The following is a 115343-nucleotide window of genomic DNA, read 5'->3' on the forward strand; positions in this document are numbered from 1 at the left end:
GGAATTAGAGCGGCGGCGCGACTTTAAATCGACGATGGAGGTACTTTCGACGGAATTAGAGCGGCTGCGCGGCTTTAAATCGACGGCTGAGGTGATTTCGGCGGAATTAGAGCGGCTAGGCCGCTTTAAATCGGCGATGGAGGTACTTTCGACGGAATTAGAGCGGCGGCTACGCCTCTTAAAGAGTAAGACTTCTTTCTGAGCCTAAGGGATATCGACAAAGAGAAGAAAATGAGAATGCATAAAAAACGTGAAAACCGTCCGATCAACGCTTTTCGCGCCAATAGAACGGTTTTCATCCCTACTGTATCCAAACTGAGCTACCTTTCCGACGAATCAAGCGGACAAGAACCGATACTGAGCATCGACCAAATTACGATAATGCCCCGGACGCTTCATGAGCTCCTCGTGATTGCCTTGGTCCACGATTTCCCCGTGATCCAGAACGACGATGCGATCGGCGTGACGTATGGTGGATAATCGATGGGCAACGATGAACGAGGTACGTCCTTGCAGCAACGTCGCGAGCGCCTCTTGAATGCGCAATTCCGTCTCGGTGTCGATGCTGGCCGTCGCTTCATCCAGAACGAGGATTCTCGGATTGGCTAGCAGCGCCCTGGCAAAGGACAGCAGCTGCCTCTGACCTACGGAAAGCGCGTTGCCTCTCTCCTCTACTTCCGTGTCGTAGCCGTTCGGAAGGTCCGCTATGAAATCGTGCGCCCTCACCGAACGAGCTGCGGCTTCTACGTCCGCATCGGATGCGCCGGGACGTCCGTAGCGGATGTTATCGCGAATCGAACCGGAGAAGATAAACGTATCCTGCAAGACGATTCCGATCTGAGAACGCAGACTCTCGATCGTCACGTCGCGCACGTCGATACCGTCCAGCAGTACTCTTCCCTCTACCGTGTCGTAGAACCGGCAGAGCAAGTTCACGATCGTGCTTTTCCCCGATCCGGTATGACCTACGAGCGCTACGGACAATCCCGCCTTGATGTCGAGATCTATCCCTTTCAGGGCCGGACGATCCTTCTCGTATCCGAAGGTCACGTTCTCCAGTCGAACGTCGCCGCGAAGCTCGGGCAATTTGCCGGCTTTCTCCTTCTCGGGAACGGCAGGCTTCTCATCCATGAACTCGAATATGCGTTCCGCCGAGGACATGGAGATCAGCAATTGGGAGTACATGTTGCCTAGTCGAGTAATCGGCTCCCAGAAGCTGCCCACGTAAGTAATGAAGGCAACTAGCACGCCGACGGTCATCACGCCGGATTGGATCAAATAAGTTCCGTATAACAACAGGATTAGCGTGCCGATGGCGGAAGTAATCTCGATTACGGGACCGAACAATTGATTCAGCGCGGATGCCAAGTTCCACGAACGGATATTGCTCGTATTCATTCTGTCGAAGAATCCGATGTTCTCCTTCTCCTGCGCGAAAGCTTGCGTAACCCGAATGCCTTGAATGCTCTCGTTCAGATGCGCGTTGATTCTGGATTGTTTGATGCGCACGACCTGCCAAGCCATCCGTATTTTTTTACGCAATGCGGACGATACGAGGAACATGACCGGAACCGTGATCATAATCGCGATTCCCAGCTTAGGCTCCATCACCAGCAGGATGATCGTGATTCCGACCAACTGCACGATATCGATCGCGGAGTTAATGACTCCGTTGGTGAACATATCCTGCAGGGAGTTGACGTCATTCGTCACACGGACGAGCACGGAGCCCGCGGGACGCTTATCGAAAAAGCGGAAGGACAACGATTGAATATGCTTGAACAGTGCCGCCCTCAAGTCGAAAATAACCTTCTGCCCGATCTCGTTCGTCTGCTGTATCGTGTACCTTTGAGCCCACCAACGCATACCATACATGGCTAACATTATGACTACCAACGTAACCAAAAGCGATACGCTGCCTTTGCCGTCTTCCGGATGAATGGCCCGGTCGATCGCCATGCTCATAAGAAACGGTATCGCCAAGCGCGACATCATTCCGAATACCGTCATGACGAACACGACGCGGGTAATCGAGGTTTGATAAGGCTTTGCGAAAGCGAACAATCTTCCGATCTGTTTCCAGTTGAACGGCTTCTCGATCAACTCATCGTCCTGATATACGAATTGGCGGCTCATCCCGTCACCCGCCTTTCCGATGCCTTGGTTGACGCATCGACCTGCGCGTCCAATTCCTCTGGCCTGTCGGCGTATTGTATGCGGTATGTCTCGCGGTACAAGCCAGGTTGCCGCACGAGCTTGTCATGCGTTCCGCGTTGGATCGTGTGGCCTCGCTCCAGAACGACGATCTCGTCGGCGCGTCGAAGAGTCGAGATCCGATGCGCGATCATGAATACCGTTCGTCCCGCCATGACTTGGCGAATCGCCATTTGAATCTCGTGCTCCGTTTCCATATCCAACGCGCTGGTCGCATCGTCCAATATGAGGATTTTAGGTTTGCTTAGCAGAGCTCGCGCGATCGCGATCCGTTGCTTCTGGCCTCCCGAGAGCCCCATGCCCCGTTCGCCGACGATCGTATCGTAGCCTAATGGAAGCTCGCGAATAAATCCTTCCGCTTGCGCCAGTCTTGCAGCTTCTTCGATTTCTTCGCTCGTCGCGTTCGGGAAGCCGTAGCTGATATTCTCTTTAATCGTGGTCGAGAACAGGAACGACTCCTGGAAAACGATCGCGGTCTGACTCCTCAAGCTTGCGAGCTCGATATGACGAACGTCGATGCCGTCCAGCGTCAACGAACCTTCGCCGACGTCGTAAGTTCTAAGCAGCAATCCGACCGCAGTCGATTTGCCGGAGCCCGTGCCGCCCAAGAAGCCGATGACCGAACCTGCCGGAGCGTTCAGATTGAAACCCAACAATGCGGAAGGAAGATCGTCCCGGTTCGTATACCGGAAGCTGACATCTTCGTATCGGATATGTCCTTTTACTTCGTTGTTATCCAGCACGAGCGCTTTGGAATTATTTTTAACGGCAATCGGTTGATTGAGCAATTCAAGCAGTCGCTCTCCCGATGCTTTGGATTGCGTATAGTTATTGATTTGGAAGCCCAACGTCCAGAGCGGCGCTACGATCAAACCGAGCATTCCCGTCAAGGCGACGAGATCGCCAAGCGTGAGCGTGTTGTCGATAACTCTCCAGCCTCCGACGAGCAGTAACGCCGCAACGCTTAAGTTGGCGATAAACTCGATCATCGGAAAATATTTTGCCCAAACGCCCGCCAATTGCAAGTGATTGTCGCGGTAATCCGTGTTTTCCTTCACGAACTTGTTGATTTCGAAGGGCTCGCGGGCAAAGGATTTAACCGTTCTGACTCCCGTAATGTTCTCTTGCACCCTGACGGTTAAGCGACCGACAGCGGAACGAATCGAACGGAAAACCGGATGGATGTTCTGCTCGAAACGGATGGCAACGAAACCAAGAACCGGAATAATAGCGAGAATCATCAATGTAAGCTTCCAATCGATAAAAAACATCATCGTGAATCCGAATAGAAGCAGAAATGCCGTGTTAAGCAGTTGGGCGAATCCGAACCCGATAAAGTTCCGAATTCCCTCGATATCGGCGGTCAACCTCGACATGAGATCTCCCGTTCTTGCCGTGTCGTAATAGGAGAACGATAATTGCTGCAGCTTCTCGTAACAGCCGTTGCGCAACCGATATGCCAATCTGTTGCCAAGTCTGCCCCCGCTAAATCCGTGAACGTACTGAAAACCGGCTTTGACGAAGATAATGCCTACCGCCGCGAGAGACAAACCTAGAACCCCCGAATATTCGCTTGGAATGATCATGTCGTCGATTAGCGTCCTCAGCAGCAGAGGGTAAACCAATCCAAGCGCGGTTGCGATCGCCAGTCCGACTACGGACCCCCATAGAAAGCCTTTGTCTTGCCAATAATACGATTTCAATGCCCGAAAAATATCCAAAAATGGTCCTCCCCTCACTGCTTTCTACGGCAGTTTAGCTCAACCGCTATCCCTCGGCAACAGCGCTATGCGGTCCTATTCGACCTTCCCATGGAAGCTATGGCTTTGAGCACGACACATGCAACGAATATCTCCGATATCGTCGCTTATCGTACCTTATATCCCCTATTTGGCACGTTTGCGCGAGCAAACATTAGACAATAAAAGAAAAGGCCTTCTTCCATCCGGTAGATGATGGAAAAAAGCCCGTTTTGAATGTTATTGCCTGATTTTCCGCCACTGCTCTTGCAAATCCGCTAATAAACGCTCTTCTCCGGGCTCGCGCAACGTTTGGCTCATGCTTGAAGCGAAATCGGCGAGCTGTTCCGACCAAGATTTCGAGGTGACTTTAATCGCTTGAAGCAGAGACGCCTCCGCTGTTAGATCCCATAACCGACGCAAGCCGTTAAACTCGCCGTCGATCGCGTCGAATAAACTTTCATTAAGACTTTCCCTGAGAGACAGCGATCCTTCCTTCTCGAAAAAATGCTTCGGCGATCGAAAAGCGTTCCAGAGCTGCTTAGTCTCGAAGATCGGTCCGTTCGAGAACGGCTCAGGCAAAGGAAGCTCGAGGACAATGCGTTCCGCGGGCTCAGGAATGAAGCCTTCGCGCTCCATTTCGGACAAACCCGTTAACGAATTCAATGCCTTATCCGCCATGGACTGAATCGTATTCTCCAAGCGGAGCCCCGCCGCCCTGAGCTCCTGCAACAGATCTTCGCCTAAAGATCGTTTAAGATCTTCTCCGCAGGCTTGCAGCAATTTCTTTAGATCGCGTCCGTCGTCCTGCAGAACTGAAGGATGGAATGCCGACTGGAAATGCTCCTTGAATCTAAACTTAAGCCTCTGGCGCAAATGGTACAGCTGCTCCCCGATTTCCTGCTGGAGAGGCTCGACCGTAGCGGATGGAACGATGTCTTGGCTCTCGCCGGACCAGACCCGAGACTGTTCGAGCAAGCGCTGAGCCTTTGCCTCCCTCGTGGCCGCATCCGCGTTCGCGGATTGAATCCAACTAACCAACAGCTTATCGACGCGGTCAAGCTCTTTGTTCGCAGAAGCCAGTGCCAAACCTCCAAGCTCTTCCTCCGAGAAAGCCCGGAATGCCGCCTCGAACGGGGCGATCCCCGAGGAACGAAGCGTATCAAGGTCGCGGGTCCGTTTTGCCTGCAAGCCCTGCAAGCTTGAGACCGCGAACAATCTCGGCTTGCGAATGCCATGCTTGAGCAACTGCTTGCTGACGTGCTCCCGCACGTCTTCGAGTTCCGCATCCGATGAAGCGAGATCTGCCGCGTTGATGATGAAAAACATTTTGTCGAGCTCGAAGACGTCCTTTACGCTTCCGAGCTGATTGAGGAATTCGCGATCCGCTTCGGTGAACGCATGATTGTAATAAGTGACGAACAAGACCGCATCGGCGTTCTTGATATATTCGAACGCGACTCCCGTGTGCCGGGCGTTGATCGAATCCGCTCCGGGGGTATCGACGAGGACGGCTCCGCTGCGCGTAATCGGGGAATCGACGAACAGGTCGATCTCCGCGACGAAGCAAGAAGCCTGCTCCTCGGCCGCATAAGTTCGGTACTCCTCTTCCTCAACGGTAAGCTTCTGTCCGAGGAGCGCCCCGTATTTCATCCATCCTCTGGCCGCGGCCGTCAGAAAAGCCAGATGCGGTCTTCCGCGAGGATGTAATTCGCTAGCGGAAACGGGATCTTTAAGCGCAAGCAGCCTCGGGATGTCCGATCCGGCTTCCGCTATCTTCTCCTTGCTTATGCCTATTCTTCTTAAGGAGTGCCGAACGTCCTCGGCGAAGCCTTCCGCCGATTTCATCGCGACGAGCGCCGTGCCGTCCTTGAAATCCCCATAAGGTGCAACGATGCGGTTAATAGTCGCCGTCGTCGGGTTAGGCGATACGGGTAGCACGGATCTGCCGACGAGCGCATTGGCGAACGACGACTTGCCCGCGCTGAATGCTCCGAACAAAGCGATCGTGAAGCTGCGGTTCTTGAATCGCTCCGCCTTCGCTTGCAAGCCGTCTGCGATCGCGCGTAATGCCGGAACCTTCGAGAGCAATACCGAAGAGCGCTCAAGCATCTCCGAAGCTCCTCGCGGCGCCCCGAGGCGTCCAGGCGTCTCTTCCTCCTCTTCACGCTGTTCTTGTTTCACATTGATGCGTTCAATGGATGAACCGGATGTTTGCTTGCTCATTCCGTCTAATATCGGTTCGATAAGGAGCGAATCAATGAATAAAGGCATGGGAACAGGCAATTCGAGAGAGAGAGTCGTTTCAACGCTAGGCAGCAACGCGATCAAACGTTGCTCCTCTTCGCGCTCCTCCGCTTCCAGCTTCGACAATTCGTTGGACTTTTGTTCCCTCGCAGCCAATTGGTTTAATTGATCGCGAAGTAACTGCGCTTGCGAATCAAAATCCGGCTGATCCGTTCGTAGCAATTGCTCGATCCAGTTCATCGCCGCTTTGCGGTAGATCGATTTCAGCTCCGTGCTTATCTCCGCCGAGTAATGCAGAATCGCTTGACCGTCGGTTCCGGCTCCGGACTTCACCATTCCCTTAAGCCAATCCGTCGTGACGGACGGGAAGCTGCTTTCCAAGGACTGCTCGAGCGCCTCTCCTTCCAAGCCGGATTGCTGCGCTTCTTTACGTAGAATATCTTTTAGATGCCCAGTTACGTGCGCGCTGACCTGACGATTAAAGTCGACGGCAAATCTCTCGAGCCTGCCGGCCCTCTCGGCTTCGGTTTTGGACGAGCTAGCTAACCAGCCGGCTTTGAATCCCGGTTGCAGGGCTTCCAAGGCTTCCTTGGCTCTCTCGCGCGTTTCCGCGGGAGTCAGGTTCGCGTTATTCAGCAGTTTATCCGTTTCGACTCTGACGCGTTGCCTGCGTTTATCGCCGGCCGTAACGATATCGTTCAGACTCGTTTCAAGAGAGATTCTAGCCGCTTGAAGCTGACTTTCGTCCCCGTTATCCCCAAGCTCGAGCAGCAGATCGTCTCTTCGACTACTATGCTGGACGTGCAAAGCTTCTTTAAATTGTTCCGCTAAATGAATCGCGGAACGCTCAGCGCTTCCTAGCATTAACGGCGTTGCCAAAGGTTGAAGATCCCGTAATAACTGGAGCAACGAATCCCATTGGGACAACGGGTGATTCCGCTCTCTCAAAGATAGGAATAACGTAGCCGCGGGCCGGATATCCCAGTTGCCCAGCGCTTGCTCCAAGCTGTCGCGGAACGCGGCGAAAGAGATTTGATCTTCCCTGTGCTTGTCGATCTGGTTTACGATAACGTAAGTCGGTTTCCCCCACTTGGCCATCCCGCGAAGAAAACGGAAATTCACTTCCGATTGGACGTGGTTATAATCCGTCACGTAGAAAACGACGTCAGCCAAATGGAGGGCGGATTCCGTAGCGGCGCGATGGGCGTTATCGGTGGAATCAACGCCAGGCGTATCTACTATGGCCATCCGATCGCCGAGCAACGGAATCGGATAAGACACCTGAATGGAGGTTACGCCTTCCCCGTCGACGGCAAAGGAGTGAAGCTGCTCCACTGGAATGCGTCGAGCAGGATGCAAAGTTCCGGAAGAATCGCGAAATACGGTTTCCGCCGACGGCTCCCCGTTCACGACCGTAACGACGTTGGCGCTTGTCGGTATCGGCGAGGCGGGAAGCAGCGTCGCACCGCAGATCGCGTTCACGAGCGTGGATTTACCGGCCGAGAAATGGCCGCAGAACGCAACGGTGAGACGGCCTAAACGAAGCTTCTCGGAAAGCTCGCCGAATTTCTCGGCTTGAACGGCATCTCCTTGCTCGGCCGTTCTAACGGCCATTCTTTCAAGGGATTCGCAAAATTCGATAATGGAATCGGAGGATACCGAGTTAAGGTTTGGAGCAGTTATGCCAATGCGACTCAAGATGAAACGCTCCTTTTCTTCAATGCCGCTTTCATGCGGGATTTGCCTTCTTTGCAATGCTCCAGAATCGGACAAACATCGCATTTGGGATTTTGCGCCTTGCAATGATATCGACCAAAGAATATTAGCCTATGATGCGTTAACGTCCACTCGTCGCGAGGGACCTTGCGCATCAGCTTCTTCTCGACCTCTAAGACGGAATCGTCGGCTTTCGCGATGCCAAGTCGTTTGGATACCCGTTCCACATGCGTATCGACCGCGATGGCCGGCACGCCGAAAGCATTGGACATGACGACATTGGCCGTCTTCCTGCCGACTCCCGGCAGCTCCACGAGTTCCTCGTAATTAGGCGGAATCTCTCCGTCGTGCTTGTCGATAACCAGCTTGCATAACTTTTGAATATTCGCGGCTTTATTGCGGAACAAACCGATTCGACGAATATCGTTCTCGAGCTCTTCGAGCGGAACGTTCAAATAGTCTTGCGGCGTGCGGTATTTATCGAATAATCCAACCGTTACTTTATTTACGGTCTCGTCCGTGCATTGCGCCGACAAGAGAACGGCGATGGTTAGCTCGAATGGATTGCGATGGTTAAGCTCGCAATGCGCGTCGGGAAACATCTCCGCTATCGTATCTAGTATGTGCCTTATCGTTACGGCGTTCATAGCTTCTCCTTCGTATAACTCAAATTCAATATCAACAAGTTTACCATTGCTTTAAGTTTATTAAAAGATGGCGGCAGGTGCCCCCGATCGACAAAAAACAACCTCCCCGTCCCAAGACCCAAGACGGAGAGGTTGTTATACGTAATTTCGCCTTTATTTACCTTACTTTACAATTTCGAAGATCTTGCCTCTAAGGACATACAAGGACAGAGCGTCGTCGTAGTGCAGATCGTTGACGGTAAGAAGGTTCGTTCCTTGGTGAATATATATCTTAGGATCCAAGTTATAGGAAGCGTTAGTGTTCGAAGTCCCTTCCTTTTCTTTTACGAAAAGTCTTTGAGATATCGTTTCGAATTGGAAAACCGTCCTGCGGGAAACGGGAATGACTTCAATCGTAACGCGATCGGCTTCGTCCTTGCGGATTTCGACGCGATCATCCGGCTGAATAACGGACAATGAGCTTTGAACCGCGTTGTCCCGGATAATTTTCGGGCTCGTTCCAAGCGATTTGGTCGAGACGACTCCTGTCGAGGACACGATATCCACGGTCGATGCCGCAACGTTCACGGACGATACTTTGCCGTAAGTCGCGGAAACGGATTTGATGTTCATCGCGGTATTGCCTTGGAAGGAAACGTTAACGAGATTACCCGGCGTGAAGGTGCTCAAGTTAGCGGTCGTTCCGTTCTCGTCCTGCAGTTTCATCGATGAATTAATCGACCATACCTCAACGATACCGTCGCTGCGTCTAACGCCAAGCTTGCTCGCTACCGCGTCCACGGAGACGATTTCCAATTGCAACGTCTTCTGAACCAGAATCGCCGTAGCTTGATCTTGGCTGGCATTGCCGAGTATCAATGTAACCGTATCGCCGATTTTAACGTCCGCCGGCGTCTTCATAGTTTGACCGTAAATTTCGACGTTCGGGCTGACGTAAGGAACCGTGACGCTGCTTGATGCATCCAAAGACAGCTTTATCGTTTTGGCGGACTGATTAATTTCCAGCACCTTGCCGCTGTATCTCGCGATTACGGAAATATATACGGCATTGTCTCCGCTGTAACCGATACTGATTTTTTTGCCTTCCGTCGAAATGAACGATGCCGCGGAATCCAATGACAACAACGTTCCATTCAAATCGAATCTAGTCGTCGGAGTAATGAAAAACGTCTTGATCGCAGCTCCGTCATTAACGATTAAAGTTTTCGCTTTGGCAACGTATTGGATAACCGTCGCGGAGTAAAGCGTGCTCACCGATCGATTCGTCACTGTAATCAGATACACTTTGCCGCTCTCGTTCAACGATAGCGATACGGCATCGCCTTTCACGAGATCGTCGATCGTGACATCGGAGTAACCCTCGATCTTCACGGTATAAGTATCGGCCAAACGCTTAGCTTCCAAATTATTATTTACCGTATATTGAATGGTGTTGTTCGATTTAACTACCGCCTCGAGAACGCCCGATACCGTCGGTTGCTCCGTCTTCGTAACGACGATGCCAGCCACCGTACCCGTCTTGACCTCGTAGGTAATCGCGTCGCCGACTTTAAGTTGATCGAACGTCAAGTTCGCGCCGTTCAGTTTAATCGTTGCATTGGCGGCCACGCTATAGCTTTCCGAATTGCCGGAAGCCGTATCTTTTACTTGGAGCGCGCGAGTAGCGGCATTCCAAGCTACAACCGTTCCCGTGCCCGTTTTATTGGTAACGGATTGATTAACCGCGATCGACACGATCTTGCCTTCCGCCCGAACGGCATCGACCATCAGCTTAACAGGCGCGTTAACCGGCAGATTATCGATCGTTAGCGCTTGTCCGCCAGCATCCGTAATCGTAGGCATATTTTTGGAATCGTAATAGTAGTCCTCTTCGACGCCGTTAACCGACATCGTTAATCTAAGCTTGGATTTCACGACCGAAATCAGCGTGCCATCTATCGTCTTCACCTTCGGCGTTTCGTTCGTTTGCTCTACGAATCCTACGCTGCTATCGCTGTTCGTGAGCAAAGTCACTTCGCCGTATTGCTTCAAGTTAGCCAAGGGGGTAATCGTGTCCGATTGATAACCGTAAATTGCGGCAGTCGGCGATAAAGTATACTCTTTCGTTTCGCCTGTCGAATTCAACAGGGTAATCTTCGTTGCGGATGAAGACATCAGGACGCCGGATACTTGTCCGGGATAAACGGCTTCGATTTCCGACTCTGCCCGGCTGAACAACGTTGAAGCCATCTCCCGCGTAACGGGGGCTAGCGGATCGAATTTCGTTACGTCCTTGCTCTTAATACCGGAGATGATTCCGAGGGATACGGCTACGTTTACGTAACCTTTCAATTTCGGATCGATGGCGGTATCGTCGCTGAAAGCTGTAGCTTGCGTTGCCGCCAGCTTAGCTTCCGCGTCTTTGCCGATCGCGCGAACGAGCAGCTTCGTCATCCATTCGCGGGTCGCGAAGCTCTTGCCCCATTCGCTGTCTTTTTCCTTGGCAGCCAACGCGACTTCCTCGTCGATCATGATGATTTTTTTCTGTAACGCTAGCTTTATGTATGGCTTGTAGTCTTCTTTCATGACGAAATTGCTAGGGAACACGAGCGCGATTGAATGGTCTACTTCATCCTCGACTCCCATCAATCTCAGTGCGATGAGAACCGCGTCTTGGCGGGACAGCTTGACTTCCGGAAAGAACTTGCCGGCGTCTTTGCCCGTTCCTCCCTTGAAGATTCCCTGGAGAGCGAGCTTCATGATATGCTTTTCCGCCCAGTAGTTTTGTTTGACGTCCTTGAACGGCGATGCCGCGGATGCGGACGTAGTCGTCCAGGAAACCCCCGTACCTAATAGAGATGCCGCAAGTAAGCCGCTAACGACCTTCGAATAACCCTTTTTCATCGAAAAAATGTCCCCTCTCCCGTTATACACATATACCGGCCCCCTGGAGGGCCGGATGGTTATGACTATTATGAATATGCCGAAAAACGACTGCTTGCAAATGCCGATCCTCTAAGCATGATTTCAATTGATTTTCAATTGCATTTTGATTCCCGTCGCGATCGCCTGAGCAACCCGATTCTGGAAGTCTTCCGCCCACAATTGCGGTTCGTCAATCTTGCTCGATAAGTAACCCGACTCCAGCAAGATGGCCGGCATCGTCGTTTCCCTGGTTACCGCAAGGCTCTTCTGACGAACGCCGTTGTCCTTGAGCCCAGTCGCCTGAACGAGCAACGTATGCATCAAGTTGGCGAACTCCTTGCTATCGGCTCGCGTGTAATACGTTTCCGTGCCGTTCGTAGCCGCCGTGTAGCTGTTGGCATGCACGGATACGAAGAGGTCGGCTTTCTCAGAATTAGCGAGCGTATAACGATCCGACAGCGAAGGGAATGAATCGTTGGATCGGGTAAGAATTAATTTCAGCCGCTCGTCGCCGGCGAGCAGGGCTTGAACCTTCAGGATTACCGAGAGATTGTAATCTTTCTCCGGCCGCTTGGTAATGCTGATCGCGCCCGGATCGCTTCCCCCATGTCCCGCGTCCAGAACGACCGTGAACAAGGATTTGTCGGGAAGCGGCTTCTTCAAGAAGATTCGAAGCTCGCCGATCATAGGATCGTTTACCAACTCGTAATCCCAAGCTTGGTTGAGATCAAGCACGATACGAGGAGCTTTCGTCGCTTCTCCGAATAGGGAATACCTGATCGAGGTTAAAGCCGGGTGATCCGAGACGACCATTTTCCCTTCCTTAACCTGCGTAAAATCGACCAACGGAAGAAAATCGCTCATGAATTGCGCATTCGGCAGATCAACTACGATTCGTTTCGGATTATCGAGTTTAAGTACAGTAGGAGCGATGGTACCATCGTACTTCAGCACGACGGAAGTTAAATCCATATCGTAATAAACCTCGTAGAGATTACCGTTGATGACTGGCGGCACGGAAGTGTCCGGCGTTCCGGTCGCCGGAGGATCAACGATCGTTCCATCGCCGGGCACGCTACCGTCTTCCTCGTCGGGATCGACGATACCGATCAGTCCGCCGTCGCCGTCCGGCGTTTCCGTTTCGTTGCCGGGCTTAGGCTCTTCGGGCGAATATAAAAACGCGGATTTGCTCTTGTTATCCCAAATGACGTTTAAGCCGTAAGACTGGCTTAGAAATCGCAAAGGTATGAACGTATATGAGGCCTTATCGTTAGAGATTAATGTTGGCGGGACATCCATCTTCATGGGAACGTTATCGAAATAGGCGGTTTGCTGATCGATGACCATAACCAGATTCTTGGAACCGTTGGACACCGTTACTTGTTTCTTCTTATTGTCGTAATCCACCTTGTAGCCCATGTTCTCGACCGCGATCCGAACGGGAATCATAACCGATTGCCCTACGACCGTAGGCGGTTCTTGAGGTTGTAAAGGTACTCCGTCCAGAACCAGCTTCGGAACCAGTGGTTCGGTCTTGGCGGCGTGTACGATGCCCGCACTCAGGAATAGCATGCTAGAGACGACGAACAACAAGGACAACCACTTCTTCATGCTTCACCTCGATGTAAATAAAGATTTTGCGGACCTTGCCGAAATATGTAAGATGCTAGCGGCTTGTCTACTAACCATTAAACGTCTAATAGGAAGAAAAGTTGCGTAAATGAGGAAAAAAAGACCCTTTGTCCCGGAAATTGCCGAATCGGGGACAAAAGGTCTTATTTGTACTTCGAACGTCATGCGATCTCGGTCTATTCGCTTCCAAATATCCCCTGCGATTTAGGCGTTGGCTGACGCTGCGCGTTGCGCTTCATAAGCCGTAATCGCGGATTCATGCTGAAGCGTCAGACCGATGTCATCCAGACCTTGCAGCAGGAATTGCCGGCGATGCTCGTCCAATTCGAACGGAATTCTGAGTTCCTTGCCGTCGGTGATCACCTTGTTCTCGAGATCGATGTTCAAAGTGTAACCTTCCTGCGCATTCGTGCGGTCGAACAAATCGTCTACTTGCTCTTCGCTCAGCTTGATCGGCAGAATACCGTTCTTGAAGCAGTTGTTGTAGAAAATATCCGCGAACGAAGGCGCGATGATGCAACGGAAACCGTAGTCCATGATCGCCCAAGGAGCATGCTCGCGAGACGATCCGCAACCGAAGTTGGCGCGGGACAGCAACACGGAAGCGCCTTGGTAACGCGGCTTGTTCAGATTGAACTCGGGTATGACGTTTCCTTGCTCATCCCATCTCCACTCGAAGAACAAAAATTGGCCGAACCCGCTTCTCTCGATTCTTTTCAGGAATTGCTTAGGAATAATAGCGTCCGTATCTACGTTAACCCGGTCGACCGGGGCGACAAGTCCATTTAATTGAACGAATGGTTCCATGTTGGTAAACTCTCCTTTACGCTTTTACTTCGGATTTGAAATCCCACGTACGTACGTCGACGAAACGGCCTTGAACGGCAGCAGCCGCAGCCATCTCCGGGGACACGAGATGCGTGCGTCCGCCGCGTCCTTGACGGCCTTCGAAGTTACGGTTGGACGTCGACGCGCAGCGTTGGCCCGGCTTAAGCACGTCGGGGTTCATCGCCAAGCACATGCTGCAACCGGCATCGCGCCATTCGAAACCGGCTTCGGTAAACACTTTGTCCAAGCCTTCCTTCTCCGCTTGGATCTTAACCCGTCCGGAGCCCGGAACGACGATCGCCGTTACCCTGGAGCTGACTTTGTGGCCGCGAGCTACGGATGCCGCCGCTCTCAGATCCTCGATGCGACCGTTCGTGCAAGAGCCGATAAAGACGTAATCGATCTCGATGTCAGTCATCGGCGTGCCCGGTTTCAGATCCATGTATTCCAGCGCGTTAGCCGCTGCTTTGCGCTCGTTCTCCGTCGGAAGGTTCTCGGGTACCGGAACGGAGGAAGTGATGCCCGTTCCCATGCCGGGGCTGGTACCCCAGGTTACTTGAGGGATCAACGAGTCTACGTCGAAATCCAAAGTAAGGTCGAATTCAGCGCCATCGTCCGTGCAGAGAGCTTTCCACTCTTCTACGGCCGCATCGTACGCCGCGCCTTGCGGAGCGTATTCGCGACCGCGCAAGTATTCGAACGTCGTCTCGTCGGGAGCGATTAACCCCGCGCGGGCGCCGGCTTCTATGGACATGTTGCAGACGGTCATGCGCTCTTCCATCGTCAATGAACGAATCGCTTCGCCCGTATATTCCATAACGTAACCAGTTCCGAAATCCGTGCCGTATTGCGCGATCAGACCGAGAATCATATCCTTGGCCGTGATGCCCGGCTTGCGTTTGCCGTTGAAACGAATGACCATCGTCTTCGCTTTCGACTGTTGAAGGCATTGCGTGGCCAGAACGTGCTCGACTTCGCTCGTTCCGATTCCGAAAGCAAGCGCTCCGAACGCGCCGTGCGTAGAAGTATGGCTGTCTCCGCAAACGATCGTTTTGCCCGGGTGAGTCAAGCCCAGCTCGGGTCCCATGACGTGAACGACGCCCTGGTCGATCGTATTCAAATCGTAGAGCTTCACGCCGAACTCGCGGCAATTTTCCGTTAACGTGTCAACTTGTTGCTTAGAGATCGGATCGGAAATATTAAAGCGGTCTTTCGTAGGTACGTTGTGGTCCATCGTTGCGAACGTAAGGTCGGGACGTCTGACTTTGCGGCCGGATAGGCGAAGCCCTTCGAACGCTTGCGGGGACGTAACCTCGTGCACCAAGTGCAGGTCGATGTAAAGAATGCTAGGCTTTTCTTCTCCAGCGACGATGACGTGGTTGTTCCAAATTTTCTCGAACATGGTTTGTTTACTCATCTGACTGTTCACCCCAATAGGTCTACTTTTGATTGATTTTATCTTAGCATTTATTCTTTCATTGTTCCAAGATATAATATCTATAAGGTTAATAGTTCCAGACTATGAAGCGGAGGCTCGACGATCCCATGGAATTTCGCCAACTGTTATATACGATTCAGATCGCAACGGATAGGAATTTCTCCCGGGCGGCGGAGAAACTGCATATCGCCCAGCCTTCCCTCAGCCAGCAGCTCTCCAAGCTGGAGAAGGAATTAGGCGTTCTTCTATTCAAAAGGAGCACGAATTCCGTAGAGCTAACCTACGCGGGCTCCGTCTTCGTCGATAAGGCTCAGCAGATCATCGACATGACCGATCAGCTACGCAGGGAGATGGAAGATATCGCGGACATGCGTAAAGGGCGGTTGGTCGTCGGAAGCTTGCCGATGACGGGCGCTCACGTGTTGCCTTACGTATTACCCGTCTTTCGCGAAGCATACCCCGACATAGAGGTCGTATTAATAGAGGAGTCCACCCATAGGTTGGAACAGCTCACCGCTAGCGGAGGTACCGATGTCAGCTTGTTGACGTTGCCGTTGGTTGAGCCTACCCTAGCTTACCAACCTCTGATCGAAGAAGAAATCTGCCTTGCCGTTCCGCCGGACCACCCCTATGCGATCGCCGGGCGAACCTCCGTAGTGGCCATCGCCGAATTGAAGGACGAGCCGTTCGTTCTCCTTAAGAAAGGACAAGGCTTCCGGGCGATCGCGCATAACTTATGCCAAGCGGCAGGCTTCGAACCCCGCGTCGTATTCGAGAGCGGAAATATCAATACGGTGCAGTCGCTGGTCGCGGCGGGCATGGGTATCGCGTTCGTTCCGAAAATGATGACGCAGGCGGAATGGCACGGACGAGCTCCGGTTTACTTAACGCTGGAAGGACATCCGACTAGAACGCTCGTGATCGCTTATCGCAAGGGACGTTATCTATCGAACGCTGCCGAAGCGTTTATTTCCACCTTCCGCGAGACCATTATCCCCATTAGCAAATAAGCCCCGTTGTTTTATTCGTAGATCTTCGGCCTGCGATCCGCGAATACGGGAATGCGACCCCTTACTTCGTTCACTAAGCCCAGATCGATTTCCGCGACGAGTATCGTCTCTTCTTCTTCGGCTTCCGCAAGCACTTCGCCCCATGGGTCGATAACCATTGAATGGCCGAAGAAGCTCGACCCGCCGCTGTCTCCGACCGTATTGCAAGAGACGACGTACATTTGATTCTCGATCGCTCTCGCTTGCAGCAGCGTTCTCCAATGATGAAGGCGCGGATGCGGCCATTCCGCGGGAACGAACAATATTTGGGCGCCATCGAGCGCGAGCTTGCGGGCTAGCTCGGGGAAACGAATATCGTAGCAGATCATAACCGCTGCCGGAATTCCTTCCAAGTCGAACGTACCAAGCTTATCGCCCGATTCCAAATGCAAATGCTCGTTCATGAGCTGAAAGAGATGAATTTTGCTATATTCGGACACCTCGGCGCCGGTTCTGTCGAAGACGTGCACGGTATTCGTCACGCCCTCTGCTCTTAGCTGCGCGATAGAACCCGCAAGCACGGAGATGCCGTGTTTGCGGCAAAAATCGGAGATGACTTCCTTCGTTCTCCGACCATCCGGATCGGCTAAAACCTGTATTTCCGTTAACGCGTATCCCGTATTCCACATTTCCGGCAACACGATCAAATCCGGTTTCGGCGACGACGCGGCGGCCTCCTTCAATCTCGCTTCCATCTTCGCGAAATTGGCATCCGGGTTTCCCGCGACGATGTTCATCTGCACGAGCGCGATCCGCAATGGGGTTGACATGGCCATTCACTCCTAAACTTCACTTGATTATATGCTACCCATCGTACTTCATCGGACGTGTGGCGGCAACACCGTATTGCCATTCACAATTCCGACCCAATTACCCCGATTTTCGGCTTTTCATCTCCCTCATCCGTTGCCGAGATTGTTCCGTTATGCTACATTCATCCTATCCTACGTATGACGGAGCGTGAACATTTCGCATGTCCTTTAACATTACTCCCGCCAAACGGCTCCAAACGTTGCCCGAGCAATTTTTCGCGGCATTGGTCGCCAAAGCGAACGCGCGCGCCGCAACCGGCCGCGACGTCATTAACCTTGGGCAAGGCAATCCCGATTTGCCGACCCCGGACTCGATCGTCAGTCGTCTAAAGGACGCGGCATCCAATCCGAAATACCACAAATATCCGCCTTTCCGCGGATTTCTCTTCTTAAAAGAAGCCGTTGCCTTGCGTTATAAAGAAGATTACGGCGTCGAGCTTGATCCAGAGAAGGAGATCGCCGTTCTGTTCGGCGGTAAATCCGGATTAATCGAAATCAGCCAATGCCTGTTGAATCCGGGAGACGTTTGCCTAGTGCCCGATCCCGGATATCCCGATTATTGGTCGGGCGTCGCCCTTGCCGGCGCAGAGATGGCTTTCATGCCGCTGAAGGAAAGCAACGGCTTCCTGCCGGATTACGAAGCGATATCGGAGAATGAACTCGATCGCGCCAAGCTCATGTTTCTTAATTACCCGAATAATCCGACGTCCGCCGTAGCGAACGCGAGCTTCTATAGTCAGACCGTCGACTTCGCCAAGAAGAACGGAATCGTGGTAGCAAGCGACTTCGCATATGGAGCCATCGGCTTCGACGGCAACCGTCCGATCAGCTTCCTGGAAACGCCGGGTGCCAAGGAAGTCGGCATCGAATTCTACACGTTATCCAAAACCTACAATATGGCCGGCTGGCGCGTTGGATTCGCGCTGGGAAATCCGGAAATCATCGAGATGATCAACCTCATCCAAGATCATATGTACTGCAGCTTGTTCGGAGGCATTCAAGAAGCCGCGGCCGAAGCTCTAACCGGGTCCCAGCAATCCGTGCATGATCTCGTTGCTATCTATGAAAGCAGAAGAAACGCGCTGTACGGGGCGCTTGCGGAAATAGGATGGAATGCGCCTAAGCCGGCAGGCTCGTTCTTCTGTTGGCTTCCCGTACCCGCAGGTCACACGTCGATGTCCTTCGCCGACTTGCTGCTTGAACAAGCGGACGTCGTCGTCGCTCCGGGGTCCGGGTTCGGCACGAACGGGGAAGGATACGTGCGCCTCGGCCTGTTGACGACGGAGGATCGGCTCCGCGAAGTTGCGGCAAGAATTGGTCGTTTAGGGCTATTCTAAGCCTGCTTCACACTGTCGTTCGTTCCTTTACAACCCTTATATACCGTGTTATTCTTAATTTAATTGAGCGACGATCGGATTTCGGCGCTGCCATATGAACGCATTGACGGGAAACGAAGCGGATCCGGACATGACCAGAGAGTAAATTTCCAGGCTGAGAGAATTTACCTTGTCCCCCGCCTCCCCCATCCCCGAGCGGACGGCGAAGAGCCGGACAGTACCTGCTGTTATCAGGATCATGAGAGGACGGAGCCTCTGTTTACAGGCGCCGTCAATGAAGGTGGTACCACGGAAGCTAGACTTTCGTCCTTTGCACAGGGCGGAAGTTTTTTTGTTTATTCGGAATCGTTAAGGTTTCCGTATCCCCCTTAAAGCTTGCGTCTCGATAAGGAGTTGAACTCATGGGCAAACGTATCGTTGTCAAAATCGGAAGCAGCTCACTGACCTCGGCGGAAGGCGGATTGAATCGGCAACAAGTGCGATTCTTCGCGGACGAAATCGCATCGTTGCATGCGAAAGGATACCAAGTCCTTCTCGTCACCTCCGGTGCGATCGCGGCGGGATTCCGTCGGCTCGGTTATTCTTCCAGACCCAAGCTCGTGCACGAGAAGCAAGCTGCCGCGGCGGTCGGGCAAGCCTTGTTGATGGAAGCGTATCAAGAAGCTTTCATTGCCAGCGGAATTACCGCCGCGCAAATTCTGTTGACCCGACCGGACTTCAGCAACAGAAGCCGGGCTCAGAACGCCACGCGGACAATCGAAGAATTATTGAAGCAACACGCGGTCCCCATCATTAACGAGAACGATACGGTCGCGGTCGACGAGATCAAGTTCGGGGAGAACGATTCCCTCTCCGCCTTGGTCGCTAATCTGGTCAAAGCCGACGGCTTGTACATTCTGACCGACATGGACGGCGTATATACCGGCGATCCGCGCAAGGTGCCGGATGCCGTTCGGATCGAGCGCGTCGAGGTTCTCTCCGACGAGTTGTACCGCATCGCAGGCGGTGCCGGCTCATCCGTCGGAACGGGCGGGATGCGCTCCAAGATCGAAGCGGCACGCATCGCCATGCAAGGCGGCGTCCCCTTGTTCGTCGGACAGGTATCAGTCGAAGGAGACTTGCAATCGGCGGTAGCCGGTAACGGTAAGGGCACTTATTTCGCCTCTTCCCTGCACTCGTTGTCCGCGAAGAAGCATTGGGTCGGGTTTCTCTCGGTTCCTCAAGGAAGGATCATCGTGGATTCCGGGGCAGAAGAGGCCATGCTCCGCAAAGGCCGCAGCTTGTTGCCGGCAGGCATCGTAGCGGCCGAGGGCGACTTCCACCCCGGCGACGTGGTCGAGGTGATGAACGGCGACGGTCGGATTCTCGGTCGCGGCGTCACCCACTACTCCGCGTGGCAGATCAAAGCCATAGCCGGATTATCCAGCGAGGAAGCCTTGAAACGCGTCGACGTCGTCCGCGTGGAAGTCATCCACCGGGATCAATGGGTTTCATCGACTATCGTTAAGGAGGCAAGTTCATATGAGTGAAGTTATCCTTAAAGCCACAGCGGCCAAAGATGCCGCCAACGTTCTGAACCGATTAACCACCGCGCAGAAAAACGAAGCATTGATTCTCGTAGCGGATGCTTTGCTTGACCAGGAGGCGCGAATTCTCGCCGCCAACGAAGAGGATCTTGCCAGAGGCAAGGAATCCGGCACGTCCCCTTCCCTATTGGATCGGTTAAAGCTGACCCCAGCGAGATTAAAAGACATCTCCGACGCAGTCAGGCTCATCGTCGAGTTGCCCGATCCTGTAGGCGAACTATTGGATACGTATCATCGGCCGAACGGCTTGTTCATCGAGAAACGCAGCGTGCCGCTAGGCGTCATCGGCATTATATACGAAGCTCGTCCCAACGTAACGGTGGATGCCGCGACGCTGTGCTTGAAATCCGGCAATTCGGTCGTGCTTCGCGGCGGTTCCGCCGCCCTTGCCTCCAATCGCGCCATCATCGCGGTCATGCGCGAAGCGTTGTCCCGATCGTCCGTTCCGGCGGACGCCTTGCAGCTAATCGAGGATTCCGATCGCGGCTCCGTCGATGAAATGCTCAAGCTGAACGGCTTACTGGACGTCATCATCCCGAGAGGCGGCGCTTCGCTTATCCAGAACGTCGTTAAGAACGCGACGGTTCCCGTCATCGAAACGGGCGAGGGAGTATGCCATACGTACATCGACGCCAGCGGCGAGTACGCGATGGCGGAATCCATCTCGGTAAACGCGAAAGCACAACGCCCATCCGTCTGCAATTCCATGGAAACTTTAATCGTCCATCAAGCATTCGCGCGCGCGCATCTGGTTAGCCTCGCGGAGAAATTCCGCGAGGTCCATGTCGAGCTAAGAGGCTGCGACGTTACCCGCGATCTCGTATCATGGGCGAAACCGGCGAGCGACGCGGATTACGCGACGGAATATAGCGACTACATTCTTAACGTTAAAGTGGTAAACGATTTGGAAGAGGCTCTTGGCCACATCCAACGCTTCGGAACGAAGCACTCCGAGTGCATCGTTACGGAAGACGCGGCCAACGCGGACCGGTTCATGCAGGAGGTCGACGCGGCGGCGGTTTACCATAATGCCTCCACCCGCTTCACCGACGGATTCGAATTCGGCTTCGGCGCGGAGATCGGCATTAGCACGCAGAAGCTGCACGCGCGCGGACCGATGGGGCTGCCTGCCCTCACTTCCACGAAATACCGGGTCGTCGGCACCGGTCAAATCAGAACCTAGGAGCGTGCTAACGATGATCCAGTCCACACCTTCATTAATCTCGGACGCTACGCTTTGCTTCTACGGTGCCGGCTCCATGGCGGAAGCCATATTGCGCGGGCTCGTAGAGGCCAAGCTGACCCGACCGAAGAACATATCCGTCATGAACCGTCAGAATGCGGACAGACTGCTTCACTTGGAAAAGCAATACGGGATCGTTCCCGTCACGACCTCGGCATTGAAAGACGAAGCTTTGTCCGCAGCCGACGTCATCGTACTAGGGATGAAGCCGAAGGATGCCTCCGAAGCCATCCGGACTCTTCGCCCCCTTCTGCGTCCCGAGCAGCTCGTTATCTCGGTTATCGCGGGTTTATCGATCTCGACGATTCGGCATTTGATCGGACGCGAGCAGCAACCGGTCGTTCGCGCGATGCCGAATACGTCGAGTACGATTCGTCTGGGAGCGACGGGAATCAGCTTCTCCGATTCGGTGACGCCGGGACAGCGCGAACTCGCTCACGCGATATTCGACGCGATCGGCATATCGACCGTCGTAGACGAACCGCTTATCGAAGCCGTAACCGGCGTATCGGGGAGCGGTCCCGCTTATGTCTATTACTTGATGGAAGCGATGATCGATGCCGGAATCAAGCTCGGTCTATCCCCGGAAGCAGCTAAACGGCTGACGGTTCAAACCGTTCGCGGCGCCGCCGAGATGGTTAATTCGACCGGCGAGGATCCGGGAGAGCTGCGGCGCAAGGTTACCTCACCTAACGGCTCCACGCAAGCCGCAATCGAGAAGCTGGATCAATTCTCTTTTCAAGAAGGCGTGAACGAAGCCATTGCGCGCTGCGCGGAAAGAGCGCGAGAGATGGGCGAAGCGATTCGCAAGGAAGCCGGCCTAGACTGAAGAATATACCGGATTACAGAAAGAAGGTTATGTCCGAATGCAACCATCCTATAGTAAAGCCACATACCGTCTCTACGACGATAAAGCCGATTTTCACAAGAAAGCCGAAGGTATCGCCGTCGGCCTGACCGTTGGCAGTTGGACGGAGTTGCCGGAAGCCGCCAAAGAACAAATGCAGAAGCATCTAGGCAAGGTCGTCTCGGTCTCTATCCATGATCCGCTAGATGCGGCGCCAGGGGAACGCTATGCGGACATCACGATCGCTTACCCGGACGTTAACTTCAGCCGGGATATCCCGGCTTTCCTCGTTACCGCGTTCGGCAAGCTATCTATGGACGGAAAAATCAAGCTGACCGATATCGAACCGTCGGCTGATTTCCTAAGCGCCTTCCCCGGGCCGAAGTTTGGCGTTCAAGGCGTTCGCGACCTATTGGGAGTGCATGATCGCCCTCTCGTGATGAGTATTTTCAAATCCGTCATCGGGCACGATTTAGGCAACCTTCGCGAGCAGTTCCTGCAGCAGGCTCTAGGCGGCGTAGATCTGATCAAGGACGATGAAATCCTATTCGAGAATCCGCTGACTCCGTTGGAGCAACGCGTCGAAGCCTGCATGAGCGCCGCCCGCGAAGCGGAGCGGACAACCGGACAGAAGCTGCTCTATTTCACTAATCTAACGGGATCGACCTTCCAGTTGAAGGCGAACGCGAAGCGCGCGATCGCCGCGGGGGCGAACGGACTATTGTTCAACGTACTCGCCTATGGATTCGACGCGTTGGCAGAGCTTGCCGCCGATCCGGACATCAACGTTCCTATCGCCGCGCATCCAGCGTTGGCTGGAGCGCTCTACCCTTCCCTCCACCATGGCATTTCGGCATCGTTATTGTTAGGCAAGTTGATGAGGATCGCGGGAGCGGATCTTTCCTTGTTCCCTTCCCCTTACGGTTCCGTAGTCATGCCCAAAGCGGAGAATCTAGCCGTTATGGAAGCCCTGCTCGACCCGACTCTGCCGCAGAAACCGGCTTTTCCCGTCCCGTCCGCGGGCATTCATCCCGGTCTCGTCCCGTTAATCATGGGGGACTTCGGTCCGGAAGTCGTCGTTAATGCCGGAGGCGGCGTCCATGGTCACCCCGGCGGATCCGCGGCGGGCGGACGAGCTTTCCGGCAAGCGGTTGATGCCGTCAATAGCGGATCTACGCTCGAAGCCTATGCACAGAAACACGAAGAACTAAGCATCGCCATTCAACGCTGGGGGGTCCGCACATCTTGAGTAACACGACAACCAGATTCCCGCGACCGCCCGTTCTGTTCTGCGACTTCGACGGCACGATTACGCTAAGCGATAATATCGTCGCCGTTATGAAGCATTTCAACCCGCCTGGTTGGGAGAACATCGTCCAACAAATCCTGAACGAAACGAAGTCCATCCGGCAAGGCGTCGGCGAGATGTTCTCGCTTCTACCCTCGTCGATGAAAGAAGAGGTCACTTCTTACATCCTTAATTCCGCGGGCATTCGGGACGGATTTGCCGAGCTACTGGAGTGGTGTAAGAAGAACGACGTGCCTTTCTACGTGACGAGCGGCGGAATAGACTTCTTCGTCTACCCTTTACTCGAGCCGTTCGGAATACCTGCAGATCATATTTACTGCAACGGCAGCGACTTCAGCGGGGAACGAATTGAGATCGTGTGGCCGCACGCTTGCGATTCGGAATGCGATAACGGCGGTTGCGGCATGTGCAAAACCGCGGTAATCCGAAGATTTCCTTCCGACCGGTTTTATCGTATTTTGATCGGGGACAGCGTTACCGATTTTGCCGGCGCGAAGCTCGTCGACTTAGTCTTCTCCCGCTCGCATCTGACGGTCAAATGCCAAGAGCTCGGTCTTCCCCATATTCCTTTCGAGACTTTCCACGACATTATTAAACGACTGGACCAAGGAGGCGCGGATTCATGAGTTTTGCTAATATAACAACCGAGCAGAAGCAACAAGTGCTCGGAGAGCTTTCCGCGGTCAAGGCGGATTTCGCGGCTCGCGGTTTCTTCCCGGGCACGAGCGGCAATCTCTCGATGAGAATCGGGCCCTACTCCCCGGAGAGGTTTTACTTTGCCGTCACGGCAAGCGGCAAGGACAAATCCAAGACGACGCCGGAGGATTTCTTGTTCGTCGACCAGAACGGCAATCCTTGCGAAAGCACGACCCTTAAGCCGTCGGCGGAAACGGTCATTCACAACGAAATCTACCGATTAACCGGCTGCGGCGCGATTTTCCATATCCACTCCGTCTATAATAGTTTGGTATCGGAATGGTTTTGGGAACGCCGGGCTGTACCGGTCCAAGGCGTGGAGCTTATCAAAGGATTGAACATATGGGACCAAGACGCGGCCATCGATATCCCGATCCTGTCCAACTTCGCGGACGTTCCGCGTATCGTACCCGAGATTGCGGAGCGCATAGCGGACCGAATTCCCGGCATTCTCCTTCGTAACCACGGAATCTACGCTTGGGGACGCGACGCGTTCGAAGCCAAGCGGCATTTGGAAGCTTTCGAGTTTTTATTCGAATACGTGTATCGATGGGAATTGCTTAAAAGTAAAAAATAAAAAAATCCAATCTATCGTTCACCGTCGCTACGACGGCAACATAGATTGGATTTTTTTGATGATCAATCTCCCGCGTTTACCTGCCGGCGCGGAATTTCTGGGCGTGCAAGCGCGCCTCTTCGACGTTCGTGACGCGGTTGCGACTCCATTCCAGCAGTATTCTATCGATATATCTGAAATGCAGCTTGCCCGCGAACACGGATTCCTTCAGCGCGAACCGGATAAGCTCTTCTGCATACCTATCCTGATCCAACCAGCCGTTAATCGTTTCGTATTCCATCGGAGTGAGCGGGCGTCCGAATTCTTGTTCGAACAGGACGAATAAATTATGAGGGCCGGATGCCTGGAGAACCTGAGCGGCAGAACGAGTCGGCTCCGCGTGTTCGCGGTTACCCTGCTCGTCCTCGGCGACTCCCCGGAGCGGAACCTCTCCGGAGGCAAGCAGCACGCCGATCTTCTGAAAAAAACCGGATAAATTATATCGTTCCGATTGCACGCCCGACTGCGGATCGAATATTTCGTCGATCGTGACGAATCCGAGCTTCATCAGCTTCTGCAGCGTTTGCCCGACGAGCGCCGGCGAGCATCCTAATCTCTCTTGAAGCTGCTCGATCATCGGGAACTCGTTCTGCTCTAGCTGACGGAAAGCGATGAGGTGAAGCAGAAGCATGCCTTCCGTGTCGTTAAGCTTAAGCGCCCGATAAGTGCGAAGCATTGCATAAGGGATGCTGACTGCGCCGTCCATATAGGCCTCTGCCATTCCCCTCGCAAGCGAATTGCGGTCATTCATGCTGGAACCCACCTACTCTCTTTCCTCTCGACTAACGAACCGTCTATTACGGATACAGCCGGTATAATGTGCGCGGGAAAGCGATCGTTTCCCGAACGTGATCTAATCCGCATATCCAAGCGACCGCCCTTTCCAAACCTAACCCGAAACCGGAATGGGGTACGGTGCCGTATCTTCGAAGATCCATATACCAGCCATAAGCTTCTTCGGATAGCTCGTGCTCGGCGAAACGTTGCTCTAGCAGCTCGGGATCGTCGATTCTTTGCGAGCCTCCGATGATCTCGCCGTAACCTTCGGGAGCGATCATGTCCGCGCATAACACGACTTCCGGACGATTAGGATCCGGCTTCATATAGAACGCCTTGAAGCTTGCAGGATAATGGGTTATGAACACCGGCCGATCGAATTTCTCGGCGATCGCGGTCTCATGCGGCGCCCCGAAGTCCTCGCCCCATGGCAACTCCATTCCGATCTCCTTCAGCAAATCGAGCGCTTCATCGTACGTAATGCGCGGAAATGGCGGCAATACGCGTTCAAGGGCCGAAATGTCCCTCTCCAGAACCGCAAGCTCCGCCTTGCAATTTCCTAACACCCGGCTTACGATATGGGCGATAAACTGCTCTTGCACGTTTAAGTTCTCTTCATGATCGACGAACGCCATCTCCGGCTCGATCATCCAGAACTCGATCAGATGGCGGCGGGTTTTGGATTTCTCCGCGCGAAACGTCGGTCCGAAAGAATATACTTTGCCGAGCGCCATCGCGGCCGCTTCCATATACAGCTGACCGCTCTGGGTCAAGTAGGCGTCTTCCTCGAAATATTTGGTATGGAATAGATTCGTCGTTCCTTCGCAGGACGACGGAGTGAGTACCGGCGGATCGACAAGAGTAAAATTCCGTTCGTCGAAAAATCCTTGAATCGCCGAAATGATTTCCGCCCGAATGCGGAGAATCGCGCGTTGGCGCGGAGCGCGCAGCCATAGGTGGCGATGATCCATCAGGAAATCGACGCCATGCTCCTTTGGTGTAATCGGATAATCCTTGGCCACCTGGATGATCTCGATCCCCGTTACGGACAGCTCGAATCCGGATGGGCTGCGCGGGTCTTCCCGGACGGTTCCCGTCACGTAGAACGAGCTTTCCTGCGTCAGCTGTCCCGCTTTCTCCCACACGGACTCCTCTGTTTCCGCTTTTACTAGAACTCCTTGAATGAATCCCAACCCGTCCCGAATTTGCAGAAACTGTATTTTACCGCTAGAGCGCTTACGCGTAAGCCAACCGCCGAACGTAACCTCCTGTCCGACGAATTGCCCGATCGTTGCTAAATCCACTTTGCTCATCTTATTCCGACCTCCTATTTAGAAACGCGACTCCACAGCCGTTTTATCTTTGACTAGCCTATAAGTATCCCTAGCGATGAGCAGTTCTTCGTTCGTAGGAACGACCAGTACGCTCACTCCGGAATCATCCGTCGTAATCCGGCGCGTTTCGGATGAACGAACCGCGTTTCTATCCGCATCCAGATGGACTCCGAAGAACGTCAACCCCCTGCAAACCGCTTCCCGCAACGGTGCGGAATTCTCGCCGACCCCCGCGGTAAACAAGATCGCATCCACGCCATCCATGGCCGCGACGTAAGAACCGATATATTTCCGAATCCGGTACGCGTACATCTCGAAGGCTAGCTTTGCCTTGTCGTTCCCGTCGTTCATCGCTTCCACGACTTCCCGCATATCGCTGCTGATTCCGGATATCGCGAGCAGGCCGCTATGCTTGTTGAGCATGGAATTGACTTCGTTCAACGTCAAATCCTCTTTATTGATCGCGAACGGGACGACCGCGGGATCCAGATCCCCGCTACGGGTACCCATCATGAGACCTTCCAACGGAGTCATTCCCATGCTTGTATCGTATGATTTGCCGTGAAGGATCGCTGCGCAACTCGCTCCGTTTCCGATATGGCAGCTGATAAGCTTGAGCTTTTCAAGCGGTCGGCCAAGAAACTCCGCGGCCCGCTTGCTCACGTAATCGTGCGATGTGCCGTGAAATCCGTAACGTCGGATTTGATGCTTGCGATACAGAACGGTCGGAATTGCATACAGGTAAGAGCTTGGAGGCATCGACTGGTGAAATGCCGTATCGAACACGACCGCTTGCGGTACGTTCGGCAGATTCGCTTCTACCGCGACGATGCCCATCATATGAGCCGGATTGTGCAAGGGAGCCAGATCGAACAGCTTGCGGATTTCCAGCTTAACGTTCTGGTCGACCAATACCGATTCGCTGAAAGACTCGCCCCCGTGAACGACGCGATGGCCAACCGCTTGTATATCTTGAATGTTGCGTAGCACCCCGAACTTACGATGGGTAAGCATATCCAATACCTTCTTGATCGCGGTCGTATGGTCGAGTATTTCGCTTACCTCGCGAACCTCCGGTTGATTCTCTACCTCGTGGGTCAGAATGGAGGAGTCCATTCCGATCCGCTCCACCCGTCCCTTGGCCAGCACGTCTTCGGTTTTCATATTGTAAAGCTGATATTTGAGCGAAGAGCTTCCCGCGTTAATAACGAGTATATTCATGAGATACGCTCACCATCCTTGCCGTACTTGAAGAAACCGACTCCGCTCTTAATGCCCAGATGACCCGCTCGAACCTTTTTCTTGAGCAGGAACGACGGACGGTATTTCAGCTCTCCGTATTCGCGGAACATCCGGTCAAGCGCCGCTAGAACGGAATCGAGTCCGAATCTGTCCGCCATCTCCAGCGGCCCGTGCTGAAATTGGTATCCGATGCTCATCGCCGAATCGATGTCCTCCGGAGAAGCCACTCCTTCCTCCAACAAGTGGAGAGCTTCGTTAATGAGCAAGCAGATCAGCCTCGTCGTCACGAACCCGGGCGATTCGTATACCATTACGCCGCTCTTGTTCAATACTTCTTCGGTGAAGCGTTTCGTCTTGTCGAATGTCGAATCGGACGTCTGCAAGCCTCTGATGATCTCAACCACGTCGATCCGCACGGCCGGATAGACGAAATGCATTCCGATTACGCGTTCCGGGAACTGACTCGCTCCCGCAAGCTCCGTCAAGCTGAGCGTCGAGGTGTTGCTGGCCAGAACGGTATCTTGCGGAACGATACGGTCCAACTGTTGAAATACGTCCTTCTTGCTATCTAAATCCTCGCTGATGGTCTCGATCACCAATTCGCAATCAGATAAATGCTGCAAGGATGTCTCCATATGTAGCCGGTTTAACGTTAACTTCTTCTCCGCGCCGGTAATCGCCCAACGCTCCATCTGACGGTCGAGGCTTTGCTCGATCATCTCTTTCGCTTGCTGAAGCTTCTCCGGTGTTTTCTCCACCAAATGGACGTCCAGGCCTTTAGCGGCAAGCATCTCGGCGATGCTCTGTCCCATCGTGCCAGCGCCTACGACTCCGACAACCTTAAACATACTTATGCCCTCCATAATAACGCTCTTTAAATAAATAATAAGATGATCATACCCCGCTCCGCGCGCTTCGATTACTCGAAAGGCGCGGAGCTCATCTTGGGTACATTCATCTTATCATAATCCGCTTTTCTCTGCCCGTTCGCCGAACCAATTACCGAACAACGTCTTCCAACCGTCGACATATTTCGGTTCGATCGCCCATTGCACCATCACGACTGTCTCGCCATCGTCGATCGGAAGCGTAAGAACTTCTCTTTCCTCCGGCATCATCCGATACGGATATAGCTTGATGCTTCCCGGCGTGACGATCGCTACGACTTCTTCGGCTTCGGATGTGTAAGCGTCGATTGCCGTCGGCTCCAGCTTAAGGACTTCTTCCCAGTCCAACGCCAGGACATCGGGGCCGGTGACCGGCACGGTCAACGGCTCGTCGATCGTCTGCCAGCCGGCGATATCATCCGCGCTTACGTTTAGCAGGTTCCCGGGCTTCTTGGCAACCCATTTGCCGTTCTCGCGAGCGATGGCCCATTGATCCTGCGACAATTCGACGTCGCTCGATCCTAGCGCGGCCGCCAGATTGAAATGATTATTCTGTACGATATTGGCGTCCTTCAAGCGTTCAAGCGGAGCCAAGTCGCTCACGCGATTTACCCACACTTTGCTTGGAACCTCCGAGGCATCATCCTCGCCAGCGCTAGCGGTTTGCAGGATCGAGACGTATTCTTTGCCGGCGAACAGCAGCTTCTCCGACCATTTCCCGGCATTCGCGGCATCTTTCTCTTTTACGGTTTTGCTCTTTCCGTCCCGCAACGCTTCAAGAGTCTGTATACCCTCGGCTTGAGATTCAGCGGAGGGGTTTACTTTCCAAAAATTAGTTTTGTACGGCATCCAAATACCCTCGCCGTCGCCCATATTCGTCAACTGTCCGTTCTCGGGAGCGACGAATATCGTCCTGTAGCTACTCTGGTCGCTTTCGTCGATATCCTTGCGTAAACCGATGACGACTGCGGAATGCGGGATCGGATTGACGTAGCCTTCTTCTGAAGCGTGGGAGCTAGCCGTCGCGCGTTCGGTTTCGAGGGATAGTTTATCCGATTGTTCGCCGGTTAAGTCTCTCCAGCTCCATAATCCGGCGGCGACGGCCACGATGATCAGGCAAGCCGCGCTTAGCGCGCTCCATCGCACGAACCACGGCTTCGCGTGCTTGCGGCTCGGCGCGTCGAGGCTTTCGTTGATTTTCCTGCGCAACGTCTCGTCGAATCCTTTCCGGTTCAGCGGACCGCGCTCAAGCTGTTCGAATAATTCCTTGTCATCCACTAGCGGTTCGCCTCCTTCATCTTGGACAATTTCTGCCGGGCATGGAACATGCGAGACTTCACGGTTCCTTCGGTGACATCGAGAACCTGAGCGATTTCTTTCAAAGACAGCTGATTATGAGCGTATAGAATAATGACTTCCCTATATTTCTTGGGCAACTCCAGCACCATTTTCCAAATGTCGTTGACTGCCGATTGCTCCACGACCTCGTGTTCGACGGAATGTCGCTCCCCGTAGTCCTCGACGGCATCGGATAATGTTACTTTTCGAAAAAAAGCGGATCGTTGAAAATCTATCGCCGTATTACGCGTAATGGTCAGTAACCAGGTCTTAACCGATGCATCCCTGCGGAAAGCATGCATGTTCTTGTACACCTTGATGAATACCTCTTGCGTGATATCGTCGGCCATATCCCATTTACGGGTTATGCTGTAGGCATAATTCCATACGTCCTTCCCGAACGCGGTCATCAATTCGTTAAGAAGTCCTTTGTGATCGTCGCTTTCAACCATATATTTGAGAAAATCGAAATTGCGCTGGGAATCCAATCTTGCCACCTCTATTCCAATAAACGATTCAAATGGACACTAGGTTCAATGCTATCATATTTTAAATATTATTTCCTGCATACGGTCATCATCGCAAAAAAACCGGCCGGATTTCTCCGGTCGGCCGTCAGTATATAGTAAGCGATTATTAAGCCGCGTGCTGTTTGATGTGATGTCTAAGCTGATCCCCCGACAAAGTTTCTTCGCGGATCAGATGGTCGAGCAGATGGGTAAACGTTGCCTTGTGCTTACCTAGCAGATCTCTCGTGCGGTTCGTTAAATCTTCCAATATTTTTTCGTTTTCCTTGGACCACTGCTCTTGCGTCAAAGCTTGCGGATGAATGATTCCAAGCGAGGACATGCCCGATTCGATCAATGTTCGAACGATGCTCGTCGCTTGCTCGAAATCTCCGCGGGAACCCGTGCTGCGGCCACCGTAGAAAATCTCCTCCGCTACGGCTCCGCCTAATGCGATCATGATCTGCTCTTCCAGCACGGCAAGCGTGTAGAGATAACGATCTTGCTGCGGATGATGCCGTACATATCCCAACGCTTGGCCGCGCGGCGTCAACGACACTTGCGCTACGCTTTGCGGACGGACGTTCTCCGCGACGATGGCGTGGCCGAGCTCATGGATGGCCACTCTTTCGCGCTCCTCGCTGTTCGTTTCCCGGTCCATTCTCTCGCCCATCATGACTTTGTCGATCGCCTGCGTCAGATGATCCGCGCGAAGGTTTTCGGACTCGTCTCGCATAGCGTAGATCGCGGCTTCGTTCATCACGCTCTCGAGCTGCGCTCCGGAGAAACCGAACGTTTCTTCAGCGACCTTGGCAAGGGACACGCCTTCGCCTACCGGCTTGTTGCGGGCATGCAGCATCAAAATATGCTCTCTTGCCTTCTTGTCCGGCAAATCGACTTGTATTTGTCGATCGAAACGTCCCGGACGGAGTAATGCGGCATCCAGAAGCTCCTTGCGGTTCGTCGCCGCTATCAAGAGAATTCGTACGCTCTCGTCCCCTTGTACGCCATCCATCTCCGTCAGGAGCTGATTAAGCGTTTGATCGTACTCGCGATGCTGACCGCCGTCCCGCTTGCCGCCGATCCCGTCGATTTCATCGATGAAGATAATCGCGTTGTTGCGTTTCATCTTCGTTGCTTGCTGGCGCGCTTCTTTGAACAGGTCGCGAATCCTTCCCGCGCCGACGCCAACGTACATCTCTACGAATTCGCTGCCCGAGGCCGCGATGAACGCGGAATTCGTATACTGCGCGGCGGCTTTCGCAAGCAAGGTTTTGCCGGTTCCTGGAGGACCCGTTAACAAGATCCCCTTCAACGGGCGAATGCCTAACTTCTCGATCTTATCCCTGTGTACGAGAAAATCCAATGCTTCCGTTATTTCGCGTTTCGGTTGATCTTGACCGCCGATATCCTCGAACGTCAAGTATTCCGGCTTGCGGGCGGCTGCCTTCTTACCCGCCGTTCCCATGGCCAACCCTCCGCCTTTCGAACGGGCGAAGAGAAACACGGCTCCGAACGTTAACAATCCCATCACCATAATCGCCGGCGGCAATCCTACGTACAATAGAAAGATAAAGAGTACGATAATCGCTCCGACCGCGATTTCCTTGCCGAACTGGCTCAGTTTACGCATTAGGCCACGCTCCTAACATAGCGGGCTGACGGGGCAGAATAACGAATTTAGCGGAATCCCCGTCCCGCATCGAAATATATACGTTCAATTCATCCATTTCCGTCGATACCTTCACGCCGGGAAATTGCTCGGACAGCTTCGTCATCGCATCGCGGATCCCCGAGTATTTACGGTTTTCCATCGCTTCCGCAACATCGAATAGACCGTAGCTCCATGCCTTGTCCAATCGGGCGCTGTCCTTAGCCGTAGCGGATACTTCAAGCTGTTTACCGCCGATTTCCCCGGCTCCATCTCGTTTAATTAATCGGTATACTTCGCCTACGTCCGCATCAGGCGCAAGCTTAACGTTCACTTTCACAAGCCCCGTCGACATTTCGACGTTCGCGGACTGAACTCCGTCTATCGAATTGGCTACTCTGTCAAGCGGCTGCTCGACGCCGTAATGGCGATAAGCGAACCAACCTCCGAATAGTAGCGCGGCCGTAATTGCCGCGGTTATCGTAATGGGTATGAGTTTCAATTTATTCATATCAGCGTTCCCCCTCATTTGTAAGTACGACTTCTCTGCTTGGGCGGCTGTTTAGGGAACTGGTCAGTTAAAGTCAGTGTCGTTGAGTACATATAAGAGTATAGCATATTTTGATAGACTAATCGTTAGACGATGTCTGGAAAACAAACAAAAAACGCCTCGAGGGCGTTTATCGTTTAAGGTTATAAACTGGACAGGACATAGGTTTTCATCAGCGTTCCGTCATTGAATGAATAGAAATCGATCGATTGGTTCTCTTTGCTCTTCTCGTTCCAATAGCGGATTTCCCATACGGGCTGATTCTCGAACCAACCCGGCATGATCCGAATCGGCGTTCCCGTATGCTCTTGCGAGAATTTGGCGAGCATCTGCTTCTTCGAAATGCTTTCGCTTATTTTACGACGGACGAGCTCGCTGCTTCGTTCGAAGATCATCCATTCCTCGCCTTCCGCGTCCTTGCCGGATACGATCCATACCGTCTCGTCCCAAGTGTGGGTTACCGCCTCGGTTATGTCGGTCAGGCTTGCTTGCTCCTTGGCGATCCGGATGGCGACGTTCTCCGCCCTGCGGTAATCCGAATCCGCCGATCGTACGTACAAAAAGAACGATACGAGGACGAATACGACGAATCCCGTCACGATAACCAGCCATCTCACGAGCGAAAGGGACGGCATTCTGCGTTGTCCCTCACTACGGCTCAGAATCATCCTTTTAACCTCTGAAAGCAACGTTCCGCTTCCGCCAATATTTTCTCCTCGTCGAGCGTCAACAATTGACCGTCGCGAAGCAATTGCTTGCCGTCGACCCAGACGTGGGCGACATCCGAGCCTCTGGCCGCATAGGCCAAGTGGGATATGTAATCCGTAAGCGGGACGAAATGGGCTTGGGCTATGGACAACGCGATGAAATCGGCTTTCAGTCCGGCTTTGAGCTGTCCGGTAACTCCTCCGAGTCCGATCGAACGAGCCCCGTTGACGGTTCCCATGCGCAGAGCTTCGGCCGCCGGAATCACCGTCGGGTCTCCCGAGACCCCTTTATGCAACAGCGCCGCCATCGTTATCTCCTGGAACAGATCGAGATTATTGTTGCTTGCCGCGCTATCCGTGCCGAGCGACACCGTTACTCCTGCCCTCATGAGCTCCGGAACTCTCGCCACTCCGCTCGCCAGCTTCAGGTTGCTAACCGGATTATGGGAAACGTAAACGTTCCTCTCGGCCAGCAAGGCGATTTCCTCGTCGTTGAGATGCACCGCGTGAGCGACGAGCGTCGGTCGGCCGAACATGCCCAGGCGATCAAGATGCTCGACGGGCCGGTAACCGTAATCTCGCACGTTCTGCTCTACTTCGGCGATCGTCTCCGACATATGGGTATGCATGGCCAAGTCAAGCTCATGCGCCGCTTCAACGAACTTAAGAATATAATCGGGCGGACAAGTGTAAGGAGCGTGCGGTGAAATCATGACGCTGATGCGACCGTTCGCGGCACCGTGCCAATCTTTGGCGAACTGAATCGCGTCGGCCAGCTTCGCCTTCTGAACGTCCTCCGGACATAGTCCGATGACGCCTCTGGTCAAGCTCGCGCGCATGCCCGATTTCTCCACGACTTCGCCAACGCGATGCATGTGGTCATACATATCGACGAAAGTCGTCGTCCCGCTTTTGATCATCTCCGCGGCAGCCAAAGCGGATCCCCAATACACGTCGTCCCCCGTGAATTTGGCTTCGGTCGGCCACATATGATTTTGCAGCCAATCCTGCAGAGCCAGATCGTCCGCCAATCCGCGAAGAAGCGACATCGCCGCATGGCCGTGCGTATTTACCAAGCCGGGCATGAACAGGAGACCGCTCCCGTCCAACGTCTCCGTTGCGAGTTCAATTTCCCGCTCAGGTGCTTTTCCTTCGCCCAGCGCCGCGATGCGGTCCCCTTCTATCGACATCCACCCTTGATATTGGGGCATTTGCTCATCCATCGTGACGAAGTATCCATTATCGATTAGCAGACGGCTCATTGTGCTTCGTCTCCTTCCTTATTTACGTTTATATTGTCCATGTAATAGGCCAAGCTCAGAAGCTCCGCCGTAAAGTCGGCGTGGTGAATGCGTATCCCCGGCATCGATTTGAGCACGACGGGAGCGAAGTTCAGGATGCCTTTTATTCCCGCGGATACGAATTGATCGGCCACGTTCTGAGCCTCCTGGGCGGGTACCGTAATGATTCCGACCGAAATATCGAGTTGCTTGACGAAAGAGGCCAGTTCCTGCATGGGCTGAACGGTCAAATGATTGATCAGCGTCCCTTTTTTACCCTGATCGGCGTCGAACACCGCCACGATCTTCATGTTGTCTTTAATGTACATGTTATAGTTGCACAAAGCTCGACCCAAATTCCCCGTACCGACCAATGCCACGTTCATCATTTTATCGAGCTTAAGAATTTGGCGGATTTTCTCGATCAAGTAATCGACGTTATAACCGACGCCTTTACGTCCGAACTCCCCGAAATACGCCAAATCCTTGCGAATTTGAGCGGGATTGAGATCCAGCTTTTCTCCTAGATCTTGCGACGAAACGGTTTGAATGCTGCTTAAGCTCAATTCGTTCAGAAATCGCAAATAAATGGGGAGCCTTCTCACGACGGCTTCGGATATTTTAATGGGCTTCAAGACGACTCCTCCTCTCCTACGGTCGCGGGTTCCAACCACGAGCGTACTCTTGCGGCCATGGCCGACGTCGGCAAATGCTCCATTTTGGGACCTGGCAAAGAATATAAGAAGTATTTCCCGTAGTTCGTATCGATGACCCTTGTATCGTACAAAATAACGATACCCCGGTCCGTAGCTGTCCGAACGAGCCTTCCGAAGCCTTGCTTGAACTTGATTACGGCCTGGGGCAGCGACAGCTTCATGAACGGATTTTTGTTCTCCGCCTGCAGCTTCTCCGCTTTCGCTTCGGCGACGGGATGATTCGGCGGCTGGAACGGAAGCCTTACGATCGCAAGGCAAGTCAGCGCATCGCCGGGGAGATCGATGCCTTCCCAGAAGCTGCTCGTTCCGAGCAGCACCGATGCGGGTTGTCGAATGAACTGCTGCGTCAACCGACTGCGGCTTCCGCCGTCCACGCCCTGTCCCAGAACTTGTATCCCGCTAGATTCCAAACGGTCCTTCAACGGCCCGTAAACGGTTCTCAGCATTCGGTGCGAAGTGAATAATACAAGCATTCGTCCGCCTACGGTCCGCGCCATTTCTTCTAAAGAATCGATCAACGCGCTTAAGAACACGGCGTCTCCGTCTCGGCCCTTGATAGCGGGAAAATCCCTTGGAATAAGGACCAGAGCCTGCTCCCGGTAACGGAACGGGGAAGGAAGCATCGCCGTTCTCAAGCGCCCGTCCTTTTCCGCTTCGCCTAACCCCAATTGCTCGGTCACGTACTGGAAGGATTTATCTATCGTTAGCGTGGCAGAAGTCATAACGACGCTCGCTTTGCGGTCGAACATCCCTTCTTTAAGCAAACCGCTAACGTCCGCGGGAACTCCGTATACCCATACGGATCGACCCCGGAATTGCGAATGGCCTTCCACCCAATAGACGAATTCCGGCGTGCCCAAAGTGACGAACGACTGAGTCTCCGAACGTACGGACGTCAGATCCTTAAGCACGCCGCCGAGATCCGTCAGCAAGCCCTGCAAGCTTAGCTCGTCCGCGTCTTCCCGGATCGCGGCGGCCAATTTCTCCAACGGCCGAATGAAATCGGAGAGCAATTGAATGACGTTATTGCCATCGACGGACAGGCTCTCCCATTGGGCGGGAAGATCGGACGGCTTCATCCTGAACGTCAGGTTACCGGTTTCGTCGGCCGAAGCATTCGCCGTCAGCAATTGAAAGAGGGCTTCCATCCATCTTTCCCATGCGTCCCTGATCTCGTGAACTTTGGGAACGAGCGCTTCCAGCTTCTCCGCCCAGGCTCCCGATTCGTTCGATCCTAGTGCGGAAACAATACCGATCAATTGAGGAAGTAGACCCGATCTTGAATCCTTCCACACTCGTTGCAAAGGAACGATCAAAGACGAATGGCCGGTTTTCTGCCCTAAGTGCTGGCTAGCCACTTCTTCGAGATGATGGGCCTCGTCCACGATCAAGCGATCGTAAGCCGGCAGAAGCCGATGATCGGCGCGCATATCCGTAAATAGCAAAGCGTGGTTCGTGATGATCAGATCCGCTTTGCCGGCTTCTTGCCTTGCCCGGTGATAGAAACATCTTCGGAACCACGGACACGCTCGGTTCAGACAAGAAGCCGCATCGCTGGACACCGAATCCCATTCGTCCTTGTTGCGTCCCCCGACGTTAAGCTCCTCCGATTCCCCGCGCGTAGTTTCGCCCAGCCAGACCGTCATCCCTCCGCGGGTAATCGCGTCCTCGCGGCTAAATGCATTTTCCGGAAGCTGCTGACGGTTCTCGAACTTCCTCAGGCAGAGATAATTGCTCCGCCCTTTGAACACGGAAGCGCGAAAAGACACGGGCAGAGCTTTCTGGAGCAGAGGCAGATCCCGTTCCCGAAGCTGTTCCTGCAACTGTATCGTATGAGTGCTTACGACGACTTTTTTCTCTTCCTTCAGCCCATAATAGAGAGAGGGCAGTAAGTATCCCAGCGACTTGCCCGTTCCGGTTCCCGCTTCCACCAAGAGGTGGGAATCTTGCTGCAGCGCTCCGTATACTTCCTTGAACATGATATCCTGGCCTTCCCTCGCTTCGTATGCGGAGAACATTTCCTTCAGGTTGTTCTGAACGGCTTCTAAGTACTGATCGTAATCCATTTCCTTGAACGCTTCGGAGTTAGGATGTTCACTTGTATCCTCTTGTCGATTCATTGCCGCCTCGTCGCCCCAATCGCCTACATTCATGGCGAATTGACGAAAATGATGGATTCCTTCTTCGGACAGCATCGGTTGCGTTTCTCTCCAAGAGGCTACGTCGGCGATCAACCAACCCAGATCGTTGCGATCGGGATCGAACATCCCGTTCAACCGCTGAAGGGTAAACAAAGGCAGATGGCGCAATTTGTCCATGCACAGCAGGAACAGCTCCGCCGTTGCCACCGCATCGCTATCCGCCTGATGAGGGCGATCGTGCGCGATGCCAAGCGAATGCGTTAGGGAGGATAACGAATACGAGGACTGGGTAGGGAACATCAACCGGGCAAGCTCGACGGTATCCAGCATTCTGCCCGTGAATGCCAAATAGCCGCTGCGATCTAGCGCGGCTTGCAAGAATTGGGCATCGAATTCTACGTTGTGTCCGACTAGAATAACATCCTGCAGCATCGGTACGATGTCGCTTAACATGTCCTCGATCTCCGGAGCCGCTCCGACGTCTTCGTTCGTGATGCCGGTCAAACGGGTAATCTCGGGAGGTACGGGTTTTCCGGGGCGTACTAAGCTTGAATACGTGGAACAAACGGTACCCGCTTCATCGATAAAAGCGAGTCCCGTTTGTATGATTTCATCTTTATCGGACGACATGCCCGTTGTTTCGAAATCGAGCACGGCAAATTTCATTGCTGACTTCCTTTCGTTCCGGCGCGCAGAACCGTGAATAACGGAGTATGATGACCCTTAAACCTGTACCAACGTTTGCAGCTCCGCGCTTCCGAATTGCAGTTGCAGCTGACCGTTGCCCTGCAGGACCGATTCCAAATTCTTCTTCGGATCGATGAAACCGGGGTCGGCTTCCAACGCTTTAAGAAAATAGCTTCGCGCTTGCTCGATATGCGCGTATATGGCTTGGATGCAGCCAAGAGCGTTATAAGCGATCGCTTGCAGCCTGCTCTCGTCCGTTATGGCCGCGATTAATTGAAAATGTCGCTGAGCTTCGCCCCATTGCTTCATGTGCATTCGCGACATGGCCAAAAACATTCGAGCGCAGAGAAAATCCGGGTACATGGCAATCGCTTCCTCCATTTGGTCCGAGGAATGCTTGAACATGTGAAGCTTGAAGTACCCTTGTCCCTTGATGAACGAACCGAGAAATTTCTGAGGCTCGGGATCAGGGACGACTTGCGCTTGTTGTTCCAGGTCGCGGTATGCGCCCATTTTGTCTTCGAACTGAAGCCATGATTCAATAATATCATCACTTAGCGTTTTGAGCATGTCCCATTGTTGTCGAAGAGCGTTTTTTTCTTCTTCTGTCGCTTGCGGAAAACGTACGATGAGATCATCTAACACGTCGTTCATTGTCGCGAACCATTGTCGAATCATTATCGTTCCCCCTACACGATTGAGTTAACAATCGGCCTCGTAAGCAACAGCTTCTGAGTGAAACTGTACTGCTCATTCTGCGTTTCGGGGAGCTGTTTCATACGCATTACAAAACGGTCGAATGCGGCTCTTCCGCCAACAATTTGACAACTCGATTATGTTCATCCATAATCGCGACCTTCGGATGATGGCGACGTGCTTCCTCGTCGGTGAACAAGCCGTAATTGATGATAATGACTTGATCGCCCGGCTGCACTAATCTTGCGGCCGCGCCGTTCAAACAAATGACTCCGGATCCCCTAGGTCCCGCAATCGTGTAAGTCTCGAAGCGCGCTCCGTTGTTATTGTTGACGATCTGTACTTTCTCATCGGGTAAAATATCGACCAGATCAAGCAAATCCTGATCTATCGTGATGCTGCCGACATAATTCAAGTTGGCTTCGGTTACCGTCGCGCGGTGTATTTTGGCTTTCATCATTTGGCGAAACATACGTCAGCACCTACTTCCGCTGGATTGAGCAGCTGATTATCTATAAGCCGGGTTTTGCCGAAACGAACGGCTACCGCGAATAACAAGGAAACATTCATCTCCGCCAACGATTGGCGGTCGTCCGGCCGACTCAAATCAGGATACGCCAAAACGTCGACGTAATCAATATCCGCGAGCGGATTTCTTGAGATCGATTCTTTTAACCGAGCGATGACTTGCGATGCCGTGAGCCCGTCTCGAATCCACTCCGCGACGCGGCTGAGCGATTGGGACAAGACGAGCGCCTGCTCGCGTTCTAGCGCGTTCAGATATACGTTCCGCGAGCTCATGGCTAAGCCGTCCTCTTCCCGTAAGATCGGACAGGGAACGATCTCCACCGGCATATTCAAATCCTGGACCATTCTGGTTACTACCGCTATTTGTTGCGCGTCCTTCATCCCGAAATAGGCGCGATCCGGTTGCACGATATTAAACAGCTTCGTAACGACGGTGGCGACGCCATCGAAATGACCAGGCCGGCTAGCCCCGCACAAAAGTTCCGTGACTTCTGCGACCGCAACTGTCGTCACCCGCTTCTGAGGATACATCTCCTGCACGGTCGGAATAAATACGATGTCCGCTCCGGATTCCTCCGCCACCTTCATATCTCTCGCTTCGTCCCGAGGATACTTATCCAAGTCTTCTCCCGGTGCGAATTGGATCGGATTGACGAATATGCTTAAAACAGTCAATCCGTTATCTGCTGAGGATTTGCGCAGTAAGCTGGCGTGTCCGTCATGCAAATACCCCATAGTCGGAACGAATCCAACCGTGCGATGTCCGTTGTTGGAACGGCGAAAAGTCGAAATTTCATGTCTTAATTCCGCAATGCTACGAATAATGACCGGTTTCATTTGCCTTCGCCTCCGTAGAGCTTAGTGATGCCCTGCGCAGATGAAGTTTCGCCGAGCGGGAAGGAGTGCTTTTCCTCCGGAAAAGCTTTCGTTCTTACATCATCGACGTATTCGGTAATCGCGCTCCGTATGGTATCTCCGATGTTCGCGTAGCTTTTCACCATTTTCTTATCCCGAATATTGGAACCGTATCGAATCAGGTCATGGTAGACGAGCACTTGCCCGTCGCAGCCGCGTCCCGCTCCGATCCCGATCGTAGGTATGCCGATCGAACGCGATATGGCGGCCGCCAGTTCCTCCGTAACGAGCTCCAGCACGATGCCGAAGGCTCCGGCTTCCTCTAACGCCTTGGCGTCGGCAAGAAGCTTCTCCGCTTCCTCGCCGCTCTTGCCTTGCACCCTGTACCCGCCTATCTGATGCACGGATTGAGGCGTTAGCCCGATATGGCCAAGGACGGGAATCCCCGCGGAAGTCAACAAGCGAATTTCGTCCGCCAGTTCAGCTCCGCCTTCCAGCTTTACCGCATGGGCTCCGCCCTCTTGCATGATTCTGGCAGCATTGCGCAGCGTCGCCTCCGGGCCTATCCGGTAAGTTGCGAACGGCATGTCCGTTACGATCATCGTACTCGGAGCTCCTCGAACTACGGCGCGGGTATGGTAAATCATATCTTCAAGCTTTACGGGAACCGTAGTATCGTATCCGAGCACGACATTGCCTAAGGAATCGCCTACGAGAATCATGTCAACGCCCGCTTCTTCGGAAAGCATAGCCGAAGGATAATCGTATGCGGTAATCATCGCGATCGGTTTATTCTGGTTTTTCATCATCTTCAAGCGCGGAAGAGTCAATGCTTGCGTCATGGGGTATCCTCCTAAGGATTACAGGATATAACAACAAAAAAAACCCATTTTGCCCATGAGCAAAAAAGGTCGCCATTCAACATAGAACGTCCATCACGTCCTTCTGTCTCGGTCCTTTCGGCTCAGAGCAGAATCCGCCGCGAATCATTGACGGTATTGGATTAGTCTTTGTTGCAAGTAATACGAATCATTCCATGTAATTGCAGGGCAAGTGCGGTTCGCCTCTAAGACAATACCACCTTGCACTGCGATTATAACAGAAATCGGGTACGGAGTCTATGAACCGACAACCCGATCTCCGATTTCGGCCGAATAGATCGTACGGTAACTTCCGTCGGATATCTCGACTTTTAATCCGCCCATATCGTCCAACCCGCGCGGAATGCCGAGAACGGCTCCTTGCGGCGTATACAACGTCGTTTCGCTATTGAGCGTGACGGAGTGGGCTTCCCATAACGACCGGATGGGAGCGAAGCCTTGTTCTAAATACAGATCGTATAGACGCTCGAATTCTTCTAATATGATCGCGATAAGTCCGCTTCGGTTAATCGGGGCTCCAGAAGCCATCTTCAGCGAAATCGCTTTGTCCAGAAGCTCCGCGGGATAGTCCTCCGCGTCCAGATTAACGGAAATCCCCAACCCAACGACTACGTAACGCAACCTTTCGTCTTCTGCCGCCGATTCAAGCAAGATACCGCTGATCTTCTTGCCCCCGACGAGCAAATCGTTAGGCCATTTAATTCCGATCTTGACGGGAACCTCGCGAGATATCGCCCTGCTTAACGCAACCGCCGCGAGGAGCGTCAATTGCGGCGTTAACGGAAGCGGTACCGGAGGACGGAGTAGGAGACTCATCCAAATTCCTTTGCCCGCCGGAGACACCCAGGAGCGCCCCATGCGTCCACGTCCGTTAGTCTGCTGCTCGGCGATGACGAGCGTGCCTTCGGGAGCACCCTGCTCGGCCAGTCGGCGCAATTCGTCCTGAGTTGAAGGGACAACGTCGAGCAAATGCAGCTGACGTCCGAACCGCTTTGTTTCGATCTTCGGCAGCAATTCTTGAACCGATAATCGGGACGGCTTGCCCGTCAATCGATAGCCTAACCGCGGTACCGCTTCGATTACGTAACCATCGGCTTCCAGCTTACGGACTTGCTTCCATACGGCAGTCCGGCTGACGTTCAGCTTGCGGCTGATTTCTTCGCCCGAGACGTACTCTCCGGATCCCGCTTCCAGAAGACTTAATAAGCTAACCTTGCTCATTCGACGTCCCCCTTGCTTGCTTCGCCGCGGACAATAGCGAATCCTTGTCGTTAGGAATGCTTCCGAAAGCGACTTCTTCCAGCAATTCCTCCAGCAATGTCGCGATCCATGGTCCCGGCGGCTTATCCAAGCTGCGGGCAAGCTCGTCTCCGCGCACGTTCAATTCGGATACCGAGACCACAGGCATCTCCTTCAGCCATTTCCTCGCATCCGCTAACGTCTCGTCCAGTATTTCATTGACCGTACACCAATCCTCGGCCGCGGCCCGTCCGTAATCGAGTACCGCGTAAACCCAGCCGGTTCTTACGGAATTCTCGTCGTACACGCTCAACATCTCGTTGATGCCCATGATGCCGGTAATCCTGTCCGATCTCTTGCCGCTAAATCGCAATGAACGGAACAATTCCGCTCCATCCTCTTCGTTAATGCCGGCTCCCATAAGAAGAGCCGCCCATCTATGATCAGGTTCGGATAACATGGGAAGCTGCAAAAGGTTGCCGAGCGAAGCCTCTTCCGAGGTCGCTTGTCCCCATTTGTCCCATTCCCAAGTCGAGCCGTTCAGCCGATACCTTTCCGCCGCCAGCTTCACGGAATCGGGCAAAGCTTCTTTTGTATGTGCAAGAAGGCCGCTTTTGAACAAGAAGTGATTGGCTTGCTCCGGACCGCTGCCGGACATCATCTTGTCCCACTCCGCGCTTACTCTTTCCATCGCGACGTTTCGAAGCTTCTGACGATGTTGAATGATACCCTCCCAAACATCGGGCAGAAGCGCGAATTCGAATTCGGACGCAAACCGGATGGCGCGCAGCATTCGCAGAGCATCTTCTCCGAAGCGTTCGGACGGATCGCCTACGCAATCGACGACTCCCGCCCTAAGCGCATCCTGGCCTCCGAACGGATCGACGATCATACCGTCCGACCCAAAGGCCATCGCGTTAAACGTAAAATCCCGTCTCGACAAATCCTCGACGATATCGAGAACGAACTCGACTTCGTCCGGTCTTCGAGAATCGGAATAGTCCGATTCTCGCCGGAATGTCGTAACCTCATAGGCACGCCCCGCCTCCATGACCGTTACCGTTCCGTGTTTCAACCCCGTCGGCAACGTCCTCGCGAACGTTGCCATCACCTCTTCCGGTTTGGCGGATGTAGCGATATCGATATCGTGAAGGCTTCTTCCGATCAGCTTATCTCTGACGCATCCGCCGACCAAATACGCTTGAAACCCGCTATGCTCAAGCTTGCGGACGATTCCAAGTCCCCCTGACCACAAGACTTCGTCGTTATCGGTCATGCTTTAGTTCGCCTCCGATCCAACGGCTTCGGGCCGATTGTTAAACATTGCACACGGGTACCGGCTTGGCGAGGGGCATTCCGAGCACGCGATAATAAATTTCCTCGTATTGCGCCGTGATCAGCTTATCGTCGAACACGCAATGCGCCCTTTGCAGGCAAGCGGCCTTGAATTCGGCATATAAACTATCGTTCAACAATAGCTTCAATGCATTGTCCGCCATATCGTCCGTATTGCCTATCGCCGAGAGGAAACCCGTCTTCCCGTGCTGCACCAGCTCCGGAATACCTCCAGCGACGGAGCCGATCGTAGGTACTCCGCATGCCATCGCCTCCAACGCGACCAAGCCGAAGCTTTCCTTCTCCGACGGAAGCAGCATTAAATCCGCGATGGAGATAACCTGGGCTACATCGTCTTGCTTACCCAAGAAGTGAACGCGATGCGCTAAACCCATGGCGTTAATCTTTGTTTGAATTTTCGGCAAGTCCGGACCTTCGCCGACCAATACGAGCTTGGCGGGCGTCCGCGCGTTTACCTTGGCGAAAATATCGACTACGTCCGTCGTCCGTTTGACCGGACGGAAATTAGAAATGTGCATGAGCACCTTCTCGTGTGGATCGGCATAGTCCTGGCGCAAACCGATGCAATCGCGAGGATAATAAATCCGTTTATCCACGAAATTATACGTCAGGTCTATCGGCTCTTGAATGTCCAACAGCTCTCGGGTTTCCTTGATTAAATCCTGGCTGACCGCGGTGACCGCGTCGCTCTGGCGAATGCCTAGGCGAATGATATCTTTCAACGTTTCGTCTTGCGCTAACACGGTAATATCCGTTCCGTGAAGCGTCGTCACGACCTTCAGGTCGTCTCCAGCCATTTGCTTCGCCAATATCGCGCATATGGCGTGCGGCACCGCATAATGCACATGCAGCAGATCCAGCTTCTGCAATCGGGCAACTTGGTTCATCTTGCTCGCCAACGACAAGTCGTAGGGAGGATAACGGAACACGTAATAATCGGAAACCTCTACTTCGTGATAAAAAATATTTCGATGGAACTTTCCCAACCTAAACGGCATGCTATGAGTGATAAAATGAATTTCGTGCCCTTTCTCGGCCAATAGCTTCCCGAGTTCGGTAGCCACGACTCCCGAGCCTCCTAGCGAAGGATAGCAGGTTATGCCTATTCTGAGCGGACGATTCATGTCGATTCCTCCTGTCTATCCCATTGTATTCCCTTATTATTCGTCATTAGAATCGATTCAACGCGACCGGACCTTTAGCGATAAAGCCTTCCGCGTATTTATATTTCTTAGCTTGTCCAAGCAAGCGGTCTCTGGCTTCGATATTATGCAAATAAGCGCCGGTTAGCGGCGTTTCAACCCAATCCGATTCGTTTCCATCCGGCATGAACTGCGATCGGTACGCCTTCAAGGCATTCATCTTGATCTCGTGCTCGTCGCTTATGTCAATGATTAGCTGAGGCGCGTGAGCATCGTTAATAAAATAAAAAATCAACTGCTCTACCGTCCACGAGGGACTTTCGGGCATGTATCTTCTTAGCTTGGCGTTAAATACAGCTTCTTCGGCCATACGGCTGCAAGTGATGTGATCCGGATGGCGATCCAAGAAATAAGGCGCGAAAACAAGCCGCGGACGATATTTGCGAATCGCCGCCACCATGAGATCGGTCTGTTGCGCGATTACGGACAAGCGGCGATCCGGCAAGCCCAGATTGTCTCTAACCGACAAACCTAGCACTTCCGTCGCCTCCGCCGCTTCCCGTTGTCTTGTCTCCACGTTGCCGTTGGATGACATCTCCGCATACGTTAAATCGACGATGCCGACTTTTAATCCGGCTTTAATATGCTTGGCTATCGTACCGCCCATGCCAATCTCCGCGTCATCGGGATGCGCGGCGAATACGAGCATATCGAGTTGTTCGTGAGTAATGAGATTCATGCTGCGCTCAACCTTCTATTCCGGGTTTATATTTATGGACGAGTTCGCGCCATGCGAAATCTCCTCGCTCCAATGCTTTGACCAGCAGCTCGCCCGTTGCGACGTTGGTCGCGACAGGTATGCCCTGAACGTCGCAAAGGCGCAATAAGGCGATAATATCGGGCTCATGCGGCTGAGCCATCAACGGATCGCGGAAGAATAGGATAAGATCCATTGTATTCTCGGCAACCCTGGCTCCGATCTGCTGATCGCCGCCAAGCGGCCCCGACATGAATCGATGAACGGATAATGCCGTATTCTCCATAATGCGAGTCCCTGTCGTCCCTGTCGCGTACAAGCGATGATGCTTCAACACATGCTCGTAAGCGATCGCGAAATTAACCATTTCCTCTTTTTTACGATCATGGGCGATTAAAGCGATATCCAACATGAAGCTGATCCCCTCTCCTGCTTTCCGGCCTAATCTAAGAAGTGTTCGAAGCCGTATACCATGCCGGTTACGTTCATGATCTTCTTGATCGCCGTATTCACTCCCGGCATATATCCCGCGCGATCATAAGAATCATGACGGATTTTCAATGTTTGCCCGAACGCGCCGAACACCACTTCCTGTTGGGCGAATACGCCCGGCAATCGAACGCTATGTATGCGAAAACCGTTATAATACCCGCCTCGCGCGCCTTCTATGACTTCTTCTTCCTTTGGGTTCCCTTGACGGAGTTCCTGCCTGGCTTCCGATATCCATTCCGCCGTCTTGATGGAAGTTCCCGAAGGTGCGTCTAATTTTTGGTCGCCATGGTATTCAATGATTTCCACATGGGGAAAATACTTGGCAGCCATCGCGGAAAACTTCATCATCAAGATGGCTCCGATGGAGAAGTTCGGCGCGATCAGACCGCCTATCCCCTTCTCCTTGCATTGCTTGTCCAAGTCGGAGATCTGCTCCGGCGTGAAGCCGGTAGTGCCGATAACGGGACGAACGCCGTACGCAAGCGCGATTTCCGTATTGGGCATGGCCGATTTCGGATTCGTAAAATCCACGAGTACGTCTGGACGGCTAGCGGACAAAGCATCGGCTAATCGCGAAGAAACGATGACGCCGGTATCCGGTTTACCGACCAGCGACCCGGCGTCAACGGGACCCGCGGACAATCCGATGGCAGCGACCAACTGCAGCTCGGGATCTTCCAACACCATTCTGACGACTTCGCGGCCCATTCTGCCGCCTGCCCCCGCCACGGCAACTTTAATTTTGCGCGCCATACTATCACCTGTTCCTTCTCGAATTGTAGTTCGTATATTGTTGTTTAAGAATGCGGCGTCTTTCGGCCCGCACTTCGTGCAGCAATCGTTTGGCTTCCTCGAGTTGCGGTTCAAGCTGAAGCGCGTCCTGCAGGGAGTCCAGAGCCTGCTTGTAATTCCTCTGCATCCGGTATAAAATACCGAGCAGTAGCCTCGCTTCCGCAGATAAAGGATCCAGATATGCCGCTTCCTTCAAATTCGCGAAGCTGCGTTCTAAATCCGGAACGGGTTGTTCCAACCACTGTCTGGCTTCCGCGATTTTCTGCCTAGCTAGCATCGTCCTGAGATTAAGCTGATAGATCTGATTATCCGGATTAATCTCCACCGCTTTATGGGCGTAGTTCGTCGCGAGCGATATCTTCCCGCTTCTTGCGCAAGTCACCGAGCCTCTATAATAATATTCCGCGTTTCCGGGCTCCATTGCGATCGCTTGACCGAACCAGTATATCGCCGACTCGAAATCCCCATGAAAGATGGCTTCGTACGCTTGCCGGAGGCACGTTTCCCCGTCCATGCCGACCATCCTCCCTTCAATGCGGGGATAGTACAGCATATGACAATCAGACGTTATCGGTGTGCTTCTTCGTCCAACGGTCAGCGTCGCGGGTAGTAAATTTAAGCATGACCTTACGGTGGGCTTCCGTCAGATCGATTCCGAGCGAGTTGGCGAAACAGGTTACGATGAACATAATGTCGCCGAGCTCCATTTCGATCGAATTATCGGCTTCATCTCTTTTTTTCGGCTTTTCGCCGAACTCGTGATTCACTTCCCTTGCCAGTTCCCCTACTTCTTCGGACATTCTGGCAAGCATCGACAACGGAGAAAAATAGCCTTCCTTAAACTGCGATATATAAGCATCCACGTCTCGTTGAATATCGGCAAGCGTTCGTTCCGATAACGTTAGACCGGTTATGCGAGATTCTCCCATCGTTCGCTTCCTTTCTTGAAGGTTTCTATCTTATGTTAGCGTAAGACGTTTATTAAAACAAATGCATTTTTGGAGGAATCGTACTATGAAACTTTCGTTGCCTTGGAGCTCTGTCAGATCCTGGGGCTTAGTCGTGGCGGGAACCGCGCTCTACGCCTTCGGTTTGCAGTTTTTTATTATCCCTAACTTGCTGATGGAAGGCGGCGTGACGGGCGTAGCCGTGCTCTTGAACTACGCGCTGGATCTCCCCGTTTCCCTAACGTCCCTGCTTATAAACCTCCCTTTATTCATCCTCGGCTGGAAACAACTTGGAAGAAGCGCCATGATCTATACTTTCGTGGGAACCTTGTTATTGTCGCTGTTCTTATGGATCGCGGAATGGATGGTCGAGAACGGATGGATGGTTCCATTCACATCCGAACAAGATTTCATACTCGTCGTGCTTTATGCCGGCGTTACCCTAGGCATAGGCCTCGGACTCGTATTCCGCGCCGGAGGAACGACGGGCGGAGTGGACATTATAGCGAGAATCCTTCATCGCGCACGGGGCTGGAGCATGGGGCAGATTATTTTGACGTTGGACGTATTGGTCCTTGGAATCTCCCTCTTGATTATCCCGAAGGAAAAGGTGCTCTACACTTTGGTTAGCGTGTTCATCGCCACCAAAATTATCGATTTCATTCAAGAAGGAGCTTATGCGGCGAAGGCTTTCACGATTATATGCCACACGCCCGAAAAGCTGGCCAAGGACATCACCGTAGAGCTCGACCGCGGCGTTACTCTCATGCCTTCGATCGGCGCGTATTCCGGCGAGGACAAGATGGTTATCTACTGCGTCGTCAGCCGCTTCGAGATTCGCAAATTAAAAAGCCTTGTCCGTCAGCATGACCGGAAGGCTTTTATCGTTATCAACGACGTGCACGACGTGCTCGGAGAAGGCTTCCGAGACGAATAACCTTTATTATTTTTTCTTCCAACGAATCAGCAGCCGTTGCGCCGCGTCTTCGGGCATATGCCGCGCCTCTTTACGTGATCCCGAATACTCTTCGTCCTTATACCGTCTCCAGCCGACCCACGTCAGAACGGTCACGATAAAGCTTCCGACCATGGCCGACCATCCCCATGAAGGCGGAGCCGTTATCGGGGGGACAACCGCGGCGGAGCTTTCCTTCGTACTCGGGAACAAACCGTCCAATGCTTCCTGCAGAGGCAATATCGTACTCTGCAGCAGTTCCGTCTTCGGAGATTCCGCTTCGACGATTCGTGACGCGTAACGAATGACGGAATCCGCTCTTTCCACTTTCCAAGGCTCTATCTCCAGCAAGGCCGCCGTTCGAATGACCAGATATCGTTCCACTACTCGATTGAAAGCCGAGCGAGCGGGCTCCGCAACGGGTCCCGATATCGTTGAGTTCAATGGCAAGGCTTGACTCAGTTCTATGAGATCATTGCTAATGAGCGTTCGATACCGGTGCCACATCGGCTTGTCCGGCTTGACCAGAGCATCCGCAGCCAATCTTAATTCGGCCGCTTCGGACTTCGCTTTCGATTCATCAGGTGAATTGGAAGAGAGAGACTTCCTAAGCTCCGTCACGCTTTGCTCTAATTCACGGATTCCATCCTCGATCGACTTGCCCTTCGTCGGCAAGCTTCGGAGTTGCGATTCGATTTCTGTCAGGCTTCTGGTGGCTGCCTTTGAATTCCCGGCGTTCACTTCGCCGTAAAGCTTCTCCGTCGCGGACAACAACCGAACGTAGGCGGCTCTTGATACTTTCGCATCCGTTTCCGGAGCGCGCCCTAGCACCGTAGGCGGCGCGATAAGACACAATGCCGCCGCAACGATCAAAGAAATCAAAGCTTGCCGCATCGGCAAGCCGCGAATCCGAAAAGGCGAAATAAACAAAAACACGGACATCCCCTCCTCCTACCCAATGGATATGAGGGGATGTCCGCGTTTAGAACGCCTTGTCCCGCTCCTTGCCGGCGAAGGCGAATTTGGCGATCGCCGCTGCCGCCACGCTTAACGCGGTAAGCAAGAAGGTGAACAGACCGACATAATATATGTCATCATACAGTTGCGAGGGTAAATACGGATATACGTCGTACGTGTAATCGATCGTATCGTTCAGGAAAGTCCATACAGCCGCCCCTAGCAGGGCAATTCCTCCGAAAATAAAAAACCGGGCATAGACTAGCGCCGTAATCGCCATCGCCGAATGTCCTACTATCAGCATCCAGTGGTCAAATTCCAGGACATCGCCTTGCGCTTGTCCGGCGAATATAATCGCCGTCGCCCATATTCCGTATTTCACCGATGTAACGACGCCAAGCGTCTCCACGATTCCGCGAATTCCGTTCACCCAAGCGATCCTTGAACGCTTAGGACTAATCCAAAGCCATATGACGGATATCACGAAAAACAATGATGCCGTCGGACTGTCCGGAACGAAGGGAATTTGCCAATGCGGATGTTCGTTCCAGGTTTGAAGCAGTTGATCCTTGTACCAGTAGTATCCGTATATCGTACCCGGTACGTATATCAGCGTTAATATCCACAAAGTCGTGGGATTAAGCAATACGGAACGGGACAGCAACCATTTTAACCAGCTCATCCGGGACCTCCTTTCATAAAAAAACCTGACCGAGAACGGTCAGGTTTAGAACAGAAGGACGGATTTTACTCCGCCGCTCCCGCTTTTTGCGTCGAAAGCCATGTCGCGACTTGATCGATCTGTTCGGTAGTCAGCGTACCCTTGAAAGGAGGCATTCCATCGCCTTTTCCGTTCGTGATCGTTTCCACGAGCTCTTCTTTGCTTAACACGTCGCCGATTCCGCGAAGAGCGGGTCCATTCGCGCCTTCAAGCTCCGCGCCGTGACAAGAGATACATTGAGCTTGCGTCATCGTTTCGGTGAAAGCAGGATCGTCCGCGGCAACCATTGCAGGAATTTTCTCCCTGCCTGGTATCGGTCTCGGCAAGCCCTTCTCGATGGCTTCCTCCGCCTTGATCTCGCGTTCGATATGCTCGGGTATAACTCCGTTCTTCTCGAGTTCGCCCGTGTAGTGATGCCACGAAACCCACGTCAGGTAGGTGACGGCCACCAATGAAACGACCATCAGGGAAGACGCAATCGGACGACGATAGAAGCGGCGTTCCTTGCCCGTATCCAAGAAAGGAGCGAGAAGTAGCGCTATGAAAGGCAGTCCGGACAAACCTAGAACGCCCAATACGAGATAATCTTCCGATGCGTAAGGATACTTCAACAATTGGTACAAGAACAGGAAGTACCAGTCGGGCATAGGAATGAACGAGCCGTTAAGCGGATCCGCCGGATATCCGAGCGGAGCCGGTTCGGCAACGACCAATACCAAGAACCCTACAAGTACGACGACGCCGACCATCCATTCCTTCAACAGGAAGTTCGGGATAAATGCTTCCGATTTACCCGGAAAGGCGGAATAGTCAGGAGGCGTTACGTTCGAGTAATCGCGTTTACGAACACGCGAATCTCCTATGAATACGATTTTTTCGTTCGGATCATGTTTATGTGCCATCGCTTGTCACTCCCCTCTCTTACAGCGGCCCGGAAATGCCCTGTTTTCGAATCATAAAGAAGTGTCCGGCAAGCAATGCAAGCAGCGCACCAGGCAAGAAGAACACGTGGAATGCGAAAAATCTGGTCAGCGTTTGCGCGCCGACGATCGTTCCACCGTTCAATAGCTCCTTGATGTAATCGCCCAAGAAAGGCACGGCACCAGCGATTTCCAGACCAACCTTCGTCGCGTAATACGCTTTGTTATCCCAAGGAAGCAGGTAACCAGTGAACCCTAGGCCCAACATGACGAAGAAAATCAACATTCCGACTACCCAGTTCATCTCGCGGGGAGCTTTGTAGGAACCCGTGAAGAAAACGCGGAGCGTATGTAGGAACATCATAACGATTACCAAGCTCGCTCCCCAGTGATGCATACCGCGCACGATCGCTCCGAAAGCGACTTGATGCTGCAGGTAATCAACGCTGTAGTAGGCGTTAATGATATCCGGAACGTAATACATCGTCAGGAACATCCCCGAAAGGATTTGTATGACGGTTATAAAGAACGTCAGCCCGCCGAAGCAATAAACGAACGCGGAGAAGTGATGCGCCGGATTGACGTGCTCAGGCACCTCGTGATCCGCGATATCTCTCCACATCGGCGTAATATCTAGACGTTCGTCGATCCAGTTGTACATGTTTTTGAACATGGGACGAGACGCCCTCCTTCTAAACGCGACTATTCGGTTCTATCGGGCCAAGATACACCCAACCGTTTTCCGTTTTGACTTCGTACTCGTCTAGCGGCTTTGGCGCAACTTTCAAGTTTTTGCCGTCTTTGGTGTAACGGGCGCCGTGGCAAGGACAGTGATACTCGTTCGGCGCTTCCTCGCCGCTCCAGCTTACCATGCAGCCCAAGTGCTTACATACGGGAGAAAGAGCGTAGATCTTGCCATCGTCGCTCTTGGCGATCCAAGCGGCCAGCTTCGGATCGCTCTCGTACCATCCGTCTACCTGGTGAATCTTGAACTTCACTTCGGTCGGTTCGTTCGTCACCTTGCTTTCCTCGATGACTTTGACGAAACCGCTTTTTTCTTTCTTTTGCAATATAGGATCTACGGCAAAGCGGATCATCGGTAAAATGGCCCCGCCCGCCATGAAGGCTCCTGCTCCGCCAAGCGTGTAAGACAAAAATTGACGTCTTGTCATTTCTTTGCGCTTGACCGGTTTATGCGTGGTTTCTTGCTGCTCATTATGGTCCATTCGTTCTACCCCCTTTGCCACACCAATCTCGCGTCCGGTACGGACTTTAACATTTTGTTCAACAATCGGTATGCTTAACTAAATTCGGTTTAAAGCGCATCCGATTGCTCGTTACAAACGTCCAACGTCGTTCGAAGAACGCCTGTAGCCGTTTTACTTGACAAGGACATAACTATAATAGCCCACGCGCTATGGAGCGTCAAGAATTGGGGCAAGCGTTTCCTTCCCCGGCGGGATAAGCGTAACTAAAATGTTCTCAAATTGTCACATTTCCCCGTGGGATGTGTCTGACTATTGTTTACCCTTCATAGCCATCCTTATGCGTTCATAGCTTGCCGAAAAGCGATTTTCGGTCGTTTATCGTTGCGGCGTCCGCCACAATTCCGCTACCGATTTGCCGATTCGCTCTGAATCGGGCTTCTCATCGTCCGTTTTCGGCTGAATGATCAGATCCGCATGCAGCATATCGAAGTTCGGCATCGCTTTTCCGTTGATCAGGATCACGTAGCGAAAGCCGATCGCCCTCCACGACCCGATTAAACGATTTAACCGATCGATTTGCTCCTCGCCGCCTGCATCATAGTGGTAGGCAGGCATCGTCACCGTTCTCCCGCGAAATGATTGTTCCAACGGGGCTAGCCATTCCCCGGTACGCGCCACGCTCTCCGTGGCTTCCCAAGGCGATTCTTCCCCGGTCAGTCCCGATAGAGGAAGTAGGCAAGTATCCAGATAAGGCTGCAATTCTGGCCAGCTTGCCGGATCTATTTCACTGAATTTCATATGTAGGGCACACTCCTTGTCTTCCATTAAAGCTTGCATCAAGATACCTGTTATCGTACTCCAAAACGGCGAACATTAAAAGCTTCTTTCCGCTATTTAGGAGTAAAAGTCGGGGAGCTTATATATCTGTCGCTGTCGAAACCGCTCTATCTTGAAACGCAAAAAAAACCTAACCCGACGGGCTAGGTTAAATGAATAGAACATTAGGATCTCAACCGATGAATTGTTGAATGCTTTTCAACTCGTCGGTTAACCGCCGAAACGATTCCACGTCTCCTTGCGCAAGCGCATCATCGATCGCATGATATATTTTCTCCGTCCGGTAATTGCGCAGCGCTTCGTCCAGGACCATTTCTGCCGCCAATCCCAGCATCGTCTCGTAGGCGACTTTCATGTTGTCCATTCGTTGCACCTCCGAAATCCGGCGTAAAGGGCACCTTGTCAGGAGCTCCTATATTGATCGCCTTTGCTCACGTATCTGTCCGCCGTTTGCTTCATTCGCTGCAAATCCTGCTCGGTAAATGTCAAACAACCTTTGCCGGTGATCCTAAACGCAGTATTCTGGGCGAAATGACCTGATTTTCAGTTACGAGCGCGCCGGCTCCCATTAAAGCATATTCACCGATGTCCGCCCCGTTCAAGACGATAGCCCCCATGCCGATCAATGTACCATTGCCTATGTTGCAGTCTTGATCGATTACCGCATGTCCGACGGATACGCCATCGCCGATGATAAGCGGCTGATTGGCGTTATTTCGCGTCTAAACGCTCCGTCTTAAATATTACAATGCCGTCCGATTACGATTGGTTCCAAATCTCCACGCAGTTTCCATTTGTCATACGGGCGGGTTGCCGAGATTCAAAGTATCTTCGAAAGCGAGCGTATTTCCCGAAATCAGCCATTTGCCTTGGGGCGTGATCTTAACGACATGGACCCCTTCCGCCGTTTGTCCCCAGCGTACAATACCTAGATGCATAAGCATGTTAAGGATGCGCCGTTCAAGTACGTCTCTCGGGGTGTCATAATAATAGGAACGGATTAGCGGTTGCAGAATCTCGTTCATCGATTCTACGGTTACCCAGTCGCCCGACAAACGCATCACCCATTGCACCAAGGACGATAGGTTGGGAATCGGACCCTTGTACAACCGCAACCAGAATCGGTAAAGCTTGCTTGGATCCGGCTTGGCAAGACCGTCCGCGATCATTCGTCCCGCCGGAGTTAACGTGAGCTTCTCCGCTTCCTCCGCTACGTACCCTTCGAAGTAGGAAAAGTCGTAGAGCAAGGAAAAGCGATCCGGATAATCCATGAATCGGCGACCGTAGCCGAACCTCCATCCTCCTTTAGCCGGCAAGCTTTCGTTGACGGAAAGGAGCTCTAGCGCTTGTTGGAGCTGGCGCTTGTACATGATGCCGTCGGAAGTCAAAGGCAAATCGTTGTCGCGCACGTAACGGAGGAAGTGAGCGATGTCTTCCACCAACAAGCTTCTTTCGTCCCGATAAGCAGCGGGCTCGTCCATAGAGACGAGGGAAGTGCGGAAACGTTTTTCGAGTACGTCGCACAATCGGACTTTGACGTCTTCCGGAACCTCGTACAAAAACCGGGTTTGTTGAGAGAAGCCGTTAAAGAGCCAACCGAAACGCTTGAGTCTGGTAATGGAGTTCCGCGCCGTTTCGTCGGGGCCCGGAAGCGGTTTGACCGCCGCGTTCTTCCCCTTGCGAGATCGTTTAGGAAGCTCGGGAGGAGCCTCCGGAACGATCGATGACTTCGGCAGCATGCTCGGCTCTTCTCCTATTGCTCTCGCTTTCAATTCCTCTAAGCTGTATGCGGTTCTTTTCTCGAATACGAGAAAATTCAAGAAACGAAGATCGTTCCCCGTCATCTCTCCGATTCTCGATTCCATGACGTCTCGTCGTTGCACGGTTGCAAGAATCGACTGAATCAACTCGTTCTTGGAATGGCTGCTGCAAGTACAATCGTAAGCTTCCGCGATTCTAGTCAACTCGGCAATGTCCGCATAACATAACATGTCGGCCAAGTTCATCGGCATTCACCGCTTCATGGAGGATTTACATTTCAGTATAGGCGCGGGTTGTCAGTCTTAAACGTTAAATATTCAAGTAGTTTATGCTTTCTGATCGTACGCAAAAAAACCGGGCCTTTGCCCGGATTCTCGGAGTCTTGATTTATATAGAAGTTTCCGTCGCTAAATGCAGCGTGCAATTATGAAGCACCGGCTTCCAGATTGCCTGTTCATTCTCAATTATGGTAAGCGACATGTTGAGCAAGTGGGAATCCGTTAGGTCTGCACAGAGAGATTGAAGCATTCTTCCCAGAAAACTACCATGAGAGACGACTAACCATGCCTCACCCGGATGTTTCTCTAACATCTCGTCAACGAACCGATGCCCGCGTTCCTTGATTGATTCATCGTTCTCCTGATCGGGAACCAATCTTCGCCAATCCGCGCCCCAGCGGGTCATACGCTCCGCTTCCGTCGTTCCTTCCGCTTGACCGAAGGAACGTTCCCGCAATCGCGCGTCCTTGATTACCGGGAGCCCAAGCCGGTCGGACAAGATCTCGGCCGTCTTCATAGCGCGCTGTAAGTCGCTGCTATAGATTCCGTTCCATGCTTGCCCTTCACGTGCTAGCCGATCTGCTAGAAGGCGAGCTTGCTCTTCTCCCTCCGCGCTTAACGGAATATCCGTAACTCCTTGGATTTTACCTATTTGGTTCCATTCCGTAATCCCATGCCGTACCCATCCGATTCTCGTTGCCTGCATCATGTACGCACCCTGGAGAACCAATTCAAAATAAGCAGCGTCATGATCATTCCGACGATCGAGAACGCGACCCAATATTCCGGCGTGGCGGGCGAAACCGTCAGCATGATCGGATCGCTCAAGCTTGCCATCGGGACTTCAAGGTGTATGCTGTCTCCCCCTTGATGGCTGGCGGCGAACGCGTTCGCCGAATCGATCAGCGCCGTGCCGTCTTCGCTAGTGCCGCCGATACGGCCGAACGCGGTATATAGAAATCCGCAAACAAATAGCGCAAACAATGCCGCGAGAATACCTGCTACTTTCTTTCTGAAAGCAAAAGAGAAGGAATAGGTGCGGCGAACAGCCGGCATATACCAGCTCTGTTCGGAATAAATGCGGTTCATTACGTTCTGATTCATCCATTCGGACGAGACGGGTTCATCCTCCAGAGCTTCGTTAAACGGCAATTCTTGAATCAATAGGGCGCTTTCTTCCCAAATGCTGAACTCTTCCGCGCATTCGCTACACCCGTGCACATGCAAATCTACGGCGAGTCGTTCGGCGGAATCCTCGGGTAAGTCCCGGTAAATTCCGAACCATTCCGCGGCTTCTTCGCATTTCATCGCAGCTTCATCTCCTCGTACTCCTTCATCAAGGCCGGTTCGGCAAAGTACGATTCCAACTGTGTCTTCACACTGGCCCTAGCCCGGAACAACAACGATTTGACGGAACTGACCGTCTGTCCTAGAATGTTGGCGATCTCTTGGTAGTCCATCCCATCGTACTCCCGCAATATGAGCGCTGAGCGCTGCTTCTCGGGCAAACTATTGATGGCCTCTCGTACCATGGAAACCTTCTCGTTGCGCAGCAACCGCTGCTCGGGCGCCTCTTCGAAAGGCGCGGCTGGTATGTATGTGGAGTCGTCTAGCGATACGTGCGCCGTCTTCTGCTTGCGCAATTCGCTAAGAACCGTATTTCGTGCTATCGTATATAGCCAAGTTGAAAAGGACGCGTCTACTTCCCGAAAGGAATGCAAGCTCCTGAAGGCTTTGTAAAAGGTTTCGGAACTAATATCCTCCGCCAGTATTTCCAGTTTGGCGCTCTTAAGCATGTGATATACGAAGGATAATATCTTCTTCTGATATCGTCCCATTAACGTAGAATACATATCTACGTTGCCGTCTTTGATTTCCCGTATTAATTGGGAATCGGTCATCATATCCGCGACCCTCCCCCGTGTCAGGGTGAACGTTCGCAGCCGGTGGGTATAAAGTTATACCGGCCAAAAACGAAAAAGTTGCGCTTTACGGCGCATGAAAGTTTGTAAACCAGTATTTTACAAATTCTATATGCTATTGTAACACAGGTCGTTGGGCTCTGAGCTTAAAAATTTCTCAAATTTTGCAGGGAAATGTGTCCTTTACATGCCTATCGACCTATTTCCTTCTTCTGATTTGACGATATCCCTTCCGTTCAGGTTCATTTTTGCAAAAACGGGTTTATTTCCGTTCAAGTTGAAGCCGTTTTTCCCGGCACAAAAAAAAATCCACCCCGAAGGGTGGTTGCACATAGTGCTAGGATTGGATAGGAGTGGAGAGAAACCATACTGTACTTTTATTATATGTATACGTTTTCATTTTGTCAATAAGCGTTTACATTTAATTTTAAAGCGTTTACAGCATGTATTATCCCGGATCTTAACCAGCAAAAAAAAGAGGATGCTGCGAACTCTACGCGCAGCCTCCTCAAGACCGTTACATATGAACGGCGTAGTTCAATGATTTCAATAATGCAGTCGCCTTGTCCTGATCTTCGGACTGTTGGAACGATAATCGCAGAACTCCCGGCACGTCTTCCCTGCTCTCGATGATTTGCAGATTACTGAGGTTGATCTTGGCTTGCCCGAGTTCCGTCGCGATCTTGCCGATGATACCAGGATGATCAGGAACGTCAACGTAACATTCATAGATCGAAGTGATCATTCCCTTGCGGCGTTCCGGAAGCTGGCTCCTGAATTGACCGGCGCGGCGGAATTGCTCCGCCACTCCTTCACCGTCCCCTTCTTCGAGCAGGCTAGCGAAACGTTCCATCTCACCTTGCCAATCCCGGACCAGCTTGAGCATAACTTCGCGGTTATTGAGCAGAATATCTCGCCAGATGACGGGATCTCCGGAAGCTATTCTTGTAATATCCCTGAAACCGCCGGCCGCCAGCATTCTATATAACTCGTTCGATTCATTGTATCCCGCGATCTGATTAACGAGAGCGACCGCGATCATATGAGGCAAATGACTGATCGCGCCTACAATATCGTCATGCAGTACGGCGTCCGTCTTCACGATGTGGGCTCGCGTCCATTTCAACAGCTTCTCCAGCTTGAGAATGTGCTCCTCTGATGTGCCTTCCGTAGGCGTCAGCACGTAATAAGCATTCTCCAACAGATGCAAGCTTGCGGCTTCCACTCCGGAACGCTCGGATCCGGCCATCGGGTGTCCCCCGATGAATACCGCTCCACGAGGCAACAATTTATCCGCATGACGGACGACGGACGCTTTCGTGCTCCCTACGTCCGTAACGATGCAGCCAGCCTTTAACGGAAGGCTGGCCAGCTCGTCCACGTATTCCTCCAGTCTGCCGACGGGTACGCACAGAAACAAGAAATCCGCGTCCTTGGACGCCTCCTCGACGGAGGTCGTCGCCCAATCAACGACTCCGCGTGCGACGTACTTCTCCGTCGATGCGGCATTGACCGAATGGCCGACGACTTCGACTCCGGGTTTGCCTTTGAAGCAAAGCGCAAGCGATCCGCCGATCAAGCCGACTCCGAAGATGGCGATTTTCAATCGTAAAGATTCCTTCGATTCCGTAAAGTCGCTAAATTCTCCGCTCATGCCTTCACACCTTTACCGCGATTTCTTGCAGCACGGCTGTCAGCGCGGCGATTACTTTCTCGTTCTGTTCTTGGCTTCCGACCGTTATCCTTATATGCGTAGGGTATAGCTTATGGCCGGCTCTCACGATGATGCCTTTGCGGAGCAATGCATCGAATACTTCCTGGCCCGGTCTTTTCACGTCGACCATGATAAAATTCCCGTATGCCGGGAACGCGGGCAATCCGAGCTCGGCGAACGAGCTGTTGAAGTACGCCAAGCCTTGCTTGTTCGCCGCGCGGCATTCCTCGATGAACGACTCGTCCGCCAGTGCCGCTAGAGCGGCCGCCTGACCGAAGCGAGACGTGTTGAAAGGCTCTCTCACCTGGTTGATGCTTCGTATGACGTCGGGACGACCGATTCCATAACCGATACGAAGCGATGCTAAACCGTAAATTTTGGAGAAAGTGCGCAGAACGATAACGTTAGGGTATTTCTTAAGCAACTTTATGACATCCGGAAACGCAGGATCTTCGATATATTCGCAATAGGCTTCGTCCAATACGACGAGAACGTTGCTCGGAACCCGGGATAGGAACCTCTCGACTTCGTCCGCGACGTTGATCGTGCCCGTAGGGTTGTTCGGGTTGCATATCCAGATGACTTTCGTCTTGTCCGTTACGCGTTCGAGCATCGCATTCAGATCGTGGGTTCCCTCTTTGAGCGGCACCTCGATGATGACGGCGTTCTCGATCTGAGCGTTATGCTTGTATTGAGGAAACGTCTGGTCCGCCATGATCGTCTCGTCCCCGGGAACGAGAAAAGCGCGAGCGATCATCAGTATAATTTCATCCGAACCGGCACCAAATATCACTTGGTCGGCGTTCACGTCGAATTTGCGCGCGATGGCATCCGTAAGCTCCACTGCTGCTCCATCCGGGTATATGCTGATGTTATCCAGCTCCCGAACGATGGCTTCCTTCGCCTTCGGGGAACTGCCGAACGGATTTTCGTTGGAAGCCAGCTTGATGACTTCGGTTAATCCCAGCTCTCGTTTCACGTCGTCGACGGGTTTGCCGGGCTGGTAAACGGGCAAATGAACAATATTCGGTTTCGGAATCATGTGGGTCCCTCCTAAGATCGCGACAAACGGAGCGTTCGGATCCGCCGAAGGCGGAACGTCATTCGCTCCGAATGGAAATGTTATTCTATTCTGACACATCGACGCGTCACTGTACAGACGATATTACGATTCAAGGAAATAGGAAAGTTTAGGAAGCCGACGTTCTCGGTTTTAATTCCGCGATGAAATCCTGTATTTGTTGAATACCTTGTTTGCGCTCGCTTTCGTTATCGGAAGTCAGAAGGGGTAAAGCCTCCTCCACTTGCCTGACTATGGCGCTGCCCACGATAACTCCGTCGCACTGACCGGCGAAACGCTCCGCGTGCTCGCGGGAGGAGATGCCGAAGCCAACGCAGATCGGAACCGATGCCGCTCTGCGTACCGTGCTCAGAAACTGGTCGATGCCTTCATGGAAGGTTGAACGGACGCCGGTCACCCCCAACGACGAAACGCAGTAGACGAATCCTTTGGCATTGGCGGCGATCCGTTCCACGCGCGCTTCGGACGTCGGCGCGACAAGCGGAATCAAGTGGATGCCGCTGGCTTCCGCAAGCGCGCGGGTTTCGGAGTCTTCCTCCAAGGGCAGATCCGGAATAATCACACCGCTGAACCCGTGTTCCTTCAGAAGCTCAAAGAATCTCTCTAAACCAAGTTGCAACGCCGGGTTGAAATAGCTGAACAGGATGAATGGCATCTTGACGCCGCGAGCGCGTGCGCTTGAGGCGACGGTCATGCAATCGGTAAGGCTGATGCGGTTCTTAAGCGCCCGTTCGGAAGCGCGCTGAATGACGGGACCGTCCGCGAGCGGATCGGAATACGGAACGCCGAGCTCGATCATATGCGCCCCGGCGGCTTCCGCCGCTTGAACCAAGGCTACCGACGTGTCCAGATCGGGATCACCCATCGTCATGAACGGGATAAGCGCCGTTTCCCCTTTGATTTTCAATTGAGCGAATACGGCATCTATCGCGTTAGGTACGGTTGTCGTGCTCATGGCTGCGTTCCCTCCTCTGCCGCTAGGTAAGACATGATGGACTCCACGTCTTTATCTCCGCGTCCGGACAAGCTGACGACGATGATCTCATCCTTGTTCATAACTGGAGCGATCTTAAGCACCTGAGCGATCGCGTGAGCGGACTCCAGCGCGGGAATGATGCCTTCCATCCGGGATAACAAGCTTAACGCGTCCAATGCTTCTTTGTCGGTGATCGGTACGTATTCCGCCCGCTTCGTGTCTTTCAAATAAGCATGCTCCGGCCCGATACCGGGGTAATCGAGTCCTGCAGAGATGGAATGAGCCGGCAACACTTGCCCGCCTTCGTCCTGCAGCACGTAACTCATGGAGCCTTGGAAGACGCCGGGACGACCTTTGGTCATCGTGGCCGCGTGCTCCTCGGTATCTACTCCCCTGCCCGCTGCTTCTACGCCTAGAAGCTTAACGCTCGCATCTTCGATGAACGGGTGGAAAATACCGATGGCGTTGCTCCCGCCTCCGACCGCCGCCACGACGACATCCGGCAAGCGACCTTCGGCCTCGAGAATTTGCTCCCTCGATTCCAATCCGATAATCCGTTGAAAATCACGAACCATCATCGGATAAGGGTGCGGCCCCGTCACGGAACCTAAAATATAGTACGTATCGTCGACATGGCTAACCCAGTATCTTAGCGTTTCGTTGCAGGCGTCCTTGAGAGTCCGCGTGCCCGACATGACGGGAATGACTTCGGAACCGAGCAGCTTCATTCGGAAAACGTTCAATTGTTGACGCTTCGTGTCTTCCTCGCCCATGAATACCTTGCACTCGAGCCCCATGAGGGCGGCGACCGTCGCGGAAGCCACGCCGTGTTGACCGGCTCCGGTTTCGGCGATGACTTTTTTCTTGCCCATGCGTTTCGCGAGAACCGCTTGTCCGATCGTGTTGTTGATTTTATGCGCTCCGGTATGGTTCAAATCTTCTCGTTTCAGATAGATTTTCGCCCCGCCGAGATGTTGGGTTAATCTCTCCGCGTAATAGAGCGGCGTCGGACGGCCCGAATATTGTTTCAACAAATAACGGACTTCCTCGAGGAAATCGGGATCGTCCTTGTATTTCAAATATGCTTCTTCCAGTTCGATTAAAGCGTTCATTAAGGTTTCCGGTACGTATTTTCCGCCGAAGGGACCAAAACGTCCGTGTTGATCCGGCACTTGACCTGCGTGACTCATAATCCTCTCACCCTTTCTACGAATGCGGCGATCTTATGGTTATCTTTGACTCCGTCCGTCTCCACGCCGCTGGAGATATCGACGCCATCGGGTTTGTAATCGGTTATTAGTTGGTCCGCGTTATCCGGATTCAGTCCCCCGGCGATGAACAATCGCAAGCCGTTATTATTCGCCGCTTCTTGATACGAAGGAATGACATCCCATCGAAAAGCTACGCCGGTACCTCCGCCGGCGGTATCCAAAAGGATCGTGGACACCGCTCCTTTGTATGCGGAGAGTCTTTCTGCGCCAATCCGTTCGGAGGTCGCTCCATTAGCTTCGCCGATCGGCAGCGCGCGCCAGACGTCAACCCGGAAGCGCTCGCGCACCTCTCGGCAGAACTCAGGCGACTCGTCGCCATGCAATTGGACGACGTCGAGAGATACGACGGTTAGAGTATCTTCTAATTGGGCCATAGTCGGATTAACGAACACGCCGACCGTCTTGGGCGGTTTGCCGCCGGCCATCGGAATTTGCTTCGCGACGGCTTGGAGAGCGGACGCTTGACCGGGGGAAAGCTGTCTTCTGCTCGTCGCGAACACGAAGCCGACGTAATCCACCGAAAGCCCGATCATTCCGCGCAAGGTCGCCTCTTCCATGATCCCGCATATTTTCACGATCGACGACTCCGTCATCCGGACGCGCCTTCCTTCTTCGTTATCGGACCGAGCAGCTCGTTTACGGCGTTCCGAACGTTAGATTGACGCATGAAATGCTCGCCGATCAATACCGCTTGAGCGCCGGCTTCGCGAACGAACGCCACGTCGTCCGTGGACGAGATCGCGCTCTCGCTTACCGCCACGATTCCTTTCGGCAATAAAGCGATCAGCTCCTCCGTTACTTTCAAGTCCGTGATGAAGGTTTTCAGATCCCGGTTATTGACGCCGATCAGCGAAGCTTTGCCTATGTCCAGGACCATGTCCAATTCCGGACGGTTATGCACTTCGACCAGCACGTCGAGCCCGAGGTCCCGCGCGAGGGTATAGAAGGACGAAAGCTGATTTTTCGTCAGAATGGCGGCGATCAACAAAATCGCATCGGCTCCGATCAAGCGGGCTTCGTAGATTTGACGCTCGTCTATTGTGAAGTCTTTGCGAAGCAAAGGTACTTTGACCTGTTCGCGAATCCGCTTGAGATATTCGTTGCTGCCTTGAAAATAATCCGAGTCCGTCAATACGGAGATGCAATCCGTCCCTGCCTCTTCGTATGCTTGAGCTAAGCCGGCGGGATGGAAATCCGGACGAATAAGGCCTTTGGAAGGACTTGCCTTCTTTACTTCCGCGATTAGGCCGACCGGACGATTGCGACCGATCAAGGCTTGCTCGAAGCCTCGGCAAGATTCGAGTCCGGCGATCGTTCTTTCGGCTTGGCCGATGTTAAGGCTTTTTTTAAGCGCCGACACTTCTTCGTGTTTGGTGGCGACGATGCGATCAAGAAACATGGCTCACTTCTCCCGTCGTTGCGATCCATTGCTGAAGTTTATTGGCCGCGAGGCCGGAGTCGATCGTCGAAGCGGCGACTCTGACGCCGTCCGGCAACGAATCCGCGCGGCCCGAGACGTAAATGCATGCGCCCGCGTTCGCTAGGACGACATCGCGGTAAGCGCTTCTGTTGCCCGCGAGAACGTCGCGTATGATGGCGGCGTTCTCTTCCGCGTTTCCGCCCTGCACCTCGTCGAGGGACACCGTCGTTAGGCCGAGCTGTTCGGGAGTGATGTCATAAGTAAGGACTACCCCGTCTCTTAGCTCGGATACTTGGGTAGGCGCGGATATGCTGATTTCGTCCAATCCGTCGTAGCTGCCGACGACCATTGCTTTCTTCAAGCCTAGCCGGGACAACACTTCCGCTACCGTCGCGGTGCGCGTCCGATCGTATAAACCGATGAGCTGCCGGTCCGCGTTCGCCGGATTAGCCAATGGTCCGAGCATGTTGAATATGGTGCGCACGCCCAACTCTTTCCTTGGAACCGCGGCGTGCTTCAATGCCGGATGGTACAGCTGCGCGAACATAAAGCATATCCCCGTTTTGTCGAGGCATTCCGCGGCTTGCTCGGGCGTTAAGTTGATGTTGACGCCAAGGGCCTCCAGCACATCCGCGCTGCCCGCTTTGCCGGACATCGCGCGATTCCCGTGTTTGGCAACGCGAGCTCCCGCCGCCGCCGCGATTACGGCCGAAACAGTCGAGATATTAAATTTATGGATACCCGATCCGCCGGTTCCGCACGTATCGAGAAGATCATGATTTTCCGTGGCGACGTGGTTGGAGAAAGCTCTCATCGCTTCCGCGAATCCGGTGATCTCTTCGACCGTCTCGCCTTTCATGCGAAGCGCAATGACGGTTCCGCTGATTTGCGCGGGCGTCGCCTCGCCTTTCATAATCGTCGTCATCGCTCCGTACGCCTCGTCGCGAGTCAAATCGCCGCCGCTAATTATTTTGTTCAACGCCTGCGGTAAACTTATCGTTAGAGTATCGCTCATTTGACCGGATTCCCCTTCCCCTTAGTCATAGTCCAGATTCGTGCGGCGGTCTCCCGCCAGGACGACCGGAAAATCATTGGCGGAGCGCTTGGAAGATCCCGCGGCAGGAAACGCCGCTTCCGCGGAGCGGATCGCTTTGAGCATCCCTTTCGCTTTGTTGACGGTCTCTTCGTACTCGTTCTCCGGAACGGAATCCCAGACGATTCCCGCTCCGGCTTGCACGTATGCTTTGCCGTGCTTGAAAATGATCGTCCGAATCGTGATGCATGTATTTAGATTGCCCGAGAAGCCCAAGTACCCGATAGCGCCGGCATACGCTCCTCTGGCTTCGTTCTCTAATTCGGCTATGATTTCCATCGCTCGGAGCTTCGGGGCTCCGGATACCGTTCCCGCCGGAAGGCAAGAAAGGAACGCATCGTAGAAATCCTTATCCGGCCGGAGTTGGCCGGTTACGTTCGATACGATGTGCATGACGTGGGAGTAACGCTCGATCTCCATGTAACTGTCGCATTTGACCGTTCCGAAGGTCGATACCCTTCCAAGATCGTTGCGCCCCAGATCGACGAGCATGACGTGCTCCGCCCGCTCCTTCTCGTCTGCCAACAATTCTTTTTCGAGCGCCAGATCTTCCTCCGGCGTTTTACCCCTCGGTCTTGTACCCGCGATCGGTCGAGTTTCCACTTTGCCGTTATCCACCTTGACCAGGAGCTCCGGAGAAGTTCCGACGACGACTTCGTCATCCAGCTTCAGCACGTACATGTACGGCGAAGGATTCATCGTCCTCAGTACGCGGTACACGTGTAACGGGTCGACTTCCGTTTCGATATGGAATCGCTGCGACAACACGACTTGGAAGATGTCGCCCGCGCGAATATATTCCTTAGCCTGGTTGACATTATCCAGAAATTGCTGCTTGGTCAGGTTGGACTTGATTTCTCCAAGGTCCGGATCCTGAGGCGGCGTACCTCTCGACGGCTGAGTTTGAATCGGCTGCTGGATCCTGCGGATCGTATCGTCGATCGCGTTTAGCGTTTCCAAGTAGGCGGTTTCGATGTTCGCGTCCGTCGCGCCTTCGGCAACGTGTACGTTCCCGATGACGAGCACTTGCTGCTTGAAGTGGTCGAATACGATAACGCGGTCGCAGAACATGAATTGCATATCGTCCATGTTCAGATCGTCCGTCGGATGAGGCGGCAGCTTTTTCTCGTAATATTGAAGCAGGTCGTATCCGAAAAATCCGATCGCGCCTCCCGTGAACGGAGGAAGCTCCGTCAATGCCGGGCTCCGATAGGAACGAAGCTTTTCGCGTAGGAGCTGCAACGGCTCGGTCGTTTCGTGAGTTTCGGATTTCCCGTTTTGCTCCAAGGTCAGCTGGCCCTTCTTCAGCTTCAGAACTAGGAACGGATCCGTGCCGATAAACGAATATCGCGCCCATTTAACACCGCCCTCGACGCTCTCCAGCAAGAACGCGCGCTTGTCTTTGCTAAGATGCTGGAACACACGGATCGGCGTTTCGGTGTCCGCCAGCAACCTGCGTACGACGGGAATGACGTTGTATTGTCCTGCCATGGCTTTGATACCTTGAAGCTCCAGCTGATCCATCGTCGATCTCTCCTTTTTAGAGCTTTATGCCATCAAAAAAGCACCCCTGCTCAGCAGAGATGCGCGTAATCGATAAGTTTAGGCTCCGACTTCATCGTGTCAGCACGGTAATTCCCATGCATCGCCGACGATACGGATACTCCGCTCATCTCTTCTCATCTCTACTCGCACCCGCGTAAGTTATCGTCCCTATGGCCGACCGTTCCGCGATGCATAATATGAGTATAAATATAGCATTCCTCGGCGGTTAGCGTCAACATTATTCTATGCTTGTTTCGGCGACCATTCCAAGCTACCCTACAAGACTTTTTCACCCAAGTGCCTCTTTGGCGAGTTAAAGCGGCCGTCCGCTCTAACCTCACTAAAAGTGCCTCATTCATCGATTTAAAGCGGCAGGGCCGCTCTATCTTCCTCCAAAGTAACTCATTCGCCGATTTAAAGCGGCGTCGCCGCTCTAACCTCCACCAGAGTGCCTCTTTCGCTGATTTACAGCGGCAGGGCCGCTCTATCCTCACTCAAAGTGCCTCATTCATCGATTTAAAGCGGCGACGCCGCTCTAACTTCCTCAAAGTGCCTCGTTCGCCGATTTAAAGCGGCTGGGCCGCTCTATCTTCCTCCAAAGTACCTCGTTTGCCGATTTAAAGCGGTGACGCCGCTCTAGCTTCCTCCAAAGTACCTCTTTCGCCGATTTGAAGCGGCAGCGCCGCTCTATCCTCACTCAAAGTGCCTCATTCAGAGATTTAAAGCGGCGACGCCGCTCTAACTTCCTCCAAAGTGCCTCATTCGCCGATTTAAAGCGGCGACGCCGCTCTAACTTCCTCCAAAGTACCTCTTTCGCCGATTTAAAGCGGCAGCGCCGCTCTATCCTCACTCAAAGTGCCTCATTCATCGATTTAAAGCGGCAGGGCCGCTCTATCTTCCTCCAAAGTACCTCTTTCGCCGATTTAAAGCGGCGACACCGCTCTAATTTCCTCCAAAGTGCCTCTTTCGCTGATTTACAGCGGCAGGGCATTACTAACACTGTTCTCTACCACAATAGCTTGCTTGCGCCTTCAACGAGTACATATTCATGATTGCGTCTCAAGCCTTCAATATGCGGTTTTATAAGATTCCGGCGAATTAACGATCGCAAAACCTCACGGCAAAACTCCGTCCCCTTCCCTAAGCACGTCTTCACATCGTCCATTCGGAAAGATCTCGCTAACCACAACGCATATCTAATGACCTCTCGCTCATAAATAGTCGCTTGCTGGTACGAAGCCGAGCTCGCATTACCGGCATGTCTACCGTACAACTCATACAAAGCCCTTCTGCACATATCCGGTTTCTTGGCCATCTCGTCATACGTGAAGGGAATATACTTGATATCCAATGCGACCATGCTGCGAACCCTCACTTTTTCAAAATCGAATCGAGGACGAGTAATCGTCTCCGCATGGGGTACGTATCCTTCAGCCTCCAATCCAAAGCGAAAATTCTCATCCACGGCGTCGACGTAAGCCTTGACTCCCGATAAAGTAATCATCTCTTTTTCTAACGTAATTCCTTTGTACGACTTGCGTACCGGCCAAATAATATCGACGAGCAGCTTTCTTTCTCCTTCGCCCTGTTGTTGCAACTGCACCAGCCGCATTCCCGTTGCCTGACTCTTCTGTTCATCTAACAACTTTTGATACTCATATTCCGCTTCCGAAATTGACATTCGCTTTCCCTCCGACAGTGAATTTAAATAAAAAAAACGCCGAGCTCTCGGGCAGAGAGATCGGCGTGTGCTTCACGCAATTAGAACGAACTATTAGGTGCTAGGCGTGCTACTGGGCGTGTAACTAATTTACTGATGCTGGCTTCATTACAAATTACTTACCGGCCAAATCCGGACGAAGAGCTTGAGCTCCGTTCAAGTAAACGTGGCGGACTTCCTTCTGGGAAGCTGTCGTGTTGACGAGCACCATGAGGCGGATGCATTTCTCAAGGCTTCCTTTAACCGGAACCTCTAAGGAGCACATCAGCGGTACGAGCTCCCAGCCAGCCATTTGGCGGATCGCCCGTGCCGGAAAAGTCGCGTCCAGATCCTGTGTTACCGTCACGAATACGCTAGCGATATCCTCAGGGGTAAAATGGTTGACTTCAACAATACCATTCAGCAGTTGGATCGTCGCATCCAAGATCGGACCCTCTTCATTCAATTCTACCGTTATGGCTCCGCGAATTCCCCTCACGCTCATAGCCGTTCATTCCCCTCTCTTAATCCGTCCACGATTTCTCTTACCCATGATGATGGAACGTCATTGCGTATTTCCACGGAACCGATCGCGGTCGGTACGACGAATACCATTTTCCCCTCGGAAAACTTCTTATCGTGCAGCATGGCGCTCATAATGCCATCTGTATCGCAACTGTCCGGGATGCGCACGGGAAGACCGAACTTCGCGAAAATCCGTTCCGTTTCCTCGGCTATCTCGGCAGAATAACCGAACCTCGCGGCCAAGCGCGCGGAACCGACCATGCCGATGGCGATGGCTTCTCCATGGAGCAGCTCGCCGTACCCGGCAACCGCCTCGAGCGCATGGCCGATCGTATGACCGAGATTCAGAATGGCGCGCAAATCATTTTCGCGTTCGTCTCGCGATACGACGATGGATTTGACTTTGCAGCCTTCGTACAAAGCGTATCCCAAAGAATCCGAATCCAATGCCAGCAGCTTATCGGCATTGTCGTCGCACCAAGCGACGAATTGTTCGTTCCAAATAAGCCCATGCTTGATCACCTCTGAAAGACCGGCGCGAACCTCGCGAACGGGAAGACTAGCTAAAGTGTCCAAGTCATATAGAACGAACTCCGGCTGATGAAAAGCTCCGATAATGTTTTTGGCCAATCGGTGGTTCACCGCCACCTTGCCGCCAACGCTGCTGTCATGGGCAAGAATCGTCGTAGGCATCTGCACGAAACGGACTCCCCGCATATAAGAAGCAGCCACGAAGCCGGCGAGATCGCCGACGACACCGCCGCCAAGAGCGATTACCGTCGATTTGCGGTCCAATCCGGCCTGGAGAGCCGTCCCTACCAATTCGTCGAGAACTTCGAGACATTTCGATGCTTCGCCGGAAGGAACGACGGCGGTCGTGACCGCATACCCAGCCTCTCCAAGTGAAGCTTCGACCTTATCGGCATACAAATCGACAACGGAGGAGTCGGTTACGAGAAGAATCGGCGACTTCACCGGTAAACCATGCTTTAAGAACAACTCACCGGCTTGAGCAATCAAATCCGTGCCGATATATATGGGATAAGAACGCTCCCCTAATTCAACCTGAAGTTCCCTTGTCCCGCCCGCCATTAGTAAGCCTCGACTTGACTCAGATAATGATCCAAATTCGCTTGAATTTCTTCGATGGAATCTCCGCCGAATTTCTCCAGGAACGCTTTGGCAACTTCCCAAGTCACGACATGCTCCATAACGACGCTTGCCGCCGGAACGGCGCAAGCATCGGAGCGTTCGACCTGCGCGGTAAACGCTTCTTTCGTATCGATATCTACGCTCGCAAGGGGCTTGTATAACGTCGGTATCGGCTTCATCACTCCGCGAACGACGATAGGCTCACCAGTCGTCATCCCGCCTTCGAATCCGCCTGCGCGGTTGGATGCGCGATGGAATCCTTTATCGGCTGTATGCAGAATCTCATCATGCACTTTAGAGCCGGGAATACGGGCCGCTTCGAATCCGATGCCCACCTCGACGCCTTTGAACGCGTTAATGGACACGACCGCTTGAGCGATGCGACCGTCAAGCTTGCGATCCCATTGCACGTGGCTCCCGAGGCCCACCGGCAATCCGGTAATGATGCATTCGACGACGCCGCCTATCGTATCGCCTTCCGCTTTCATGCGATCGATTAACTCTATCATCTTCTGCTCCGCGTCCTTGTCCGCGACTCTAACGGGAGATTCTTCCGTAACCGCGATAAGCTCATCGATAGGAAGCGTTGGAGCAGCGGCCACGACTTCGCCTATCGAAACGACGTGCCCGGCGACTTTAATGCCGAATTTCGCCAACAGTTGGCGGGCAATCGCTCCCACGGCTACGCGGGCAGCAGTCTCTCTCGCGCTTGAACGCTCAAGCACGTTGCGCAAGTCTTTAAGATTATATTTCAATCCGCCGTTCAGATCGGCATGTCCCGGACGGGGCCGGAATACGCGGCGCTTCGCCTCGTCATTCCCTTCTACCGGCTCAACGTTCATTACGGAAGTCCAATGCTTCCAGTCCTTGTTCTCGACGACGACAGCAACGGGAGCCCCCGTCGTGCGGCCATGCCGCACGCCGCCGACGATCTGCGCCGTATCTGTCTCGATCTGCATGCGGCGTCCTCGGCCGTGACCTTTCTGCCGACGCTGCAATTGAAAATTCAAAGCTTCGAAATCAAGCTCCAGATTGCTAGGTAATCCTTCGATAATGGCTGTAAGCTGCGGTCCATGCGTTTCTCCCGCTGTCAAATAACGTAAACTCAAGCTCGGTTCCTCCCCTTTAGCCACAAAAGCCGTGAATATCTTTGATCATTATAGTACAGCGTTAAAGCGTTTGACAAGAAAACAGCCCGTCAGGTACGGACGGACTGTTTCTTATTCGCTTTCGGACGCGTTATTCTAGAATCCCTCACATAGCCGAGCAATTCCACGTTATCCAAACCTAATATTTGCGCGCATTCCTGCACGGAAATCAACCCTCGCCTGTATGCGGCTATGACTTTGCGTTTGTCCATGGTTCCCTCCGTGTGGGCTGAATAAGCCTTATTATCGGTAGGGAGCCTATTTAACATACGCTTAATTCATTCGCCGGTAAAAAAAAGTATCGGCTGTCTCTAATCCGTACTGGCCAGGGGAGAAAATCTGTTCCGTGCTTCCTACGAACAGCAATCCGCCGGGTTTAAGCGCGCGAGCAAACTTGCCGTAGAGCACGTGCTTAGCTTCTTCAGTGAAATAGATCATGACATTACGGCAAACGATCAAGTCGTATTTCTCGCCGAAAGCATCCAGAAGCAAATTCTGTTTTTGGAATTTGACAGCCTTTTTCAACCGTTCGGATACTTTGAAGGCACCATCCGCGGGCGTAAAATACTTATTCTTGTAATCTAGGGGCACGTCGCGCAAGGAACGTTCCAGGTAGCTGCCATCCTTAGCCTTTGCCAAGACGCCTTCATCGAGATCGGTCGCAAGCAGGCTCGTCCTGTCCAAGACGTTCAGGGAATCCAGAATCATGCCGATCGTATAGGGCTCTTCGCCCGTGGAACAGGCGGCGCTCCAAATATTAAGCCGAGAATAATCTTTCATCATCTGAGGAAAAAATTTATCCCTTAGAACCTGCCAGCGAGTGGGATTGCGCCAAAATTCGGAAACGTTAATCGTCATCCTATCCAGGAATTCGTTGCGCAGCCGCGCATCGGAGGTAATTGCCGCGAAGTATTCGGTGAAGGACGCGTAGCCGTACTTCATCCTTAGCGTCGTCAATCGCCTCCGCATCTGATTTTCCTTGTACTGAGACAAATCGATGGAAGTCGACTTCTTGATGTTGACGATAAAACGGGCAAAATCCTCGTCCTCGGACGAAGTCGAACCGGTATTTAAACTGGAACGTATGTCTCCCATGACGCTTCCGCTCTCCCTATGATCGTATAGACTCTATATCCAAACCTGTATCGCTTTGTCGTAAGAGACCAATTCTTCTTCGGAGAAAAAAATCTTGATTTCCCGTTCGGCGTTGTCATGGGAATCCGAGCCGTGAATCAAGTTGAAATTCGTATGTATGGCGAAGTCGCTGCGAATCGTACCGGGCGCCGCTTCGAGCGAGTTCGTCTTGCCGATTAACGCACGGCATAGTCCGACCGCTTGATCGCCTTCCCATACCATCGCGAACACGGGACCCGACGTAATGAAGTTCAGAAGCATATCGTAGAAATCCTTGCCTTTGTGCTCGGCGTAATGCTGCTCCGCGCGCTCCAAGGAAACATTCATCAACTTAGCCCCGATAAGCTTAAGACCTTTGCGCTCGAAGCGACCGATGATCTCCCCGATTAAACCGCGCTGTACCCCGTCAGGCTTGACCATTAAGTATGTTTTCTCCATTAAGCACACCCCATTCATGTACGTGTTTCTTGCATTTAACGATATCGTATCGACTATTTTACCATATTTTCGCCTTTTTAATAACTTCGTTTAGCTACGAATCGGGCAATATCGGCTAAATTACGTTTCGCCGGAATGTCGGGAAGCGACTCTAATGCCTTCAACGCTTTGACGATATATCTGTCAGCCAATTTCTCGGCTGTCTTGATTCCTACGCTGGATCGTACGAGCTTGACGGCCGCCGTGGAATTCGCGACTTCTTCTTCCTTAATCAGAGCTATCTCGTTGAGCAAACGATCCTTTAACCCGTCTTCCTGTAGCGCATATAGAACCGGTAAAGTGATGTTTCCTTGACGAAGATCGCTGCCGGGCGGCTTACCTATCGCTTTCTCCGTTCCGCACAAATCCAGCAAGTCGTCCGTAATTTGGAAAGCCATTCCTACATTGTAACCGAATTTGTACAGAGCATTGCTTAATTTAACCGGCGCGTTAGTCGCCATCGCTCCGAGCTGGCAGCTGATGGCGATTAACAACGCCGTTTTGCGTCTGATTCGGCGCAAGTAGTTCCGCACGCTCTGATCGACGTTGAAAAAGTCGCGGATCTGCTCCATTTCCCCGATGCACATCTGCACGATAGAACCGGACAGAATCTGATGTATACGGGGCTTATCGAGTTCCGTTATAACCGTTAACGCCTTAGCGTAAATATAATCCCCGGTATACATCGCAATCCGGTTATCCCATTTCGTTTTTACGGTCAGCTGTCCTCGTCGCGTTTCCGCATCGTCGATGACGTCATCGTGAACCAACGTCGCCATATGGATCAATTCGAGAGGAACGGCCACCCGCTTGAGCGTCTCGAGTGAATAAGACCCGAACTTGCCGGAAAGCAACACGAATACGGGCCTTATCCGCTTCCCTCCAGCCTTCAGCAAGTGTTGCGACGTCTCGCTTAGAATAGGCAGATCCGAGGTCACCGTTTGGGCCATTTGATCTTCGATCGCTTGCAATTCCGACTTCATAGTTGCGTATAGCTGCATTAATTTCATAAGTTCACCTGTGGTTTGGTAGGTTATCCGTCACGCGCAGGATGGGCAACTCCAGAAGCTCTATGTCTCCCGTTATTAGTCCAAGCTCCTTGGCGTAGCGAAAATAAAGCTGTAGTCCCTTTAGCTGCTCTTGTCCGAAATCGTGGCACAAATTCGAGAAGTAATGATTCCAATATTCCGACGTCCCCCCGATTTGGCTCAGGGCTTTCGTAATAATCGGTTGCTTATCGCGAGAAGATTTTCTTTTACTCTCGATTAATCCTTCGTAAATGCCGGCAACGGCTTCCGGGTAACGAAGAGCCGTTTCTCTATGAACGGCCCACAATGCATAAGTCATCCATTGTCCCGTCCACAAGTTCCAAACTTCGCCTAAATCCAATACGCGGTATCCGTGGTTCGTCCAAGAGGCACGTATGGCATGATCTCCGATCAGCAACGCGGCATCGGCATTTTCCAACATTTTCTCCAAAGACGGTTCCGCGTCCTCATAGGTCGGTTTACCGCCGTAAAACTTCTCCATGATGATCTTAAGTAAATTCACCGAAGTCGCGGATGTTGTCGTCAAGGCGATTTTACCATGAATGACCTGCTCCAGAGGAGACTTCAGAAAAAGAAGAATCGATTGAACCCGTCCGAAGGAGCTCACCGATAAGTTAGGTAGCAAATAATAGGAATCGGACGATAATCCATAAGCATAAGAGGATATCCCGGCCATATCGATCTCGCCGGCCCTCAACTTGCGATTAAGCGTAGCGGGCATATCTGAATGTAGCTCCGCAGGTATGGAGAGTTCCGACGGATCGAAGTGATGAAAAATAGGCCAAGCGTTCGTATAGGAAATGCGCCCAAGCTTGATTGTTCTCGATGAGTCTTTATTCATTGGGTTGTCCCCATCTTTTATATAGATTGTGATGAATTCCCATGCCGTCCATGACCTTGCCTACCATGAAATGAACAATGTCTTCCAATGTCTGCGGTCCGTTATAAAAGGCCGGCATCGCGGGAATGATTCTGACGCCTAGACGGGCAAGCTTGAGCATATTCTCCAGATGAATCGCATGGAGCGGCGTTTCTCTCGGAACGATCAGAAGAGGCCGCCATTCCTTAAGCATGACATCCGCGGCTCGCGTAAGCAAATTCGTTGAGGCGCCGTTTGCTATGGCGGACAGCGTTCCCATCGAGCAAGGCATGATCGCCATTCCTTCGCATCGGAAGGAGCCGCTAGCAATGCTCGCTCCGATATCGTTGAGCGGATGATACGTGATTGCGCCTTCGGCCATCGCACCAGGGAAGGCTTCTTCCAAGCTGGCCATCCGATGCGATACGTCCCAGCCAAGCTCTTCTTTTAATACCCGCCAGCCCGCATCGGAAACGACCAAATGCAGATGAAAACCGGCAGTCAACAATTGCCGGCATAATGTAATTCCGTATATAGCGCCGCTGGCGCCCGTTATACCGACGACCCATCGACGAGGCTCTTCGGCTTTATCTTGCTCGGTAACGGTTACCACGTCCTCACCACCACCAGGTCAATGAAAGTGAAAGCGAAGATAACCGTGCTGAGCACGCCGTTCATCGTGAAGAAAGCAGCGTTCAGCTTGCTTAAATCGTTAGGCTTGACTAGCTGATGTTCGTACAATAATAACCCCGCAGCGACGATCGTCCCCGCCAAGTACCACCAGCTTAAATCCGTCATGATCAGCAATAAGGCGAACCCCGCGGCGGTAAGGGCATGCAACGATCTGGCGATACCCAGCGCGCGTGAAATGCCGAACCTGGCAGGTATGGAGTGCAAGCCTTCCTTGCGATCGAAGTCTACGTCCTGGCACGCATAGATCGTATCGAAGCCTGCCGTCCAAAGCGCAACCGTAACATATAAGATAATAGCCGTCCAAGTAATCCCGCCCGTTACGGCGACCCAACCGCCAAGCGGAGCTAGTCCGATCGTCAATCCGAGCACCAGATGGCAAGCCCAAGTAAACCGTTTGGTGTAAGAATAGATAACCAAGAAGAAAACCGCCAATGGCAGCAGCTTCACGGCCAAACTATTCAACTGGGCTGCAGCCCAGAACAATATGATTAGAGAAATAACGATGAATATAAGGACGTCTTTGGATTTCAACAAACCCGCGGGAATCGCCCTCATGGCCGTTCTCGGGTTTCGTCCGTCGATGGCTTTGTCGATGACGCGGTTTAGCCCCATGGCGGCCGTCCGTGCGCCGACCATCGCGAGCAGGATCCAACCGCATTCGCTCCACTCCGGTAACCTGTTCCCTTCCGTTACGGCTCCGAGGATCGCTCCCACGAACGCAAACGGCAATGCGAATAATGTATGTTCGAACTTGATCATTTCCAGAAAAGTGCGTAGCTTCGAAATCATGCGCCTTCAGTTCCCTTCGTTCCGACATGGAGCGCCGCAACCCCACCCGTAAGCGGATAGGCTTTTACGTTGCGCATCCCGACGGTGCGGAATAACTCTGCCAGTGCCTGCAAATCAGGGAACGTCGTCAACGACTCCGGAAGCCAGCTATATTGCTCGTACCTTCTCACGAACCATTTGCCCAGCAGAGGTAAAACTTTCTCGAAGTAAAAATAATAAATGCCCTTGAACGGTTGCCATGTCGGTTTCGAAAGCTCGAGGCACACGATTTTCCCGCCGGGCTTGACCACTCTTTTCATTTCCTTCAGCGTTTTGACAATGTCGGGAACGTTTCTAAGCCCGAAACCGATCGTAACGAAATCGAAGGAATTATCTTCGAACGGAAGCTCCATAGCGTTACCCTGAACGAGCGAGATTTGCTCATCCAGGCCGAGCTTTTCTATTTTCGCCTGCCCGATATCGAGCATGTTCCGGCTGAAATCAAGGCCGACCGTCTTTCCTTTGCCGCTTGCCCTCGCCAGGGCGACCGTCCAATCGCAAGTTCCGCAGCACAAATCCAGCGAAGTCTGGCCTGGCTTGACTTCCATCTTGCGCATCGTGAATTTGCGCCAAGCTTTATGTCTCCTGAAGCTTAAAATATCGTTCATCATATCGTATTTCGGAGCGATGCTCTCGAACACCGCGTGTACATGCTTCTGTTTGGATTCTGCGTCCATCATTCTCTGTTATCCCAGCTCCTTCAATGCGGTTGCCCTCTGCTGTCCCGTCGCTTGCAGGAACGGCTCGATCAAGGGCTGCAGCTCGCGCAACAATTTGTCCGATTGAAGCCTCTGAAGCAGAGATTGCAGCTGGCCGGTTGATTGGCGCAACAAACCGTCCAATTTCTCCGCGACGTCGTATTTGTTCAATAACGATTTGATTAAATGTTGGTCCTCGCGTCGCTCGGATAACAGACGGCGATCATCCTCCGTCCCTTCCTGAAGAATGTGCCACATCCCCCAGCTGCCGTCCAACGAAGACATTTTTTCGACCTTTTGGAGTTCGTGAAGAAGCACCTCGCAGCGGCTGAATCGTTCAACGAGTTCCGGCCAAAGCCGTTCGTACAGTCCGCTCATGAAGCTCGTAAACGACAGGAAAAGCCCAGATTTAATCTCTGCGCCGTAATGTAGGTATTCCTCCGCGTTCAATTTCATTTGCTTCATCTTTCCATACAGATTCATCTTGATCCGGTTAATATTGCAGACGGCTTCGCTCAGATGGCGAATCGTCTCGATTTGTCCCGCTTGGGAAAGAAGGTGGTAGAAGCGACTGCTGAAATAATCTCCAGCCAGCACCTTCAGCTGTTGCGCTCTCATGCCGACCAGACCGTTCCTTCCGGCGTTAGGGGAATTATCTACCGTATCGTGAACGTCCAATCCCATCTGAACAAGCGAGGTCACGACCGACAGCAAGTCCCTCTGGGATGCAACGCCTGGTTGAAAGTTCAAAACGGTGTGTAGCAAAGAAATCCTGCCCTCCGGGAATTCCGGCAATTCCGTGTGCAGGCTTATCATATCGTGGGTCATATACTTGTTCGCCATTTGGTTAATTCTTGCTTTATTCATTGCTTCCGCCTCCGAACATGCTGCCAGGCACCATTAACTTTGCGTATCAATACATTTCATTTATTATAACATATCCTAGATAAGCTCGCATAAGACAAGGACTTTGTTCATGAATTTGAAAAATTTGCGATCCAGCGCTTGCCGGATGGCGTCAGAGATAAGCGGATATTCGGGGTCTTTTCGTCATCCTGAAGCAACATCGAAGTCCAGACGCGTTCGGATAACTCCTTCTCCGTCCATTCGCTTTTGCGCGTTTCCGCGGAGAGCAGCAATCGCCGACGATCCGCGTCTCCTGAATAAACCCTGATCAGTACTTGTTTGACGTTGCCGACCTCGGTATATGCGAATACGATCAAACGTCCCATATCCTCCCGTACGAGATCGGGTTCAGAGCCGAGCAGGTCGACCGTTAGAATCGCATGATCCCATCCGACCTTTGCTATCCGCTCCCGAAGATGGAGCTTAGACATCGCATCCACCAGGTTATCGTCCGTAAGCCATTTGGATTTATCGAACTGAAACGCCGCAACCGCTTGCCGGCGATGCTGAAGTCCCTGCTCGAACAAAGGCAATTGGCTTAAGAGCAACACGATTATCGATCCGACTATGATTAAAGCGCTCCATTGTTTCAATGGGGTAACGAACACGGTGAAATCCCCTTTCCCGAGAGACTCCTCCTTACCCATTGTACAAATAAAAAGGGCAGGCTATGCCTGCCGCTGCGTAGTAGTCGTCCAAAATTGCTATATATCCGTCTCAACCGTGCCGTGTTTGGTGAGGATCGACGCTTTCCCTCTGATTTTCATAGCCGATGTATGGTCCGTGAACTGAACGATCAGAACCTCGCCTTTATCCAGCTTCTCCGTGTGATGAAACTTCGTATCCTGACCTCTGGTCAGCCCTATGACTTGCACGCCGTTGTCCTTCGCTTTAATGACGATATATTCTTGTTGATCCGCATCCATGGTCGAACAACCTCCCTTATTGATTACCATGATGATGGAAAAGATAGAATGATGTCAAACAAAAACTGCCTTCCCGCATATTGAAGGCGAGAAAGCAGTCTACTGTTATGTAATGGTCGGAACGGAGAGATTCGAACTCTCGACCTCACCCACCCCAAGGGTGCGCGCTACCGGGCTGCGCCACGTCCCGAATAATTTACGAGAGTGATTATAGCACAGCCTATTCTAGCGATGCAACCTGTTTATGCATGATAACCATGCACGGACCATTACTTATTTGATGCCGTCTTTAAGCGCCTTGCCTGGCTTGAATGCGGGGATTTTCCCGGCCGGAATTTCGATCTCTACTCCAGTTTGCGGATTCCGTCCTTTACGAGCGGAGCGTTCGCGAACTTCGAAGTTACCAAATCCCACAAGCTGTACTTTGTCTCCGCCTTGCAGAGCTTCGGAAATAACGTCGAATACGGCGTCAACCGCTTGAGTCGCGTCTTTCTTGGATAAGTCGGCCAATTCTGCCACTTTAGTAATCAATTCGGTTTTGTTCATAGCATTCACCTCCCACAACGGTACGATGGCATGTTATCTGTTTATCCGTTTCAACGAAAATTATACACTCCGGCTTGGCGAAGTTTCAAGCGGGGCGCGAATTTCGGCGATTTTCGGTATAAATAGGATAGCTTTTCTACGATTTTTTTACCGATTGCCATCGAGAATCGATAGCTTTACGACCGCCTGCAGGGCAGCTTGTATCTCTCGTTCGACCGCCTGGGCAACCACGTCCGTATTCGGATCGTATACTTCGGCTAAATCCGCATCCGCGTAACCGTCCAAAGCCACAATCGCCCCGGCCCGAACGCCGCGCAAACTCGCGATTACGTAAAGCGCGGCGATCTCCATCTCGACGGCGACGGCCCCCGCTTGCTTGAATTGCTTATGCGGAAAGTCCACTACTCCCTGAAAGAACACGTCCAGAGTCACCGTAATGCCCTTCCTGACGATTCCGCCCTGTTCGGACGCGGCTTCGTATAGCGCTTCGACCACCCGGCTGTCTCCGACCGCGGGAAATCCGTCGGGAACGAGCTGCCGGGTCAAGCCGTCCGTGCGAACGGCGGCCGTACTAACGATCAAACTGCCGGCAGGATTCTCTTCCGAGTAAGACCCCGCCGTACCGACTCGAATCAAGGTCGTGACGCCGGCCCGAATAAGCTCCTCGAAACAAATCGCTGCACCGGCCGAACCGACGCCATGGCTTACAACGGCTACAGGCACGCCGCTTATCCGTCCTACGAACGTGCGATACTCCCGGCTGAACGAGAGCTCTCTGGCCTCTTCCAGCTTGCGAGATATGAGCTCTGCCCGCATCGGATCGCCGCAAACAAGTGCGTACGAAGGAATATCCTCCGAATGAATTTGCAATATGGGCAGGAACACTCTAATCAAACTCCTTCTTCGTCCACTCGTCTTCCGGTATAGGCAGCGCCTCTCCGGAGAATCGTTGCTCCGCGAACGGATCGGCCTCGTTATGAAACCCGTTGCGTTCCCAGAACCCGGGGCGATCCTCTGCCATGAATTCGATCCGACGCACCCATTTCGCGCTTTTCCAGAAATAACGGTGCGGAACGATCGTCCGGAGGGGCCAACCATGCTTGTCGGTCAGAGGTTCGCCCGCATACCGATATGCCAGCATAACGTCATCCATGAGCAAATCCGCAAGCGGCACGTTCGTCTCGTAATCGGGATCCGCATGAAACATCACGAACTTCGCCTCCGGCTTCACTTTAATCAGAGGAAGCAGATCCCTGAACAATACGCCTTCCCATTCCGTATCCAGCTTCGACCAGCGCGTAACGCAGTGGATGTCGCATTGGATTCGCGTTGCAGGAAGCTTAAGTATATCCTCGTAGCCGAAGGAAATTTCCTCCTCCACCTCTCCGCCAATCGTGAGTCGCCATTCCTCCATGTCGTACCTTGGAATGTCCCCTTCGTGGAGTATAGGAAACTTTCCCGTTAAGGTTTGTCCCGGCGGACGGCGTTCCTTCAACACGGCATCGATATCCGAGGGAATTATCGCTTTCGCGTTCTTTAGACGTTCCGCTTTTCCGTGCATTTCTATTATCGCCTCCGTGTGCTAAGTTGCCTTCTGCCTTTTATCGAGAACTGGAACCGGAGTTTTGGGCGTCCTTCAAGAATCCTTTGTCTTTAAAGAAGAACATAGCGATTATTGTAATCGCGTAAGGAACCATTTGCGTAAAATGGGACGGCATCGATAAGCCTTGCAGCCGTATGCTGAACGCATCCATTAATCCGAAGAGCAAACTGGAAGCGACAACGCCCAACGGACCGGACTGTCCCAGCATCATGGCGACGAGCGCAATGAAGCCTCTGCCCGCGGTCATTCCTTCGGTGAACAAGGTTACCTGCCCTAACGAGAGCTGCGCCCCCGCGAGCGCGCAGAGAACTCCGCAGGCAAGCACGGCGCCGTATTGGTAACGCTGGACGCGTATGCCCAGGCTCCTTGCCGCAAGGGGGTTGCTTCCTGCCGCCAGAAAGCGGAACCCGCTGATCGTCCGGTAGAAATAATACCATATCATTCCCGCGATGACCAAAGCCAAGTAGACAAGCGGAGATTGACCCGATAATATTTCGCCGAGGACGGGTATATCCTTAATCACGGGTATGTCCCACTTCGGAAGTCCGATCATCTCTTTATTGTAATAAGCGCCTTTAACGTGAAAGATCGTTCGCAGACTAAACGTAGTCAGTCCGAGCGCAAGGAAATTCATGGCGACCCCGACGACGATTACGTTAGCCTGGAGTTGAATGCTTAAGTATGCGAACAGAAGAGAAAAAACAGACACGCATGCAATCGCGAACAAGATAGCCAATGCCGTATTCTCGAAATAGTGGTTTCCGACTATCGCGGTGAACGCGCCGATGAGCATCAAGCCTTCCAGCCCGACGTTAAACAACCCGACGCGGGCGCATAAGGCTCCGCCAAGGGCTGCCAGCAATATCGGGGTCAATACGCGAAGCGCGGAGTTGAATAACGCAAGATCAAACAGCTGATCCATCTTGTTTCCTCCCCTTTCGCCGTTTCCAGTAAATACGCGTAAATTTGACGGTAATGAAGAGGATCAGAACCGATTGAATGACCGACCCGATCTCAAGCGGCACGTCCGTATTCAGCTCGACGCCCATTCCTCCCGTCTGAAGAGCAGCAAGGAAAAAAGCCGCTATCGCCGTACCGATCGGATTGGCGTTGGCTAGAAGGGCAGCCATTATGCCCGTCCAAGCGTAATCGGCCGACGAGAACGCATTGTCGATATAACGGTACTGCGAACCGAGAATTTCCGTCGCTCCCGCAAGACCTGCTAGCCCCCCGCTCGCGAACATTGTCGCTATCATCAGCGAGGTTCGTCTTACACCGCCGTAAACGGCGAACAAGGGATTGCCTCCCAGCATTCGCGCTTCATATCCCGACACGGATTTCGAGAGATAGATAAAAAGAACGATTACTACAATTACGGCAATTATCAATCCGGCATGAACGGCCATCCCTTTGAACAGTTTAGGTAGCCAGATTGCGTTGTCGAGCATGGCTGATTGAGCCATTGCCGCGGAGCCCGTCCGATCCTTGAAAGGATAAGCCACCATGTAACCGGCGAATAGGGTCGCGATATAATTCAGCAAAAGCGTCGTAATGAGCAAGTTAACCCGAAACCGCACGTCGAAATATCCGGCCATTGCCGACCATAGTCCGCCTGCGGCGATCCCCGCTAATAATGCGGCAACGCAGACGAGCCAAGCAGGACCGGGCATGTATAATCCGACAAGAGCCGCGCTTAATCCTCCGAGAACCATTTGTCCTTCGGCTCCAAGGTTAAAGAAGCCGGAACGGAAAGCGACCACGGCGCCCATCCCGATCAAAATGACGGGGGTAGCCCGGCTAAGCGTGCTGGTGAAAAAATAGAAGCTTCCGAACGCACCCTTCCACATTTCGGAATACGTTTCCGTTATGGAGCCTCCCGCGACTACAATGGCTATCGATCCGGCCAATAATCCGAGGATAATCGCAGCTAATGGCCCAATCAACGGATGAAGCAGTTTATTGAACTTATTCATTCCGTTTCCCCCCGGCCATCAGTAAGCTTAGCTTCTCCTCGGTCGCTTCGCCGACCTGCAGCTCCCCGGCGATCGCTCCTTCGTACATGACGATAATGCGATCGGACAGCTTCAGAACCTCCGACAACTCCGAAGAGATCAGAAGGATGGCGCCTCCGCCGTCCCGTTTGCGAAGCAATTGATCATGAATCGTCTCCATCGCGCCGATATCTACACCACGGGTTGGCTCCGCCGCTATCAAAAACGGCGTATTCTGGGCCAGTTCACGAGCCACGATCAATTTCTGCAGGTTGCCTCCGGACAAATTCTGCGTTTGGTTATCGAGCGAACCGGCTTTAATCGAATATTGTTTGATCCAATCGGATACAAGCCCTCTGATAACTTTCCTTTTCAATATGCCGAATCGTTGCAGCCTGCGCTGATGCCCCATGACTCCGGTCTCGGCGACGGTCGCCGATTTATTGGCTCCCCAAATATACCGGTCTTCGGGAATGTGGGCGAGCCCCGCGTCCCTAAGATCCCGCGCGTTTCGTCCCGTCATGTTTGCGCCTAATAACGAAATCTTCCCATGATCCGGCGATAGCAGGCCCGCGATGACTTGTATCAACTCCGACTGCCCGTTTCCGGATATTCCCGCTATCCCCACGATTTCTCCCGCCCTAACCTGCAGGCTGATCGAATCCAGAAGCTTTTTGCTTCCGCCGCCCGACAGCGAAACGTTATTTAACTCGAGCACGGGATGTTTGGGCATGGATGGCTGCTTTATGGACGGCGCGAGCGCTCGACCGACCATCAGGTTGGATAATTGCTCCACGTCCGTATCGGACGCTTCTACGACTCCCGTGACTTCGCCGTCGCGAAGTACGGTTATCCTGTCGGCCGCGCTCATGACTTCGTTCAGTTTATGGCTAATCAAGATGAAGCTCTTGCCCTTAAGCGTCAACGCTTTGATCGCTTCCAGAAGCTCCTTGACCTCCAATGGCGTCAGAACCCCTGTCGGCTCGTCCAAAATAATGATTTCCGCGCCTTGGTAGAGCACTTTGAGAATTTCCACGCGCTGCTGAACGCCAAGCGGACAGTCGCCTACCTTAGCAAGGGGATCGACCTTAATACCGTAATTTTTCGACAATGCCTCCACTTGGGCAACCGCCGCTTTACGGTCGAACTTAATAACGCCAGGTTCCTTACCGATGACGATGTTTTCCGCGACGGTGAAATTCGGGAAGAGCATGAAGTGTTGATGAACCATTCCGATGCCATGCCGAATCGCTTCCTTAGGATCGTTAAAAAACACTTCTTTGCCGTTTAGCTTGATCGAGCCGGAGGATGGTTGTTCCATTCCATACAGAATACGCATCAAAGTCGTTTTCCCGGCCCCGTTCTCGCCTACGATGGCATGCACTTCGCCCGCCTTGAGATTATAGTTAATCCCTCTGTTCGCGTTGACGTCGCCATAGCTTTTCGAAATCCGTTCCATCTCGAGCAGCATGTGATTCCTCCAATCCGTTGTCCTAAAGCATAGGAAACCGGCTGCTTAGGGGCAGCCGGTCATAACAAGCAGTATATAATTTAATATTAAATTATTGTGCCGGGAGTTCGACTACTACAGTCCCTGCAACGATATCATCATTGATCTTCTTCAGCTTGTCAACGTTTTCTTGTCCGATTGCTTCGCTAAGAGGGGACTTGCCTTCTTTGTTAACATAAGTCAGGCCCACTCCGCCTTCTTTAAGGCCGTAATCGCGCACTCCGTAAGTGAAGTTGCCCGCGACGAAATCTTTAACCGTTTCGTAGGCGACGGCATCCGTACCTTTAAGTTGCGCTAGAATAACCTGTTTGCCGTCCGTATTATCGCTATCTTGACCGGAAGTGTAGAAGCCCTTCTCTCCCGCTGCTTCGAAGACGCCTAGGTCGCCGACGGCGGACATTCCGGCAATAAAATCGGCGCCTTGCGAGTTTTGCAGGATCGCAAGCTCTTTCGCTTTGGCAGGATCCGTAAATCCGCCTACGTAGTTCACCAATACTTTAACGTCGGGATTAACCGACTTCGCGCCTTGCTCGAATCCGTGCGTGTACTTAGCCATCAACGGAATATCCATAGCGACTACGTTTCCTACCGTACCGGATTTCGAAATCAGGGCAGCTGCCGCGCCTAGCAAGTAAGAAGCTTCATGCTCGCGGAAAGCTACGCTGCGAACGTTCGGCAAATCAATGACCGTATCGATGACAGCGAACGATTTGTCCGGAAATTCCGGAGCTATTTTCTTCAAAGCGTCTTCGACTTGAAAGGTCGAAGTGATGATCAGATCGTAATCGCCTGCGGCGGCCGTCCGAATATTCTGCTCGATGGAAGCAGGATCGGTGGATTCTATCGTTTTTACTTCGACTCCGAATTCTTCGCCGGCTTTCTTGAAGCCTTCGTCCATCAATTGGAAGAACGGGTTGACGCCGATCGGCTCAGGCGTAATCAAAGCTATTTTTTTAGGCTTTGCATCCGGCGAAGCGGACTCGGAAGCGCTAGCTGGAGTGGTTTCGCTGGCGTTTGAGCTGCTTGGCGCGTTGTTCTCGTTTTTCGATCCGCATGCCGCAAGGACTCCCCCGAGTACTACGAACATAAGAACGAGCAATAATGGTTTTTTCATTTTGTATTCTCTCCTAATTTATTATTCTATAGACTATCTATTATATCCTAGTTTAACGGTTGGATTTTGTCAAAACATAAAATATTTTGTATTATTTTGTCGAATGAGTTTTAGGCTTTACGACGGTTCAAATGAATGAAAGTCACGGCAAGAGCGAGAACCAATACCGATCCTTTAATGATGTCGGTCGTATAATATTGAACGTTCATCATCGTTAGTCCGTTGACTAGCACCCCCATAAGGACGGCCCCGAAAAAGGTACCGATAATGTTGGGACGACCGGCCGCGAACACGGAGTAACCGACGAATACCGCCGCCACGGATTCCATCAGCATCGGGGCGCCCGCGTCGATCTGTCCGGAACCGATGCGGGAAGCAAATAGGATGCCTCCGATCGAGGCGAAAATACCCGAGGCGACATAGGCTAGCGTTCTTACCCGTTTCACCTTCAAACCGGACAGCCTGGCAGCCTCCTCGTTGCCGCCCGTCATGATCATCTGCCGTCCCCACCTCGTGTATTTGAAAAAGACGTGGGCGGCTATGACGGCCAGAAGCATGAGAATAACGGGAAAAGGAACGCCTAATAACTTGCCTTGTCCGATCCAGAGGAAATTCTTGTCCATTACTCCCGGTGCGGTCGTTCCGTCCGGCAAAGGCATATTGTTATAAATGGAATAGCCTTTGGTGTAGGTCTTGTGGATTCCGTTTACGATGTACATGACGGCAAGCGTCGCCAACAAATCCGGTATCCGAATCTTGACGATCAATAGAGCGTTCAATATTCCGACGAGCGCTCCAATGACGATCGGAACGACCAGCACGACGACGAGCGGCATCTCGTACCACACCATCAAGGTCGCCGTTACGACCGTCGAGAGTGAAACAGTGGCTCCTACCGATAAATCGAATCCGTCGACCGTCAAAGATATCGTGACTCCGATAGCGACGAACGTAACGATGGAGATAGAACGAAGTATATCCGTCAAGTTGCCGTAAGTGAAAAAATACTCGCTTTGAAAGGAGAAGAAAACAATAACCAATCCGATGAACGCAAGCGCCCCGTATTTAAACGTAAACGGCAGCAGATGCTTTTTCACGCTAATTCCTCCCGGCCCGCGCTGGCGTAATACAATAAATCCTCTTGCGTCGCTTCTCCGCGGCTGAATGATTTTACGACGAAACCGTCGCACATGACGAGTATGCGGTCGGCCAGCCCGAGCGCCTCGGCAAACTCGCACGTTAAGTACAATATCCCCTTGCCTTTCTGCGCCAGCTTACCTATGATTCGGAAAATATCGCTTTTCGCCCCGACGTCCACTCCTTTGGTAGGCTCGTCGAACAGAAAGACTTCCGCTTCCGTACCTAACCATTTCCCGATAGCAACCTTTTGTTGATTTCCTCCGCTTAAGAAGGCGGCTAGTTGAGAAACGGATGCGGTTTTAATTCCTAGACCCGAGATCTGGCCGTTAGCGAATTCCCGCTCCGATTTGCCCGACAAGAAACCGAATCGGCTTATCGCCTTCAAGATAGGCAAGCTAAGATTATGCAACACCGACTCCCTGACGAGAATGCCTTCCTTGCGCCGCTCCTCCGGAATAAGGGCGATACCCGCCCGCACCGCGTCTGAGGGGCTTCCGAGCTTAACCGATCGTCCTTCAACGGAAATGGTCCCCCGCTCAATAGCGTCGGCTCCGAACAAAACTCTGGATAACTCGGTCTTGCCGGCGCCGACGAGCCCTACGATCGCTACGATCTCGCCTCGCCGAACGTCCAGGTCGACGCTCCGTACGCGCCGTCCGGCCTCCAGACCCCGAACCGATAATATCGGCTCGCCTATAGTCGCGGGCAGCTTGGGGAATTCCTCCTCGAAGCTTTTTCCGAGCATCGCGCGGACGACCCCGGCGGAATCGATATCTTCCTTACGCTCGGTCAGCACTCTCTCGCCGTCCCTCATGACCGTTATTCGATCGCATATCCGGAACACTTCGGGCAGACGGTGAGAGATGAAGATGACGCCGATGCCCGAGTCCTTCAGCCCTCGCATGATGCCGAACAGCTTGTCCGCTTCATCCAAGCTTAACGGTGCGGTCGGTTCGTCGAGAATAACGAATTTCGCTTCTTCGGCAAGCAATCTAGCGATAAGCACTAACTGTTTCTCAGATAAAGTCAAATCCCTGATTAATGCCTGCGGCGCTATCGTTAGTCCGATTCGTTTGAGCACTTCGCCAGCCGCATCGTGAAGACTTCCCCATTTTAACCAAGGGTTGCCCTTAGAATTGGCAAGCTGATCGAGGAATATATTTTCCGAAACGCTGAGATGGGAAACGAGAGAGGTGTCGACCTCTTGATAGACGCAATGAATGCCGGCTTTCTTCGAATCGGCTGGCGATCGGAAAACGAACGTACCAACTTCAGATTCAATCGTGCCCTCATCGGTCTCATAAGCGCCGGACAAAATTTTCATCAAAGTGCTCTTGCCTGCCCCGTTAGCTCCGAGCAACGCGTGGATCTCGCCTCCCTTAAGGTTGAAATCCACGTTCTTCAAGGCTGGAACGCCAGCGAAAGATTTCGAGATGCTCCTCATGTTCAATTCAGAAACCGGCTTGGTCTTCGACATCGCAATCAACCCCTTCCCAACCGTAATGATCCTCCGCGTTTACAGCAGGAAACGGCGCGGTTATTATCCGCGCCGCACCGTGCCTAGCTTCTTCGATCTAAACCTATGTTACTTAGCTCCGACCGACGTTTCGAGCTCTTTCAAGTATTCCGTGTTACCCAGGTCGCTGCTTCCCCATCCATCCACGTACTGGGAAAGATCGGCCGTCGTAATGACTTTATCTTTCGGCAACGCGTCGCGATGAACGAATACCGGCTCGAGTTGAACGACGGGATCCGTCGTATCGCCGTGGAACTTCTGATACAAATATCTCACTTGAACGGTACCGATAGACGTAGGATCTACTGCTGCCGACGCTACCCAAGGACTAGTCGGATCTTGGATCATTTTCAAATCCTCGTCGCTAAGATCGATGCCGTACACTTTGATTTCGTCGCGGCCGGCTTGTTTAATCGCATTGGACGCGCCTTTAGCGAATTCATCCCATGCCGCCCACACCGCCGTAATATCGCCTTTATTCGGATATTGCTTCAATACGGCTTCCATTCTAGTCTGACTGTCCAGTTGTGGATTGCTGGCATCTCCGAATTGCGAGATTTCCTTGATGTCCGGATATTTCTCGGTAAAAGCCTTATAGGCGATTTGACGGCTTTCCATCGGCGGGAAACCGGCTACCCATACCTTAACGATATTACCTTTGCCGCCCGCTTCTTCGGCCAACTTCTCCAAAGTGAATTCGGCAAGCAGTTGATCGTTCTGGGCTAAGTTCGTAATTCCTTCGAAATCGTTCAGACCGGAGTCGAACGCTACGATCGGAATGCCTGCTTCTTTTGCTTTGTTCAACCCGTTGGTGAGCGCCGCGGCATCGCCGTGATCGATCAAGATTCCGTCGAATTTTTGGTTAACGGCAGAATCCAGGTTTGCGGATAATTTAGCGAGATCGTTCTCGGAAGACAATACCGTAACTTCGCCCCCGAATTTCGCTACTTGCTTTTTGACTCCGTCAACGTACTGCGCGGAGAAGGTTCCCGTGTTAAACCGCATGACGAGCGCGATTTTCTTGCCTTTCAAAGCGTCGGACGCGGACGCGCTCTCCGAAGGCTCTGCCGAAGCGGAAGACGTTGCCGAAGCAGACGGGGATTCCAAAGCAGGTGCCGAACTACCGGCGTTATTCTTTTCTTTATTGCCGCACGCGGCCAGCACCAATACGAGCACCAATGCAAGCGCGAGCCATGCCCCTTTGAACTTTCTTTGCGTCATCTCTCTCTGCCTCCCAAATCATGTATCATTCTATGATAAAATTTACTATAATCACATATCCCTAGTATGTCAATCGGTTTTATGTAATTAATTACCCCTTAGCTTGTTTCGCCACTAAAAACGACTGAACCATCCATTATTCTAGGTCATTTACTAGTCTCTGACAACAGAAAAAAGGCTATATTCCTAGATTAGAAACATCGTAATTGCTTATATTTCCTTAGATGGTGTTTATCTGACACAAAAAACACGAAGCGTTTCCGGGGAGATACATCTTCCCCAGGAAACGCTTCGTGCCTCTCTTACTCGTTTACAAGATAATCGCTATCAATCCGCCTGAACCTTCGTTGATGATTCGGCCCAACGTTTCTTGCAGCTTATACCGCGCATTGTCCGGCATCATAGCTATCTTGCCTTGGATGCCTTCCCTGACGATGGAGTGGAGCGACCGTCCGAAGATGTCCGACTCCCAGATCTTGATCGGATCCTTCTCGAAATCCTGCATCAGATAACGAACGAGCTCTTCGCTCTGCTTCTCCGTCCCGATAATCGGCGCGAACTCGGATTCGACGTCCACGCGAATCATATGAATCGAAGGAGCCGTCGCTTTTAGTCTGACGCCGAAGCGCGAGCCTTGGCGGATGAGCTCGGGTTCGTCGAGCACCATCTCCGCGAGAGACGGAGCGGCGATTCCGTAGCCGGTCGTCTTGACCATCTCGAGCGCTTCAGCGAACCGATCGTACTCCCTCTTCGCATGGGAGAACTCCTGCATAAGCTGCAGCAGATGATCTTTGCCGCGAATTTCGGTTCCGACCACTTCCATAAGTATCTTATCGTAGAGCTCATCCGGTGCGTAAAGGTCGATTTCCGCTACGCCTTGGCCCATATTCATGCCGCTAAGTCCGGCGCGGGCAACGAAATCGTACTCCATGAATTGGGCAACCACCCGCTCCACGTCGCGCAAGCGGCGAATGTCCTTCACGGTTTCGCGAACGGAATTCTCGTAGCTCGTGCGCAGCCAATGTCCTTCGCTAAGGACCATGACCCAGCTTGGGAGATTTACGTTCACCTCATGTACGGGGAACTCGTACAGCACCTCTCGCAAGACGCCGATGACTTCCTCTTCTCCCATCGTAGCGGCACTGACCGCCATAACCGGGATATCGTATTTAGCGGCTAGTTCGGTGCGAAGCGCTTGCGCTTCTTCGCTCTTCGGCCGCGCGGAGTTTACGAGTAACACGAAAGGCTTGCCTACTTCCTTTAACTCGTTAACGACCCGCTCCTCCGCATCGATGTAGGCACTGCGCGGAATTTCCGATATCGTGCCATCCGTCGTAACGACGACGCCTAGCGTGGAGTGTTCTTGGATGACCTTGCGCGTGCCGATCTCGGCCGCTTCCTGGAACGGAATCGGATCCTCGAACCAAGGCGTTGTTATCATGCGCGGTCCGCCCTCGTCTTCGAAGCCCTTTGCTCCTTCGACGGTATAACCGACGCAATCCACCAACCGTACGTTGACTTCCAGCCCTTCAGCCACTTTAAGTTGTACCGCGTTATTCGGTACGAACTTCGGCTCCGTCGTCATGATCGTCCGACCGGCCGCGCTTTGAGGCAACTCGTCTATTGCTCGTACCCGATCCGCTTCGAGCGCAATATTAGGTAAAACAACGGTTTCCATAAACCGTTTGATAAAGGTCGATTTGCCCGTGCGGACGGCACCCACGACCCCGAGGTAGATATCACCGCCGGTGCGTTCGGCAATATCTTTGAAAATGTCCACTTTTTCCACTGAGATTCCCTCCCATCGTAATCGCGAAACTTTCGTGACCCGCCATCAGGGCGGAACTCGTACACGAACTTGGACTGGTAACATTGTATGTGCAAAAGCCCCGATTATGACGCTGCCCGCACAAAATGTTTGCCCTGCCGACTTACGCCCGCCGGCGCTCCTGTTGTTTCCCCCATGATCATATGAAAAAAGAGAGACACGTATGTCTTCTCTCTCTAAACTTTTTCAATAAAGAAAAGCCGAATCCCCTAATAGTCGGGAATACGGCTTTTCGTTTAAGAGGCTACGGCTTGCGGCTCCCCGTTTACCAGACGGTAAACCGGAGAACGGGCCGGCACGTAATAGGAGGCTTCGATCAATACTCTTCTCAAATCATCGCTCGGCTTAGGCTGAACCTCCGCCTTCTTGAGCGCCGTTGCGATATCGATTCCGTAGTCGACGAATACCCGGCCTTGCCGATCCGTCATTAAAGTCAAGAACTGACGGGAAAACACGCTTTGGATTTCCGGCGAGTCCATCCCTAATTTGTCGAAATCGACCGCGGAGAAGCCTGGATAGATTTCTTCGGCGAACGGATTGACATTCCCATGTGCGGTTCGATAATCGTCGACCTTCTTCTGAACATCGTTTACCTTCTGATAAACGACCAGGTCCAGTAGCTTGACCAACGGCTTCGTTTCTTCGTCGATCACGAGGAATTGATAGGAACCGCCGCTCTCGAAAGCGGCGGCGGGAACCTGGGAGATGTAGCCCATTCGTTTGAGCTTCCCGAAATCGACTTTGTACTTCTCGTATTGCGGAACGGACTCGTTCGCGTTCTGTATCGGAAGAAGGTCGGTTTGTTTCTGGTAACGATCGACCGAGTCCTGCACGGTAAGTACCGCTTCTCTCGCGGATGCCTGCCCTCCGGGGGTTTGATCGTCCGGATAGAGACAGCCGGTCAACGTGAAGAGCATCAGACCAAGCGTTCCCAGAGCGATCGCTTTGGAAATCGTACGATAAATCATGATTCGTCCTCCTGGATAATCCTCAATTAAACCAATCGTCCTCTTCTTGCTGCTCTGCCAATTTTTTGCGAATGGCCGCCTTTAGAGGATCCTCCGGCACGGAGACGGAGACATCCGCCACGACGCGCGCCTGACAGGATAATCTCACCCCGTCCGTCAACAGAGAGCCTAATTTATAAGTTTCTGCCTGAGTCGGCGATTGCAATCGGCTTGATTGATCGTCGGCGACGTGGACCTTGCACATCAGGCAACCGGCCACGCCGCCGCATCGAGTTCGTATGCTCACGCCCGCGCGGCGGGAAGCTTCCAATAACGTCGTGCCCGACCTAACCGATACGGTGCGGTTATCGGGCAAGAAGGTAACGGAATGTTGCTTGTTCATGTGGGCTCCATCCGTCCGGTCTCCGACTTTGAAAGACTAAAAGCTGCTATCTTCGATACCTCGGTTAGAAAGGTTTCGGCCAATCGGTTTCTTTTGATTAATGCCCGCAATATCGGCAAATGCTTGGCCGGATCAGCGGCAATCAGCCGCCCGACCGCCTCCACCCGATCTCGACGTTCTCTAAGCAGGTTGAATAACAGTTCGTGTCCAAGCGGCACGACAGGAATTCGTCGGCCTTCGACCTCGTACTTGTCGCCGCAAGGGAACAGAAAACTGCTCACCTCCGTCAAATACGACGACCGTAATGCCGAAACGCGAAACTGGCCGACCAACTCGATGACTATTCCGTCCAATTCGTAATGGGACAGCGTGGAATGATACCGCTCGGTACGGCTATCCGCAGGTTTATCTAACGCAAAAGGACTCAGAAGTCCATGAATGACCGGAACGAACTTCGCGTCGACATAAATGTCGATATCGCGAGGTGCCCGATCCAGGAGCGCTCCTCGCAAAACTAACCCCGTGCTGCCTCCGACTACCCAATTCCCCTCGCCGCTTTCCAACGTAGCCGCCAATCGCGTAAGGGCGGATATCGGCAAATCGCTTCGCATACGGGTCACTTCCAATCTTTATTCAGAAATAAGTCTTATTCGCAGCCGTTATATTCCCGACCGATATGACGACCGCTTGGCATGCTAATCGATAGCCCGCTTTCAGTTCATCCGGGCCTAAGCGGTCCCATTCGGCGTCGCTAGCTTCATCCAGTAGCTCCGCGCCTTCCGTAACGAGGCATCTGCACCTCGCGCACGTCCCGCGGGAGCAGTTGAATTGCCAATCGACGGAAGCGTTCTGCGCCAGGGTCAGTAGGCTCTGGCCAAGCTGCGCTTCGACGGATTTCGTGATGGTTCGTCCGGTTAAAGTAATCAAGTCCGTATCCTCCGCATCCTACATTAAACGATGGCTAATAGTCCGCATATCAAGCCATATATCAACATGATCAAGGCAACTAAAGTAAGAACGACGCGAAGCCAGCCCTTCGTCTTGTTGCGTGCATATGTAATGATAACCGCGGCTATGATCATTAATATAATTCCGATAAATGATACCCACATCTTGCTCATCGGGTCAAGCTTGGCCGCCGCGTAAAGCTGTAACATCGCATACATCTCCGTATCCCCCGTCCCGTCGACAGACTCAAATGCATAATATTATACCATTGTTTCCGACAATGACCAAGAAGTCATGTCGCTCTCAGCCGTCGAATCGAGTTTAAAACTACGAAAGCTGTCCTCTCGGACAGCTTTCTTTTTATTTCTTGATCATCATTTTCACGAGAGATTCCAAGCTATTCAGGTTCATGCCGCTCTTCTTAACCGCGTTTACGATTTCCTTCACCGTATCGTCAGATACGGGAACGTTAGCCATCGTCGATACCTGTTTGATCAGTTGACGGATTTGCGCTTCGCTTTGCATGGTGCTCGGAGTTACATTGCTTGCTATTTTTTTAATTGAATTCTCGGAAATGTTTTTTCCCGCTTTTTTGTTAACGGCGCCAAGCAGATCTTTCGGGAACTTATCCATACTTCGCCTCCTCCGGGTGCTAACACTGCATCATCCTATGAGGAAAATGTCCGAAGCGTGTGGGCTGAAAATTGGATTCGGTCTTATCCCTTAAGCCACTTATTGCGTGAAGCAGAAGCGATTTCTTCGATTTCATGCGTTCTGACGCGTCCCATTAAAGCCCCGACTGCCTTATCCGGCGAGAGTCCCTCGAATAACACGGCATAGAGCTGATCGGTAATCGGCATTTCGACGTTATGCCGTGCTGCCAGCACGTGAGCCGATTTCGTAGTTCTGACTCCTTCGACGACCATGCCCATGCGCTCGAGCACATCGGTTAACGGAAGTCCCTGCGCAAGCATCGAGCCCGCTCTCCAATTCCGGCTATGCTGGCTCGTGCAAGTAACGATCAAATCACCGACGCCTGCCAGTCCGGCGAATGTTAGCGGATTCGCACCCATTGCCGCGCCTAATCTGGCAATTTCCGCGAGTCCTCGCGTGATGAGCGCGGCCTTCGCATTGTCGCCAAAACCCAATCCATCGGACAACCCGGCTCCAAGCGCGATGATATTCTTGATCGCACCCGCCGTTTCGACGCCGATAAGATCGGGATTCGTGTACACCCGGAAATAAGCATCGTTCATGAACAGATCTTGAGCGGTCTCGGCGCACCCGATTTCCTTAGAAGCCACGACGATCGTCGTGGGATGACGGTCGACGACTTCCTCCGCATGGCTCGGCCCGGATAACACGACGACCTCGTCTTCGGGGCGCGCAAGCTCTTCGGCAAGCACGGTCGACATCCTTTTGAGGGTATCGCTTTCGAAACCTTTGGTCGCATGAATGATCAATGCATCTTTGCGTATGTAAGAGGATGCCTGACGGGCGACTTCCCTCATCGCGGAAGAAGGAGCGACGAACAGGACAGCCTCCGCGTCTTTGACGGCATCCGAGATATCCGTTGTCGCCGTAATGCCTTTCGGAAGCACGGCTCCCGGAAGGAACTTCCCGTTGCGCCTTTCGTTGTTGATCTCGTCCGCTTGAACCGGGTTACGCGTCCAGAGCTTTACCTGATGGCCGTTGTCAGCCAGTACGCGAGACAACGCGGTCCCCCAACTGCCGGCAACGATAACGGCTATCTTCTTATACGCCATGCGGCTCACCCTTCTTGCTACTTCCCAGCTTGTTCTCCGTCCCGTTTACGAGCTTAACTATATTTTTGCGATGACGCGCGATAGCCAATATGGCGACAGCTATAGCCCCCCATACGTATGCTGCTTCTAGATCGAACAAATAGAATAGAATCGGTAGCAAGACGGCGAATATCATGGATCCGAGCGATACGTAGCGGGTGAAAACAATAACGAGGATAGCAATGACTCCCGCGATCAACGTTGGGAAAAATGCCCAAATCACTAACGCTCCAACGGTAGTCGCAATGCCTTTCCCGCCTTTGAACCGGAAAAATACCGGCCAATTATGTCCGGCGATAGCAGCAAGTCCGCATACTACTGGCACCCAATGACCACCGTCCCTAAGCCACAATCCGATTAGAACGGCAACGGAGCCCTTTGCGATATCCAGAAGGAATACCGCGATAGCCGGGCCTTTCCCCAGTACCCGCAGCGTATTGGTCGCTCCCGCATTGCCGCTTCCGTGATCCCGTATGTCAATTTTGCGAAGCCAACGGGCAAATAAAATACTAAAGGAAATAGATCCCAATAAATAACTGACGACGATCGAGATAATCGAGTTCAACACGCCGGTCTCTCCTATTCCTGATCTGATTTCTTACGGGTGAACAATCTGAGCGGAGTACCTTCGAACTCAAAGGCTGCGCGAATTTTGTTCTCCAGATATCGTTCATAAGAAAAATGCATCAATTCGGGGTCGTTAACGAAAATAAGCAACGTCGGAGGTTTAACGGCAACCTGCGTCACGTAGTTAATCCTCAGCCTGCGACCCTTATCGGTCGGAGGCGGATTAATCGCCACAGCATCCGAAATAATGTCGTTCAACACGTTCGTAGGAACGCGTAAGGCATGCTGTTCCGCCACGCGGTCAACGACCGGGAACAGCTTAGACAATCGATGCTTCGTTAGCGCAGACAAGAAGACGACCGGCGCGTAAGTCATGAACAGGAAGTGATCGCGAATCGTGTTCGTGAAATGCTGCATCGTTTTGTCGTGCTTCTCTACGACATCCCATTTATTGACGACGAAAATCGCGGCTTTGCCGTTCTCGTGCGCATATCCCGCGATATGCTTGTCCTGTTCGATAATGCCTTCTTGGCCGTTAATGACGACAAGAACGACATCCGCGCGCTCTATCGCTTGCATTGCTCTCATCACGCTGTATTTCTCGGTCGTTTCATAGACTTTGCCGCGTTTGCGCATTCCCGCCGTGTCGATCAGGACGTACTTCTGACCATCCTTCTCGAAAGGGGTATCGATCGCATCGCGCGTCGTTCCCGCGATATCGCTGACGATGACTCTTTCCTCGCCTAGAATGGCGTTTACAAGCGAAGATTTGCCTACGTTCGGTCGCCCGATGAGAGCTACCTTGATAATATCGTCGTTATATTCTTGTTCTTCCTTAGTCGGCAATTTGTTCACCGCGGCGTCAAGCAGATCCCCAACGCCTTGCCCGTGAGCTCCGGACATAGGAACGGGTTCTCCGAATCCAAGAGAATAGAATTCGTAGATGTCATCCATGCGTCCCAAATTATCTACTTTGTTTACCCCGAGCACGATAGGCTTTTGGGATCTAAACAGCATTTGGGCAACTTCTTCGTCCGCGTTCGTGACGCCTGCTTTCGCGTCCACCATAAATATGATCACGTCGGCCTCTTCGATGGCTAGCTCCGCTTGCATTCGAACGGACCTGAGCAAGCTGTCTTCCCCTTCGAGTTCGATTCCTCCGGTGTCTATTACGCTAAAAGAACGTCCAATCCATTCGCCCGTACCGTAGATACGGTCGCGGGTAATTCCCGGCTTATCTTCGACGATAGCGAGCCGGTCTCCGATTATCCGGTTAAATATCGTGGATTTGCCCACATTCGGTCTTCCGACGATAGCGATTACGGGTCGTGCCATATTTTCCACTCCTCAACATGTCCAGCAGGTTCGCCGCGCTTTGTGACGGCTAGATAAAAAACACCCACAACTTTTATCATAACAAAAATCGTACGGAATGGCTAACGGTTATTACCATTCCGGTAGTAACATCCCGTTAATTCATTTATTTCAATGTCGATTTACGATAATAAACAGATCTTTATTCACTTCGTGAGCGGCGCAATCCAGTACTTTCTCGAGGAGGTGGGCAAAGGTTTGCAACTGTTCGCGGTCCTCTACGTAGAAAATCGGCGCCCCTCCTGCTACGCTCCCCTGCTTCGTCGTTACTACGCCAACGATATTAGCCACTATGCTTCGCCTCCGTGCTCTTGCGGTTCGCCTCCGTCGGCATTCTAACCGCCGCTTCGAGAAGCGGCACGTTACAAACGGCGGCGTAAGCCTTATCAACGTCCTTCTCGCGAGGCAGAACAAGAAGTCCTAGCTTCCCCGTTCTCAAGCCTAATTTCCCGACCGGCAACAAGGCAGGTTCGCCGTCGTCCCTATATACGCCCAAGCGGGTAGAAATGTCGTGTAGAATCGCTTGCCTTTGTCCCATGTTGGCAATCGTAACCTTAGCATCATCGTTCTTTGGAGTGAGAATGAAACCTAAGCCTTGTTCCCTGATAATCTCTCTGTTCTCGTCTAAGCCAACGTTCATTAGGTAAATGTCTCCCACGAATAGATTCGGTCCGTCCAGCTTAAGAGGAACCATCTCAACATCCGCGATATGGGTTATTTTCTTCCCGCGCATGAATTGGTGCGCAAGGAACAACGATACGCCGCCGGCAATCAATCCCGCCCACCAGCCGACCAGCATCACGCACAAGCTGGACAGGAACGCCGTGAATATCGCCAAATAATTGCGCCCCTCGAATACGACGGCAATCCCCTCTATATATGCCGCTCCACGGGGAACAAGCTCAAGATTATCGATAGCGGTTAACGTGCTCCTCTCCATATTTCGAACCTCGCGGAATTGCTGCGCCGCCAGTGCAAGGAAAGTGATCGCCGTATAATCCTTGTTATACAGGGCAGGAACCGCGACTGCCCCCAATGCCCCCGCTATTAGCCCTAACGCAAGGTGAATGATTTTGCCGTGAGGATAGGCTGGATATTGTCTATAGTCGCTTCTTAGCATGAATATTCTCGCGATCATGCCGAACGCGGTTCCCATGACGACGCCCGTCAAATCTTTATGCGATTGCAGCCAATCCAACATCATGAACGCTGTCCTCCTCTTTTACCGCCTAACTTGAACGACCATCGCTTTGTTTGATCCGATACGTTTCTTACGGTGACGGACCATAACCTGGCGAACAGCACTGCTATCCACCAGCCTTGCATCCACTCCGAAGCGCGCACAAGGGCGTCCGGTTCGGTCGAGCCGTGCGTTAGAGCCGTTAAGAGCGCGCTGAAATACAAGCCGCACGAAACGGCAAGCACTTGCTCCGAGACGTTGCGCAGCAGCAACGCCGACAGCCAGCCGACAAGCATCGCCGCTCCCCATGGCGCCAAAAAATGGCTGAATCCGGACGGGTAATATGCCAACCGATAGATCAATATGTAAGCCGACCCAACCAATATCCCACCGGACACCGAAGTCCATCTTCGAACGGAAGGAATTCGCCATGCCATGATCGTAATACCGAGCAACATCCAAATCCAAGCGCCGTTAATCGAGAACGAAGGCGTAAGTCGAACGTTTACCAATAGCGCCAACGGCCAACCGGATAGAAAGACGCCTACCGCCCAATGAGGGATATCCTCCGTCGCCTCTTCTCTCCAGCCGCTCCACCAAAGAATCGTAGCCGATAGCCATAAAAAAACGGCGCCAAACACCGGTGGCATTTACCCACCTCCTATACGGTAGTATGCACAGAAAAGTTTGGAAAAACGCAATTAAAAAACCGACTTCGCCGACCCTGCAAAAGTAGCTACCAAAAGGAATAAATTGAAAAAAAAAGCGACTCAGATGAGTCGCTTTACATGAAAAAAACCCGCCTATGCGGCGGGTTCGTTAAACATTATTTGAATTTGCTAAGCTTGTCGCCGAATTTCTCGCCCAGGTTGAAGCTCATGCTTTCAGCTGGCGGAAGATTCGTTTCTTCTCTGCGTTCGCGCGGAGCGCGCGGTTCGCGTTGCTCGCGTTCAGGACGTGCAGGCGCTTCTTCCGTTTCCTTGATGGAAAGGGAAATGCGTTTCTCCGCAGGGTTGAAATCAAGCACTTTGGCTTGAACTTCTTGCCCTTCCTTCAGCACCTCGAATGGCGTCGCCACGTGACGGTGAGCGATTTGGGAGATGTGAACGAGACCCTCTACTCCAGGAGCGATTTCAACGAAAGCTCCGAAGCTTACGAGACGTTTCACGACGCCTGTTACGATATCGCCGATGTTGAATTGTCCAGTAGCCGAATCCCATGGACCTGGTTGAGCCGCTTTGATGCTTAAGGAAATTTTGCCGAGGGAAGGATCGATTTTCAATACCTTCACCTTAACGCTTTGTCCTTCAGCTACGACGTCAGCAGGATGGGCAACGTGCTGCCAAGCCATCTCTGATACATGAACGAGTCCGTCGATGCCGCCGATATCGACGAATGCGCCAAATGGAGTCAAGCGTTGAATCTTGCCTTCCAACACTTGGCCAGGCTGCAAAGTACCCATGATTTGTTGCTTTTGGTTCTCGTATTCGGCGTCCAGTACGTCTTTGGCGGAAAGAATGACCTTATTGTTCTCGCGGTCGATTTCCTTTACTTTAACCTTTAACGTACGTCCTTTGTAAGAGCTGAAATCTTCAACGAAATGACGCTCGACCATGGATGCCGGAATGAATCCGCGCACGCCAACGTCGGCTACCAGACCGCCTTTTACGACGTCGGTAATCGATACTTCGAACGCTTCGCCGTTATCGAACTTAGCTTGCAGTTCATCCCATGCGCGCGGGCTGTCGATTTGGCGTTTGGAAAGGACCAGCGATTCCTTGGCATCGTTGATGCTTACGATCTTCGCTTCGACCTCCTGGCCTATTTGCACGGCTTCGGCGGCATTCTCCAAATTAACGGAGGAAAGTTCGCGCAGCGGAATAACACCGTCGTATTTATATCCAAGGCTAACGTACGCTTGGTTATCCTCGATTTTGACTACCGTACCTTTCACGGTGTCCCCTTTCTTCAAGGTTACGAGATTTTCCAGTGCATCCTGGCTGACCGTTTCCGTTTCAGTTACCGGTTCGGCTGCAGCCGTTTCCTGGACGTTGATTTCTTCAGACATGAAAATTACCTCCTCAGTTCTACCCCAACTTTATTTAAACCCGCTTCTAGCGGCGCTTAAATCTCTTTTACCCGAAATGATGAGAACCAAATAATACCTTTAGTATGAGGGTTTCTCGTCAGAAACATGCATCGATTACGATGCCGGTTGACCTGTTTTTACCATTTCGCGGATTCGCGACATAATAAGCTCGGTCGCTTCTTCCATGCCTTCGGTCGTGCCTTGCTCCACGAATGGTCCAAGATCGATAGGTGCGCCATACACCGCGAGCATCTTGCGAAACGGACGATACTGTCCGACAAGCGCCACGGGAACGACGACCGCTTTGGAACGAACCGCCATCGTAACGGCGCCTCGTTTACCCGTCCCGACCGCTTCGTTGCGGGTGCCTTCCGGAAAAATCCCCATCACGTTGCCGCCTTGCAGCAGCGTAATCGCCGTTCGAATCGCTTCCTTGCTCACGCCTCCGCGTTTGACCGGAAACGCGCCGACGGCTCTGATCAAAGAGCCGAATAACGGAATGCGGAACAATTCTTCTTTAGCCATATAATGAACTTTGCGGGGCACCCATACCCCTAAAGTGATGGGATCTTGTAAGCTTTTGTGATTGCTGCAGAGGATGACGGGTCCCTCGAGCGGGATATTCCGAATCCCCCTTGCTTCCAATCGGTAAAGAAGCAAAAAAGCGCTGCGAAGGATGAACCTGCAAAAACGGTATAACATAGTCTACTTCTCCTCCGCCGAAATGGTTCTCGCTATCGCAAGTCCCCATTGTACGATTTCTTCCACCACTTCGTCCACCGTTCGACCGGTAGAATCGATTAGGCGAGCATCCGAAGCTTGAAGGAGGGGCGCTATTTCCCGTTCTTGATCCAACCGGTCGCGCTCTGAAATCTCTTTCTCGAGTTGCTCTAAAGTAATATCCGCGTCCGATCCTATTTCCCGGTATCTGCGCGTGGCCCTTTCCCTGGAAGAAGCGGTCAGGAATACTTTCAATTCGGCATTCGGCAACACGTGCGTCCCGATATCGCGGCCATCCATGACGACGCCTTTCACCTGTGCCATTCTCCGTTGAAGTTCAGCCATTCGATTGCGGACGCTTTCCAATCGGGCAACGTATGAAACGTTACGATTGATCTCCAACGATCTCAGCCGGGAGCTGACATCTACCCCATTAACGTGAACTTCTTGAGAGTGGGCTCCGGGCAACAAAACGATATCAAGCTCGTTAGCTAACCGACCGACGCTTGCGTTATCATCCGTCGACAATCCGGATTCGAGAACCTTGAGCGTGACCGCCCTGTACATGGCGCCCGTATCGACGTAAACATATTGAAGAGCTCTTGCGACCATTCGGGCTACCGTGCTTTTACCCGCTCCGGCCGGCCCGTCGATAGCGATATTAATGCGATTAGATTGAATTGCGCTCATGAAAGTACGACAAGCCTCCTACACGCCACGACAAGATGTCACTAGAAAAAATAAGGCAGGCTAAGCCTGCGATGAATGACAAAATTATACCACACAGCACTTATGTATGCAAAAAAAGCACCGAAACGGGTCAGTGCGCGACGTAGTGAAACGGAACGCCTTCCGAATCGTCGGTAGTCGTCAGCAAGCGTCTTACCGCGGGCGACTGTAACAAAAGCTGCGATAAAATCAATAGCGTCGCCAGCAATATAATCCCCCTTACGATGTACCGCTCCATTCTGCCCGACCAAGTCGCGAAATCGGTACGATAAGGGTCGCGTCTACTCTCTTTCACGGTATCATTAACCTCCATGCCGATACGGCTAAGCTGTCGGGCTTAACGCATTAATCCTTGCGCTTGTCCAACTGCCGCTCGAAGCAAAACCGAATGATTTTCTGTTGGTCGGAATCCACGATATCCTGGAAGCGCATCATGATCAGGTTTCTATCGGGCTCGACGGGAAGGACCCGAACGACCTCCCCCTCGAATCGCGCATGCGCTATGCTTCCGCCTTTATAGATTAATAATAGCCAACATGTGAGAATGCCATTCGGAACGATCGGCCATTTTCTCTCGCAGGTGAAGGACACCCCTCCGCCTCCGACGTCTTCCGTCACGGCCACGAAGCGCAATTTGTCCCCGATCCTTACGGCCACTTCCAAATTTGCTTCGACCCGGAGAAAGCTGCGACGCTGGTCCTTCGTGATTTCTTCGGACTCCGGCTTGCGAATGGCGACCAGCGGCACGGTATCCTTGCGGAATCCGGTCACCGAGCTGGAGAATAAGTGTTTAACTCCATCGTCCGTGAAAAAGTACAATTGAAACTTCTCGCCCATTTGGGAGCGATATAACTTGCGGCTTTTCTCGTCTAGGGGAATCTCGATATAAATGCTCTGGTTGTCCACGTCCGCGATTCGGGAACGCAAAGTCAGCGGCTCGGAATCCGTATCCGTTTGTATGTACATCGTCTGATTGATTTTCGGCTGCAATAGTACCCCTCCGCAACGGTCTCGTATGCTTCATTATAGCATGGGGCCAGAAGTTTGGGGAATGGCAATCGGCCGCGTCTCCCCCCTTACTTGCGGGTTAACGCGGCCGCCGGATTATCCTTGCTTAATAGATTACTTTCTCCGAATCGGGGATTTCCTCGATGTTCTCTTCCAACCCCGTTTCCCCGCTCATGAAAATGCGGTAACGATGATCGTTGATCTTCCCGAGGAACTCATGGCACAGAACCGGCTGCCGCATATCGTTCTCGATTACCGACAAGGAGTAATCCTCGACCCTGAACTCCGGATTTAGTCCTTCCTGGGCTTTTTCCTTAGTTACTTTCGGTTTGCCCGCGGTCAGCAATTTCTGCGATTGGGCGAAGACGTGATCCGAAGCCTGCAAACCTACGATCTCGCCATTATCAAGCGCAACGCGTACCGTCAGCTTGTCCGGATATATCTTAACGCCTTCAATCGTATGAACGTACGTGAAAACCGCTACGTGATCGTATTCGTCGTAAGTAATCGGAGTCATATCCTTGTAACCATGCCGGATCAGAAATTGCGAAGCTTTATTGCGCGACGTGTCGAAGTCAAGTTTACGGCTCGTAACATCCCGAGGATTCATGAACCATAGCAGATTCCCGCCTTTGCGGGTGTAGTCCATCTGAATGCTTACGTCTCCCTTTCCTTTGACGGAAACGGAGTAAGCCGGGAGATCGGTTTTGCTTCCATCCTCTTTCACCTTCACGACCGAACCGCTTGATTGCCGTCCAAGGAATTCGACAGCCTTCTTCTTGATTTCATCGACGGTCATTTCTTTGCCGCTCAAGGAAGCAGCGGACAGTTTCCGATCCGCGGACATCGCGGAAGGACCCCAATCATTCTCGGGATAAGCGCCCATTTGCTTATCGATTGCCTTGAAGCCATCGATGATCGTATTGTCGTGAGGGCTGTTCTCGCTTGCCATCGCGACTTCTACGTCCATCCAGCGCAGATGGTCGGCGATTACGGCATCTTGCACTTTGCCGAGCTGTTGGTTGACGGATTCGGCCGTCTTGTACAACGACTTCATCGTCTTCAGTTCTTCCGGCGTGAGAGGCTGCTTGGTCAAATCCCGAACGGAGGTACGATAAGCGAAGCTCGAGATGCGGCTCAGAAACTCCTCCGCTTTATTGAAAGGGAGCATAGCTAACGGCAACTGATTGATCTCGTTCTGCGCTTGGCTCGTTAATCTCCAAACGTTGACCAAGCCTTTGCGCTGCATGCCTTGGGACGCGGCGGATACCGCTAATGTTTGCCCCAACTGGTCATGAAGATTGCCCATGTGATGACTAAGATCATGGAATGCGCGTTGATATTGGTTTTCCGCTTTAATTAGAACGGAGTTTTTCTCTTGGTGTTCCTGGTAACCCCAGACGATAGAGCCGATGAACAGCAGAGTAACGAGCGGGAACATGATGGAACTTAGACGAGCGTACATGGAAAGCCGACTCCTTTCATTCCCAAACGGTATGCCGTTATTGTGGGAAGAAGGTTCCGACTTTATGCGCGCTTCTTCAAGCGAATCGCGCATAAGAGAAGAGGAAGCCCCATCTTCTCAGATGAGAGCTTCCTCTTCGATCTCGAAATCTACCGCGTTACTGCAAAGGCATTGCTTGAACCCGGTATCCACTCGTCCGCGATCCTTGCGTCCGCGCAAAATGAACTTCTCGTTACAACGATTGCAGCGTATCGTCACTTTGTGCCGATGCGACAACAGGTTTTCCCCCTCTACCGGATATTCCCACACCCAGTATGGACGGATCGTCTAGGATTTAACCTCTTCCTCCCGTTTCAAGAACCGGAAGGGCGATACGGCATTGGCGTTGTTCACCTGTCTCATCCCCCTAAACCATAAGAAGAACATAAACGGAACGACTAGCCATATCCAAGTCGACGGAACGGTCAATAACAGAAAGTCGTAGATGCCATGCCAGATAATCGGCAATAATAACGCAAGCCAGAGATGATTTCTAATGCTCTTGCCAACGGAGAACTTGGCTTTTCCGAGTGAATATCCCATGAACACGCCGAACAAGGCATGACCTGAAACCGGCAGCAACGCCCTCATCATGAGGTCTCCGAAAGTCATAGGCTGCAAAAACGCGTAAAGCACGTTCTCCAACGTAGCGAATCCGAGCGATACCGCCACCGCGTAGACGATTCCGTCGTACGGCTCGTCGAATTCGGTGTGATTATAGATAATGTGGTACAAAACGAACCACTTGAAAAACTCTTCCACGCCTGCCGAAATGATAAATGAGAACGTAAACGGCGAATCGCCCCACCATAACGTTAAGCTGCGTTGCACGATCATTATCGGTAGAACGATGAGCATTCCCGTGAGGAACATCTTAAGCACGATCGATACCGGTTCGGTGTCATAGCGATCCTTCCAATAGAAATAGGCAAGCAAAGCAATTCCCGGCACGATCGCGGCAGCCAAAACCGATATGAGCAGCATCATCTGTTCCCTCCCTTCCAACTACTCCATTATAACAGTAAATCGTCAGTCAGAAAAAAAGAACATTTGGTGAAAAGAGATTATTTTAGCAATTGTCGCAAGACTTGTGCGGCGACTATCCGGACAATGATAAAAAGATCGCCTTCCCTCCCGCCTTGATGGCGAGAGAAAAGGCGATCTTTAACGCGGAACTTAATTCGCGAAGTTCTCCGCTAGCACTTTAACCGCATTCGCTGAAATAATCAATTTCCCATACTCCTCAAGCACGGCCGGAGTAATGGACGAAGCTTCCCCGTATTCCGCAAGCACGGCGATCAAGGCATGATATTCCGAGGTCTCCAGACCTGCCGGATCGAAGCAAAGCATCCATTGATTCTGATACCGGTACATTCTTCCTTCGTCCGTTAGGTGACCGACCAACGTCTTGGAAGCGCCGATCGCGTCCTCGATGTCCCTGAATCGATATATGATGGCTTCGCTCTGTTCAAGCGTAACTTCAAGTTCGTATACTTCTTCTTCGTCCTCTGTCGCGGAATCCGCATCTCTCTCGAGTTTACCTCTCGTGACGATGACTACCATTCCCTGTGCCGGCATGGCGAATACTTCGACCGCAAGCGGACCTGAGGCATCGAATCCTAATTCGTTGTAGGCTTGATCCATCATTTCGCTGAAGAGCTCATGGACTTTAGGAATTTCGCGCCACATGTCTTCCTTCTGGATCCCGCGCTCAGTCAAATCATCGAAAGTGAGGAAAATCCGAATTTTGTCTTGGCTAAGCCGCTCCATCCTCATGACAGGATCCTCCTTCTGTGGGTGATAACAGCTTATGATTAAGCATATAATGCGTGAATGAAACTTTCTTGAGAACATGTTATCACTTCTCCTAATGAAATGCACTAGGGAAAACCCTCGAAAAACAAAAAAACGGCACCGTCCTTCCCCGTGCGGGGAGGTCGGCGCCGACTTTCTTTTACAACTTTTTCCTAAATTCTCTGTTGACCGTTTTGCTCAAGGATCGAGTTGATTTCATCGCTAACTCCTGGATCCTGTGCGACAAGTTTTTCAACCTCATCTAATCCCCCCTCGCGCGAAGACGATGAACGTTCATGCTTGTTTTCGCCATCCGACGCTCGCTTGAAGCTGCTCGCGAACTTCATGTTTAACGCTTTTTCGATGGCATCGCCCTTCACGTCGTTCATTCGTTGCTTCAAATTATGACCGACGCCCGCTGCGACCGCGGACATCATTTGATTGCGCTGAATCATCATGACAACCGCAGCACCTGCTAATCCACCCATAACGAAAGATCCGATTTTCATTTGCCACCTCCTTATTGTCTTTATTGTGACCGAGTGCGCCTAAGACATGCCCCATCAAAATAAGGAAGCGCGTCGGATGCAGGAAATTGGGGTATTATGATACAATTCTGAAGTAATGAGAGCTCATGACATAAACGGAGGAAACACATCATGAATCGACTATTAGTCGCCATCTGCTCAACCGCATTACTGCTTGGACTTGTCGCGTGCAGCCAAAGCGGCACAGAGTCGCCGGACGCTTCCGTTTCGACGGCGACTGAGAGCGGAACCGCCGTCTCCACCCCATCGGCCGAACCTACGCCTTCGCCCAGTTCATCGCCGGTAGAAGCGGAACCGACGCCATCGCCTGAACCGGCCGAAGTAACGAAAACCTACAGGATGAACAAAAATTATTTCATCGTTCCCATCGATAAGGAACGCACGGAAAGCAAAGTCGTGCTCCTAACGTTCGACGACGGCCCTAAGGACGCGAAAACGCTCGATCCGATATTGGATACCTTGGACAAGCACCATGCCAAGGCGATTTTCTTCGTCAACGGTTACCGGGTCAAAGCGAATCCCGATCTTCTGAAAACAATCGACGACCGCAAGCAAGTCATCGGTAACCATTCCTGGGACCATATCGAGTTGAAGAAGGAACAAGCTCCTAAAATCAAAGAGCAAATCGAAAGCGTGCAAGAAATCGTCAAAGAAGTTACCGGTAAGACGCCGGTGTTCTTCCGGCCTCCGTTCGCTTCCGCTAACGATGCCGTTCACCAGGTTGCCAAGGATAACGGATTATTGTTTATGACTTGGTCAAACGGGTCCCTCGATTGGGACATGAATAAGATCGACGAGGACAAGCGCCCCCAAGCCATTATCGACAACGTCATGGAGCAGTTGCATTCGGGCAGCAACATTCTCATGCATGAGTTAGCATGGACGGCCAAAGGCCTTGACGCCTTACTTAGCCAATTGGAAGCAAAAGGATATACTTTCGTCGATCCGAACGCCATCGACATTCAATCCTCAGGTAAATGAACTAATCATGCACAAAAGCTGCTCCAGTCCATTAGGACGCTGAAGCAGCTTTTTTTTAGGCGATTACCCGTTATGATGTTCCCGCCCCCACCAGAATAGTCCGATGACCAGCCCCGAGAAGAGCAGGACGAGCGCTAAATAATACCATCGGGAGAGTTGCCTCCGCTTGACGGTATGTACCCCCGCGCGGGGAGGCAAACCGATCTCCGGCAGCCCGGAGCTGGCCGCAGCTTCGGCTATAGCAGCCTCCAGCTCTTCAAGCGTCTGCGCTGCCTCACTCTCCTCCGGTATCCCGAAGGCGGTTTGCTTAGCCGCCCGGTACCTGTTCCACACGGAAGACGAAGCTGTGGAATCAATGCCTTCTTTCATTTCTCTTCCCTCCGAAAACGGATGATACAGCCCATGATGAAATCAACTAAGAAGTGCGCCAATATCGGAGCCCAAAGCGTTCCCGTGTGAATCATAATCCAACCTAAACCGTAACTAATCGCGAAAACTAATCCGGTCGGTATCCAATGCCGTAAATAACGAACGTGAATCGCCGCGAAAATGATGCTGGTCCAATAAGGTCCTATTGCATATTGAATGGCTCCGCGAAACAATATTTCCTCGCAGATCGCGACGGTCAAAGAAATAACCGCGATGTGCCACACTGCCCTGATTTTAAAAATTCTTTCGTTAACGCCGCCGTCATCGGCCGCTTCCTCCGGAACGAATCGCGAAATTCCTAAATCGAAAACCAAAACAAGAAGCGCTAAGCCCCCGCCCCATAAGGCAAATTGGCTTGTCATCGGCCAAGCGAAAAAATCAAGTGGGTTTCTCCCCTGAAATAAAACCCATGCGATACCGATAATAAGGGTAAGCGCCTGCGTCATGTATAAATTGATCAATAACATCTTGTCGTTGAGCTGATCGACGGTCACTTTGCGAATTTTAATGTTACGAATGTCGAATTTTCTCATTTTCCCTCGTATTATGCAAATTTTTGTATGTTCAATCTTCATGTTTTTTTCTATACTAGGACTACTAACCAACCTTCCGACAATAAGTTACTAACTACCTACACCGTTTAAAGGAGCAACCGATGGAAAAGCGTCTGAACCGATCCGATCTCATGTTTTCACTAGCTTTCTTACTCATGCTTGTCATCGCGGTAGGAGCTTTTTTTTACGGCGTCAAAGTGGGCTCGGACAGAACCGAAGCCAAGTACGCGATCGACGAAGTCGTAGAGGTAAGTGCCCCCGTCCAGGCTAACGCTTACCAGCAGCAAGATTTGGTTTCTTTCTATCATACCGTATTTTTGTCCTACCGTGAATTTCAAAAAGATTGGCTAGCCGCCCAAAATAAGTGGCTGTCCGATCCAACTTCGGATCGCGCTTCGTCCATGAAAGAATTAGCGAAAACCGCTCAACGAAAAATTGACGAAATTAAAGCCGTTTATGTTGCCCCGATCTCGCCCCAATTGATCGAATCGCAAGAAAGCTACATGAAAAGCCTTAAATTGTTCAAAGAAAGCTTCGGTTCATTGGCGGAGACGGCTAACGAAGGCACTGCGGACATGGTTATCGACAAGTTGAACGGTAATTCCTTCTATAAAGAAGGCATGAAGTTCGCCCTCGGGGCGCAACAGGAATATTATTCTTCCATGCTGAAATGGGCGGAATCGGTCGATTCCGACATTCCGGGAGATTACGTCAGTCCGGAAGTTCTGACGATCGCCAAGTGGAAGGTTCTTCCATTGATCGTGAAAATTAAGGTGGCGTCGGATTACATGTCCCAGCAAACTCAGCTATCCGACTTCCTTCCTCACGACCTAACGGCGAGAATCGATCAATTCATTATCTCGGGTCAAGCGGACAAGCGGAAGGCGAAGAGCTTTAACTCGATCGCGGAGCTGCTGACCAGCACGGAAGCCGTGCGAAACGGCGACTTCATCGAGATGAAATCCCGTTTCTACGAAGGGCAGCAATTGCCTCAGTTGCCTTTCTTCTTCCCGGACAAGTAATTCCGAAGCAAAATAGGCCATTAATCGTTATAATGTCGCACATTCGCCATTGCAATTGTCCATCCCGTTGCTATAAAATAGGAAAAGCAATTGGAACCGGTGCTTCGTGCGTAAGCGATACAAGAAAGTAGTGACCTTGCGGAGTCACCCTCTACGCACCGTTAGTCCGCTTCATGCGGTAGCGGCGGTTGAGGGTGTTTTCTATATATCGAAGGAGGGTTCCACGATGTTTAAAGTATTAGTATCGGATCCGATTAGCGATTTGGGCATTTCGCTCCTGGTCGAAGCATCCGACATTTCCATCGACAAGAAAACGGGGTTAAGCGAGGATGAACTAGTCGCCATTATCGGCGAGTACGACGCTCTCCTGGTCAGAAGCCAAACGCGGGTAACCGAAAGAATTATGACAGCCGGCAAACAGCTTAAAGTGATCGGAAGAGCCGGCGTAGGCGTTGATAATATCGACCTGGACGCTGCTACGAAACGCGGCATTATCGTCATTAACGCCCCGGACGGAAATACGATCACGACCTGCGAGCATACTTTCGCCATGATGATGGCCGTTGCCCGCCATATCCCCCAAGCTTACTTAAAAACGGTCGGCGGCGAATGGGATCGCAAATCCTTCGTCGGCGTAGAGCTCCGCAATAAAACGTTGGGCGTTCTCGGCATGGGCCGCATCGGCAGCGAAGTCGGCGCGCGCGCAAAAGCGTTCGGAATGAACGTGCTTGGATATGACCCATTCTTAACGGAAGAACGCGCGGAGAAAATGGGCGTACGTAAAGCGTCCGTAGAAGATATCATTGCGGAAGCCGACTTCATTACCGTTCATACGCCGCTTACTCCGGAAACTCGCCATATGATCGGCAAAGAGCAATTTTCTCGAATCAAGAAAGGCGTTCGCATCGTTAACTGCGCGCGCGGCGGCATTATCGACGAGCTTGCGCTCGTGGAAGCCATTAACGCGGGACAAGTAGCCGGCGCAGCCTTCGACGTATTCGAAGAAGAGCCTCCTGCAGCCGACCACCCTTTCCTGTCTCATCCGCAAATCATCGTTACTCCTCACTTAGGCGCTTCAACCATCGAAGCCCAAGAGAACGTAGCTATCGACGTGTCGGAGCAGTTACTTCATATCTTGCGCGGTGAGCCGTTCAAGAACGCGGTTAACATGCCTCCCGTCGCCGCCGAAGTTCTATCCAAGCTCGAACCTTACTTCTCGCTCGGTAAGAAGCTGGGAAGCTTCGCGGCTCAGATCGCTGAAGGTCCGGTTAAAGAAATCGCGGTAACTTATGCCGGCGATCTTGCGGAAGTGGATACGCAGCCGCTTACTCGCCACATCGTGGAAGGCGTACTTGCACACCATCTTGGATCCGACCAAGTCAACGTCGTCAACGCGATGCATCTCGCCAAAAATCGCGAAGTCAACATCGTCGTCACGAAGTCGCACGCTTCCAAGGGCTTTACTAACCAAGTTAGCGTCACCCTTCGGACGGATAAAGAAGAGCGTCTCGTCGCAGGCACGTTGTTGAACGGTTTCGGGCCTCGGATTACCCAAGTCGATAAGTTCCCAGTTGACGTTGAACCGCAAGGCCATATCCTTCTTATCTCCCATCACGATAAGCCTGGTATTATCGGCCGAGTAGGAACGTTGCTTGGTACGAACGAGATCAACATCGCTTCGATGCAGGTGGGCCGTAAAATCGTAGGCGGCGCCGCCATCATGATGCTCGGAGTGGATAAAGCCGTAACCAAGCAAGTATTAGGCGAGCTTACCGCGCTCCCCGACCTTAACAACGCTAAGGAAGTTCATTTGTACTAGGACATCTAGTGAGAAAATTGAGCAATTAAAACAAGAGGTTGTACAAAAGCATTAGCTTTTGCGCAACCTCTTGTTTTATTAACTAAGACGACTAGCTCCTAGAGATATGCTAACTCTCCTAAATCCGATTCCGAACCAATAGAACGATGCCAAGCTGCGTAAGAGCAGTTACGAGCAAAACGACCGGAAGCGCCGGCGAATTGACGTCGCTCGCGAAAATGACTTGCAGCAGAATGGATACCACGCGGCCCGTATTCAGGAAAAATTCCCGCACGACGACCGACTCGATCCGGAACATTCCTCTCAATGGCAATCCGTCCATGATTCTATAGTAATAGGAAGTCAAAGTGTTGATTATGAGCGGAGCCATCAAGGAGTAAATCGACATGAACAGAATTACCGTCCATAACCTTATATCGAAGAACAATACCGCGGAACCGCCTATAATGAATAGAGAAGCCACCAGAAGATCGCGACGGATATTCAACTGCTGCTTTCTTCGGGAAATGAAAAATCCCGTAACGATCGTCAACAATGCGAATCCGACGGTCAAATATCCGACCTGGTCTTCCCTGCCCACCGTCTGAAACATCAAAATATTCGGCAGAAACAACATTAAACCCTGGAACAATCCCAACACCGAGAAGCTTAGCAGCGCGAGTACCCATAGCTTGTTCTTCTTCATCATAAGCCCCGAATATTTCAAGTAATAGGTGCGATGATGGGAGTCTATTCTTCGAATGCGCAAGCTGAAGAAGGAGGCGATCCCGAATAACATCGATGCCGCTCCGAATGTAAGCAAGTAACCCCTCAGACCTTCGAACAAGCTGATCAAGAACCCCGATAACGCAGGTCCCGCCAGGCCAGCCGAGTTAAAGACGATCATGTTGACGCCTAAATAGCGAGATCGGTTCTGCACGTCGGTCACGTCGTACATGAGTACCAGATAACCCGTCCAGTATAGTCCCAGTGCCAAGCCATTAAAAGCGGCGAACCAAGGATAATAAGCGACGACGTTCTCCCGCGCGAAAATAACGACAAGAAAAAAAACCGTGATCAACGCGATGCCTAGGCGATACGTGACCATCCGGTCTTTCTTCTTCGCGATCCATCCGCCTATGGCAAAAGCAATCGGAGTCATTCCATATACGATGATATTAAATATGCCGTTAATAACCAAATCCTCGGTAAGACGCCACAAATACAAATTCAAGAACAGCCCGGACATAGACGCTCCGAATTGAAAACAACCGTGAATGAGCAAAGCGACGCGCGCTTCCTTCGACAACCGTTGCTTGGACGCCGCTTTCGCTCGTTGAAATAAAGGCCAAGGTACCCGTAACTTCATGCCTCTACCTCTTCTCAGCGATGTGGATTATCCCGCGACCTTGCGGATACGGGAATCTTAATCGTGAACGTGGTCCCCTCGCCGGGTGCGCTGATGGCGTTTATGGTTCCCCCGTGGGCAAGAACCAGGTTCTTGACGATAGCAAGTCCAAGACCTGTCCCGCCGCCGCTCGACTCCCTCTTGCGGGCTTTGTCCGCCTTATAGAACCGTTCGAAAATATACGGTAGGTCCTCGCGGGGAATGCCCTGACCTTGGTCGATGACCTGCAGCTCGATCCAATCCCCTTTGAGTTCATGAATTCTTGAAGCGCGAAGCGCGATCTCGGCTCCGGGAGCCGTGTGGCGCAGCGCATTGTCCATTAAATTCGTCAATACTTGTTCCAAGCGGTCGCCGTCCGCCGCTTCCAACTGCAGGGACGATTGTTCATCCGATTTCGATAGAACGACCTGGCGATCCTTCGCTAGAGCGGTGAATTTACGGTAGACGCGGGATAACAATCCGTTCACGTCCAGCGGTTGGAAATTCATCTCCAGATAGCCGGCTTCCATTCTCGCAAGGTCAAGCAAATCCTTGACGAGTCTACCCATTCTAAGCGATTCGTCGTGAATAACCTGGACAAGCTCCCTGCGCTCCTCCGGCGTTGCCGCGATATCGTCCAACAGCGCCTCGCTATAGCCTTGGACCATCGACAAGGGAGTGCGAATTTCATGCGATACGTTCGCGACGAAATCCTTGCGCATCTTATCGACGCGGAATTCCTCCGTAACGTCGCGAAGCACGGCGACCGCTCCCCTTACGGAATCGATCGATGCAAGCGGAGTCATAACCACGGACCATACGCCGCTCTTGACATGAACCTTAACGGTGAGCTCCTTCCCGCTGTCGACGACATTCCGGAAAGTCTCCCGAAGCGGGCCTGGAACGTGCGCGTTACGTACGGGAGCATCCTCGTCGGACCAATCTACAGAGCTCCAATCCTCCAGTAAATATTGTCCTTGGGGATTGGTCAGGATGACTTCTCCTTCGGCATCGAAGGAAATAACGGAATCGGTCATGCTTCGCAGTACGCTGCTGAGATGATCCCTCTCGTGTTGAAGATCCTTGATCAGCGTATGAAGCTCGGAAGCCATTTGGTTAAACGTATTGGCTAGCTCGCCGATCTCGTCGGAGGACCGAATGGCCACCCTCGTCGTATAATCTCCTTGCGCCACTCGGTTCGCGGCGTCCTTCATCTCGCGCAACGGCTGAGTAATCTTCGTCAGCAGGAAGAACGCAAAGAAGGTCGTCAATAGAAATCCGATCACTCCGGAGTAAATGAATAAATGCTTGATTTGCGCCGGACTAGAGAAGGTCAGATCGATGTATTCCAGCAGGAAAAAGCCTAAGGTCGTTATGACGACCGCGACTAAACCTATGATCGTCAGCCACATTTTGCCGACGATCGATCTCCATATGGCCATTTTACTTCGCCGCCTCTAGCTTGTATCCGACGCCCCACACCGTCGTGATCATCGAGGCCGCCTCCGAGGAAACGCGATTCAGTTTCTCGCGGAGTCTTTTCACGTGGGTATCCACCGTACGCAAATCCCCGAAAAAGTCGTAGTTCCATACGTCTTTAAGCAGCTCTTCCCGCGAGAATACTTTATCCGGCGTGCTCGCCAAATAATGCAATAGCTCGTACTCCTTGGGCGTCAAGTTAACTTCTTGACCGCTCGCGGTCACCCGGTGGGCGTCGTGCTCGATGATAAGATGCGGGAATACGATGTTGTTGCTCGTGTTCAATTCCTTGGATAGAAATGCGGTTGCCGAAGAGCGTCGCAATATCGCCTTGATCCGGAAAATCACTTCCCTCGGACTGAACGGCTTGACCACGTAATCGTCGGCGCCTACTTCGAAGCCTTGGACGCGATTGACTTCCTCGCCCTTGGCCGTCAGCATGAGCACGGGAGTCGCTTTCTGCTGGCGAAGCCGTGCACACACTTCGATCCCGT

Annotated in this window: 119 protein-coding genes, 1 tRNA gene and 1 pseudogene (2 of these 121 running past the window's edge); 13 read left to right on the forward strand and 108 right to left on the reverse strand. The window is 52.3% G+C overall.

Annotated elements, in window-relative coordinates; genetic code table 11:
* A protein-coding gene (locus DFP95_RS13120) for a hypothetical protein (RefSeq protein ID WP_115993085.1) crosses the window boundary here: on the forward strand, positions 1–202 show its 3' portion. Its footprint begins 56 nt before the window's first position; 202 of the gene's 258 nt are visible here — the last part of the coding sequence; the start codon falls outside the window, past its left edge; it ends in the stop codon at positions 200–202.
* Positions 203–336: 134 nt separating this feature from the next.
* On the opposite strand, the gene DFP95_RS13125 is transcribed toward DFP95_RS13120, so the two are convergent.
* The 8 genes from DFP95_RS13125 to leuC all read right to left on the reverse strand — a co-directional run bounded on the left by DFP95_RS13125 (position 337) and on the right by leuC (position 15344).
* Positions 337–2136, reverse strand: coding sequence for an ABC transporter ATP-binding protein (locus DFP95_RS13125; protein ID WP_115993086.1), 1800 nt, complete (start codon positions 2134–2136; stop codon positions 337–339).
* On the reverse strand, positions 2133–3935 hold the full coding sequence (locus DFP95_RS13130; RefSeq protein ID WP_115993087.1) for an ABC transporter ATP-binding protein: 1803 nt from the start codon (positions 3933–3935) through the stop codon (positions 2133–2135). Before DFP95_RS13130 ends, DFP95_RS13125 begins: the two co-directional genes overlap by 4 nt.
* Positions 3936–4193: 258 nt before the next feature.
* A complete protein-coding gene (locus DFP95_RS13135) occupies positions 4194–7898 on the reverse strand; it encodes a dynamin family protein (protein WP_181907389.1) in 3705 nt (1234 codons plus the stop codon).
* The gene (gene nth, locus DFP95_RS13140) at positions 7895–8563 is read right to left on the reverse strand and encodes an endonuclease III (RefSeq protein WP_115993089.1); all 669 of its coding nucleotides are present in this window, start codon (positions 8561–8563) and stop codon (positions 7895–7897) included. Before nth ends, DFP95_RS13135 begins: the two co-directional genes overlap by 4 nt.
* Before the next feature lie 162 nt (positions 8564–8725).
* Entirely contained in the window at positions 8726–11446 is a 2721-nt protein-coding gene (locus DFP95_RS13145) for an S-layer homology domain-containing protein (protein ID WP_147304161.1), read from the reverse strand.
* A gap of 123 nt (positions 11447–11569) precedes the next feature.
* Positions 11570–13078 (reverse strand): N-acetylmuramoyl-L-alanine amidase family protein, encoded by a 1509-nt coding sequence (locus DFP95_RS13150; RefSeq protein WP_115993091.1) that lies wholly within the window; start codon positions 13076–13078, stop codon positions 11570–11572.
* 225 nt (positions 13079–13303) lie between these two features.
* A complete protein-coding gene (gene leuD, locus DFP95_RS13155) occupies positions 13304–13906 on the reverse strand; it encodes a 3-isopropylmalate dehydratase small subunit (RefSeq protein ID WP_115993092.1) in 603 nt (200 codons plus the stop codon).
* 16 nt (positions 13907–13922) lie between these two features.
* Positions 13923–15344: a 3-isopropylmalate dehydratase large subunit gene (gene leuC / locus DFP95_RS13160; protein ID WP_115993093.1), complete on the reverse strand. Its 1422-nt coding sequence runs from the start codon at positions 15342–15344 to the stop codon at positions 13923–13925.
* A gap of 128 nt (positions 15345–15472) precedes the next feature.
* On the opposite strand from leuC, the gene DFP95_RS13165 reads away from it, so the two are divergent.
* Positions 15473–16375 (forward strand): LysR family transcriptional regulator, encoded by a 903-nt coding sequence (locus DFP95_RS13165; protein WP_115993094.1) that lies wholly within the window; start codon positions 15473–15475, stop codon positions 16373–16375.
* 11 nt (positions 16376–16386) lie between these two features.
* Here DFP95_RS13165 and DFP95_RS13170 read toward each other — a convergent pair whose 3' ends face one another.
* Positions 16387–17184, reverse strand: coding sequence for a carbon-nitrogen family hydrolase (locus tag DFP95_RS13170; RefSeq protein WP_115993095.1), 798 nt, complete (start codon positions 17182–17184; stop codon positions 16387–16389).
* Between the two features lie 203 nt (positions 17185–17387).
* On the opposite strand from DFP95_RS13170, the gene DFP95_RS13175 reads away from it, so the two are divergent.
* On the forward strand, positions 17388–18563 hold the full coding sequence (locus tag DFP95_RS13175; protein WP_115993096.1) for a pyridoxal phosphate-dependent aminotransferase: 1176 nt from the start codon (positions 17388–17390) through the stop codon (positions 18561–18563).
* Between the two features lie 54 nt (positions 18564–18617).
* Here DFP95_RS13175 and DFP95_RS13180 read toward each other — a convergent pair whose 3' ends face one another.
* A complete protein-coding gene (locus DFP95_RS13180) occupies positions 18618–18803 on the reverse strand; it encodes a hypothetical protein (RefSeq protein ID WP_115993097.1) in 186 nt (61 codons plus the stop codon).
* Between the two features lie 161 nt (positions 18804–18964).
* Here DFP95_RS13180 and proB point away from each other — a divergent pair, with 161 nt between their 5' ends.
* From proB to mtnB, 6 genes are read left to right on the forward strand one after another with little or no spacing between them, the layout of a single operon-like run.
* Positions 18965–20092 (forward strand): glutamate 5-kinase, encoded by a 1128-nt coding sequence (gene proB, locus DFP95_RS13185; protein WP_115993098.1) that lies wholly within the window; start codon positions 18965–18967, stop codon positions 20090–20092.
* The gene (locus tag DFP95_RS13190) at positions 20085–21332 is read left to right on the forward strand and encodes a glutamate-5-semialdehyde dehydrogenase (protein WP_115993099.1); all 1248 of its coding nucleotides are present in this window, start codon (positions 20085–20087) and stop codon (positions 21330–21332) included. The genes proB and DFP95_RS13190 overlap by 8 nt, the downstream gene beginning before the upstream one ends.
* A 13-nt stretch (positions 21333–21345) precedes the next feature.
* Positions 21346–22221: a pyrroline-5-carboxylate reductase gene (gene proC / locus DFP95_RS13195; RefSeq protein ID WP_115993100.1), complete on the forward strand. Its 876-nt coding sequence runs from the start codon at positions 21346–21348 to the stop codon at positions 22219–22221.
* A gap of 37 nt (positions 22222–22258) precedes the next feature.
* Positions 22259–23488, forward strand: a complete 1230-nt coding sequence (locus DFP95_RS13200; protein ID WP_115993101.1) for a 2,3-diketo-5-methylthiopentyl-1-phosphate enolase — start codon at positions 22259–22261, stop codon at positions 23486–23488.
* Positions 23485–24174, forward strand: a complete 690-nt coding sequence (locus DFP95_RS13205) for a 2-hydroxy-3-keto-5-methylthiopentenyl-1-phosphate phosphatase (protein WP_115993102.1) — start codon at positions 23485–23487, stop codon at positions 24172–24174. Before DFP95_RS13200 ends, DFP95_RS13205 begins: the two co-directional genes overlap by 4 nt.
* Positions 24171–24821, forward strand: coding sequence for a methylthioribulose 1-phosphate dehydratase (mtnB, locus tag DFP95_RS13210; protein WP_115993103.1), 651 nt, complete (start codon positions 24171–24173; stop codon positions 24819–24821). The genes DFP95_RS13205 and mtnB overlap by 4 nt, the downstream gene beginning before the upstream one ends.
* 76 nt (positions 24822–24897) lie before the next feature.
* Here the strand turns inward: mtnB and DFP95_RS13215 are convergent, their stop codons facing one another.
* The 24 genes from DFP95_RS13215 to DFP95_RS13330 form a co-directional block, all read right to left on the reverse strand.
* Positions 24898–25611, reverse strand: a complete 714-nt coding sequence (locus DFP95_RS13215; protein ID WP_115993104.1) for a DnaD domain-containing protein — start codon at positions 25609–25611, stop codon at positions 24898–24900.
* A 46-nt stretch (positions 25612–25657) separates the two neighbouring features.
* Entirely contained in the window at positions 25658–26950 is a 1293-nt protein-coding gene (gene asnS / locus DFP95_RS13220; protein ID WP_115993105.1) for an asparagine--tRNA ligase, read from the reverse strand.
* Positions 26951–26968: 18 nt separating this feature from the next.
* A complete protein-coding gene (locus DFP95_RS13225; protein WP_115993106.1) occupies positions 26969–28192 on the reverse strand; it encodes an acetate kinase in 1224 nt (407 codons plus the stop codon).
* The gene (locus DFP95_RS13230) at positions 28189–29061 is read right to left on the reverse strand and encodes a 3-hydroxyacyl-CoA dehydrogenase family protein (RefSeq protein ID WP_115993107.1); all 873 of its coding nucleotides are present in this window, start codon (positions 29059–29061) and stop codon (positions 28189–28191) included. The genes DFP95_RS13225 and DFP95_RS13230 overlap by 4 nt, the downstream gene beginning before the upstream one ends.
* Positions 29062–29175: 114 nt before the next feature.
* Complete coding sequence (locus tag DFP95_RS13235) at positions 29176–30378, reverse strand: hypothetical protein (RefSeq protein ID WP_115993108.1); 1203 nt, start codon at positions 30376–30378, stop codon at positions 29176–29178.
* Positions 30378–30926 carry an RNA polymerase sigma factor gene (locus DFP95_RS13240; protein ID WP_245987636.1) on the reverse strand — a complete coding sequence of 183 codons (549 nt, stop codon included), beginning with the start codon at positions 30924–30926 and terminating at the stop codon, positions 30378–30380. The genes DFP95_RS13235 and DFP95_RS13240 overlap by 1 nt, the downstream gene beginning before the upstream one ends.
* Before the next feature lie 148 nt (positions 30927–31074).
* On the reverse strand, positions 31075–32568 hold the full coding sequence (locus tag DFP95_RS13245) for an AAA family ATPase (RefSeq protein ID WP_115993213.1): 1494 nt from the start codon (positions 32566–32568) through the stop codon (positions 31075–31077).
* A 1-nt stretch (position 32569) separates the two neighbouring features.
* Positions 32570–33106 carry a hypothetical protein gene (locus tag DFP95_RS13250; protein WP_115993109.1) on the reverse strand — a complete coding sequence of 179 codons (537 nt, stop codon included), beginning with the start codon at positions 33104–33106 and terminating at the stop codon, positions 32570–32572.
* 182 nt (positions 33107–33288) lie between these two features.
* On the reverse strand, positions 33289–33813 hold the full coding sequence (locus tag DFP95_RS13255) for a cell wall elongation regulator TseB-like domain-containing protein (protein WP_115993110.1): 525 nt from the start codon (positions 33811–33813) through the stop codon (positions 33289–33291).
* Positions 33810–35114, reverse strand: a complete 1305-nt coding sequence (locus tag DFP95_RS13260; protein WP_115993111.1) for an amidohydrolase — start codon at positions 35112–35114, stop codon at positions 33810–33812. The genes DFP95_RS13255 and DFP95_RS13260 overlap by 4 nt, the downstream gene beginning before the upstream one ends.
* A complete protein-coding gene (locus DFP95_RS13265; protein WP_115993112.1) occupies positions 35111–35767 on the reverse strand; it encodes a redox-sensing transcriptional repressor Rex in 657 nt (218 codons plus the stop codon). The genes DFP95_RS13260 and DFP95_RS13265 overlap by 4 nt, the downstream gene beginning before the upstream one ends.
* The gene (dinG, locus tag DFP95_RS13270; protein WP_115993113.1) at positions 35764–38655 is read right to left on the reverse strand and encodes an ATP-dependent DNA helicase DinG; all 2892 of its coding nucleotides are present in this window, start codon (positions 38653–38655) and stop codon (positions 35764–35766) included. Before dinG ends, DFP95_RS13265 begins: the two co-directional genes overlap by 4 nt.
* Positions 38656–38712: 57 nt before the next feature.
* The gene (locus DFP95_RS13275; RefSeq protein WP_115993114.1) at positions 38713–39354 is read right to left on the reverse strand and encodes a tetratricopeptide repeat protein; all 642 of its coding nucleotides are present in this window, start codon (positions 39352–39354) and stop codon (positions 38713–38715) included.
* A 106-nt stretch (positions 39355–39460) separates the two neighbouring features.
* Positions 39461–39844, reverse strand: coding sequence for an aspartate 1-decarboxylase (gene panD, locus DFP95_RS13280; protein ID WP_115993115.1), 384 nt, complete (start codon positions 39842–39844; stop codon positions 39461–39463).
* A complete protein-coding gene (gene panC / locus DFP95_RS13285; protein ID WP_115993116.1) occupies positions 39829–40737 on the reverse strand; it encodes a pantoate--beta-alanine ligase in 909 nt (302 codons plus the stop codon). Before panC ends, panD begins: the two co-directional genes overlap by 16 nt.
* On the reverse strand, positions 40734–41597 hold the full coding sequence (panB, locus tag DFP95_RS13290; protein ID WP_115993117.1) for a 3-methyl-2-oxobutanoate hydroxymethyltransferase: 864 nt from the start codon (positions 41595–41597) through the stop codon (positions 40734–40736). Before panB ends, panC begins: the two co-directional genes overlap by 4 nt.
* Before the next feature lie 276 nt (positions 41598–41873).
* Positions 41874–42857: a biotin--[acetyl-CoA-carboxylase] ligase gene (locus DFP95_RS13295; RefSeq protein ID WP_115993118.1), complete on the reverse strand. Its 984-nt coding sequence runs from the start codon at positions 42855–42857 to the stop codon at positions 41874–41876.
* Complete coding sequence (locus DFP95_RS13300; RefSeq protein WP_115993119.1) at positions 42844–44151, reverse strand: CCA tRNA nucleotidyltransferase; 1308 nt, start codon at positions 44149–44151, stop codon at positions 42844–42846. Before DFP95_RS13300 ends, DFP95_RS13295 begins: the two co-directional genes overlap by 14 nt.
* A gap of 40 nt (positions 44152–44191) precedes the next feature.
* Complete coding sequence (gene bshA, locus DFP95_RS13305) at positions 44192–45355, reverse strand: N-acetyl-alpha-D-glucosaminyl L-malate synthase BshA (protein WP_115993120.1); 1164 nt, start codon at positions 45353–45355, stop codon at positions 44192–44194.
* A 46-nt stretch (positions 45356–45401) separates the two neighbouring features.
* On the reverse strand, positions 45402–46112 hold the full coding sequence (gene bshB1 / locus DFP95_RS13310; protein ID WP_115993121.1) for a bacillithiol biosynthesis deacetylase BshB1: 711 nt from the start codon (positions 46110–46112) through the stop codon (positions 45402–45404).
* A gap of 7 nt (positions 46113–46119) precedes the next feature.
* Positions 46120–46542, reverse strand: a complete 423-nt coding sequence (locus DFP95_RS13315) for a methylglyoxal synthase (protein ID WP_115993122.1) — start codon at positions 46540–46542, stop codon at positions 46120–46122.
* A gap of 29 nt (positions 46543–46571) precedes the next feature.
* Entirely contained in the window at positions 46572–47375 is an 804-nt protein-coding gene (gene dapB, locus DFP95_RS13320) for a 4-hydroxy-tetrahydrodipicolinate reductase (RefSeq protein ID WP_115993123.1), read from the reverse strand.
* 4 nt (positions 47376–47379) lie between these two features.
* Positions 47380–47928: a tetratricopeptide repeat protein gene (locus tag DFP95_RS13325; RefSeq protein ID WP_181907390.1), complete on the reverse strand. Its 549-nt coding sequence runs from the start codon at positions 47926–47928 to the stop codon at positions 47380–47382.
* Positions 47929–47974: 46 nt separating this feature from the next.
* Entirely contained in the window at positions 47975–48343 is a 369-nt protein-coding gene (locus tag DFP95_RS13330) for a nucleotide pyrophosphohydrolase (protein ID WP_115993125.1), read from the reverse strand.
* A gap of 85 nt (positions 48344–48428) precedes the next feature.
* Here DFP95_RS13330 and DFP95_RS13335 point away from each other — a divergent pair, with 85 nt between their 5' ends.
* Entirely contained in the window at positions 48429–49298 is an 870-nt protein-coding gene (locus DFP95_RS13335; RefSeq protein WP_115993126.1) for a YitT family protein, read from the forward strand.
* Positions 49299–49304: 6 nt separating this feature from the next.
* Here DFP95_RS13335 and DFP95_RS13340 read toward each other — a convergent pair whose 3' ends face one another.
* From DFP95_RS13340 to DFP95_RS13675, 69 genes and pseudogenes are all read right to left on the reverse strand, one after another.
* The gene (locus DFP95_RS13340) at positions 49305–50252 is read right to left on the reverse strand and encodes a sporulation protein YpjB (RefSeq protein ID WP_181907392.1); all 948 of its coding nucleotides are present in this window, start codon (positions 50250–50252) and stop codon (positions 49305–49307) included.
* Between the two features lie 46 nt (positions 50253–50298).
* Entirely contained in the window at positions 50299–50955 is a 657-nt protein-coding gene (locus tag DFP95_RS13345) for a DUF1405 domain-containing protein (protein ID WP_115993128.1), read from the reverse strand.
* A 65-nt stretch (positions 50956–51020) separates the two neighbouring features.
* Entirely contained in the window at positions 51021–51896 is an 876-nt protein-coding gene (locus DFP95_RS13350; RefSeq protein ID WP_115993129.1) for a c-type cytochrome, read from the reverse strand.
* Positions 51897–51915: 19 nt separating this feature from the next.
* Positions 51916–52587 carry a menaquinol-cytochrome c reductase cytochrome b subunit gene (gene qcrB, locus DFP95_RS13355; RefSeq protein ID WP_115993130.1) on the reverse strand — a complete coding sequence of 224 codons (672 nt, stop codon included), beginning with the start codon at positions 52585–52587 and terminating at the stop codon, positions 51916–51918.
* Between the two features lie 19 nt (positions 52588–52606).
* On the reverse strand, positions 52607–53140 hold the full coding sequence (locus tag DFP95_RS13360) for a Rieske (2Fe-2S) protein (protein ID WP_115993131.1): 534 nt from the start codon (positions 53138–53140) through the stop codon (positions 52607–52609).
* A gap of 357 nt (positions 53141–53497) precedes the next feature.
* Entirely contained in the window at positions 53498–53920 is a 423-nt protein-coding gene (locus DFP95_RS13365; RefSeq protein ID WP_181907394.1) for a DUF2487 family protein, read from the reverse strand.
* 211 nt (positions 53921–54131) lie between these two features.
* Complete coding sequence (locus DFP95_RS13370; protein WP_115993133.1) at positions 54132–54323, reverse strand: IDEAL domain-containing protein; 192 nt, start codon at positions 54321–54323, stop codon at positions 54132–54134.
* 38 nt (positions 54324–54361) lie between these two features.
* A pseudogene (locus DFP95_RS29800) lies at positions 54362–54746 on the reverse strand (gamma carbonic anhydrase family protein); the annotation flags it as partial.
* A gap of 10 nt (positions 54747–54756) precedes the next feature.
* Positions 54757–55965, reverse strand: a complete 1209-nt coding sequence (locus DFP95_RS13380) for a hypothetical protein (protein WP_115993134.1) — start codon at positions 55963–55965, stop codon at positions 54757–54759.
* 142 nt (positions 55966–56107) lie between these two features.
* A complete protein-coding gene (locus tag DFP95_RS13385) occupies positions 56108–56707 on the reverse strand; it encodes a histidine phosphatase family protein (protein ID WP_115993135.1) in 600 nt (199 codons plus the stop codon).
* Complete coding sequence (locus DFP95_RS13390; RefSeq protein WP_115993136.1) at positions 56704–57306, reverse strand: anti-sigma factor family protein; 603 nt, start codon at positions 57304–57306, stop codon at positions 56704–56706. The genes DFP95_RS13385 and DFP95_RS13390 overlap by 4 nt, the downstream gene beginning before the upstream one ends.
* Entirely contained in the window at positions 57303–57899 is a 597-nt protein-coding gene (locus DFP95_RS13395; protein ID WP_115993214.1) for an RNA polymerase sigma factor, read from the reverse strand. Before DFP95_RS13395 ends, DFP95_RS13390 begins: the two co-directional genes overlap by 4 nt.
* Before the next feature lie 538 nt (positions 57900–58437).
* Positions 58438–59574, reverse strand: coding sequence for a prephenate dehydrogenase (locus DFP95_RS13400; protein WP_115993137.1), 1137 nt, complete (start codon positions 59572–59574; stop codon positions 58438–58440).
* 4 nt (positions 59575–59578) lie between these two features.
* Positions 59579–60676 (reverse strand): histidinol-phosphate transaminase, encoded by a 1098-nt coding sequence (hisC, locus tag DFP95_RS13405; RefSeq protein WP_115993138.1) that lies wholly within the window; start codon positions 60674–60676, stop codon positions 59579–59581.
* A 148-nt stretch (positions 60677–60824) separates the two neighbouring features.
* Complete coding sequence (gene trpA, locus DFP95_RS13410; RefSeq protein WP_115993139.1) at positions 60825–61670, reverse strand: tryptophan synthase subunit alpha; 846 nt, start codon at positions 61668–61670, stop codon at positions 60825–60827.
* Positions 61667–62881: a tryptophan synthase subunit beta gene (gene trpB / locus DFP95_RS13415; protein WP_115993140.1), complete on the reverse strand. Its 1215-nt coding sequence runs from the start codon at positions 62879–62881 to the stop codon at positions 61667–61669. The genes trpA and trpB overlap by 4 nt, the downstream gene beginning before the upstream one ends.
* The gene (locus tag DFP95_RS13420; protein WP_115993141.1) at positions 62878–63555 is read right to left on the reverse strand and encodes a phosphoribosylanthranilate isomerase; all 678 of its coding nucleotides are present in this window, start codon (positions 63553–63555) and stop codon (positions 62878–62880) included. Before DFP95_RS13420 ends, trpB begins: the two co-directional genes overlap by 4 nt.
* The gene (trpC, locus tag DFP95_RS13425) at positions 63552–64361 is read right to left on the reverse strand and encodes an indole-3-glycerol phosphate synthase TrpC (protein WP_115993142.1); all 810 of its coding nucleotides are present in this window, start codon (positions 64359–64361) and stop codon (positions 63552–63554) included. The genes DFP95_RS13420 and trpC overlap by 4 nt, the downstream gene beginning before the upstream one ends.
* Positions 64351–65397, reverse strand: coding sequence for an anthranilate phosphoribosyltransferase (gene trpD, locus DFP95_RS13430; protein WP_115993143.1), 1047 nt, complete (start codon positions 65395–65397; stop codon positions 64351–64353). Before trpD ends, trpC begins: the two co-directional genes overlap by 11 nt.
* Positions 65398–65418: 21 nt before the next feature.
* A complete protein-coding gene (gene trpE, locus DFP95_RS13435; RefSeq protein ID WP_115993144.1) occupies positions 65419–66999 on the reverse strand; it encodes an anthranilate synthase component I in 1581 nt (526 codons plus the stop codon).
* 1027 nt (positions 67000–68026) lie between these two features.
* Positions 68027–68701: a hypothetical protein gene (locus tag DFP95_RS13440; RefSeq protein WP_115993145.1), complete on the reverse strand. Its 675-nt coding sequence runs from the start codon at positions 68699–68701 to the stop codon at positions 68027–68029.
* Positions 68702–68855: 154 nt separating this feature from the next.
* Entirely contained in the window at positions 68856–69224 is a 369-nt protein-coding gene (gene aroH, locus DFP95_RS13445; RefSeq protein WP_115993146.1) for a chorismate mutase, read from the reverse strand.
* Positions 69221–70336, reverse strand: a complete 1116-nt coding sequence (gene aroB, locus DFP95_RS13450) for a 3-dehydroquinate synthase (protein WP_115993147.1) — start codon at positions 70334–70336, stop codon at positions 69221–69223. The genes aroH and aroB overlap by 4 nt, the downstream gene beginning before the upstream one ends.
* Entirely contained in the window at positions 70336–71505 is a 1170-nt protein-coding gene (gene aroC, locus DFP95_RS13455) for a chorismate synthase (RefSeq protein ID WP_115993148.1), read from the reverse strand. Before aroC ends, aroB begins: the two co-directional genes overlap by 1 nt.
* Positions 71506–71594: 89 nt before the next feature.
* On the reverse strand, positions 71595–71756 hold the full coding sequence (locus tag DFP95_RS28885) for a hypothetical protein (protein ID WP_181907396.1): 162 nt from the start codon (positions 71754–71756) through the stop codon (positions 71595–71597).
* A 61-nt stretch (positions 71757–71817) separates the two neighbouring features.
* On the reverse strand, positions 71818–72639 hold the full coding sequence (locus tag DFP95_RS13460) for a CheR family methyltransferase (protein ID WP_115993149.1): 822 nt from the start codon (positions 72637–72639) through the stop codon (positions 71818–71820).
* A 33-nt stretch (positions 72640–72672) separates the two neighbouring features.
* Positions 72673–73116 carry a nucleoside-diphosphate kinase gene (ndk, locus tag DFP95_RS13465; protein WP_115993150.1) on the reverse strand — a complete coding sequence of 148 codons (444 nt, stop codon included), beginning with the start codon at positions 73114–73116 and terminating at the stop codon, positions 72673–72675.
* A 77-nt stretch (positions 73117–73193) separates the two neighbouring features.
* The gene (locus tag DFP95_RS13470; protein ID WP_115993151.1) at positions 73194–74165 is read right to left on the reverse strand and encodes a polyprenyl synthetase family protein; all 972 of its coding nucleotides are present in this window, start codon (positions 74163–74165) and stop codon (positions 73194–73196) included.
* Positions 74166–74169: 4 nt separating this feature from the next.
* Positions 74170–75045: a menaquinone biosynthetic enzyme MqnA/MqnD family protein gene (locus DFP95_RS13475; protein ID WP_115993152.1), complete on the reverse strand. Its 876-nt coding sequence runs from the start codon at positions 75043–75045 to the stop codon at positions 74170–74172.
* On the reverse strand, positions 75038–75676 hold the full coding sequence (locus tag DFP95_RS13480) for a UbiX family flavin prenyltransferase (protein ID WP_115993153.1): 639 nt from the start codon (positions 75674–75676) through the stop codon (positions 75038–75040). The genes DFP95_RS13475 and DFP95_RS13480 overlap by 8 nt, the downstream gene beginning before the upstream one ends.
* Positions 75670–76545 (reverse strand): UbiA-like polyprenyltransferase, encoded by an 876-nt coding sequence (locus DFP95_RS13485; protein WP_115993154.1) that lies wholly within the window; start codon positions 76543–76545, stop codon positions 75670–75672. Before DFP95_RS13485 ends, DFP95_RS13480 begins: the two co-directional genes overlap by 7 nt.
* Positions 76542–77261, reverse strand: coding sequence for a demethylmenaquinone methyltransferase (locus DFP95_RS13490; protein ID WP_115993215.1), 720 nt, complete (start codon positions 77259–77261; stop codon positions 76542–76544). The genes DFP95_RS13485 and DFP95_RS13490 overlap by 4 nt, the downstream gene beginning before the upstream one ends.
* Before the next feature lie 9 nt (positions 77262–77270).
* Positions 77271–78149: a heptaprenyl diphosphate synthase component 1 gene (locus DFP95_RS13495; RefSeq protein WP_115993155.1), complete on the reverse strand. Its 879-nt coding sequence runs from the start codon at positions 78147–78149 to the stop codon at positions 77271–77273.
* Positions 78150–78256: 107 nt separating this feature from the next.
* Positions 78257–78796 (reverse strand): hypothetical protein, encoded by a 540-nt coding sequence (locus DFP95_RS13500; protein WP_115993156.1) that lies wholly within the window; start codon positions 78794–78796, stop codon positions 78257–78259.
* A gap of 96 nt (positions 78797–78892) precedes the next feature.
* Positions 78893–79114, reverse strand: coding sequence for a trp RNA-binding attenuation protein MtrB (mtrB, locus tag DFP95_RS13505; protein ID WP_115993157.1), 222 nt, complete (start codon positions 79112–79114; stop codon positions 78893–78895).
* Between the two features lie 113 nt (positions 79115–79227).
* A tRNA-Pro gene (locus DFP95_RS13510) sits at positions 79228–79304 on the reverse strand.
* 83 nt (positions 79305–79387) lie between these two features.
* Positions 79388–79660, reverse strand: coding sequence for an HU family DNA-binding protein (locus DFP95_RS13515; RefSeq protein WP_115993158.1), 273 nt, complete (start codon positions 79658–79660; stop codon positions 79388–79390).
* Positions 79661–79807: 147 nt separating this feature from the next.
* On the reverse strand, positions 79808–80545 hold the full coding sequence (locus tag DFP95_RS13520; RefSeq protein ID WP_115993159.1) for a nucleoside phosphorylase: 738 nt from the start codon (positions 80543–80545) through the stop codon (positions 79808–79810).
* Position 80546: 1 nt separating this feature from the next.
* Positions 80547–81221 carry a sulfite oxidase-like oxidoreductase gene (locus DFP95_RS13525; RefSeq protein WP_115993160.1) on the reverse strand — a complete coding sequence of 225 codons (675 nt, stop codon included), beginning with the start codon at positions 81219–81221 and terminating at the stop codon, positions 80547–80549.
* A 40-nt stretch (positions 81222–81261) separates the two neighbouring features.
* Positions 81262–82185, reverse strand: coding sequence for an ABC transporter permease (locus tag DFP95_RS13530; protein WP_115993161.1), 924 nt, complete (start codon positions 82183–82185; stop codon positions 81262–81264).
* Positions 82169–83236 (reverse strand): ABC transporter permease, encoded by a 1068-nt coding sequence (locus DFP95_RS13535; protein WP_115993162.1) that lies wholly within the window; start codon positions 83234–83236, stop codon positions 82169–82171. Before DFP95_RS13535 ends, DFP95_RS13530 begins: the two co-directional genes overlap by 17 nt.
* Entirely contained in the window at positions 83229–84725 is a 1497-nt protein-coding gene (locus tag DFP95_RS13540) for an ABC transporter ATP-binding protein (RefSeq protein WP_115993163.1), read from the reverse strand. The genes DFP95_RS13535 and DFP95_RS13540 overlap by 8 nt, the downstream gene beginning before the upstream one ends.
* Before the next feature lie 91 nt (positions 84726–84816).
* Positions 84817–85878, reverse strand: coding sequence for a BMP family protein (locus tag DFP95_RS13545; RefSeq protein ID WP_115993164.1), 1062 nt, complete (start codon positions 85876–85878; stop codon positions 84817–84819).
* 110 nt (positions 85879–85988) lie between these two features.
* The gene (locus DFP95_RS13550; RefSeq protein ID WP_115993165.1) at positions 85989–86975 is read right to left on the reverse strand and encodes an ABC transporter permease; all 987 of its coding nucleotides are present in this window, start codon (positions 86973–86975) and stop codon (positions 85989–85991) included.
* Positions 86972–88495: a sugar ABC transporter ATP-binding protein gene (locus tag DFP95_RS13555; protein ID WP_245987638.1), complete on the reverse strand. Its 1524-nt coding sequence runs from the start codon at positions 88493–88495 to the stop codon at positions 86972–86974. The genes DFP95_RS13550 and DFP95_RS13555 overlap by 4 nt, the downstream gene beginning before the upstream one ends.
* Positions 88496–88603: 108 nt before the next feature.
* Positions 88604–89755, reverse strand: a complete 1152-nt coding sequence (locus tag DFP95_RS13560) for a sugar ABC transporter substrate-binding protein (RefSeq protein ID WP_115993166.1) — start codon at positions 89753–89755, stop codon at positions 88604–88606.
* Between the two features lie 310 nt (positions 89756–90065).
* On the reverse strand, positions 90066–91544 hold the full coding sequence (gene spoIVA, locus DFP95_RS13565) for a stage IV sporulation protein A (protein WP_115993167.1): 1479 nt from the start codon (positions 91542–91544) through the stop codon (positions 90066–90068).
* 275 nt (positions 91545–91819) lie between these two features.
* The gene (locus DFP95_RS13570; protein ID WP_115993168.1) at positions 91820–92551 is read right to left on the reverse strand and encodes a hypothetical protein; all 732 of its coding nucleotides are present in this window, start codon (positions 92549–92551) and stop codon (positions 91820–91822) included.
* Positions 92552–92573: 22 nt separating this feature from the next.
* Positions 92574–92933: a 2Fe-2S iron-sulfur cluster-binding protein gene (locus DFP95_RS13575; protein ID WP_115993169.1), complete on the reverse strand. Its 360-nt coding sequence runs from the start codon at positions 92931–92933 to the stop codon at positions 92574–92576.
* A complete protein-coding gene (locus tag DFP95_RS13580; RefSeq protein WP_115993170.1) occupies positions 92930–93544 on the reverse strand; it encodes a nucleotidyltransferase domain-containing protein in 615 nt (204 codons plus the stop codon). Before DFP95_RS13580 ends, DFP95_RS13575 begins: the two co-directional genes overlap by 4 nt.
* Before the next feature lie 22 nt (positions 93545–93566).
* Entirely contained in the window at positions 93567–93860 is a 294-nt protein-coding gene (locus DFP95_RS13585; RefSeq protein WP_115993171.1) for a 2Fe-2S iron-sulfur cluster-binding protein, read from the reverse strand.
* A gap of 23 nt (positions 93861–93883) precedes the next feature.
* A complete protein-coding gene (locus DFP95_RS13590) occupies positions 93884–94099 on the reverse strand; it encodes a DUF2768 family protein (protein ID WP_245987639.1) in 216 nt (71 codons plus the stop codon).
* 142 nt (positions 94100–94241) lie between these two features.
* Positions 94242–94514 (reverse strand): stage VI sporulation protein F, encoded by a 273-nt coding sequence (locus tag DFP95_RS13595; protein ID WP_115993172.1) that lies wholly within the window; start codon positions 94512–94514, stop codon positions 94242–94244.
* An 83-nt stretch (positions 94515–94597) separates the two neighbouring features.
* On the reverse strand, positions 94598–95647 hold the full coding sequence (locus DFP95_RS13600; protein ID WP_115993173.1) for an NAD(P)H-dependent glycerol-3-phosphate dehydrogenase: 1050 nt from the start codon (positions 95645–95647) through the stop codon (positions 94598–94600).
* Positions 95637–96254: a glycerol-3-phosphate 1-O-acyltransferase PlsY gene (gene plsY / locus DFP95_RS13605; protein WP_115993174.1), complete on the reverse strand. Its 618-nt coding sequence runs from the start codon at positions 96252–96254 to the stop codon at positions 95637–95639. The genes DFP95_RS13600 and plsY overlap by 11 nt, the downstream gene beginning before the upstream one ends.
* Before the next feature lie 11 nt (positions 96255–96265).
* Positions 96266–97588 (reverse strand): ribosome biogenesis GTPase Der, encoded by a 1323-nt coding sequence (der, locus tag DFP95_RS13610; RefSeq protein ID WP_115993175.1) that lies wholly within the window; start codon positions 97586–97588, stop codon positions 96266–96268.
* Between the two features lie 150 nt (positions 97589–97738).
* Positions 97739–97918 carry a capping complex subunit for YIEGIA gene (locus tag DFP95_RS13615; protein WP_245987640.1) on the reverse strand — a complete coding sequence of 60 codons (180 nt, stop codon included), beginning with the start codon at positions 97916–97918 and terminating at the stop codon, positions 97739–97741.
* Positions 97911–98828 carry a YIEGIA family protein gene (locus tag DFP95_RS13620; RefSeq protein ID WP_115993218.1) on the reverse strand — a complete coding sequence of 306 codons (918 nt, stop codon included), beginning with the start codon at positions 98826–98828 and terminating at the stop codon, positions 97911–97913. The genes DFP95_RS13615 and DFP95_RS13620 overlap by 8 nt, the downstream gene beginning before the upstream one ends.
* Positions 98828–99457 (reverse strand): hypothetical protein, encoded by a 630-nt coding sequence (locus DFP95_RS13625; protein WP_115993176.1) that lies wholly within the window; start codon positions 99455–99457, stop codon positions 98828–98830. The genes DFP95_RS13620 and DFP95_RS13625 overlap by 1 nt, the downstream gene beginning before the upstream one ends.
* Before the next feature lie 176 nt (positions 99458–99633).
* On the reverse strand, positions 99634–100875 hold the full coding sequence (gene rpsA, locus DFP95_RS13630; protein ID WP_115993177.1) for a 30S ribosomal protein S1: 1242 nt from the start codon (positions 100873–100875) through the stop codon (positions 99634–99636).
* A gap of 135 nt (positions 100876–101010) precedes the next feature.
* A complete protein-coding gene (locus tag DFP95_RS13635) occupies positions 101011–101598 on the reverse strand; it encodes a lysophospholipid acyltransferase family protein (protein WP_115993178.1) in 588 nt (195 codons plus the stop codon).
* Between the two features lie 3 nt (positions 101599–101601).
* Positions 101602–102306 (reverse strand): (d)CMP kinase, encoded by a 705-nt coding sequence (gene cmk / locus DFP95_RS13640; protein WP_115993179.1) that lies wholly within the window; start codon positions 102304–102306, stop codon positions 101602–101604.
* Positions 102307–102436: 130 nt separating this feature from the next.
* A complete protein-coding gene (locus tag DFP95_RS13645; protein ID WP_115993180.1) occupies positions 102437–102640 on the reverse strand; it encodes a hypothetical protein in 204 nt (67 codons plus the stop codon).
* A gap of 50 nt (positions 102641–102690) precedes the next feature.
* Positions 102691–103335 carry a flagellar brake protein gene (locus tag DFP95_RS13650; protein WP_115993181.1) on the reverse strand — a complete coding sequence of 215 codons (645 nt, stop codon included), beginning with the start codon at positions 103333–103335 and terminating at the stop codon, positions 102691–102693.
* Positions 103336–103459: 124 nt separating this feature from the next.
* Positions 103460–104818, reverse strand: a complete 1359-nt coding sequence (gene ypeB / locus DFP95_RS13655) for a germination protein YpeB (RefSeq protein ID WP_115993182.1) — start codon at positions 104816–104818, stop codon at positions 103460–103462.
* Positions 104819–104935: 117 nt separating this feature from the next.
* Entirely contained in the window at positions 104936–105094 is a 159-nt protein-coding gene (locus DFP95_RS13660) for a hypothetical protein (protein ID WP_181907403.1), read from the reverse strand.
* A 51-nt stretch (positions 105095–105145) separates the two neighbouring features.
* Entirely contained in the window at positions 105146–105841 is a 696-nt protein-coding gene (gene prsW / locus DFP95_RS13665) for a glutamic-type intramembrane protease PrsW (RefSeq protein WP_115993220.1), read from the reverse strand.
* A 192-nt stretch (positions 105842–106033) separates the two neighbouring features.
* A complete protein-coding gene (locus tag DFP95_RS13670; protein WP_115993184.1) occupies positions 106034–106633 on the reverse strand; it encodes a genetic competence negative regulator in 600 nt (199 codons plus the stop codon).
* A 191-nt stretch (positions 106634–106824) separates the two neighbouring features.
* Positions 106825–107160 carry a hypothetical protein gene (locus DFP95_RS13675; RefSeq protein WP_115993185.1) on the reverse strand — a complete coding sequence of 112 codons (336 nt, stop codon included), beginning with the start codon at positions 107158–107160 and terminating at the stop codon, positions 106825–106827.
* Positions 107161–107310: 150 nt separating this feature from the next.
* Between DFP95_RS13675 and DFP95_RS13680 the strand changes: the two genes are divergently transcribed.
* Positions 107311–108180, forward strand: a complete 870-nt coding sequence (locus DFP95_RS13680) for a polysaccharide deacetylase family protein (RefSeq protein ID WP_115993186.1) — start codon at positions 107311–107313, stop codon at positions 108178–108180.
* A 63-nt stretch (positions 108181–108243) separates the two neighbouring features.
* Here the strand turns inward: DFP95_RS13680 and DFP95_RS13685 are convergent, their stop codons facing one another.
* On the reverse strand, positions 108244–108549 hold the full coding sequence (locus DFP95_RS13685; RefSeq protein ID WP_115993187.1) for a hypothetical protein: 306 nt from the start codon (positions 108547–108549) through the stop codon (positions 108244–108246).
* On the reverse strand, positions 108546–109142 hold the full coding sequence (locus tag DFP95_RS13690; RefSeq protein ID WP_115993188.1) for a type II CAAX endopeptidase family protein: 597 nt from the start codon (positions 109140–109142) through the stop codon (positions 108546–108548). The genes DFP95_RS13685 and DFP95_RS13690 overlap by 4 nt, the downstream gene beginning before the upstream one ends.
* 122 nt (positions 109143–109264) lie before the next feature.
* On the opposite strand from DFP95_RS13690, the gene DFP95_RS13695 reads away from it, so the two are divergent.
* Positions 109265–110185 carry a BTB/POZ domain-containing protein gene (locus tag DFP95_RS13695; RefSeq protein WP_115993189.1) on the forward strand — a complete coding sequence of 307 codons (921 nt, stop codon included), beginning with the start codon at positions 109265–109267 and terminating at the stop codon, positions 110183–110185.
* 226 nt (positions 110186–110411) lie between these two features.
* The gene (gene serA / locus DFP95_RS13700) at positions 110412–112004 is read left to right on the forward strand and encodes a phosphoglycerate dehydrogenase (RefSeq protein WP_115993190.1); all 1593 of its coding nucleotides are present in this window, start codon (positions 110412–110414) and stop codon (positions 112002–112004) included.
* 118 nt (positions 112005–112122) lie between these two features.
* On the opposite strand, the gene DFP95_RS13705 is transcribed toward serA, so the two are convergent.
* The 3 genes in view from DFP95_RS13705 to DFP95_RS13715 are tightly spaced (at most 14 nt apart) and all read right to left on the reverse strand, a layout consistent with a single transcriptional unit that may run on beyond the window.
* Positions 112123–113352, reverse strand: a complete 1230-nt coding sequence (locus DFP95_RS13705; RefSeq protein ID WP_115993191.1) for an MFS transporter — start codon at positions 113350–113352, stop codon at positions 112123–112125.
* Positions 113353–113366: 14 nt separating this feature from the next.
* Positions 113367–114812 (reverse strand): HAMP domain-containing sensor histidine kinase, encoded by a 1446-nt coding sequence (locus DFP95_RS13710; protein ID WP_115993192.1) that lies wholly within the window; start codon positions 114810–114812, stop codon positions 113367–113369.
* A gap of 1 nt (position 114813) precedes the next feature.
* Positions 114814–115343, reverse strand: the 3' portion of a protein-coding gene (locus DFP95_RS13715; RefSeq protein ID WP_115993193.1) for a response regulator transcription factor. Its footprint extends 184 nt past the window's final position; 530 of the gene's 714 nt are visible here — the last part of the coding sequence; its start codon lies off the right edge, out of view — the gene reads right to left on this strand; it ends in the stop codon at positions 114814–114816.

The organism is Cohnella lupini (genome assembly GCF_003386205.1).
GTDB lineage: Bacteria > Bacillota > Bacilli > Paenibacillales > Paenibacillaceae > Cohnella > Cohnella lupini.

Bases quoted from the DNA above. Each gene is read 5' to 3' on its own strand.
- trpC (WP_115993142.1), bottom strand. From the start codon at position 64,361: ATGTTTCTTGATCGCATCGTCGCCACCAAACACGAAGAAGTGTCGGCG.
- trpB (WP_115993140.1), bottom strand. From the start codon at position 62,881: ATGAGTCACGCAGGTCAAGTGCCGGATCAACACGGACGTTTTGGTCCC.
- DFP95_RS13485 (WP_115993154.1), bottom strand. From the start codon at position 76,545: ATGATTTCGAAGCTACGCACTTTTCTGGAAATGATCAAGTTCGAACAT.
- trpD (WP_115993143.1), bottom strand. From the start codon at position 65,397: ATGAGCGATACTCTAACGATAAGTTTACCGCAGGCGTTGAACAAAATA.
- DFP95_RS13560 (WP_115993166.1), bottom strand. From the start codon at position 89,755: ATGACGCAAAGAAAGTTCAAAGGGGCATGGCTCGCGCTTGCATTGGTG.
- DFP95_RS13600 (WP_115993173.1), bottom strand. From the start codon at position 95,647: ATGGCGTATAAGAAGATAGCCGTTATCGTTGCCGGCAGTTGGGGGACC.
- leuD (WP_115993092.1), bottom strand. From the start codon at position 13,906: ATGGAACCATTCGTTCAATTAAATGGACTTGTCGCCCCGGTCGACCGG.
- DFP95_RS13260 (WP_115993111.1), bottom strand. From the start codon at position 35,114: ATGAGCCGTCTGCTAATCGATAATGGATACTTCGTCACGATGGATGAG.
- DFP95_RS13190 (WP_115993099.1), top strand. From the start codon at position 20,085: ATGAGTGAAGTTATCCTTAAAGCCACAGCGGCCAAAGATGCCGCCAAC.
- leuC (WP_115993093.1), bottom strand. From the start codon at position 15,344: ATGAGTAAACAAACCATGTTCGAGAAAATTTGGAACAACCACGTCATC.
- DFP95_RS13300 (WP_115993119.1), bottom strand. From the start codon at position 44,151: ATGACCGATAACGACGAAGTCTTGTGGTCAGGGGGACTTGGAATCGTC.
- DFP95_RS13145 (WP_147304161.1), bottom strand. From the start codon at position 11,446: ATGAAAAAGGGTTATTCGAAGGTCGTTAGCGGCTTACTTGCGGCATCT.
- DFP95_RS13685 (WP_115993187.1), bottom strand. From the start codon at position 108,549: ATGAAAGAAGGCATTGATTCCACAGCTTCGTCTTCCGTGTGGAACAGG.
- hisC (WP_115993138.1), bottom strand. From the start codon at position 60,676: ATGATTCCGAAACCGAATATTGTTCATTTGCCCGTTTACCAGCCCGGC.
- DFP95_RS13225 (WP_115993106.1), bottom strand. From the start codon at position 28,192: ATGAATATACTCGTTATTAACGCGGGAAGCTCTTCGCTCAAATATCAG.
- DFP95_RS13420 (WP_115993141.1), bottom strand. From the start codon at position 63,555: ATGACGGAGTCGTCGATCGTGAAAATATGCGGGATCATGGAAGAGGCG.
- DFP95_RS13530 (WP_115993161.1), bottom strand. From the start codon at position 82,185: ATGGATCAGCTGTTTGATCTTGCGTTATTCAACTCCGCGCTTCGCGTA.
- DFP95_RS13335 (WP_115993126.1), top strand. From the start codon at position 48,429: ATGAAACTTTCGTTGCCTTGGAGCTCTGTCAGATCCTGGGGCTTAGTC.
- DFP95_RS13230 (WP_115993107.1), bottom strand. From the start codon at position 29,061: ATGTTTAAGGTTGTCGGAGTCGTAGGCGCTGGCACGATGGGACAGAGC.
- prsW (WP_115993220.1), bottom strand. From the start codon at position 105,841: ATGCTGCTCATATCGGTTTTGGCTGCCGCGATCGTGCCGGGAATTGCT.
- panD (WP_115993115.1), bottom strand. From the start codon at position 39,844: ATGTTTCGCCAAATGATGAAAGCCAAAATACACCGCGCGACGGTAACC.
- DFP95_RS13580 (WP_115993170.1), bottom strand. From the start codon at position 93,544: ATGCGAAGCGATTTGCCGATATCCGCCCTTACGCGATTGGCGGCTACG.
- DFP95_RS13215 (WP_115993104.1), bottom strand. From the start codon at position 25,611: ATGAATGACCGCAATTCGCTTGCGAGGGGAATGGCAGAGGCCTATATG.
- proC (WP_115993100.1), top strand. From the start codon at position 21,346: ATGATCCAGTCCACACCTTCATTAATCTCGGACGCTACGCTTTGCTTC.
- DFP95_RS13360 (WP_115993131.1), bottom strand. From the start codon at position 53,140: ATGGACCATAATGAGCAGCAAGAAACCACGCATAAACCGGTCAAGCGC.
- DFP95_RS13695 (WP_115993189.1), top strand. From the start codon at position 109,265: ATGGAAAAGCGTCTGAACCGATCCGATCTCATGTTTTCACTAGCTTTC.
- serA (WP_115993190.1), top strand. From the start codon at position 110,412: ATGTTTAAAGTATTAGTATCGGATCCGATTAGCGATTTGGGCATTTCG.
- ndk (WP_115993150.1), bottom strand. From the start codon at position 73,116: ATGGAGAAAACATACTTAATGGTCAAGCCTGACGGGGTACAGCGCGGT.
- DFP95_RS13400 (WP_115993137.1), bottom strand. From the start codon at position 59,574: ATGAGCGGAGAATTTAGCGACTTTACGGAATCGAAGGAATCTTTACGA.
- DFP95_RS13330 (WP_115993125.1), bottom strand. From the start codon at position 48,343: ATGGGAGAATCTCGCATAACCGGTCTAACGTTATCGGAACGAACGCTT.
- DFP95_RS13295 (WP_115993118.1), bottom strand. From the start codon at position 42,857: ATGAGCAAGGTTAGCTTATTAAGTCTTCTGGAAGCGGGATCCGGAGAG.
- DFP95_RS13275 (WP_115993114.1), bottom strand. From the start codon at position 39,354: ATGATTCGACAATGGTTCGCGACAATGAACGACGTGTTAGATGATCTC.
- DFP95_RS13680 (WP_115993186.1), top strand. From the start codon at position 107,311: ATGAATCGACTATTAGTCGCCATCTGCTCAACCGCATTACTGCTTGGA.
- DFP95_RS13515 (WP_115993158.1), bottom strand. From the start codon at position 79,660: ATGAACAAAACCGAATTGATTACTAAAGTGGCAGAATTGGCCGACTTA.
- panC (WP_115993116.1), bottom strand. From the start codon at position 40,737: ATGAAACCGGTCATTATTCGTAGCATTGCGGAATTAAGACATGAAATT.
- mtrB (WP_115993157.1), bottom strand. From the start codon at position 79,114: ATGGATGCGGATCAACAAGAATATATCGTCATTAAAGCGAAGGACAAC.
- DFP95_RS13315 (WP_115993122.1), bottom strand. From the start codon at position 46,542: ATGTTGGATATCGCTTTAATCGCCCATGATCGTAAAAAAGAGGAAATG.
- DFP95_RS13395 (WP_115993214.1), bottom strand. From the start codon at position 57,899: ATGACCGATTCCCAATTAATACGGGAAATCAAAGACGGCAACGTAGAT.
- panB (WP_115993117.1), bottom strand. From the start codon at position 41,597: ATGACGCAAGCATTGACTCTTCCGCGCTTGAAGATGATGAAAAACCAG.
- DFP95_RS13175 (WP_115993096.1), top strand. From the start codon at position 17,388: ATGTCCTTTAACATTACTCCCGCCAAACGGCTCCAAACGTTGCCCGAG.
- DFP95_RS13475 (WP_115993152.1), bottom strand. From the start codon at position 75,045: ATGAATAAAGACTCATCGAGAACAATCAAGCTTGGGCGCATTTCCTAT.
- DFP95_RS13200 (WP_115993101.1), top strand. From the start codon at position 22,259: ATGCAACCATCCTATAGTAAAGCCACATACCGTCTCTACGACGATAAA.
- DFP95_RS13385 (WP_115993135.1), bottom strand. From the start codon at position 56,707: ATGATGCAGGCAACGAGAATCGGATGGGTACGGCATGGGATTACGGAA.
- DFP95_RS13250 (WP_115993109.1), bottom strand. From the start codon at position 33,106: ATGAATAAATTGAAACTCATACCCATTACGATAACCGCGGCAATTACG.
- proB (WP_115993098.1), top strand. From the start codon at position 18,965: ATGGGCAAACGTATCGTTGTCAAAATCGGAAGCAGCTCACTGACCTCG.
- DFP95_RS13625 (WP_115993176.1), bottom strand. From the start codon at position 99,457: ATGCCACCGGTGTTTGGCGCCGTTTTTTTATGGCTATCGGCTACGATT.
- DFP95_RS13255 (WP_115993110.1), bottom strand. From the start codon at position 33,813: ATGATTCTGAGCCGTAGTGAGGGACAACGCAGAATGCCGTCCCTTTCG.
- nth (WP_115993089.1), bottom strand. From the start codon at position 8,563: ATGAACGCCGTAACGATAAGGCACATACTAGATACGATAGCGGAGATG.
- bshA (WP_115993120.1), bottom strand. From the start codon at position 45,355: ATGAATCGTCCGCTCAGAATAGGCATAACCTGCTATCCTTCGCTAGGA.
- DFP95_RS13525 (WP_115993160.1), bottom strand. From the start codon at position 81,221: ATGCACGGAAAAGCGGAACGTCTAAAGAACGCGAAAGCGATAATTCCC.
- DFP95_RS13635 (WP_115993178.1), bottom strand. From the start codon at position 101,598: ATGTTATACCGTTTTTGCAGGTTCATCCTTCGCAGCGCTTTTTTGCTT.
- DFP95_RS13380 (WP_115993134.1), bottom strand. From the start codon at position 55,965: ATGAACTTGGCCGACATGTTATGTTATGCGGACATTGCCGAGTTGACT.
- DFP95_RS13470 (WP_115993151.1), bottom strand. From the start codon at position 74,165: ATGAAATTAATGCAGCTATACGCAACTATGAAGTCGGAATTGCAAGCG.
- DFP95_RS13370 (WP_115993133.1), bottom strand. From the start codon at position 54,323: ATGGACAACATGAAAGTCGCCTACGAGACGATGCTGGGATTGGCGGCA.
- DFP95_RS13325 (WP_181907390.1), bottom strand. From the start codon at position 47,928: ATGGACGGGGAAACGTGCCTCCGGCAAGCGTACGAAGCCATCTTTCAT.
- DFP95_RS13535 (WP_115993162.1), bottom strand. From the start codon at position 83,236: ATGAATAAGTTCAATAAACTGCTTCATCCGTTGATTGGGCCATTAGCT.
- DFP95_RS13460 (WP_115993149.1), bottom strand. From the start codon at position 72,639: ATGGGAGACATACGTTCCAGTTTAAATACCGGTTCGACTTCGTCCGAG.
- cmk (WP_115993179.1), bottom strand. From the start codon at position 102,306: ATGAGCGCAATTCAATCTAATCGCATTAATATCGCTATCGACGGGCCG.
- ypeB (WP_115993182.1), bottom strand. From the start codon at position 104,818: ATGTACGCTCGTCTAAGTTCCATCATGTTCCCGCTCGTTACTCTGCTG.
- DFP95_RS13350 (WP_115993129.1), bottom strand. From the start codon at position 51,896: ATGGCACATAAACATGATCCGAACGAAAAAATCGTATTCATAGGAGAT.
- DFP95_RS13150 (WP_115993091.1), bottom strand. From the start codon at position 13,078: ATGAAGAAGTGGTTGTCCTTGTTGTTCGTCGTCTCTAGCATGCTATTC.
- mtnB (WP_115993103.1), top strand. From the start codon at position 24,171: ATGAGTTTTGCTAATATAACAACCGAGCAGAAGCAACAAGTGCTCGGA.
- DFP95_RS13555 (WP_245987638.1), bottom strand. From the start codon at position 88,495: ATGTCGAAGACCAAGCCGGTTTCTGAATTGAACATGAGGAGCATCTCG.
- DFP95_RS13570 (WP_115993168.1), bottom strand. From the start codon at position 92,551: ATGATTTATCGTACGATTTCCAAAGCGATCGCTCTGGGAACGCTTGGT.
- DFP95_RS13575 (WP_115993169.1), bottom strand. From the start codon at position 92,933: ATGAACAAGCAACATTCCGTTACCTTCTTGCCCGATAACCGCACCGTA.
- trpE (WP_115993144.1), bottom strand. From the start codon at position 66,999: ATGGATCAGCTGGAGCTTCAAGGTATCAAAGCCATGGCAGGACAATAC.
- DFP95_RS13365 (WP_181907394.1), bottom strand. From the start codon at position 53,920: ATGAAATTCAGTGAAATAGATCCGGCAAGCTGGCCAGAATTGCAGCCT.
- DFP95_RS13345 (WP_115993128.1), bottom strand. From the start codon at position 50,955: ATGAGCTGGTTAAAATGGTTGCTGTCCCGTTCCGTATTGCTTAATCCC.
- qcrB (WP_115993130.1), bottom strand. From the start codon at position 52,587: ATGTTCAAAAACATGTACAACTGGATCGACGAACGTCTAGATATTACG.
- DFP95_RS13545 (WP_115993164.1), bottom strand. From the start codon at position 85,878: ATGAAAAAACCATTATTGCTCGTTCTTATGTTCGTAGTACTCGGGGGA.
- DFP95_RS13180 (WP_115993097.1), bottom strand. From the start codon at position 18,803: ATGATCCTGATAACAGCAGGTACTGTCCGGCTCTTCGCCGTCCGCTCG.
- DFP95_RS28885 (WP_181907396.1), bottom strand. From the start codon at position 71,756: ATGGACAAACGCAAAGTCATAGCCGCATACAGGCGAGGGTTGATTTCC.
- DFP95_RS13675 (WP_115993185.1), bottom strand. From the start codon at position 107,160: ATGAAAATCGGATCTTTCGTTATGGGTGGATTAGCAGGTGCTGCGGTT.
- DFP95_RS13590 (WP_245987639.1), bottom strand. From the start codon at position 94,099: ATGTATGCGATGTTACAGCTTTACGCGGCGGCCAAGCTTGACCCGATG.
- der (WP_115993175.1), bottom strand. From the start codon at position 97,588: ATGGCACGACCCGTAATCGCTATCGTCGGAAGACCGAATGTGGGCAAA.
- DFP95_RS13595 (WP_115993172.1), bottom strand. From the start codon at position 94,514: ATGGATAAGTTCCCGAAAGATCTGCTTGGCGCCGTTAACAAAAAAGCG.
- aroB (WP_115993147.1), bottom strand. From the start codon at position 70,336: ATGGCGGGCGGGACAAGGGAACTTCAGGTTGAATTAGGGGAGCGTTCT.
- asnS (WP_115993105.1), bottom strand. From the start codon at position 26,950: ATGAGCAAAGTGGATTTAGCAACGATCGGGCAATTCGTCGGACAGGAG.
- DFP95_RS13690 (WP_115993188.1), bottom strand. From the start codon at position 109,142: ATGAGAAAATTCGACATTCGTAACATTAAAATTCGCAAAGTGACCGTC.
- DFP95_RS13125 (WP_115993086.1), bottom strand. From the start codon at position 2,136: ATGAGCCGCCAATTCGTATATCAGGACGATGAGTTGATCGAGAAGCCG.
- rpsA (WP_115993177.1), bottom strand. From the start codon at position 100,875: ATGTCTGAAGAAATCAACGTCCAGGAAACGGCTGCAGCCGAACCGGTA.
- DFP95_RS13670 (WP_115993184.1), bottom strand. From the start codon at position 106,633: ATGAGGATGGAGCGGCTTAGCCAAGACAAAATTCGGATTTTCCTCACT.
- DFP95_RS13620 (WP_115993218.1), bottom strand. From the start codon at position 98,828: ATGTTGGATTGGCTGCAATCGCATAAAGATTTGACGGGCGTCGTCATG.
- DFP95_RS13170 (WP_115993095.1), bottom strand. From the start codon at position 17,184: ATGTCAACCCCATTGCGGATCGCGCTCGTGCAGATGAACATCGTCGCG.
- DFP95_RS13165 (WP_115993094.1), top strand. From the start codon at position 15,473: ATGGAATTTCGCCAACTGTTATATACGATTCAGATCGCAACGGATAGG.
- DFP95_RS13540 (WP_115993163.1), bottom strand. From the start codon at position 84,725: ATGCTGCTCGAGATGGAACGGATTTCGAAAAGCTATGGCGACGTCAAC.
- DFP95_RS13495 (WP_115993155.1), bottom strand. From the start codon at position 78,149: ATGAATAAAGCAAGAATTAACCAAATGGCGAACAAGTATATGACCCAC.
- dinG (WP_115993113.1), bottom strand. From the start codon at position 38,655: ATGAAATTTGCCGTGCTCGATTTCGAAACAACGGGCATGTCGTCCGAT.
- trpA (WP_115993139.1), bottom strand. From the start codon at position 61,670: ATGAGCACGACAACCGTACCTAACGCGATAGATGCCGTATTCGCTCAA.
- DFP95_RS13390 (WP_115993136.1), bottom strand. From the start codon at position 57,306: ATGAAATGCGAAGAAGCCGCGGAATGGTTCGGAATTTACCGGGACTTA.
- DFP95_RS13490 (WP_115993215.1), bottom strand. From the start codon at position 77,261: ATGGACGCAGAATCCAAACAGAAGCATGTACACGCGGTGTTCGAGAGC.
- DFP95_RS13440 (WP_115993145.1), bottom strand. From the start codon at position 68,701: ATGTCAATTTCGGAAGCGGAATATGAGTATCAAAAGTTGTTAGATGAA.
- DFP95_RS13705 (WP_115993191.1), bottom strand. From the start codon at position 113,352: ATGAAGTTACGGGTACCTTGGCCTTTATTTCAACGAGCGAAAGCGGCG.
- bshB1 (WP_115993121.1), bottom strand. From the start codon at position 46,112: ATGAATCTCATTACTCACGAACAACTCGATATGCTCGTATTCGCCGCG.
- DFP95_RS13710 (WP_115993192.1), bottom strand. From the start codon at position 114,812: ATGGCCATATGGAGATCGATCGTCGGCAAAATGTGGCTGACGATCATA.
- aroH (WP_115993146.1), bottom strand. From the start codon at position 69,224: ATGAGCGTGAGGGGAATTCGCGGAGCCATAACGGTAGAATTGAATGAA.
- dapB (WP_115993123.1), bottom strand. From the start codon at position 47,375: ATGGCGCGCAAAATTAAAGTTGCCGTGGCGGGGGCAGGCGGCAGAATG.